This window comes from Bacillus sp. V26, assembly GCF_034296245.1.
GTDB lineage: Bacteria > Bacillota > Bacilli > Bacillales > Bacillaceae > Bacillus > Bacillus halotolerans.
In genome coordinates this window covers 287,080-402,422 of record NZ_JAXKQF010000001.1, presented here as the reverse complement: position 1 = coordinate 402,422, position 115,343 = coordinate 287,080, and the positions used below count along the sequence as shown (strand labels likewise).

The following is a 115,343-nucleotide window of genomic DNA, read 5'->3' as shown; positions in this document are numbered from 1 at the left end:
CTTATCCATGAAATCTTTCCGTCTTAGGTCTGCTTTTGAGTTTGTCCTCATTTTCGCGCAATTTTCCATCATAATCCTCAATTTTTTTATTTAATCTTTTTATTGTTTCATCAATTTCTTTCCGCTTTTCTATCAATCGCTGTCTTTCGTCAGCCAGGATATTTTTGCGGGCTTCTACTGTTCGGTCTCCTTCAGTAAATAACGTTGTATATTCAATTAACGCGTCTATCGTTAGGCCAGCATTTCGCATGCATTTGATGAATTCAACCCATTTGATATCTTCTTCATCATAATCGCGGATTCCGCTTTCTTTTCGTTTTACCGGCGGGATCAATCCAACACGTTCATAATATCTGAGCGTTGCGGCTGTTAGGCCAAACTGCTTTGCCACTTGCGTAATATTCATATTTTTCACCTCTTTATCCTGCTGTTTTTGAAGATAACACTTAAAGTTCACTTTAAGTCAAGAAGAAACAAATTGAAACTGCTGTATTTCTCAATCTCATTCTTCAGGAGATGTCGTGAATATTCCGCCGCACGTATACATTGTCATGGCGCAACAAAAGACAGTGGGTTGCATGTAGCCATTACTCCTAAAACGGACCTGTTCATGATGAATGGTATGATACATGATAAAACGAACGCATCGAGTCAATTGATTCGATGCGTTCGTTTTATATGATCGATCATACAGAATTTAATACTTAATTGTTAAAAGTGCTTACTCTTATACTTTTATAAAAATATGTTTCTTAAAAAAACTCTTGCCTTAAAGTGGACTTCAAGGTTTAAAGTGATGTTGAACACACCTGACAAACATCAAGTGACATGTTCTTATCTGGAAACTGACTATATGAAAGGAAGGTCTGTATGTGTAATCATCATAAAACTCGTGTATTAAGCGTACCAAATGCTAAAGCGAAATTTGAACAGACTACAATTGAAAGAAGAGAATTACGGGCGCACGACGTCTTAATCGACATTAAATTCAGCGGTATTTGCCATTCCGATATCCACAGTGCGTTCGATGAATGGGGCGGAGGAATTTTTCCGATGGTTCCCGGTCACGAAATCGCCGGAGTTGTGGAGGCTGTGGGAGCAGAAGTCACAACATTTGCTGTCGGAGATCGCGTTGGCGTCGGCTGTTTTGTTGACTCCTGCGGAGAATGCGAATACTGCCTCAGCGGTGAGGAACAGTTCTGCACTAAAGGTGTTGTCCAAACTTATAATTCACTGGACTATGATGGAAATCCGACGTATGGCGGGTACAGCCAAAAAATCGTTGTCACTGACAGGTTCGTTGTTCGGATACCGGACAGTTTGGAGATGGATGTTGCCAGCCCTCTACTGTGTGCAGGGATTACAACCTATTCCCCTCTAAAACACTGGAACGTCGGCCCAGGCAAAAAGGTTGCGATTGTAGGGGTCGGCGGGCTTGGTCATTTGGCGATTCAATTTGCGCATGCTTTGGGTGCAGAGGTAACCGTCCTGAGCCGCTCTATGAATAAGAAAGAGGAAGCCCTTGAACTAGGGGCTGACCATTACTATGCAACCAGTAATCAAGCTACATTTACTGAATTGGCCGGGCGTTTTGACGTAATCTTAAATACAGTATCCGCGAACCTTGATGTAGATGCCTATTTATCAATGCTTCGGATAGACGGAACCCTTGTGAATGTAGGGGCACCGGCCGAGCCGGACAAATATAGTGTATTCTCCTTAATCATGGGCCGCCGCAGCCTAGCGGGTTCTCTTGTCGGCGGAATTCCAGAAACACAAGAGATGCTTGATTTCGCTGCTCAGCATGGCATTGCACCTAAAATTGAGGTGATTCGTGCCGATGAAGTGGATGAAGCATATGAGCGTGTTCTTCGCAGTGATGTACGCTACCGATTCGTTATTGATATCTCTACATTATGAGTCGGAATAGTTGTAAAAGGTGAGGTAGCCATACCTATTGGCACCTCGCCTTTTGTTTACTGCACTCCGCTCCACAGGACGTGAAAATCATTTAAAAAGTCTATTTTTTAAAAAAGAAATAAGTTGAGAAGAGCGCTAATCCTTCTGCCTCGTTTTGGCGGCGATGTTACCATATGAAAACCATAAAATCTATAAAACAACCCCTTCGCAGGACTCTTGCGAAAACCATCTCAAGCAAATATTTTGAAGGAAAATGAACGTGCCTGTTATTCTATGGTATATAGGAATTCATAGGAGGTATAAATATGAGCAAAAAAATCGCTGTTCTCGTTACAGACCAATTCGAAGATATCGAATATACAAGTCCGGTAAAGGCATACGAAGAAGCTGGCCATAGCGTCGTTGCCATTGATTTGGAAGCAGGCAAGGAAGTTACCGGTAAACATGGCGAGAAAGTGAAGATCGACAAAGCGATCTCCGACGTAGATGCAAGTGAATTCGATGCCCTATTGATTCCTGGAGGATTTTCCCCAGATTTGCTTCGCGGAGATGACCGGCCGGGTGAATTTGCGAAAGCATTTGTAGAAAATGAGAAACCTGTTTTCGCTATTTGCCACGGCCCGCAGGTACTCATTGATACGGATCTTCTGAAAGGCAAAGACATCACTGGCTACCGCAGCATTCGCAAAGACTTGATCAACGCTGGTGCAAATTACAAAGACGAAGAAGTAGTCGTCAGCCACAACATTGTAACAAGCAGAACACCTGATGATTTGGAAGCATTTAACCGCGAATCATTGAACCTGTTGAAATAAGAAAAAGGCACAGACTGTTTGAGTCTGTGCCTTTTTTTATAGAGAAAGTGTAAGAATCTCTATTCCCCCTTCATTAAAAATGCCTCTTTTGTCTTTTCTAATCAGCCTTTGCGTTGACATTCTGAAAGGCTGCTGTAGCATCCCAAACGTTCAAGCCAAATTGACCTTCTGAGAATGCAGAATCTTCAGTATCTATGACTAGACGGTCATCCAAATATATTTTAAAGTGAGCGCCATGAGCCACAGTTTTCAAATGATATTTTTTATTTATATCTATTGGTGTTTGGTGTTCGGCAATAACAGAGGCAATCCCGTCCTCAAATTTAAAAAATTTCACAAGATCATGTTTCGCATCCACATTGGCTACATAACCGTTTTGGGCGTCTTTATCAGAACGAAACACAAGAGCCCCTGCCCCTTTTCCGTTCCCATCCTTAATGATTATATCGGATTCATAAGTGAAGTCAGCTCCTGATGCTGAGGACATCATGAAGGAATCGCCGTCTGATCGTCCTTGTTTTCCATCAATTGTGTCGGCCCACGTACCGTTTACAGTTGTCCAGCCAGTCAAATTGGATATAAACGGTGACGCTCCCCATGCTTTTTTTAAAGGATGAATCGTTAGGGAGTTTACCTTAGCACGGCCATTAATAGCATATAATTCAAGACCTTTGCTTGATCTATCCGGAAGAATGATGTCAGTCAACACCTGTTGCCCGTCATTACCAAATACTTCGACTGAAGAGCGGTCAACAAAAATACGCATTTTAATCTTTCCATTTACCGGCTTCAGCGGAGCTGCTTGCTTCCCAGTGTTAAAGGTTGGATTAAAGGTGACATTTCCGGATTGGCTTCGGTCAACGAACAGTTTGCCGCTCTTTTGATGATAACCGATTTTTGTATATTGATTTCTCCCTGTTCGAACCTTAAAACCGAATTCAGAAGCCGAACCTGGATTCACTTGAAACTCTGCATTCATTTCATAAGCATCTCCAGATATACCCGCCAATAGATTACTGCTTTCTGGCGATATAATCTTATTTTTCCACTTCTGCGCGGCTCCCCTGATAGATTGCAGCTCTGTTACTGGTGTTTGAATAACTCTGATCCCTTCAGAAAGCGCTTTCAATTTTACTTCTCTTGGAATAGTCGTTGCACTTCTCCATGGAGATGTAGGAACATCGTTGGCATATTGCCAATTGCTCATCCACCCTAGCCAAAGCCGCCGTCCATCTGAAGAAGGGACATCGGACCAAGAAACAGCCGCATAAAAGTCTTTACCATAGTCGGTCCATAATACTTTGTCTGACGGGTTTTCGTTCTTGAAAGTTGTTCCATCAAAACTTCCTACAAAATATTGCATGCCTGATCCTCCTGAAACCGCACCGTTTCCGACACTGACTTGCATCACCCATTTCTTTTGTTTCGGATTGCCGTCTACAGGAAGCTCAAATAAATCCGGACATTCCCATACGCCTCCATGACTTCCTTGTCCTTGACCAAACTCACTTGCATATGTCCACTGCTTCAGATTTTTTGATGTATAAATGAGAATTCGGTCACCAGCTGCCAGGACCATCACCCACTTTTTATCTTCTTCATACCAAAACACTTTCGGATCGCGAAAATCTTTTTTTCCCGGGTTTGGAATGACCGGATTACCTGAGTATTTCGTCCACGTTCTGCCTTTATCATTACTATAGGCGACGCTTTGCACTTGGCCGTCTTCATGATCCTGCGTATATATAGAGACAAGCGGCTTCTCCTTTCCGGTTTGAAAACCGCTTGTATTATTCCAATCGACCACTGCGCCCCCGGAAAAAATTGTGCCTTTTTCATCAGGTGACAGCGCTATGGGAAGGTGCTTCCAGTGAACTAAATCCTTGCTTACTGCATGGCCCCAATGCATCGGCCCCCATTGCAGACCGTATGGATGATGCTGATAAAACAAATGATACTCCCCTGCATAATATACCATTCCGTTTGGATCATTCATCCAGTTTGCCTCTGGTGTGAAATGATATTGAGGACGGTAATCCTCATCATAGTAGCTTGAATCGGCTGCACTTACTGGCAGTGCCATAGTAAACAGCATGGTGAATAGGATCACGACTTGAATAAGCTTCTTTTTCATTCTGATTCTCTCCTCTCTAACATATAAAAACATTCAAGAGAGACATCTGCACGAGTGATCCGTGATAAAAGCTGTATCGAATGATGAAGAGGTTATGAGAAAGACTTCGGCAGGTTCTCCCCTTTTTACCCGTTAAGCGCTTATGCCAGAAATCCAGCCCAATAGCCAAGAATACCGATCACAAATATGCCAACTATAATTAGGAGAGGATTTACTCCTTTTCGCAGCATCCATGCCACTAATAAAGTCAATCCTAAAGGCAGCGCCCCCGGCATAATGCTGTCTAAAATATTTTGCACAGTTTGAACGTCAACTTTTCCGTTATCATCTTTAATTCTTGAAACAACGATCGGGATGTTGATGGTGGTCCACTTGGAGACCAAAGCCCCCATCACAAATAACCCGAGGATGGAAGCACCTTCTGTCAGTTTTTGAATACGATTTCCTGCTAGATCCTGCAGAATCTCCATCCCTTTTACATAGCCATACTTTAAACCGTAATATTTTGTGGTTAATCTGATGGCATTCAGCAGAAAAAAGAACAGCAGAGGACCGGCTATGTTTCCGCCTAAAGCAAGAGAAGCCCCTAAAGCAGCCAATACGGGACGTACGGTTCCCCAGAAAATAGGGTCGCCCACACCCGCTATCGGGCCCATTAAACCGATTTTCATCCCGCTTATTGCTTTCCCGTCTATTCCTTTATTGTTCGCCATTTCTTCTTCCATGGCAGCTGTCACCCCAAATATGGGTGCGGACAGCCACGGATGTGTATTAAACCATTCCAAGTGGCGCTGTAATGCTGCGTTTCTTTTCGCTCCCGGACCGTACAATTTTTTTATCGCCGGTATCATCACATAGCAATATCCCATTGCCTGCACACGTTCAAAGTTAAATGAGCCGAGCAAGAAATTCGAACGGATAAACATACTGAAAATGTCTTTCTTTGTTAATCTTTTTTCTTTCTCCAATTTTCATCCCCCCTCGTTCTTATGCATCAAGATCGTCATCATCATCATAGACAGCTGCATTGCTGCCGTCTGCGGCTGCGGCAACTGCCCCGTGGGCGCTATTTTTTTGCATAACCTGCTGGTATAAAAGCGCCAGACAGAGACCAAGAGCGCCAAACCCTACTAAATTGAAATCGGTAAACGCTGCCAACAAAAAACCAATATAGAAAAATGGCTTAAGATAAGGGATATTCATCATATTGATCACCATTGCATACCCCACAACAACAATGATGCCCCCTCCTATTTGCAAACCTTTGGTAATGACTTCCGGAATATTTCCTAAGAACGCCTGAACAGCGCTCACACTGATTAAGGCCACAATCAAAGTCGGTATCATAACACGCAGCGCCTGAAACACCATGGCAGTAATATGCATAATTTCAATTCCTTTGATATTCCCCTCCCTGGCATATTTATCAGCACGGTGAATGAAAAAGACAGTAATCGTTCGGACAAAAATAGTAAGCGCTTGACCTGCAGCTGCCAAAGCAACAGCGACGGCAATGCCTTCACCAATGCCTTGATCAGCGGTAATCACTAAAATGGTTGAAATCACAGAGGCAATGGCTGTATCAGGCGCCATGGCGAGGCCGACATTCATCCAGCCCAGCGCCATCAGCTCCAGCGTTCCTCCTAAAATGATTCCTGTTTTTAGATCACCAAGAACAAGGCCAACCAAAGTGCAGGCAATCAGCGGACGGTGTGTTTGTCCTTCATCCAATACACTTGCAATACCTGTAATGGCTGCAATGATTAACAACAAAATAATTTGTATTGAAGTCATCATCTCATCCCCTTGATGATTTTGTTACATTTCTCAAAATCTCCATAAAGTCTTCACTGGCATCAGAAGGCAGCTGCCTCAATTCCAGCGTGACGCCTAATTCATTTAATGTCTCAAACGCCTCTATATCCTCTTCAGTTACGCTGACTGATTTGGTGATTTGCCGGCGATTATTCTCAAAACGCATCCCTCCGACATTTACGGTTTTGATAGGGACGCCTGCTTCTATGAGAGATACAATATCGGATGGGTTTTCAAACAGCAGCATCGCCGTTACCCCTTCGTAGCGCGGACTATGAAACGCCTTTGCCATTTTAGAAATTGATACGGCACTCGCCTTTACATTGGAAGGAGCAACAGAAAGGATCAGGGTTTTTCTCATTTCATCCTGCGCAACGTCATCTGACACAACGATGATTCGGTCTGCTGCATGGACTTTAATCCATCTTGTCAGGATTTGGCCGTGAATAAAGCGGTCATCAATTCTTGCCAATGTAATGTTCATCATAGTTCATCCTCTCTTTTTTCTTCACAAACTGTTTTTGCTTTTTCTAAATGTTCGCTGCAAACTTGAAAGCTTTGCTGGCTCATTTTTTTTAAGTGATTCAGCATTTCTTTGAGTTTCATGTGTTCTCTCAGGCTTAATACCTCCAGTAGTATCGGCAGGTTTATGCCGGCAGCCATATCCATTCTTTGATCCTTAGCGATGAAGGAAGCCGCTGCGTTATATGGTGTGCCTCCAAAAATATCAACTAAAAAAAGCACCTCATTTTCTTTCGGAATATCCTGAAGCGTCTGATGATATTTTTCTTGCAGCGTTTGGATGCCCTCTCCTTTAAAAAACGGCACCGCTATCAGATGATTTTCTTCACCGAATATCATGCCTGAAGATTCTTTTAATGCTATGGGAAAGTCCCCATGTCCGCTAATAATGACTGAAATCATAACACGTTTGCTCCTTTCCTTTTTCGTACATCCATTTATAATGCAAGTATCGTGCCAAAGAATCTGTGTTAAGCGTTTTCATTTGTTTTTCAGCACATGAAGAAAGCTGATTGAAACACATGTGAATACAAAAATAAACCTGTATTAAAATGGCGTTCCATTTAATACAGGTTTACGGAAAAAAACTGCTTTTAACACATGTGGCCATGTACTTCTTCAGCAAAAATGGCGGCTATAAATAATTTTTCATCATCGCTTATGTTCAGTCCCAATTTTTGTTCATAAGGGATTAATGTTCGCTCTGTCACCTCAAAAATCTCTTTCAGCTGATCGGTTATTTCGTCTTCTTCGGAAAAAGCAATCGGATTCTGTTTAATCACCCTTTCAAAGGCAAAAGCCGTATGCATAATCACTTTGATCATCACTGTGTTATTGAAAATGATGCCTAACTCATCTTGAATGGTCTGAAGCCACTCTAATAAGATTTCTATAATGTGATGGGGGTTCAAAAAAACCAGATACTTTTTCAAACTATCCTCGCAAAGCTCCCGTACAATGATATTTGCGCCCGATAATCCATTACTCATCGGGATGCTGCCTTTTGTGATCGCCTGTTGGATCATCTTCTCTCCTTCTCCTCCAATTAATACCTCCAAAGATACATGCGGAGCATTGATTTTAGGATCTTTTGTTCCTACTGTCGCAAGAATCTCATACTCTTTTTCGATTTCTTTGATGCTGTTTGCCAATTTAATCGATGATACGGTCAATATGTGGATGGGAACATCAGAGGCCTTGTTTACGATCGTTGTTAAGATGTCTTCCAGCTTTTTTGCCGTTCCGCTGCCTGTTGTGCAAATCGAAACCAACGCCCTCTTTTTGCCTGGTGAGGCGGCAGGCTGCCGATCCCATAACTCAATAAAATCCTTTGTGACCGAATCATATATGGCATGTAAATGTAAATTCAGATAGTTCACCTTTCTGACGGCGTCCAGCACCATTGAGGTCGTGACATTGCTGATTGTTTTGATTTTGATGCCTGTTTTTTCTTCAAGCTTGCTTTCCAGCATTGCAAGTGACCCCATATCAACAAGCATTAAAACACCTTCACCTTCATCTACCTGCTGTATTTTCCCCGCTAAGCGCTCCATAATTTCCGCAGGTGAAACAGAAAGGGGCATATCGACGGCCGCAATTGGGGTGCTTCCTAAAAGCTCCGTCGCTACTTCAACCATGGAACTCGCCATGCTATTTCCATGTGCGGCAACCACAATCCCTACTCTTTTGTTTTCTTTTAACGTTTTGATGGAATGAATCAGCATCGTTAAGTAGATGACTTCTATTTCCGGGACGGTTACTCTGAAGTGTTCCTGAATTTTGTCTTTGAATATGAGCGCCACCTGATACTCTTTCACATGGGTATCACGGATTTCATCCGTTTCCTGCGCATTTAAAACATCAATTTGCTTACCGCGTTTTAAAAATGAATCGATATGCATACTTAAAAAATAGATAAATTTACGGTCAAATGTGCAATTCAGTTCTTGTTCAGCAACTTCTTTTAATTGCTTCGTCATTTGAATCACGCCGTCCTCAACAAATGTCAGCAGGCTGTCATTTCGGAACGCGCTTTGATTAAAAAAGCTTCTGACATGCAAATGAATATCCGTTAAAATATATTGGTTTATTTCCTTTTTGGACAAGCCTTCTTTGTTTAACACTTCGACTTTTTCTTCTATCAAATGATACAAATTAAATGATAGATCATCATCAATTTTTGTTGTTTCATCTTCTACTATCGGGGATATGATGGTTGTGATATTGACATATTCAGAAATCGTTTTGCTTCTTTTCATGTTTTTGCTGCTCGACATCCAATCTTGCTTGATTTCATCCGGGAGATCCCGAACGGTCAGTTCAACAACTTCATCTCTGTCAAGATTATGTAAAAATCCATGTGCACAAACTAACTGCACATTTGATTTCAGCTGTCCCACATTCCCAAACTTCGCAGAATGAATCAATGCATTATATACATCGATATGCACACTTAGATTCTTCTTAATACGCTCTGCTTCTTTCCCTAATAAAAACGTTGTGAGATCAACTCTCTCTTTAAGAGATCGTTCTCCCAGCGATGGAATATGAATCGTCATTGGAATTCTTCGCAAAAATGTTTTTAATAGAGCAGAATTAGGGTTTTCGGTAGTTGCGCAAATAAATAATACTTTCGATGTTCTTTTATGTTCAGTTTCTCCAAGACGGTTATAAGATCCGCTGTCGATAAAATAAAACAGCATTTCTTGTCCCTCAGGCGGAAGACGATGAATTTCATCCATAAACAGAATGCCCCCGTCGGCCTGCTCAACTAAACCGGCTTTATCTTCGCTGGCGCCGGTAAATGCTCCTTTCTTATGACCAAATAATTGAGAGAGTAATAATTGAGGATTGTTATAGTAATCTGCACAGTTAAATGTGATGAACGGAGAACCAGGATTCAAAATGTCAGAGTAAATCGCAAACTGGTAAATCCGGTTCGCAAAAAGGGATTTACCGGAGCCTGTCGGTCCTAAGAGAAGCATGTGCAGACCGTGCGGAGGATAAAAAACAGCTGCTTTTGCTTGAGAAATTGCTTTCTTCAAACTGCCTTTTGCTCCAATCATAAGTTCAAGAGGATTCGTAGAAATATTTTGATCGTTCTTTTTTTGATTTTCAGAAAGCCCCTTCAGCTCTTTAACTTCCATTATCTCTGTATTCCATTTTTTGTTGAATGCTCTTTCCACTACTTCCACTGGAATGTACCGCACGGGAAACGTTTTAATTTTTATCACCTTTTTGGACCGCACGAGATTGTTTAATTCAAAACTGACATTGGACCGCTCTATCTTCAATTGCTGAGCAATTTCCTTTGCTGAATTTCCCTGTACCTTTAAAAGATGATCTAAGCTGGAGTCATGAAAATTATGCATGAGCTGATGGTATATTTTATCAATTCTTTTCATCTATAACATCCTTTGTCCTTATTAGTCAAAATTGAAAAAACGGACATCAATTTTTATGCCTTGTACTGAGGATCTCATCTCATTCTATGGCCTTGCGTCCGCACTTGGATTTTCTTTTTCAATATTCTGTGAAATGTTTTTATATGCAGGAACAATAGCACCGTATCTCAACACAAAAGCTTGCACCGATTAAAAAATAATTTCGTTATTTGTCTAAACAAACACCCTTTTTTGGTGTTTTTGATCTATGATTCACTCAGGTTGTCCCCCTTCAAAAGTAATAATTCGTAAACAGTTTACCACTCTCCGTGAACATATTGGTGACAAAGTTCTGATACTTCGGAAAATACATCTTAAAGATCAGGGCAAACAACCCAAAACTTAATCTCTTGTCATTATAAACATGACTGAATGTAAACTCTCTATTCTTCTTATAACCTTATTATTTTAATAAAAAATAGTTGGATATATTATTAGAGCGGCAGAAAAGAAATCCTTTACACATCCTGGTGGATATTACACCTTATAAAAATAGATACATTAGTTACATTTAATTAAAAAAATCAATAAAATTTAATATAATATAAGTTTCCTGTTATAATGATAGATAAAAAATTCAGGAAGCTATGATTCCTAAACAACCAAGATAACTATATTTTTTATTGGAGGAAAACATAAAGTGACGGACGATTCCACTATGGACAATTCTCTGCACAAACGGAAATTGTCCAGAGGCCTTAAAAACAGGCACATACAACTCATAGCGATTGGGGGGGCAATCGGAACTGGTTTATTCCTAGGATCAGGGAAATCAATACATTTTTCAGGACCCTCTATTTTATTTGCTTACATGATCACGGGCGTATTTCTCTTTTTCATTATGCGTTCACTGGGAGAGCTGCTCTTATCTAACGCGGGATATCACTCTTTTGTCGATTTTGTAAGTGATTATTTAGGAAATATGGCAGCATTTATTACCGGCTGGACGTACTGGTTTTGCTGGATCTCACTTGCTATGGCTGATTTAACAGCTGTCGGTCTTTATACACAATATTGGTTTCCTGGTGTACCCCAATGGATGCCAGGGTTCATTGCGCTTATGATGTTGCTCATCATGAATCTAGCGACTGTAAAACTTTTTGGTGAATTGGAGTTCTGGTTCGCATTAATCAAAATCATCGCAATACTGGCACTGATTGTTATCGGTATTGTCTTGATCATAAAAGGATTTTCCACACAGTCAAACATCGCCTCCTTCACGAATCTTTGGAGTCACGGCGGCATGTTTCCAAATGGTTTACATGGATTTATCCTCTCATTCCAGATGGTCGTGTTTGCATTTACGGGCATTGAACTTGTGGGGCTTACTGCAGGCGAAGCAGAAAACCCAGAAAAAGTAATCCCTAAAGCAATTAACAATATCCCTATTCGAATTTTGCTTTTTTATATTGGCGCTCTTCTTGTGATTATGAGTATTTATCCATGGAATATCATCAATCCTGCTGAAAGCCCATTTGTTCAAGTATTCTCAGCGGTCGGTATCACAGCAGCCGCCAGCATCATTAATTTTGTTGTACTGACATCTGCTGCTTCAGCTGGCAATAGTGCTTTATTTAGTACAAGCCGGATGGTATACTCGCTTGCCAAGGATCATCATGCACCTGACCCATTGCAAAAGCTGACTGCCTCAAATGTACCAAGCAATGCATTGTTCTTTTCAGCCATTGCCATTCTTATTGGTGTTATTCTGAACTATGTAATGCCAGAGCAAGTTTTTACGCTTATCACAAGTGTTTCTACTATATGCTTCATCTTTATTTGGGGCATTATTGTGATTTGCCATTTGAAATATCGGAAAACAAGACCGGATGCAGCAAAGGTGAATACATTTAAAATGCCGCTTTTTCCATTATCCAATTACGTAACACTGGCTTTCCTGGTGTTCATACTGGTTGTGCTGGCACTCGCGAAAGATACGCGTGTTTCCCTATTTGTCACTCCAGTTTGGTTTCTCTTATTGATGATTGCTTATAAAGTTCGTCATACTAAGTGAAATCATAAAAAAGACAAGGGAGTTGTTTATCCCTTGTCTTTTTTGTGTGCTGCGAGGCACTGGATATTCCATGTTTTACGATCCCGCTCATGTAGTGTCATGATCTTTTCCCGTACAAATGTCTCCAAAATAAACGTATGCTGAAGATAAAAACATACCTGCCTCCGTGATTTAATCTCCATATTTATCAAAAGACTCCGTTCAAAATATGAACGGAGTCTTTTGGTAAGTGGCCGTGACATCAATTTAAACCAGTTTTAATACCAAACCCAACTAATATGATTCCCGTTATTTTTTGAAAAGCTTTCTGGAACTTGGGATTTTTCATCCATTTTTTTGCGTAATCAATGATATAAACGAGAAAGAGAAACCATAACACCGCTAATAGGGTGAGAATTGAAGCTAAAATAATAAGCTGCTGGTTTACATTTCCCTTCAGATTGATGAATTGGGGCATGATCGTGACATAGACCAAAACCGTTTTGGGATTAAGAATGTTACTGAGTGACCCTTGCATAAAGGAAGATTTATAGTGTCGTTTCGGAGAAATTGCTGCGGTTTTTGCTTGAGCTTGCATATCGTCTAAAGAAAACATATTTTTTGCAAAAAAACTTTTTATCCCTAAATAAATTAAGTATGCTGCTCCCAAATATTTGATTGTTGTAAAAAGAATCACCGACTTGGCAATGACCATTGATAAACCTAGAATGGCAATAACCGTCCAAAAAGATAGTCCCGTTGCCAATCCAAGAATATTATATCGGCCAGCCTTTGCGCCATATCTAAGGGTATTTTTCATAACAAGCATCGTATCTGCTCCTGGAATGATAACCATCATGGCAGCGATCGGTATGTATGCGAGTAAGCTGTGCATGTTCTTTCCCCCTTTAAATGAATCGCCTTAACATATAGTGACTACTAAAGTAACTCCCTACAAAAAGTGTATCAATACGTTTGGAAAAAATCAATATGGTTTGTTAAAATAGCGATTACAAAGGCAGCGACTGCTCTTTATATTGGAGGATGTATGAAGGAAAATATGTTAGACATTTTAAAAAACCTCAATTTTACCGAATATGAATCAAAAGCTTATCTGGCATTATTGCAAGAATCGCCTTTAACCGGCTATGCGGTAGCCAAAAATTCCGGCGTGCCTCGTTCAAAAATATATGAAGTCTTGGAAAGCCTTGTCTTAAGAGGAGATGTTTTTGTAAGCCACGGAAACACGCCTCAGTATGTCCCTGTACCCGCTAAAGAACTGATTAAAAACCGACGGCTCAAAGCGGAAGAGAATTTTGACCAGGCTGAAAAATACTTTGAAAAATTCGAGCAGACCGCAAATGACCGGGAAAATATCTGGAATATCACCGGACGCAGTGAAATTCTTGAAAAGGTGAAGGCTTGTATATTATCAGCAAAAAAAAGAATCCTCTTGGAGATCTGGAAAGAGGATTTCAAAGAGGTGGAATCAGAGCTGAGACAGGCGGCAAATAAAGGTGTCATTGTCACCATTATTGCCTACGGAGATATCGCATCTGATTTTGCTAATGTGTACCTTCATGATATGAGCAGTGAAATTACAGAAGAGTATGACGGACGGTGGCTTGTATATAGCGGAGATGATTCAGAAGTAGTAGCAGGTATTGTCTCTCTTGGCAACGATAGCCGTGCTGCATGGACGATGCATGTAGGTTTAGTCATGCCTATTACAGAAGTGATCATTCATGATCTGTATCTCATGGAAATTATGAAGAAGCATAGAGGGCTTTTAGAAGATAGTTTTGGAAAAAACCTCATCCAGTTACGACGCAAATTTTCAATCCACTCAGATTTTAAAAAACATTACTTGGAATAGAACACATGATATTTCCTGTATACCATGTAACCAAAAAACATGGCTTGTATCAACAAGTCATGTTTTTTTATGCAACTCCCCCATTAATAGGGTCTTTTCCGTTTATTTTTAAGCAATTGATCCTCTCCTCCCGCTCCTGATCACTTTTTTTAAAAAAATAATATCTGCGCAAACTATTTTTCAAACTGCCCCGTCTATCCTAGGTAACATCCTACGATATACGTATATTCAAAAAGGAGCCCTTTATTGCAATGAAGAAAAAACAAACAATAAAAGCGTTGCTTGTCATGTGTATAACTGACCATAAGCAAGATTTCTACAGGTTAGCCTTCAGTTATGTGAAAAATCAAGATGACGCATTAGATATTATTCAGGAATCTATAAAAAAAGCGCTCAGCTCAGTTGAAACGGTCAGAAACCCTGAGACGATAAAAAGCTGGTTTTATAAAATCTTAGTACGTACAGCTATTGATTTTTTGCGAAAACAAAAAAAGTTAAAGGTGATGGATGACGAAACGATTGAGTTTTTAAGCCCCGGAAAGGAAGATCACTATAAGGACACTGATCTTCATGAAGCGCTCGACGAATTGCCGTCCCACTATAAAACAATTATTATTTTGCGTTTTTTTGAAGACCTCAAACTAGAAGAAATTGCGGAAATTACAGGGGAAAACTTGAATACCGTCAAAACGCGCCTTTACAGAGCATTGAAGCTGATGCGCATTCAGTTGACGAAGGAGGATTCTTAATGGATAAGAGATTACAGCAATTAAAAGAAGAATATAAAAATGTCCAGATTCCTAAAGAACTGGATATCATTGTTGAAAAAGCCCTTCAGCAAAAACCAAAAAAGAAAAGAATCGTCATGTGGCCGACATCAGCAGCTGTCGCGGCAGCTATTTTATTCACTGCACTTGTCAACATCAACCCAGATGCAGCTCAAGCTATGTCAAAAATCCCTGTCATCGGCAAGATCGTCAAAGCCATCACTTTTATTGAGATCAAAGAAGAGAAAGATGAATCAAGCATCGATGTCAAAACGCCTGCTCTGTCGGGACTTTCTAATAAAGAGCTTGAAAACAGCATCAACCAGAAATATTTGAAAGAAAGCAAGCAGATGTATAAAGAATTTATACAGTCCACATCCAAAAATAAAAAAGGACATCTCAGCATTTACAGTGATTACGAGACAGTAACAGACACGCCAGATTTAATTTCTATTCGGCGAGATATTGAAAAAACACAAGCATCATCTCACACACAAAGCCGTTATATCACAATTGACAAAAAGAATGATATCTTACTTACCTTAAAAAGCTTATTTAAAGATGACCGCTATATCAAAGTCATCAGCCAAAACATCAAAGAACAAATGAAACAGCAAATGAAGGAAGATCCAAATAAAATCTATTGGGTCACTGACGAGGATGCAGAACCATTCAAACACATTCAGCCTGATCAAACGTTTTATATTACAGAAGACCATAAACTTGTGATTTCATTTGATGAATATGAAGTTGCCCCCGGCTATATGGGCGTTACAGAGTTTAAAATTCCGACCAGCGTCATCTCACATCTGCTCATGGGAGAACGTTATGTTCGATAACAGAAAAACATCCATGTCATCATCTGTCATGGGTGTTTTCCCTTTCGCAAAGGGACCTGACAAATATCAAGAAGGCGTAACCTTGCAGCCAAAACAACGAGAATATCTGCACATTATTGGAGGAATATCATGTATCACACGACACAGCATCACCGCTACATCACTGGACTCGATGGCCTTCGGGCTTTTGCCGTCCTGGCAGTTATCGCTTATCACCTAAACTTCAATTGGGCTAACGGTGGCTTCATTGGAGTTGATATTTTTTTTGTATTATCAGGCTACTTAATTACATCTATTATACTGCCGGCACATGGAAATAATATCAGCCTTGATTTTCGGGACTTTTGGGTGCGCCGAATTCGGCGGCTTCTGCCAGCGGCTTACCTTATGATCATTTCCGCTGTTATTTGGGTCGTCGTATGCAACCGGGAACTTTTGCACACTGTGCGCGGAGATGCCATCTCTTCTCTCTTTTACATGAGCAATTGGTGGTTTATTTTTCATAAACTCTCGTATTTTGATAGCTTCGGATCCCCGTCACCGCTTAAAAACCTTTGGTCATTGGCAATTGAAGAGCAATTTTATATTGTATGGCCGATGTTCTTGGTTGCTGGAATGTACATATTTAAAAACCGTGCGAAACTGGCGGCAGCGGTATCGTTGCTTGCGCTCTGTTCAGCCGTTATGATGAGCGTACTGTATGAACCCGGCGGAGATCCGAGTCGCGTGTACTACGGCACAGATACTCGTTCGTTTGAACTTCTCATAGGATGTGCTCTGGCTCTGATATGGCCGATGAAAAGGCTGTCTTCCAACAGGCTGCCATACAAACTGAAGCGCCTTTTGCATGTCACAGAACTTTCGGCGTTTTGTATTTTAGTTTTGTGTGTCTATTTTACAGATGAATACGAACCTTTTCTTTACAGAGGCGGAATGTTTTTAATAAGCATTACCGCCGCGGTTCTTATTGCATGTGTATCCCATCCGAGCAGTTTTTTGGGCATTCTGCTTTCATGGAGGCCTCTTCGTTGGCTTGGTACGAGGTCTTACGGTATTTATCTTTGGCACTACCCTGTTATTGTGTTAAGCACGCCGGTTCAAGAAATCGGAAACCCTGTTTTTTGGCATATCGCGCTAAAGATCATCGCTACATTTATACTCGCCGAGCTTTCCTATCATTTTATTGAGAAGCCGATACGGACAGAAGGGTTTAAGTCATTTTTCTGCCGGGCTTTTATTGATAGAATTCGGGAATGGAAAACGACATCTGTCATCGGCAAAATGTCAATTGGCTTCGTCATTCTCGCTATGCTTATTTTTGCAGGGGGACTGTCAGGGGTAGCGGGAGAGAAAAAACATCCGCAATGGACGTATAGCTCACAAGAAACAAGCGCTGACACAAACCAGACGTCAGAGCATAGAAAGTTGGCAGCATCCGATAAAGACGGAGAAAACAAATCCAAACAAAAAACAACAGCCTCAACTAAAGATCAAGAGGAATCGAAGGCAAAAGGACAGGAGACTAAGAAAAAAAAGGACGTAAAATCTCAGAAAGAACCGGCAGCTGCTGATAAAGAAGTATTAGCTATAGGGGATTCCGTCATGCTTGATATCGCCTCCAGCCTCCGTCAGTCTCTTTCACATGTCATAATTGATGGGAAGGTGGGAAGACAAATGTCTCAAGCTTTAGAACTGACACGGGAATACAAGTCTTTTAATCAGCCGAATAAAGCCGTCATCATTGAACTGGGAACCAATGGCTATTTTACAAACAGCCAAATCGATCAATTGCTTACATCTTTCTCAAAAGCTCATATCTATCTTGTCAATACGCGGGTTCCCCGGCAATGGGAAAGCAAGGTGAATGAAGCTTTGCAGCAGCAGGCTAACACGCATAACAATATTACGTTGATTGACTGGCATACAGAAGCTCTCCAGCATCCGGAGTATTTCACCCCTGACGGCGTACACTTGGTTCCTCAGGGGGCCGAAGCTTTAACCGCTCTTATCGTTCAGGCAATAAAATAGATTAGCAAAAAAGAGGTCTAAGCAGGACCTCTTTTTTTGCGATGGATCAATTCCAGCTGCGTGCAGCAAACTGCATTGATGACATGGACCAGGCATAAAACCTAATCTATTGGAAATTTATATTCTGCATTCTAAAATTATTCCTTCCGCTTCGTTCTCAAATTCACCTAATACGATAATAACCTTCGATTCTTTATTCATATTGCCACCCCCTTCGTTTATGATCCATTTATATTATAACATTTTTCAATTTATGTTAATAAATAGGTATAAGAAAACTCACAAACTACCGCCCTTCCTAACTTGAGAAATGGCTGACCTATATATGGTTCTCATCATTTTTATTTCTAGCTGTGAAGCTCTTATGTTTACCTATTGTTTACGTGAGGGTAAGCAAATATAGAATGGAGGGATCATCGTGGAAGCTAATGCAGAAAAAGAGATGAAAAAGCAAATAAATCGATACGAGCTTTTTTTCAAAAAACGATATAAAGTTCTCTATACAGTAAACGATTTTATCATTGGCGCTTTATTTTTAATCGGCAGCTTTTTCTTCTTTTACGATGAATTAATGTCTGCAGGGATATGGCTGTTTGCGGTTGGCAGCTTCCTGCTTTTAATCAGACCGACGATTCGTTGGTTCATGATTTTCATTACAGAAAACATCTTGAGCGTCTATATCATCATGGAACATCCTCTGATTAGCTTGAAGTCTGAGGAAGCGAACAGACAAATGCATAGCCTCAAATCGGATAGTCTAACTCAAACGGCAGGATGAGATGCAAGAATAAAAAGGAAAAAACGCTTGATTAAGTTTCTGGAAAATTAAACTCCAAGATACAAATATATAACTTTATAACTATTTGTTTATAAAAAACCAGAAAAAAACCTAAAGTTTTATATCTTTCGGACGATAATAATAACAAGGCCGGCACGATACTCCCTATAACATCCTTTTCAGTAGATTTCAATATCGTGCCGGTTTTCACATGCTAAAGCAATCCCGCCATCTCTGGCGGGATTTATTTTTACTTACATTCCAGTCCATACATCTTTTACATAACGTTTTTGATCTTGCAGCTTCTTCAGCCATTCTGCTGACGCTTCCTGACTTGCTCCTTTGCCAGCTTCATAAGCCGCACGCAGTGTGTTCTCTACTTCAGGAGCCATTTGTGCACCATCGCCGCATATATAAACGTGCGCACCTTTTTCGATCAGTGAAATTAATTTCTGTGCATCTTGTTTTAGCAAGTGCTGAACATATACTTTTGGTTCGTCTTCCATTCGTGAATAGCATCGATGGACTGTTACCAAATCGGCTTTTTCCGCCTTATCAAGCTCTTCTTTATAAAGATCGTCATGATCAGGACGCCGGCATCCGAAGTATAAATGAGCTTCGCCAAGCGCACTTCCTTCCTTCTTCAGAACGGATCTGGCCTGGATGAAACCTCTGAATGGCGCAATTCCTGTACCCGGTCCCACCATAATCAGCGGGGTTTGGGGATCATCAGGCAGCTGGAACCCAGATTGCGGCGTCCGAATGAAACAGGCAACCGTATCACCTTGACGGAGTCCGGCTAAGTAATTGGATGCAACACCCTTGTATTCCCCGCGTCCGCTCCAAGCTGAAGCCTTTACAACTCTCACCGTCATACTGACCCTATTTGCTTTGACCTTCGGTGAGCTTGAAATTGAATAATATCTTGGCTTTAGTGATGGCAAAAGCTCTAAAAACCGTTCAAACGGCATTTCACAGGCCGGATAGTCCTCTAACAGATCCAGCATTGTCACACGTTTTGTCAGAACATGTTCCTTGTACATTTCATCACTCGATACAAGTAATTCCAGCTCTTTTTTATGAGGCGGGCATACTGTATATGAAGCCAGCTCACGAAGCTGAAGCCTTGAAGCAGAATCCTGCAGCTCTACGTAGGATGATAATAACTCCGTCACTCTGATCGGCCGATCCAGCGGAAGGTGAGCCATATGCGGGCTGCCGTTCATTTTTATCACAGCTTGCGGCTGCAAATCGAATCGGTTGAGAACCCGTTGAACCAGATCTTGGCTGTTTTTCGGCAATATTCCGATGTGGTCGCCCTCTTTATACGTTTTTGAGTCAGGGAGCTCCAATTCTATATGACGCGTCGAACGCAAACTGCTTGCTGTCTGAAGCTCACGGTTTTCAAGAACGATACCTTCAAACGCGCCATACGCTTTAGCAAGCGGTGTCTCTGTTGCTTCACTGAGGAATGTAATGGATAGTGACGGCTTCGTTTCTTTCTCGGTTATTTCATTTACATGAAAGGCTTCCATTGTTTCCTTCCAAAAGCGGTTCTCCCAAGACTCGCGATGGCTTTCAAAGTCATCGGCCGCATCGCCTTCCCCAATGGATGTCAATCGTGATGCTCCTTTTGATGCCATCATGTCATCGATAAGGCGAGGAATTCGCTGATACGTGCTGGCCCAGCTCCGGTTTCCGCAGCCGAATACCGCATAGGAAACATCCTTTAATTGACCTTCCTCCAACTCTCCCAGCCACTCGACAAAGCCAGCAGCATTATCAGGCGGCGCTCCGTTATATGAGGCAGTCACAATGACAACAGCGCCTTGGTCGGGGAGTTTTCCAATGTAATCATCAAGAGGTGCAGTTTCCGCTGTAAAGCCGAGCCGGCGCCCGTAAGCTGCCAATTCACCTGCCATGCCTTCTGCGGTGCCGAGGTTTGAACCGTAAAGAACGAGTAAAGGAGTGCCGTGTTTAGGTTTTGTCTCGTTTTCCTTCGTTTCGTGCGCGGTGCCAGTCTGTTCTTTTTTCTGAACATTCATTTGGACCGGTTTCCTTGGTTTCACTGTAATTTTAAAATCATCCGGTTTAATTGTTAATGCCTCTTTGATTTTGAGCTCGTAACCAGTGTGATTCATCAATTCAAAGTGCTTTAACACCAGTCCGAGAACCATTGTCGCTTCTTGAAGCGCAAACTGCATCCCGATACACGCCCGCTGGCCGTTTCCAAACGGTTTATACGCATGGTGAGGAATATTCTCAGGGTTTTCAAACCGTTCCGGACGAAAATCTTCTGCATCTTCACCCCAAGCGTTTTGATCTCTGTGAAGTTTTGGGATCAAGACGGAGACGGGCTGTCCTTTACTGATAGGGTATTCGCCGCCTAAAACTGTATCCTCCTTGGCATAAAGAGAAAAAGCGGGCGCTGTCGGATACAGCCTAAGCGTTTCATTGAGAACCATCCGAACATATTTCAGCTGCTGAATGTGTTTATATTCAGGCGTGTCTTCCGTTAACACGCGATCGGCTTCCTCTTGAGCTTTTTTAAGTTTTTCCGGATGTTTAAGCAGACAGTAAATCGCAAAGGAAAGCAAGCCGCTCGTTGTTTCATGGCCTGCGATTAAAAACGTGATGATTTGATATCTGATGTTTTCATCATCCAGTGTCTCACCCGTTACAGGATCTTTCGCATAAAGCATGAGCGATAACAGATCCTTAATGTTTTGGTCCGGGTTTGCTTTTCGCTCTGCTATAATTCTGTCAACCAGCGAATTCATCACTTCGATATCCTTTTGGAACTGCTGTCTCGTTTTGACCATCATTTTATCCTGCAGGCCCAGTCTTTTTGTTTGATTCATTCCTTCTTTTAAAGCCCGGAGCATGCTGGTGATAAACGGATGCTGCGTATCACGGTAAAAGCTGTTAAACCGATAGTTAAATCCGCATAACCCGATGGTATCAAGCGTCAGCCGTGTCATATCGTCCGCCACGTCAATTTCTTCATTTGGATTCAGCCGGCTCCATTTTTGAATCAGCTGTGTCGCGATATCCAGCATCATAGAATGATAGCCTTTCATTGCTTTTTGACTGAAGCTCGGCAGCAGAATACGATGGGCTTTCTGCCAATTCGGCTCGTGCGTCCAGCTAGTAAACAACCCGTCTCCTCCGAACTCACGCACTTTCAGCAAGCCTTTTCCAAGGTTTTTGTCAAATCGGCTCTCGTCACACACTTCAGCAACGAGTTCATGGCCTGATACGAAAACGCCGGATACACCAGGAAAATCGAAACGGAAAATCGGCCCTAACTCATCAGCAATCCGCCATAAGGATTGGGAAAGCTGTTCCTTTTCCAAATGCGGGAGGTTTTTTAAAGGTCCGTATGTTTTCGGCTGAGGTATTGCACTTGCCTGTTTCATAAACATCTTCCTTTCTTTATTCTTCTGAAGTCAATGAATGAAGTTTAATCGCGTCCCAGCAGCATTGCTCCAATTCAGAAATCAAATCAGCATTCATCTCTATATCACCTTGTTGCACAAGCTGATACAACTTGAGAAATGCGCCTAATACAATCGCAATTAATACATTGGAGGGCAAGGAGCGGATCACTCCTTCTGTTTTTCCCTTGTTAAAAAAATCGTCAAGCATTTGAGTCAGGTTTTCTATCATTTTTTTGCTTGTTTCATTTAAATAGTGAGCATCCTTTTTCGTTTCAAGGAAAAAAAGCGCGTAGTCGCTCTCCTTCGTAAATTGAACGAGACAGCAAAATATGTGGCGAAAGCCCTCTCTGACAGGCATTTCAGAATAATTTCGCTTTACCTTTTCTGAAAAACGTTGAATGCTTTCTTGAAACAAAACATTGACGAGTGTTTCTTTGCTGTCAAAGTAGCGATAAATTGTGCCTGTACCCACTTCAGCTCTTTTTGCTATCATTGGGATGGTGGTGGCATCAAATCCTCTTTCCGTAAAAAGCGAAAGCGATGCCTTCATGATCAAATCGTATTTACTGATAAGTGCGGATGCCATGTAAACTTAAAACCTCCGATTCATTTAGGAATGAACATTCATTCCGGTTGTTCATAAATGATATCCACTCTGTCTCAAATCACCTCTTACCCATTCTTATGTTTATAGTTTATATGAAAAAAACTTTTTTTAATATAAATGCTATGCAAAAAATATAAAATTAAGAAAATATACCCAAATCCCTGAATGTCAGAAGTCTGGATATATTTCCCGAGAAATTTTTTATTTAACAGCGACAATACAAAGACACGAATCGCGTCTGATGACAGAAATGTCTCTAAAATGCTGATCTTGCAGCAATTGAATATATTTTTTCTCGTTTTTTTCTGCATTGTTATCAATACTGATGTAAAATCGGCCGTCAATTTGAAGCACTCGATAAATCTCTCTTAATGCGAGCCTGACATCAGTACAAGCCTGAACCGTATGTAAAGAAAATACTTTATTGAAGGTACGGTCTTCAAAGGGGATCCTTTCCGGATGACCATGGAAAATGCCCCCTTGATCTGTTTTCTTTTGCTTTTGGATTGCACGAGATACCTGTCTTACTTTTCGCTTAGAAGAGTCGATGCTTTTTATGCTTCCCTTTTCAAGTTTTCCCGTTATTGTCTTAAAGACAGAGCCGTTTCCGGTTCCAATTTCTAAAATTCTGTCATTTTCTTGTATGTCTATAGAATCAATCATCATATGCTCAATTATTTTAGTTTGCTTATATTTCCCAGAAAATAATTTCAATAGGTTCGCTCGTTTATAAAGTTTGTTTTCTAGCATTTTAAACACCTGCTTTTGGTTTCCTGTGCTTATTTATTATATTGAAAAAATAAACATTGCTTCATTTCTTATACAGAATGAAGATATCAACTAGACGGCAATGTGTTTAGAAATGTTTCAACAGAACTGAACATTTTCATTTTTTCCCGCAAAAAAAGGCAGAAAACAAAATGTTTTCCGCCCGCTTTTTAATGCCAATGATATGGGAACATATACAGCCTTTGCTGCTGCATCGCCGCCAGTCTCTGCTGACGGAATGGATTGCCATAGCCGTGTTTGAAGGAATGCGGCATGGATGCATAACCATGACCTATCGACGGCAGCCTTTTTTGTTGAAAGTTCATCATGCCATCACCTGCCCTTACATAAAGTGCTGCTTTTTTTATGATATGCAGGACGGCATTTCCTTGACAGCTTCATTCGCTACACTTGGTCCTTCTCCATCGTATAATGCATCAATAGTTCCATTTTAAGCATTTGTCATCTCTCCCTTCTGTATTTTGTTTCCTTTTATTAGCGCCAGTTTGTCAAATAAAGATGTTTCAGCTGAGATTCTTTCATTTCATCATAAATCTGCTCGATCTGCTGTTCTTGTTCGAACTCTTCCGGGCTTTTAAACCGCTTGTTAATCGTTAAAGTCAAAAAGAATAGGTTAATCGTCATATCGCTCACCCCCTTTCAAAGTCCCAAGCGGAATAACCCGCGGCATCTCCCTGCTGCGGGCACATAAAAACCGCAGACAAAAGAAGACACCCATGTCTCTACTGCCTGCGGGGAGTTGCGTATGTCCGACGATTCCGAATTTAATGCGTGCGATAAGCATCGGTTAAGGAAGGACACGGACTCTTCCACAGGCTGAATAAACCATTATAAATTCCTTGTACATTGCGTGAGCCACTAACTGGTCTGCGTCGTTGTCGCATTGTCATTTTGATTCAGCCTCCTTTGCTTTTTTTCTTACTTTGTAAGTATATCCACCAAATTCCATTTTGTAAACATCTTTTTCTAAAAATGGACGTAAATTGTGTGATTCATCGACTGTCTTTGTCCCTTGTTTATGATACCTGTTTCATTTCTTTTCTGGAGCGGTCTTTCTTGTGATATGCGATAAAATAGATGAATCCGACAAACACTGCTCCTCCAATAACATTGCCGATAAAAGCCGGAATGAGGTTTACGATAAACTGCCCCCACGTAAACGAGCCTGCAAAAATGGCAGCCGGAATCACAAACATGTTGGCGACAACGTGCTGAAATCCAATTGCCACAAAGGCCATGACAGGGAACCAGATGCCAAAAATTTTCCCTGCGCCATCTTGAGCACCGAAGGAAAGCCAAACTGCAAGACACACCAGCCAGTTACAGCCGATGCCGGAAACGAGAACCTTGCCAAAGCTCATATCAAGCTTGCCTTGCGCGACAGCGATCGTCTTTTCCAAATATGGCCCCGTTTCGGTTAAGCCGACAAGATGTCCGAAAAAGTAAGCAACAAACAAAGCGCCGATCAGATTCATAATGGTGACGATCACCCAATTAACCGCCAATTCCTTTAGTGATATTTTTCTCGAAAATAACGCCATTGCCACTGACATCATATTTCCTGTAATCAGTTCAGCCCCTGCAAGAACCACAAGTATCAGTCCTACAGGAAATACCGCAGCCCCGATAAAACTGGACAGGCTACCCCATTCTTTCGGAAGATCGCCGATCACCCTGATATCAAGCAAATAACCGAGTGCGATAAAAGCACCGCCTAAAAAACCCAGCACCAAGAGAGACAGCAGCGGAAGCTTTACTTTTTTCATCCCTGCTTCAATTGCTGCTTCTGCTATTTCATCTGGTTTCCGAAAACCCATACTACATACGCCTCCATTGTTTCTCCATTTTTACAGTTATAAAAGAAAAGCATCAAAAAAGGCAGCACTCAAATAACCTGTATCAATCAGGTGTTTGAATGCTGCCTAACTTGTGTGCATACCCATACAACAACATCAAGCAGAATTAAGATATTGATAGAGAATATATACAGTTCGTGCATACATTCCATTGCTTTTGTCCTTCTATAACTGCAGTAAAAACATCATATCAAATGTGACAATTTTGTGTCAATGGCAAATATGCTAGTTAAAAAGGACTTCTTTTTGGTCGTCAATTTTTCGGTCAAAGACAAAAACAGATACGGCGATATTTTCTTCAATTTTGATATCAGAAAACAAATGAACAAGCTTAGCCCCGATCAGCTCCTCCATTCCTTCCGGCGTTTTTTTAGAGTAAAGGTCTTGAATCAAGCTTGTCCGGGCCGCATGCACCATTTCTCTTCCCTCAGGCGTGCGGGCGATAAACTGCTCGCTCGCGCTCAGGTTGCCGTAGAGCGTCGACACAGCCATATTATCTACAAATACCGTGTGAATCCGTTCAGGTCCTTTGCCGAACAATTCCTTGCGAAGTTTTCGAATAATATCATTGAACTCATGAATTTTCTTTGACATGCTGATTACCCCTTCCGATTTTGCCTTAAAAAAGGCCGTTCCCGGTTCCCCTCAGGACATTTCACTTGGTTAAAATTTTCCTGTCATATTGTATTATAATAAATATCACTTTATAATAAAAGCAGTGTTGATGGATTTGTAATAGGATCTTGTTATGAGTCTATCGGTTTATAAAAATCAAGGATTGGTCTGTTAGTAAGACTTGCTAGTGAACTATTCCGCCATGTGTGTTTACACCTTCTGTGAATGAAAGACAGGTGTATCTATACATGGCTTTTTTGACTTCTTGAAAGAAAGATGGAGGGGAATATGAATATGATGGACGATAAGTCGATCAGTGTCCGCGTTGACGGAACAGAAATTCAAGCACGAGCAGGGGCCACAATTTTAGATATTTTAAATGAAAATGGGATTGAGTATCCGCAAATCTGCCACGTCCCAGAGGTTGATCCGATTCAAACATGCGATACATGCATTGTAGAGGCAGACGGCAAGCTGGTTCGTTCATGCTCTACGGTCGCTGAAAACGGAATGTCAATTGATCTTTCGGGAAATCGGGTGAAAGAGGCACAAACCGAAGCAATGGACCGCCTTCTTGAAAATCATTTGCTGTATTGCACGGTTTGTGATAATAACAATGGGAACTGTACACTGCATAATACAGCGGAAATGATGGGGATCGAGCATCAAAAATACCCTTATACGCCAAAAGAAGATCCTTCTTGTGCGGTTGATATGTCTCACCCGTTTTACCGATATGATCCAAACCAATGCATCGCCTGCGGTCAGTGTGTTGAGGTGTGTCAGAACCTTCAAGTCAATGAGACACTCTCTATCGACTGGGAACGCGAACGTCCGCGGGTTATTTGGGATGAAGGAGTTTCAATTAATGAATCTTCTTGTGTCAGCTGCGGCCAATGTGTCACGGTTTGTCCATGTAATGCACTGATGGAAAAATCAATGCTTGGCCAGGCTGGCTTTATGACGGGCATCAAGCAGGATGTCATGGAACCAATGATTGACCTTGTCAAAAATGTTGAACCGGGGTACAGCAGCATTTTTGCCATTTCTGAAGTTGAAGCGGCAATGCGTGAAACGAGAACGAAAAAAACCAAAACGGTATGTACGTTCTGCGGCGTCGGCTGTTCCTTTGAAGTATGGACAAAAGGCCGGGATATTTTAAAAATCCAGCCTGTTTCGGATGCTCCGGTTAACGCGATTTCTACATGTGTCAAAGGGAAATTCGGCTGGGATTTCGTCAACTCTGAAGAGCGGATTACAAAGCCTTTAATCCGTAAAAACGGGGCTTTTGTTGAATCATCTTGGGAAGAAGCCCTCGATCTAGTCGCAAGCAGATTAGGTGCAATTAAAGAGACATACGGCAAAGGCTCTGTCGGATTCATTTCTTCTTCTAAAATTACGAATGAAGAAAACTATGTCATCCAAAAATTAGCGCGTCAGGTATTTGAAACAAATAACGTCGATAACTGCTCTCGCTACTGTCAGTCTCCTGCTACAGACGGGTTGTTCCGTACGGTCGGCATGGGCGGTGACGCCGGCACGATTAAAGATATTGCCAAGGCCGGACTCGTCATCATCGTCGGCGCCAATCCGGCTGAAGGACATCCGGTGCTTGCAACACGGGTAAAGCGTGCTCACAAGCTCCATGGACAAAAATTGATCGTTGCCGACCTGCGGAAAAATGAGATGGCTGAGCGGTCTGATCTGTTCATCAGTCCTAAACAAGGCACAGACCAAGTATGGCTGATGGCCGTTACGAAATATATGATCGACCAAGGCTGGCATGATCAAGCGTTTATTGATGAGAACGTGAACTACTTTGAAGACTATAAAGAAACACTTAAAACCTATACGCTTGATTATGCGGAACGCATCACAGGCCTCTCAAAAGAAAGCATCATTCAAATTGCCGAGATGATTCGTGATGCTGACGGCACTTGTGTTCTTTGGGGAATGGGTGTTACTCAAAATACGGGCGGCTCTGATACGTCAGCAGCGATTTCGAACCTGCTTCTGGCAACAGGCAACTACCGCCGTCCGGGTGCCGGCGCTTATCCTCTGCGCGGACACAATAACGTTCAAGGCGCTTGCGACATGGGGACATTGCCAGGCTGGCTTCCGGGATATCAGCATATTACAGATGACGAAGCACGCGCCAAATTTGAAAAGGCTTATGGTGTGGAGATTGAAGGAAAACCAGGTTTAGACAATATTCAAATGCTTCATTCCATTGAAGAAGGCAAGATGAAGGCCATGTATCTTGTTGGTGAAGATATGGCACTGGTCGATTCGAATGCGAACCATGTGCATGATATTTTATCAAGCCTTGATTTCTTCGTGGTTCAGGACATTTTCCTGTCGAGAACGGCTCAATATGCCGATGTCGTCTTGCCTGCCACTCCATCTCTTGAGAAAGATGGAACGTTTACCAATACAGAGCGCCGTGTGCAGCGATTGTATCAAGCGCTTCCGACACTTGGAGACGCGAAACCGGACTGGTGGATTATTCAAGAGGTGGCAAACCGCTTAGGAGCCGGATGGAGCTACAGCCATCCAAGCGACATTTTCTCTGAAATGGCGAGTCTTTCTCCTCTGTTTGGAAAAGCCAGCTATGAGGTGCTTGAAGGCTGGAACACCTTCCTATGGGGCAGCTTCACAGGTGAAAGCACGCCGCTTCTGTATGAAGACGGATTTAATTTCCCAGACAAAAAAGCCCGTTTTGCACTGTCTGATTGGACTGAACCTGCCGCTTTCCCTGAAGAATATGATCTTCACATCAATAACGGCCGGATGCTTGAGCATTTCCATGAAGGAAATATGACAAATAAATCGAAAGGCATTCAATCCAAAGTGCCGAATGTATTCGTCGAAGTATCGCCGGAACTTGCACAGGAGCGCGGCATTTGTGATGGTTCACTGGTTCGCCTCGTTTCTCCGTTCGGAGCTGTTAAATTAAATGCGCTCATTACTGACCGTGTGCGAAAAAATGAACTCTACCTGCCGATGAACTCGACAGACAAGGATTCAGCGATTAACTTCCTGACAGGGCCTGCGGCTGATAAACGCACGAACACGCCTGCTTACAAACAGACGAAGGTTCGCATGGAGGTGCTTGGAGGCTGCGAAAGCGCACCGCTTCCTAAAACAAATCCGCGTAACAAGAAACGGAATCCGCAAAACGGCGTCGAGGCAGAAAGAAAATGGAACCGTCCGGGTTATGTCCATTTGACTGATTAAATGAAAGGGGGAAACGAAAATGGCCACTCCGATTACAACGATCAAAAAAGAAACAAAAACAGCGGAGCAAATCAAGCTTGAGAAAATCGAGGAGCTGAAGGAGCTGCTGACAGAAAATGAGGATGCCGTCTCGAAAACGATGACGTTAATGAGTGAACTTAATGAGCTTGGCATCTTTGATGCAGCAGCAAGCATGCTGAGGGCGAAAGAAGACATCGCCAAAATTGCGCTTGGCCAGGTATCTCGCGAGCCTGTCACAAACCTCATCAACACGATGATGGCGGCTGGAGGCGCTTTGACAAAGGCTGATCCTGCGTTTACAGGCAAGCTGTTAGAAAGCGTAATGGCGGGAACCGAACAGGCGCAAAGCTTTTTAAAAGAAGACAAGAAAGTCGGCATTCTCGATCTCTTAAAAGCGATGAACGACCCTGATATTAACAGAGCAGTCGGCTTCGGCCTTCAGTTTTTAAAAGGCATGGGAAAAGAGCTGCGGGAAGAATAACAAAAAAACAGCCATCAGTTGATGGCTGTTTTTTATTCGTCGGCTTCTTCCAAGCGCTTCTTATATACGAGTGAACGGTCGGCGCAAAAGAAAGCGCCGGCTAAAAATACGCAATCCGTCATAAACATAACTGATTTCTGGCCTAACGTTAAGCCCTGATCAGGAAGAACCGCGCCTATATATAAAAAAGTGCTGACTGCAAGCAAGGTAAAAGCGAAATGCTTGTAGTCTTCTTTTAATGATTTCATTCTATTCTTCTTCATAAAAGAATCACCTGCCAGATTCATAGTATACGACTATTATAATATACTCTGGCAGCTTACAGAGAAAGTAAATCTATCCATTTGTTATAAAATGTTAAGAGCCTGCTCGATATCTTCCAGCAAATCCTCCCCATCCTCTATTCCCACAGAGATTCTGATCAAGCCGTCTGTAATGCCGAGTTCAAGCCGGCGCTCTCGCGGAATAGAGGCATGTGTCATTCTAGCCGGAACAGAAATTAAGCTTTCTACAGCGCCCAGGCTTTCCGCAATTGTAAACAGCTCAAGTTTGCCTAAAAAGGCATCCACTCGCTCTTCACTGCCAATATCAAAGGAGATCATGCCTCCAAAGCCTGATCCTTGAGATTTCGCAAGCTCATGTCCCGGATGGTTTGGAGAACCAGGGTAATATAACGTTTGAACAGCAGGATGTTGCTCAAGAAAGCTCGCGATTTTCCGCGCGTTTTGATCGATTGCTTCCATTCTGAGCCCCAGTGTTTTGATCCCTCTCATTAACAGCCATGAATCCTGAGGCCCGAGCACGCCGCCTGTTGAGTTTTGCACAAAATGCAGCTCTTCTCCAAGCTCTTTCGAAGCTGTAATAACTAAACCGCCGACAACATCACTGTGTCCGCCGAGATATTTAGTCGCACTGTGAAGCACGATATCAGCGCCTAAAGTAAGCGGCTGCTGAAAATATGGTGTATTAAAGGTGTTGTCTACGATTAGAAGAACGCCCGCTTTTTTCGCAATATCTGCCATCAGTGATAGATCGGTGATTTTGAGAAGCGGATTTGTTGGTGTCTCAATATAAATTGCCTTTGTATTGGGACGAATCGCTTTTTCGACTTCTTCTCTGCTGCTTGTATCCACAAAAGTTGATTCAATGCCGAGACGGTTAAGCACCTTTGTCATCACTCGATATGTCCCGCCGTACACGTCATCAGTCAAAACAACATGGTCTCCGCTGTTAAACAGCATCATAACAGCTGTAATTGCAGCCATTCCTGAGCTGAACGCATAACCTGCTTCCCCGGCTTCGAGCTCTGTCACAAGCGTTTCCAGTGCAGTTCTTGTCGGGTTGGCCGTTCTTGAATATTCATAGCCGGTATGCTGGCCTGCTTTCGGCTGCTTGTACGTGCTCACTTGATATATCGGAACGGAAACAGCTCCTGTTTTCTCATCACCTGTGATCCCGCCATGTACCATCAATGTTTTTTTCTTCATATCAGATGCCTCCTTCGTATATATGTTTGCTGATATACCGATCACTGCTGTCTGGGAATACTGTGACAATATTTGTTCCGGCAGACGATTTTTTCGCTTCCTCCAATGCCGCATAAAGCGCTGCACCCGAAGAGCTTCCGATCAGCAGGCCCTCTTTTTCAGCCGCTTCTTTAACAAGTCTAAAAGCATTCTCATCTGTTACCGTATATATTGCATCAAAATGGCTTTCATCCATATAGTCAGGGATAAACTCCATGCCGATCCCTTCTGTTTTATGAGCATGAGGCTCTCCGCCGTTTAATATGGAGCCTTCCGGTTCGACAATTACTGTTTTGACTGCGGGATGTTTTTCTTTTAAGAAGGATGCTGTTCCCGCGAATGTGCCTCCTGATCCTGCCCCCGCGACAAACGTATGAATCTTGCCGTCAAGCGCTTTCCATATTTCAGGCCCAAGAGTCTTATAGTAAGTCGATGGATTTACTTGGTTTTTAAATTGCAAAACACAATAGGAATTATCAATTTCCCTCTCCAGCTGTATCGCTTTTCGAATGGCTCCCTGCATTCCGTCTTTACGCGGCGTATGCACGATTGACGCTCCTAGCGCCTGCATAATTTGCTGCTTTTCTTTGCTGAAATGTTCCGGAACACAGAAAATGGCTTTTAAACCATGTTTTCTGGCGTTAAGGGCAAGTCCGATACCTGTATTTCCGGCCGTTGCCTCTATAATGACTCCCCCGGGCTTTACTTTGCCTGAATCCAGGGCGTCACGAATCAGCATATCTCCCAGTCTGTCTTTTATGCTTCCGCCAGGGTTCATCATTTCCAGCTTGGCATATACAGCCACTCCTTCAGGAATATCAAAATTCTTCAAGCGGAGAAGCGGTGTATTCCCAATCAGCTCGGTAATGTCCGTAATAACTGTCATATATGTCCTCCTCCTTGATAGAGGTTGTTTTAGGGAAAACGGAGGAGAACACTCCCCCGTTTTAATGAATTCGTTTGATCACTTTTAACACAAGCTCTGTTGAGTGAACAGCGGCCTGCTCTAAAAATTGGTCAAATGATACATGTGATTCTTTTCCTGCGATATCAGATAATGCTCTGATCACAACAAACGGCGTTTTAAACTGGTGGCACACTTGAGCGACTGCCGCTGCCTCCATTTCTACCGCATACAGATCAGAAAATCTCGCACGCACCTCTTCGACCCGCTTCGGATCATTCATAAAGGAATCGCCTGTTGCGATCGTTCCTTTTGCAACTTGAATGCCGTCAAGCTCAGAAATCGCTTCTTCAGTAATGCTGATCAGCGTTTCATCTGCGGCGTAAGCAGCCGGAAGGCCTGGCACCTGTCCGTATTCATAATCAAAGGCTGTTACATCTACATCATGATGGCGAACGTCAGTAGAAATGACGACGTCTCCCACATTCAGTGTATGATGAAATCCGCCAGCTGAGCCTGTGTTAATCACATAATCAGGCTTGTAGCGATCAAGCAGAAGTGTCGTGCTGATCGCAGCATTCACTTTTCCGATTCCTGATTTTAAAAGAATGACTTCAGTTCCTTCATATTGGCCTGTTGTAAATTCACAGTGCGCGATCGTTTCTGTTTTTGCATTTTCCAGTTTGTTTCTTAGGATGGTTACTTCCTCTTCCATTGCTCCGATGACTGCTAGTTTCATCTATACACATTCCCTTCACTTTACCGTTTGATCGCCTCCATTATCCACACGAAGTCGTTTTGCTGAATGAATCGGACTGCAAAACCTTCAGCTGCAAACATCTCTTTCATCGTTTCCAATGTGGGATAATGCTCCGTCTTTAAATCATTCGCCAGCTGATAAAAGCCCTGAGAACGTGCTTTATCAATGGCTTGATTATACGCTTCCTCGTGTTCAAAGACAGTATCGGCAAACACTATTTTATCATGCATGTGAAGGTATTTGCCATATTGCTTTATTGCGGCTCGTTTTTCTTCGTCAGTCAAATGATGAAAAGCATATGAACTGACAATCGTGTCAGCCTGAAATGGCGGTTCAGGGAATGTCAGGAAGTCTCCGTCAACAATTTCCGCCCTGCCGCGGAGCTTGTCAGATGCTAACTTGCGCATCGCCGGAGACGGCTCGACTCCAAATACAGATTTCCCCGCTTCAAGCAGTTTCGCTGTCAAGTTGCCGGTCCCTGGCCCAAATTCTAATACACGAATCCCTGACCGGCTGACAATGGCATTCAAAATATCATCATAGCCTCTGAACGCCTCTTTATACTGAATATCAAAACCTTGAACTGTTTGATCGTAAGTTGCGGCCCAATCCTCAAAAAGAGGGATAAATTCACGTCCCATAGTTGTCACACTCCATATTTTATAATTCCTATAAGCATACTATGAATTAATGATGGAACAGTTCCTATCTTACCATATCTTCTTGAAAGTAGGTACTAAAACACTTTGTGTTTTTTATCCAGTCATATATTGCGCGTAGAGCGTAAAAAGGCTTATACTTCATATGACTTGTAAAGGCGGAGGGGTCGAAAGATGAATTTTCAATTAGATCTGATTAAAGACAAAGTAGAATTTTTCGAAGCGGCATCATTGCAGGAGCTTGAAAAGAAAATCAACACACAAATTGAAAACAATAAAGCAATCATGCTGCGTGTGAAATCTGTCTCGCATCAAACAGCTGTGGCAGACGGAAAATTTTTTTACAGCGCCGTTGTTCATTTTGCAGCTGAGGTGTAAAACAAAAGCAGCCGAAAGATTCGGCTGCTTTTGTTTATTTTAATTTTTCTACTTTTGTCGGCTTCCAGCCTTTTTCATCAACCCATGTAATCGTTACTTGATATTTCTCTCCGCTCGTTTTATCTAAAATCTTACCTTTGGCATCCTGAGGGCTGCCGTTATTTCCGAGCCAGAGAACGGTCATGTTATCTGTTGAAACACCGGTTGCATATGATATGGCTTTCAGCATCTCAGCCCAGTCTTGTGAGCTTGAGTCATAAGTGGCAGCATGCTCGCCCTTCTGCTCAGTTCCGACTGCCTTCCAGTCAGGATTTTCATACGTTTTTTCCACATCACTTGATGAGCCGCCTTCTGTGACTTTTGCGTCTTTAAGCGGGTCATCTGAATTTGAGTTTGAGTCTGAATCAGAATCAGAGTCATCACTTTTAGAAGAATCATCTTTTTTGGAATCTGAATCTGAGTCAGAAGATTTCTCAGAATCCTTTTCGCTGTCAGATGTATCTTTCTTACTGTCTTTTATATCCTCATCCGATTTCTTTTCCGTCTTTCCTGAAGCCGGAGATTCCTGTTTTTGCGCCGTTTCAGAATCCTTGCTGACATCTTTGCTAGAAGGACTGTTAATGAAGAGATTGGCTGCTACTACAACAATTAGAATAGATACGATTGCGATTAAGATGTTAAGCACTAAATTAGCTTTCCTGCGCTTATCACGGTTTTCATAACGAGATTGATTATTGCTCAATAATTCTGCACTCCTTTATCCCTCTTGGCTCAGCATATATTTTACCATGTGCTGAGAAGTTGTTCTATTTCTGATTGATTTCAATTTCGTGTACTTTTTTAACAATATCATAAAACACCGAATTTGTCAGAGCCTTATCCCCCGGCGTATCCATGTGCAATACGACAAGCGCGTATTTCGGCTTATCCGCGGGAAAATACCCGGCAAACCATTTTTCATAAAGCGTTTCTTTATCTTTTGAAAGCTTGCCTGTCTGGGCGGTGCCTGATTTCCCTGCTACAGTATACGAAAGATCCTGAAACCTTCTGCCCGTTCCGGAAGGAGATTCCACCACCTGCCGCAGCATTTTTTGAAGCTGCTGTGCCGTATATTTGTCTATTGTTTCTCCTTTAATCTTCTGATCTTTAAACTTGACGAGCGTTGTGCCGTTTTTGTATTCAATCTGCTCTGCGATTTTCACCTGTCGCTTTTCACCGCCGCGGGCGATTGTCGCCATCATATTAGCTACCTCAAGCGGCGTTACCTTTACATTTTTCTGCCCGATCGCTGTTTGCGCAATTGCTTTTTTGACTGATTTGTCTTTTTCATCCCCCCAAATCACGCCGCTTTTTTCATTATAGAATTGGCGGAAATCTGACTCGTGGTACAGTTTTCCTTCCCAGCCTGCCCGATCTGTAAGGGACAGCTTTTCTGACATGTCTTCAATGACGGAATGGTCTTTCTTCATTAATTGTTCGGCAAGACTTGTAAACGTGTAATTGCAGCTTTGTGCGAAACTTTCTTCAAAGGACAGGGTTCCTTTATCGTCTCCCGGTTCGCCGTACAGGTTTAAATTACAATTAAAGGTTTGACTCGGCTTTACCGCGTTATGCTCAATCGCAGCTGCCGCTATCACAGTTTTAAAAACGGAGCCGGGGTAGATTGGCGTCAGCATGTAATTTTGAAGCGTGTTTTGTCTGGACACATCGGCATCCGGTTTGCTTACGATGCCCAACACACTGCTCTTTTCGATGTCCAGCAGCACCGCTCCTCCTTTTTTCAGCCCCTGATCATCTAGTATGCCTTCTATCGCTTTTTGAATGCTTTGATCAATCGTTGTTTTGACTTGGAGCGGATAAAATGAGTTGGCCTCAGCTGTATATTTGACGTCCATGCCGAACAAAGGGTTTCCTTTTCCGTCCACATGATACAAAAGCTTCGTGTCCTGTTCCGGAAGCAAAAACTCATCAAATGTCCGTTCTAAACCAGTTGTGCCGATTTTCGTTTTAATCGGCAGGTTTTCCTTTTCAGGATACTTATTGCGGAGAAGCGCCGGATCTTGATTGGTTGTGCCTATCGTATGCGAGGCAAGACTGGGCTTGTCTTCATTCTCCATATATACGCCGTAAATGCCAGGATATTTCAAAGAATTGATTTTTGTGATAGATTCCTTCGAAAGTGTTTTGATTTTCTTTTGATGTAAAATAACTGGTTTTTTCGATTTTGCAAGAGTCTGATGCAAATCATCTTCAGACATGCCGAGAATCTCTGCGACTTTTTTAATCGGCCAGTCCTGCGTTAACAGAAAAGGGAACAAGACAACCGCAGGCTCGCTTGTCCCAGTCAGCGCTTGGCCGTTTCGATCTAAAAACGCTCCTCTGCCGTCAGAAATGAGCACTTCCTCCGTTCTCTGATTAACACTTTCCTGTATTAAATTAATTTTCTTTTTCGAAAATGATTCTGTGAAAAACAGCTGGATTTCCGCGAGCCTCAGCAAAAGCAGAAAAAACACGATTAAAAAAGCCAGGACAGCCAGCTTCATTCGTTTCGATAACTTCATAAAAAAACACCTCACCCACATTGTGGACGAGGTGTTTCTTTGCTAAACGGATATTATGAAATTTTCACAATTTTCACGAGCATTTCTCCGCCCGGTGTCTGAACTGTGACTTCATCATCTACTTTTTTGCCAAGCAGGCTTTTAGCGATCGGCGAGTCGTTTGAAATTTTCCCTTCAAACGGATCAGCTTCAGCGCTGCCGACGATTGTATAAGATTCTTCATCACCATCAGGCAGTTCGACGAAAGTGACGGTTTTACCTAAACCGACAACGTTAGAGCCGCCGTCATCTTCAATGATTTTCGCATTGCGGATCATATTCTCAAGAGTCGTTACACGGCCCTCTACGAATGCCTGCTCTTCTTTCGCTGAGTCGTATTCAGAGTTTTCGGAAAGATCCCCGAAACTTCTCGCGATTTTGATGCGCTCTACTACTTCTTTTCGTTTAACCGTTTTCAAATATTCTAATTCTTGTTCAAGTTTTTGTTTTCCTTCTACAGTCATAGGAAAAACTTTCTCTTGTGCCATGTCCCTTCACTCCTTCTGGTTGTCCCTCAACATCTTCGATTATGTATGAGAGCATAAACTAAAATACAAGAATGAGAACACAGGGCAGTCCTCGTTCTTCTCTCCCATATTGGTACTGTTTATCTTAAACTGAATCTTGTGGTTCTGCAAATATTTCGCGTTTATAAACAGGGAAAGAAGGGAATTTACACATCCCCTTCCTGCCTATACATAATATGGTCAGAGTTATTTATGTCTATGCTATGGTATTACAAAATCGCGTTTTGTTCAAGAATGGTTTGAATTTTTGTGACCATCAGATCAATTGCAACGTGATTTTGTCCGCCTTCCGGGATAATAATATCAGCGTATCGCTTTGTCGGCTCAACGAATTGATTGTGCATCGGGCGGACAACAGACACATATTGTTCAATGACAGAATCAATAGAGCGTCCGCGCTCATTAATATCTCTCATAATCCGTCTGATAATGCGCAAGTCTGCGTCTGTGTCAACGTAAAGCTTGATATCCATCAGGTCGCGCAGCCTTTTATCTTCAAGAACAAGAATGCCTTCAAGAATAATCACGTCTTTCGGCTCTACGTGAACCGTTTCTTCTGACCGTGTGTGAAGCTTATAATCGTAAATCGGCTTTTCAATCGGACGGTAATTCAATAGGTCTTGAATATGCTCGATTAAATAGTCATTATCAAACGCAAGCGGATGATCATAGTTTGTATTCAGCCTTTCTTCAAATGGAAGATGGCTTTGGTCTTTATAATAGAGGTCTTGCTGGATCATTAAAATCGAGTGCCCTTTGAATTGTTCATAAATTGAACGTGTTACACTCGTTTTTCCTGAACCGGAACCTCCTGCGATTCCAATGACTACTGGACTCTTACCCATGGGTGATTACTTCCCCTTTCTCATCATGTTGCTCGGATAAATCTTTTTGTCTAATTTGAATTTGACAATTTGCAGGGGATGGCGGGCAGCGTCTAGCTCATTTCCGTCTTCGTCCCAAATGGTTTCAATCGTATGTGTAAAGTTTTCGATTTCCGGACCGAAAAATTCTACTTCGTCACCTTTTTTGAAGAAATTGCGCTGCTGAAGAGTGACCATTTGTGTATCCTCATCATAATTCAGCACTAAGCCGACAAAATCAAATGTTGTTTTTTTGCCGTGTTCGCCAAACATTTGCTCTTCATAGCCTGGTGTTCCTTCGAAGAAAGCTGTCGCAGTGTCACGGTTGGCGCATTTATCAAGCTCTTCCAGCCATTCTTTTTGAATCACAAAGTTATCGGGATCAGCGCAATAAGCGTCAATCACTTTACGATATACGCTGACAACTGTCGCTACGTAGTGAATGGATTTCATCCGTCCTTCAATCTTTAAGCTGTCGATGCCCATTTCAATCATTTTCGGAATCGACTCAATCAGCTTCAAGTCTTTCGGACTCATTGCAAACGGAGCGTCTTCTTCACTGTATAAAGCAACGGCATTGGCACCGTCGGTTTGATATAAATCATAATCCCAGCGGCATGACTGGCAGCAGCCTCCGCGGTTGGAATCGCGGGCTGTCATGTGATTGCTCAAGACACAGCGGCCGGAGTATGCAATACACATCGCACCGTGAATAAAGGATTCGATTTCGATATCTACTTTTTCTTTCATTTCTCTGATTTCGAGCGCGCTTGTCTCACGGGCTAACACCACACGGTCAAGCCCTTCTTCCTTCCAGAACTGAACAGCCTTCCAGTTGGAGAGAGATTGCTGCGTGCTCAAGTGAACCTCAACATGAGGCGCTACTCTGCGGCAGGTTTCGATAATAAGCGGATCTGCCACAATGATGCCGGCAACATTGGCGTCACCGAGAGCTTTTAAATAATCTTCAAGCCCGTCAATATTCTCATTATGGGCAAAAATATTTGTCGTGACGTAAATTTTCGCGCCGTATTTTTTCGCAAATTCCACGCCCTCTGCGATTTCTTCAATCGTAAAATTATCCGCATTCGAACGAAGCCCGTATTCCTGTCCTCCGATAAAGACGGCGTCCGCTCCGTAATGTACAGCAATTTTCAGCTTTTCAAGATTCCCCGCAGGCGCGAGAAGCTCTGGCTTTTTCGTAATCACACGCTTACCATCAACTATTTTAGAAATCTTATCATTTACGGCAGTCATAGCGTAACCTCCTTTTCATTAATAAACCGTTTCTTTAAAGAAGAACCCGGTATCTATTTTTCTGTTTACTGGCTGAATGTTTTCAATACGTTCGATCCAGTCTTCTTTTTTCGCTTCGTAATCGTCACGGTTTTCCGCACACAGATCAATCGCTTCTCTGTACATGCTGGTGACTTCCACTAAGTATTCAGATGATTTCAGCACACCGTCGATTTTGAAAGAATCGACTCCCGCATCTATCAGCTCTTCAAGTTCATCAATGATGCAAACATCGTTCGGGCTCATGATATGTGTGCCGTTCTCATCTTCGAAAATCGGATATTTATTATGGCGTTCCTTATCATGCAGGAACATGCCGGATTCTTTTTTCTTTCTTTCAATGTCCATGACTTTGCCTTGGTATTCGAAATAGTTTCCGATCAAGGAACGCTTCGACTGGAACATGCAGGTCATTCCATGCACCTGGACTTCAATTTCAACTTCTGCATTTTCTTTGATCTCAACAATGCTGTCCATATTTAATTCTCTGGCAAGCACAGATCGAGCTGCGCCTTTACGTCCCCAGTAGTTGCATGTATAATAGTTGGTTCCTGTCGTTTCTGTGCTCCAATGAAGCTTCAGATCCGGCGCTGATTCACGTGCAGCCATAAGAACGGCAGGATCGCCGAATACAGCCGCATCAACGCCCGTTTCCGCTAAGAAAGCGAGATAATCGCCAAGTTCTCCCACTTTATCGTTATGAAAAATTCCATTTACGGCAACGTATACTTTTGCTCCTTCGTTATGGGCAATGTCTACCGCTTTCGTTACATCCTCACGGGAAAATTCCCCCGCTAATCTCAGACCGTATCTCTGTTCCCCAACTAAAAACGCAGTTGCCCCCGCCTGAATCAGCGGCAAAATGTCTGCCGTACTTGTCGGTGTGACTAAGAGCTCTGGTTTTTTCATGACGTTCACCTCTTCTTTTTACTGATCGCAAGCCCGTCCCCAACAGGGATAATCGCAGTTTGATAATCAGGATGATTCATCAGCCAATGATTATACTCATCGATTTTTGATACCAGCCTGCGCCTTCTTTTTGGTTCTATTTTGCTGTAATCCTCTGCCACCAGACCTTTAAACAGCACGTTGTCTGTTAAAATCACCCCGTCTGGCGAAAGCATCGGTTCATATAAGTGAAAAAAGTTTTGATATTGACCTTTAGCAGCATCAATGAAAATCACATCATATGGCGCTGTGACATGAACGGCTTCTGCTAATTCGTGCGCGTCCCCGTAAAACACATGGATTCGGTCATCAAGCTGAAAATCCTTTATGTTGTTAACAGCTTCCTCATGGCGTGTCTCATTGCGTTCAATCGTATATATTTCTGCAGACGGCAGTGCCAGCGCCATTCGAATGGCCGAGTAACCGATAGCCGTTCCGATCTCCAGTATTTTCTTCGCCTGTTTGACAGACAAAATTTGGATCAGCACTTCTATGCCCGCTTTTTCCATAATCGGAACATGATGTTCTTCCGCATATGCTTCCAGTTTCCTCACGTTATCCGGCTGAGGCTTCAATAATGCTTCTATATAGTCATTTATTTGTTCATAGCGGTCTGTCACAACAAACAGCCTCCCGTTCTAAAAAGGAGTGCCCCAGTCTTTGACACAGGACACTCTCTGAGCACAACTTGTATACGTTAGTAAACAACCCGATATATTTTATCATAAAACCTTGCGGAATGCGAATAAAAGGAGAGCTTTTGCTCTCCTTTTATTTCTGATTTTTTGCCGAAATATATTTTTCTTTTGCTTTATTATGTTCTTTTAATGTTTTCGTAAATACGACCTCACCGTTTGATTTTGCTAAAAAGTACAGATAGTCCGTTTTATCCGGATGAAGCGCCGCTTCCCATGACGACATTCCGGCATTGGCAATCGGTCCTGGCGGCAGACCGGTGTTTTTATACGTATTGTACGGCGAATCGATTTCAAGGTCTTTATAAAGCACCCGGTCTTTATGCTTTCCAGCCGCGTACAAGACGGTCGGATCGGTCTGAAGCGGCATCTTCTTTTTCAGCCTGTTATAAAAGACGCTGGAAATTTTATGGCGATCGGCTTTTTCAGTCGCTTCCTCTTCGATCAAAGAAGCCATCGTCAGCAGCTTATGCACAGAAAGCTTTTCTTTCTTCATTTCTGTTTTGTATGTCTTCACATAAGAATCTGTCTGTTTCATCATCTCAGTTATGATGTTCTCAAGCGATGTATCCGGATCGTTGAATGGATATGTAGCCGGGAATAGGTATCCTTCCAGCGGATGCTTTATATTTTTCTGAAAAACATCGTTTGTAACGGTGTCCGGAAATTCCTTTTTCAGCTGATTGATAAACGTTTTATCGTCCAGCTTTGCCATGACCTGTTTTTTTGAGTATTTCGTTTCCTCCGCAATGGCGTCGGCGATCTGTGTCAGCTGTTTCCCCTCAGGGACCGTGATTTGAAAGGCGTAGTTTGTTGCTCCGCTTGTCAGCTTCTTGATAATGGCATCCAGATCCATTCCTTTGTTCAGATGGTAGTACCCGGCTTGGAATCCGGAAGCTTTTTTATATTTCACATAGTACTGAAATGCCTTTTCACTTTTTATGACATTGTTTTCCTTCAAAATCGATGCGATCGCAGATACAGACGATCCGCTCGGAATGTTAATATTAACTGTCGTTTTATTGTTTTTTTCAACAGGTTCCAGCAGTGATTTCCCATATAAAAATGCTCCGCCTATGATGAGAAGCAGCACAATAATGGAAGACAGTACAATTCTTTTTTTATTTAAAAATGATTTTTTTTGCTGATTAATATACATAAGGTCTCCTCCCATCAGCTTTTATACTACATGATTCATGCTGTTTCGGCAATTTATTACAAAAAAAGGTCTCTTTATAAGCAAAAAAAAGCCGGAGCAGTATAGGCTCCGGCTTTTGGCGCGGTTTTACTCTTCGTCTTCTTCCGCTAAAAACGTGTTTAATGTCTCTTCGATCATATCCCATTCTTCATCGGTTTCGATCGGGAATAGTTCGCCGTCTTCACCATCTTCGTTTGGCGTAAAGCTGGAAGCAAGAATTTCTACTTCTTCATCATTCTTTGTTTCAATTGGGTAGTACAACACATAAGATTTGCCAAACTCTTCGTTTTCAAATGTAAACAGCACTTCGCAAAGCTGTTCATTTCCTTGTTCGTCAACAATTGTAATATTTTTTTCGCCGTGTTCCATTATATTCACCTCTGGCTTTAATTTAAGCTGTCAAGATATCCTTGCAGAATCATAACAGCCGCCATTTTATCAATGACTTTTTTTCGTTTCTGCCTGCTGACATCAGCGGCAATCAGCATTTTTTCAGCCGCCATTGTGGTAAGACGCTCGTCCCACAGCACAACAGGAACATTGTACGTGGTTTCAAGCACTTTCGCAAATGTTTGGCTGGCTTCACCTCTCGGGCCGACTGTTCCATTCATGTTTTTAGGAAAGCCGAGCACGATCTTATCTATAGTATAGTCTTTTGTCAGTTCAGATAAACGGGGTAATCCGTAATCGCCCTCTGCTTCATTTATCTTTATGGTCTCAATGCCTTGAGCAGTCCAGCCCATTTCATCGCTCAGAGCAACACCGAGTGTTTTGGTTCCTAAATCGAGCCCTAATATTCTCATTGTTTATTTACGCCTCTTTATGCTGTTCTAAATAAGACTTCACCAATTCCTCGATTAATTCGTCTCTTTCAAGTTTGCGAATTAAATTGCGAGCGTCACGATGCCTAGGAATATAAGCGGGATCACCTGACAGCAAGTATCCGACAATCTGATTGATTGGATTGTAGCCCTTTTCCTGAAGCGCGTCATACACAGTAATCAGCACCTCATTTACGTTAGTCTCGGCAGAATCATCGGAGAAATTAAATTTCATCGTTTTATCAAACGAGCTCACCGTTTTGCACCTCTTTCCCAAATTCGCAGGCAAAGTTCAGCCTGGGGTCCTAATCTTACCATCATTCTACACTACATGGGCAAATTATAAAACGGATTTCACCCAATCTTCTACAGAAGCCAATGCTTCTTCTAATTTTTCCGGCTGTTTGCCGCCTGCCTGTGCCATGTCCGGACGGCCTCCGCCGCCTCCGCCGCAAACTTCTGCGGCTTGTTTGACAAGCTTGCCGGCATGAAGGCCTTTCTCAATCAGATCCTTTGTAACACCTGCAGAAATATTGACTTTATCATTTTGCACAGCGCCAAGCACGATGACCGCAGAGCCGATTTTTGCTTTCAGTTCATCAACCATTGTGCGGAGATGGTTCATGTCTTTGGCGTTTACCTTTTCCGCAAGCACGCTGACACCATCAACTTCTTTTACTTTTGATAGAATCGCGCCTGCTTCAACGTTGCCGAGTTTCGCCAGAAGAGATTCATTTTCTCTTTGCGCTTCCTTCAGCTCAGCCTGCAGCGCAGCAACGCGCTTCGGCACTTCTTTGATATTTGTTTTCAGTTCGTCGGCAGTCTGCTTCAAAACTGAGATCTGGCTGTTCATTTCCACGTAAGCGCCTTGTCCTGTTACAGCTTCAATCCGTCTAGTGCCCGCTCCGATTCCAGACTCAGATACGATTTTAAACAAGCCGATTTCCGCTGTGTTGCTGACATGGCATCCGCCGCAAAGCTCAAGGCTGTAATCTCCGACTTGAACAACCCTTACAATATCACCGTATTTTTCTCCGAACAGAGCCATAGCTCCCATTTCTTTTGCTTCAGCGATCGGTTTCAGATCAATGCTGACCGGAATGCTTGCCCAAATCTTTTCGTTTACAATGACTTCAATTCGTTCGAGCTCTTCTTTTGTCACTTGTCCGAAGTGTGAGAAGTCAAAACGAAGGCGGTTTTCATTCACAAGAGAGCCCGCCTGATTGACGTGCGTTCCAAGAACATCCTTCAAGGCCTGGTGCAATAAGTGCGTTGCCGTATGGTTTTTAATCACGCCGCTTCTCATATGATCTTCAACCTCAGCTGTTACATGCATGCCTTTTTGAACGGTTCCGCTCTCGACAACACCTTCATGCACATGCTGGCCGTTCGGCGCTTTTTGCACATCTTTCACTTTTACCACTGCCTGCTCGCTGCGCAAAAAGCCTTTATCGCCGATTTGACCGCCGCTTTCCGCATAGAAAGGTGTTTCGTCAAGAATGATCTGTACAGTTTCGCCTTCATGTGCTTCTTCAATTAACTGGCCGTCTTGCAGAAGCACAATCACATTGGCATCAGCCTTTGTTTGAGAGTAGCCGACAAATGTGCTTTCTTCTGTTACGTCGCGTAATGCGCCGCCCTGCACCTGCATGCTGCCGACATCCTGACGTGCATTTCTGGCCCGCTCGCGCTGCTGGTTCATTTCTTCTTCAAAGCCTTTATGGTCAACTGTCATGTTCTCGTCTTCCGCATATTCTTCAGTCAGTTCAACCGGGAATCCGTAGGTGTCGTAAAGTTTAAAGACATCCGCACCTGAAATGACGCTGCTGCCCTTATCTTTTTCCTTTTTGATCATTTCTGACAAGATGGCAAGCCCTTCATTCAATGTTTCGTGGAAGCGTTCTTCCTCCGTTTTTATGACCTTTGAGATGAATTCTTCCTTCTCTTTTACTTCAGGGTAGAAAGCAGCCATGATCTCAGCAACAACCGGCACAAGATCGTACATGAACGGACGGTTGATGTTGATCGTTTTGGCATAACGCACAGCGCGGCGCAATAAACGTCTTAATACATAGCCGCGTCCTTCATTAGACGGAAGCGCCCCGTCACTGACAGCAAAAGCAACCGTTCTGATGTGGTCGGCGATGACTTTAAATGCAGTGTCTTTTACATGGTCTTGGCCGTATGCTTCACCGGAAATCGTTTCTGTCGCTTTGATGATTGGGACAAACAAATCAGTATCGAAGTTTGTCGGGACATTCTGGATGACAGATACCATTCTTTCAAGTCCCATGCCTGTATCAATGTTTTTCTTCGGAAGCGGTGTATAGGTGCCGTCCGGGTTATGGTTGAACTCAGAGAATACAAGGTTCCATACTTCAAGGTAACGGTCATTTTCTCCCCCAGGATAAAGCTCTGGATCATCTGGATCGTTCCCATACGCTTCACCGCGGTCGTAGAAAATTTCTGTGTTCGGTCCACTCGGCCCTTCGCCGATGTCCCAGAAGTTCCCTTCCAGGCGAATAATTCTTTCTTCCGGAATACCAATTTTTTTCGCCCAAAACTCATATGCTTCTTCATCTTCGGGATGAACCGTCACAGAAAGAAGCTCTTCATCAAAACCAATCCACTTGTCACTCGTTAAAAACTCCCAAGCCCATGTGATCGCTTCTTCTTTAAAATAATCGCCGATGGAAAAGTTTCCGAGCATTTCAAAGAATGTGTGATGGCGCGCGGTTTTACCCACATTTTCAATATCGTTTGTTCTGATTGCTTTTTGAGCGTTTACGATTCTTGGATTTTCCGGCACAACGCGGCCGTCAAAATATTTTTTCAGCGTCGCAACACCGCTGTTGATCCAAAGCAGTGAAGGATCTTCATGAGGCACTAATGACGCGCTCGGCTCTACAGCATGTCCTTTTTCTTTAAAGAAATCCAAAAACATTTGACGCACTTCAGCAGAAGTTAAGTGTTTCATTGTATTTCCTCCTCTATAAAAATCGAAATTCTCTTCAGTGACAGCAAAAAAGCCCTCCCCCTATGCAAACACACGTTTACACAGGGACGAGAGCTGTCTCGCGGTACCACCCTGATTACGGGCCTTATGATTCGCCCGTCACCTTTCATCCAATAACGCAGGATGTGCGGCAGCGATTAACTGCACTCAGGATTAGCTTCCTCCGATCTTCTGATAAAGCTCCTTTCAGCTTGCGGAGCTTCTCTCTTTAACAGGGCTTCGGCGTACTCAGATCCGTCACTCGAGATTCGTATGTATTCTACGAGAAATTATAGACAAGCGGCACGCCAATGTCAATGCTCCGTCCGCATCCGCAGAAAATGGATCATCATTACTTTTAAAACAGCCGCAGCAGGCACTGCCAGTATCATGCCGACAATCCCCGCCAGCTCTCCTCCGGCAAGAAGCGCAAGCATAATCACTACCGGGTGCATCTTGAGGCTTCTGCCGACAATAAACGGACTGAGGACATTTCCTTCCAAAAATTGAAGTACAAACACCGTAATGACAACGACAAGGACGGCCTTCACAGAAATCGTCATCGCAATCAAAAGCGCAGGAACAGCGCCGATAAAGGGACCGAAGTACGGGATGACATTCGTAATACCCGAGATAAGACCCAGTATCAGCGGATACGGAAGGCCAAATATCCAAAATGTAATACCGGCTACAGCTCCAAGAATCAAGCAGACGAGCAGCTGGCCGCGAATGTAATCACCGAGAGAATCATCTACATCAAGCAAAAAAGCGCTGCCCCGCTTCCTCCACGACTTCGGCGTCAAATACCACACCGTTTTTTTCATCAATTCGATGTCCTTGACCATATAAAACACGAGAAAAGGAATCGTTGCCGCAATTAAGAAATAGTCGAGCACTTTACGGATTCCGCTAATTGCCCCTTCGATTGTGCCGGCGAAAAACGCCTCTGTCTGCCTAATCATTTTGTCTATGCGCTGATGCATGCCGTCCGGCCAGTCATCTGTATGGTTATGCACATGGAGAAGGAGCCCATTGTACGTCTCGGCAAACATAGGTATATTTTCTGACAGATCCGTCAGCTGCACGATTAGAACAGGCACACCTTTATATAATGCCCAGCCCAGTCCGCCAAAAAAAAGGACGTAAATCACCAAAATGCTTAAAGTCCTTGGCAGACCTTTGTCATGAAGCCACTCAGTGACCGGAAGTAATAAATAAGAAATGAAAATAGAAATGATCAAGGGAATAAAGATCGATTTTATGACGAGCCACAGGGGAGACCATAACATATCTAGCATACAAAAGACATAGACTGTTAACAGGACCAATAAACAAATGGCCACCCATAACAAAAGCTGCACCGGTTTCTGGAGCATCTGCTTTCACCTCTTCTATATCTTTTGAGGATTATAGGGAATTATTCTCTTATGTTTTCTTTCCACCGACAAATGGAATGGATATTTTCCTGCGTTAAATTTTCAGAAAAGTTTGACCCTTCCGCACTAAGGTATGCATCATATCGTGTTGTTACTTTCCTCAAACTTGTAAGTTAGTTACATTTACACATAATTATTGAAGTTTCTGTTAGGAGGATTGCGATGATCTCATTTCAAAATGTAAACAAGCATTACGGAGATTTTCATGTGCTAAAGCAGATTAACCTGCAAATCGAAAAAGGTGAAGTCGTCGTCATTATCGGCCCATCCGGTTCCGGAAAAAGCACTTTGCTCAGATGCATCAACAGGCTGGAGACGATTAACGAAGGAACACTTACCGTAAACGGCACAGTTATTAATGACAGAAAAACTGACATTAATAACGTACGGCGAAATATCGGAATGGTGTTTCAGCACTTTCATTTATATCCTCATAAAACCGTGCTGCAAAATATTATGCTGGCGCCCGTAAAAGTACTCGGACAATCCGCTGAACAAGCAAAGGAAACTGCGCTGTATTACCTTGAAAAAGTCGGGATCCCTGAGAAAGCTAACGCCTATCCTTCCCAGCTTTCCGGCGGGCAGCAGCAGCGTGTGGCTATTGCCCGGGGACTGGCGATGAAGCCGGAGGTCATGCTGTTTGACGAGCCGACATCGGCGCTCGATCCGGAAATGATCGGTGAAGTGCTTGATGTGATGAAGAACCTCGCCAAAGAAGGCATGACAATGGTTGTCGTGACGCATGAAATGGGGTTTGCGAGAGAAGTGGCGGATCGTATTGTCTTTATTGATGAAGGTAACATTCTGGAGGAAGCAGCACCGGCTGAGTTTTACGCAAACCCGAAGGAAGAACGGGCACGCCTATTCTTGAGCCGTATTTTAAATCATTAAAAAGAGAAATGGGGGAGTTTGTATGAAAAAGATTTTATCGTTAGCATTGATTTCTTTAATCGCTGTTGCCATGCTTGCTGCATGCGGAAGCAAGGGGTCAAACGGAGAAAGCGCAAAGAATAGCAAAAAAGATACATTAGCTGCCATTAAAGATCAAGACAAAATTGTTTTCGGTGTTAAAACCGACACCAGGCTGTTCGGCCTGAAAAACCCAAGCTCAGGTGATATCGAGGGATTTGACATCGACATTGCCAAACAAATCGCTAAAGATATTTTAGGGGACGAAAGCAAAGCTGAATTTAAAGAAGTCACATCAAAAACAAGGATTCCGATGCTTCAAAACGGAGATATCGACGCCATTGTCGCAACGATGACGATCACTGATGAACGAAAAAAGGAAGTTGACTTTTCCGATGTCTATTTTGAAGCAGGCCAATCACTTCTCGTGAAAAAAGGCAGCAAGATCAAAAGTATTGAGGACCTTGGCAAAGGATCGAAAGTTCTCGCTGTAAAAGGCTCCACTTCCTCTCAAAACATACGCGAAAAGGCACCTGATGCGAGTGTATTAGAGTTCGAAAACTACACCGAAGCCTTTACAGCGCTGAAATCCGGTCAAGGTGATGCTCTCACAACGGATAATGCCATTTTATACGGAATGGCTGACGAGAATAAAAATTATCAATTAACAGGAGAACCATTCACGGATGAGCCATATGGAATTGCCGTAAAAAAAGGACAATCGCCTCTCGCAAAAGAAATTAACGCTTCTCTCGAAAAGATGAAATCGGACGGTAGATATGACGAGATTTATAAAAAATGGATTAAAGAAGAACCAGCTGAATAACGAACATCCCGGGGTGAGCAGGCGATGCTCATCCCGATTTTATAAGGAGAGTGAATAAAGCATATGAATGTGTCTATTCTATTCGATAACTTCGACATGTATATGGACGGTTTTTATCACACGCTGCTCGCAAGCCTGATCGCGCTGGCCGGCAGCTTTGCGCTTGGCGTTCTTGTCGCGGTGATGAGAATAACAGTATATAAGCCCTTGCAATGGCTCGGGACGGCTTATGTTGAATTTATCCGCAATATCCCTTTGCTTTTGATCACATTTGTCTTTTACTTTGGACTTCCAAATGCGGGTCTGAGGCTGGATGGATTCCAAGCGGGTACAGTTGCGCTCACAATTTATACGTCTGCTTTTATCGCAGAAGCCATCAGAGCCGGCATCCAGTCTGTTTCAAAAGGGCAAATGGAAGCAGCAAGATCGTCAGGCTTTACCTACAGCCAGGCAATGGTATATATCATTTTGCCCCAGGCGATCAAAATTGTGATCCCCCCCTTGGGCAATCAATTTTTAAACTTGGTCAAAAACTCGTCTATTCTCGGGGTTGTTGCCGGATTGGATCTCATGTATCAAGCGGATTTGGTGTCATCAAGCACGCTCGTCGTTTTTGATGTCTATATCTTTGTGGCACTCTTTTACTTAGTGCTGACGATACCGCTTAGTATCGGTGTTAACTATTTGGAAAAACGGCTGTAAAGAAGCTATTGATAAGGAGTGAAAACCATTGGATTTCATCGGAGCTTATTCATCTGAACATTTAGCTTTTTTATGGGACGGCTTTCTCGTCACACTGTACGTTGCATTTATTTCTATCATTCTGAGCTTTATTTTTGGGTTGATCGCAGGTACTCTCCGCTATGCGAAAATCCCTATTCTTTCTCAACTGATTGCCGTTCTCGTTGAAACGATCAGAAATCTCCCCTTATTATTAATTATTTTCTTTACATTTTTCGCCCTGCCGGAAATCGGGATCAAACTTGAAATTACAGCTGCCGCTATTACAGCCTTAACAATATTTGAATCCGCCATGCTTTCTGAAATCATACGGAGCGGCCTGAATTCAGTTGACAAAGGGCAAATTGAGGCGGCGCGTTCCTCCGGTCTTAGCTATACACAGACACTTTTCTCTATTGTGATGCCTCAGGCGCTTCGCCGGATGGTTCCGCCGATTGTAAGCCAGTTTATTTCTTTATTAAAGGATACATCGCTAGCTGTTGTGATTGCCCTGCCTGAGCTTATTCATAACGCGCAGATTTTAAACGGGCAAAGCGCTGACGGCAGTTATTTTTTCCCGATTTTTCTGCTGGCGGCATTGATGTATTTTGCAGTCAATTACAGTCTTTCACTTGCAGCCAGACGCCTAGAGGCACACCAGACATAAAAAGGATACTCTAAAGAGAGTATCCTTCATTCCTTAAAACATCTTCATCATTCTTTTTCTCATCCGCTTCATGCTTCGGTTATTCAGCATGTCAGATTGAGTTGCCATTCGGTACACGAGAGCCCCGGCTCCCAGCGCCAAAAGAGAAGTCATTGTCCGATTCATCCTGCGCATCTCCTTTCGTTATTAAAAATTGATGCTGCGTTCATCCTCAGAAAACAAATCATCCAGGCTGCTTAGCGTTCCGTCTTCTTCCACTTGATGAGTTTCAATCTTCCCTTTGACCACTGTCAGCTCAATGAAACAGCCCCAGCAATAATATTGGTTCACGCCGATTTTCCCGATATCCTTACTTTTGCAGTTCGGGCATATAAGCATATCTCACACCTCTATCCGTTCAGAACGATCTCGTCTTTCCGCACCTCTACAAGCGAATCCGCTCTTTGGATCTGGCGTTTGCACCCCGCTAAGTCAGAAAAGAAACCGTCCGAGAGTTCATATGCTACGATTATGCCCTTGTCCAAACAAAAGTATACATCTTCCAGCATCCCCAAAATATCACCCTCTTGCGATTTCACGAGCTTCATTTTCATCTGCTCATATGTGAAGCATGATTTCGGAAGAGGCAAAAGCTGTTCTGAATTGACTGCGGCCAATATCCGGTCATGAAGAATGCAACTGATATCACATGCTCGTAAAAGCGCATGATGGTTATGAAAAAGACGTTTTTGTTCAAGAATAAACCCGAGACAATTTCCTTCAAGAGAAAAACAAATATCAGAAATCGTCCCAAGATAAAAAGAAGTTTGTTCTGAATATACAGGAAATCCTTCTACCTCATGGCATGTTCTCAAAGTGTGATCAACCACCTTTTGTTGAACAGGCTTAGGTTTTGCTTTTCACCTTTGACACATACGATGAAATCACTTCCACCCCCAATGAAAAAAGCTCCCGCAAACACGGGAGCCCTTTTTACAGCTGTTCTTCTTTCATAAAATCGAATGGCGTAATGCCTTCCATTCCGATATTTGCGTCGTGCACGCTGAACGGGAGCTCTTTTTGCAAAGCCGCAAGCTCAGCATCCATTTCAGCCGCCTGCACTGACAGCCTGTTTTTTAATGAGGTCTGTCTGACAGTCGCGTCATTATTTTTCACGCCCCACTCCAGCGCTTCCTCTTCCCCGCATAAAATGAGAAATTTCTTCGCCCTCGTGATGGCGGTATATAGAAGGTTTCTTCTGAGCATTCTATAGTAGCCCTTCACTACAGGAAGAACCACGATCGGAAATTCACTGCCCTGCGATTTATGAATAGAGCAGCAATACGCATGAGTAAACTGACTGAAGTCTTTTTTCGTAAATGTCATTTCATTGCCGTCAAAAGAGACAACAGCCATGTCTTCTTTTTCTGTATTTTCCTTCGCGTAGAAAATTGAAGTGATTTCTCCAATATCGCCGTTAAACACATTGTTTTCCGGCTGATTGACAAGCTGCAAAATTTTATCCCCGGTTCTATAGACAACGTCACCGAACTTAATTTCCCTCCGCTTTTCTTTTGGAGGGTTTAAAATATCCTGCAGCATCACATTCAGCTCATTGATTCCGGCTTTCCCTCTGTACATTGGGGCGAGGACCTGTATATCTTTTGCCGTATATCCTTTTTTCAATGCATTCGCGACAACCTTCTCAACCACTTCTTTAATTTGTGAACCACCGCAGCGAATAAAGGAACGATCCTTTGTCGGGGCCGTCAGGTTGTTCGGAAGCAGCCCGTTTTTCATCTCGTGGGCAAGCTCGACAATCGACGATCCTTCCGCTTGCCGGTAGATGTCTGTCAGTCTTACGGTCGGAATCACCTGGGATGCCAAAAGGTCTCTGAGCACTTGACCGGGTCCGACGGAAGGCAGCTGGTCTTCGTCTCCGACAATGATGATTTGAATATGGTCAGGGATCGCTTTGAACAAATGATTCGCAAGCCATATATCAAGCATACTCGCTTCATCGATAATCAAAAGCTTCCCTTCAATCGGCTGGTCCTCTGTATGAGTAAATCCTTCCGCGCCATTCCAGCCGAGCAGCCGGTGTATCGTAACCGCCGGAAGACCCGTTGACTCACTCATTCGTTTCGCCGCTCTACCTGTAGGCGCGGCCAGCACAATCGGAAAGGCTTCATCTTTTTTATAATCCGACGGATCAAGCGAAGCACCGTGGAGTTCTCCATACAATTCCACAATGCCTCTGATGACCGTTGTTTTACCGGTACCCGGCCCTCCCGTTAAAAGAAGCATCGGTGACGACAGAGCTTTTTGTATCGCTTCCTTCTGACTCGGCGCGTACTGAACATTCATACGCTCTTCCAATTCCCCTAAAGCCAGAAGGAATTCTGATTCAGGAAACTGGTCGTCATATTCGGTTTGGCTTGCGATCTGTTTCACACGCTTTGCAACATTTTGTTCAGCGAAAAACAGCGACGGAAAGTAACATCGTTCATCTTCAATGACAATATCCTTATTCTCTCCAAGCGCAATCATTGCATTAGCGGCATCCATTTCTGTAATGCGCTGTCCATCTGCCGCTGACTGATTTAACAGCGTTTGGGTTTCGATAATCAGCTGCTTCGTTTCTATGTACGTATGCCCTTCTGAAAGGCATGTCGTTTCAAGCGTGTACAAAATAGCCGCTTTTATCCGCTCAGGATGATTCCCTGAGAGCCCCATTCTTCCGCCAAGCTCATCTGCTTTTCCAAAGCCGATGCCTTCCACGTCTCTCACAAGCTGATAAGGGTTTTCCTGAATTTTCTCCAGCGTCTCGGATTCATAGGCCTGATAGATTTTCATAGACAGCTGAGGGCCGAACCCAAATTGATTCAGAGAAATCATAATTTGCTCCAGTCCCTGATGCCGCTGCAAAGCACCGGCAAGGGTGTCAGCCTTCTTTTTTGACAGTCTGGGAACATCATAAAGGACTGAAGAATCAGCCAAAATTTTATTAATCGCACTGTCACCCAGTTTTTTCACAATCTCTTCAGCGGTTTTTTTACCGATTCCTTCAAACAGATCGCTCGACAAATACTGAATGACGCCTTCTTTTGTTGTCGGGATCTCCTTTTTGAAATGCTCAGCTTGAAATTGCAGTCCGAACTTTGGGTGAGTAACGGTTTTTCCGTAAAACGTGTAGGTCTCTTCTTCTTGAAGCGCAGGGAAGTAGCCCGTCACGGATACGACTTTATCTTCAATAGCTTCGGAGGTCTCTGTGACTTTCACTTTCAGAACCGTATATAAATTGGCGTCATTGTGATAAATGACGGTGTTTACTGTCCCTTTTAAAAAGGGCTCCTCCTCCATTTTCAGCTGATCCGGGTGCTGCTGCACGAGCCGTCCCTCCTCCTGAGCTTTTTATGATGGGTCGATCAGTTTTTTTGCATGAAGCGCCAGCATATGATCGGGCTGGATTTCGATAGCCTTGTCCAGCATTTCAAGCGCTTTTTCACGATTTTCTTTATAAGCATAAGCGACACCGGAATTATAAAACGCATCCGCGTGCCCTGGGTCTTGCTCTGTTACAGCTTCGAATTGGCTGAGTGCTTCGTCCAGCATGCCTTCGTTCGCTAAGCACATCCCGAATTGGAAACGCGCTTCTGCATCGTTTTCATTCAGCTCGACGGCTCTTTGTAAATATGGCAGAGCGAGCTTAGGCTGCTCAAGCTTTACGAGAACGGTTCCAAGCATGTAGAAAAGATCACCGTTCTCCATTCCGGCACGCAGCGCTTTTTCAAACATGTCTTTCGCTTCTTTGTACATTTCTTTTACAACATAGACATTTCCTGCTCCATAATAAGCAGTGGCTGCCCCGCTGTCTAAGTCAAGCGCTTTTTCATAAAACGCAAGTGCCCGTTCCAGTTCATTTACTGATGAAAGCAGGTTAGCAAAGTTAATATACGGAATTGCGTCTTCTTTGTTCTCTTCAATCGCTTTTGTAAAAGCCTCTGCCGCTTTTTCGTAATCGCCTTCCTGCATTGCCTCTATACCAGCTTGATTGTAGTCCACATACATCTTCCTTTCATTAAAAAACCCCAACTCGCTGTTGAGGTTTTTCATTTTATACATACCACAATTTTGTTCCGTCTTTATATACGTCATCGATGGTTCCGCCGCCAAGGCATTCTTCGCCATCATAAAAGACAACGGCTTGTCCCGGTGTGACAGCACGGACCTGTTCGTCGAAGATAACCTCCGCTTCGCCTTCCCCAGTCATTCGAACCGTGACTTTATGGTCTTCTTGACGGTAACGGAATTTGGCCGTGCAGGAAATCTCTTCGCCCTTCATGATATCCGAACGAACCCAGCTGATATTGGTTGCTGTGATTTTATCGGAGTAAAGGAGCGGGTTGTGGAACCCTTGATCCACGTAAAGGATGTTCTTTTCAAGATCTTTACCGACCGCAAACCACGGCTCGCCGCTTCCGCCGATGCCAAGGCCGTGACGCTGTCCGATCGTGTAGTACATTAACCCGTCATGGCGTCCTTTTACTTCGCCGTCCATCGTCATCATATCGCCCGGCTGTGCAGGGAGATATTGGCTGAGAAACGTTTTGAAGTTGCGTTCGCCGATAAAACAGATGCCTGTACTGTCTTTTTTCGTTGCCGTTGCAAGTTCTGCTTCTTTGGCAATTTCACGCACACGGCTTTTTTGAAGCTCGCCGATCGGGAACATGACTTTGCTTAGCGTATCTTCTGTCAGCTGATTCAAGAAGTACGTTTGATCTTTGTTTTCATCAATGCCGCGCAGCATTCTGACTTTGCCGCCGCTTCTGTCGACCCTTGCATAGTGGCCAGTCGCTAAATAGTCGGCGCCAAGTGACAGGGCATGCTCCAAAAATGCCTTGAATTTAATTTCTTTGTTGCACAGCACATCCGGGTTTGGTGTTCTGCCTGCTTTATATTCATCGAGGAAGTATTGAAATACCTTCTCGTAATATTGCTTTTCAAAATTAACGGCATAGTACGGAATTCCGATTTGATTGCAGACGCGGATGACATCTTCATAATCTTCCGTTGCCGTACAAAAACCATTTTCGTCCGTATCATCCCAGTTTTTCATAAAGATTCCGATCACGTCATAGCCCTGTTCTTTTAAGAGCAGAGCCGCCACAGATGAGTCTACTCCGCCGGACATGCCGACAACGACTCTTGTATCCTCCGGCCGTTTTTCCATTTCATTCACTCCAATAATTAAGTCCGCCTTATTGTGTCAGCCGCTTTACAACGGCAGCCACATGTTCGGCAGCGGTTTTCACTTGCTCAGCCGTATTGCCGAGACCGAAGCTGATTCGAATTGAGGACGTCAGCCGGTCGCTCTCTTCACCGAACATGGCAGTCAGAACGTGTGACGGCAGGACTGAACCAGCGGTGCACGCTGATCCGCTGGAAACCGCGACTCCCGCCATATCAAGATTTACCAGCAGGGCCTCCACAGATACACCGGGAAAATAAAGGTTCATGACATGCGGAAGGCTATGCTCTTGATCTCCATTGATCTCGAATGCCACACCGGCATCCTTAAGGGTGCCGGCAATGATTGTTTTAAACGATTGATACTTCTCGTTTTTTTCGTCCCGTTCTTCGCCCGACAGCTTGACCGCTTCTTTCAGCCCGACAATTCCCGGAACATTTTCTGTTCCGGCACGGCGTTTTCTTTCTTGCTCTCCTCCGAATAACAGCGGAGAAAGCTTTACATCCTTACTTGCATATAAAAAGCCTGTCCCTTTTGGCCCGTTGAGCTTGTGCCCAGAAACAGACAGAAGGTCAATATGGCTGCTTTTCACATCAATTGGAAAAAATCCGAATGCCTGAACAGCATCGGTATGAAAATAAGCCTTATGTTCCTTCAGCAGCTGGCCGATTTCATCGATTGGCTGCACAGTTCCGACTTCGTTATTTCCATACATCACTGTCACAAGGATTGTATCATCACGGAGTGCTTCTTTCACCTGATTTGCACTGACTCTGCCGTTTTCATCAACATCCAGATACGTCACTTCAAATCCGTCTTCCTCCAGTTTTTCACATGTGTGAAGCACGGCGTGATGCTCAATTTTTGTCGTGATGATATGTTTTCCCTGATCTTTTCTGGCAAGCGCAGTTCCCATTATCGCTAAATTATCGGCTTCCGTTCCCCCGCTAGTGAAAATAATTTCCTGTTCTGCCGCACCAATTTCAGCTGCAATCTGCGCTCTTGCTTCGTCCACCCATTTCCGTGATTCCCTTCCAAATGAATGAATGCTGGATGGATTGCCGAAATTTCCGGAGAAATGCGGTATCATTTTCTCCAGCACGCGATCATCCATCGGAGACGTTGCGGCGTGATCCAAATAAATCCGTTCCATTTTGTTTTACACCTCTGATCTAAATATAGAACATATAAGCTTCTTGCTCTCCATCTGTGTAGCTGGCAAGGTCCTCTAATGTTGTGCTGTCTAACACTTCTTTAACGGCATCCCGTATGCGGATCCACAGCTCCCGCTTGGCAGGCTCCTCGTCTTCGAGCACTTCCACAGGGCTGATCGGACCTTCAAGCACGCGGATGATGTCTCCAGCTGTAATGGCATCCGGCTCACTGCCTAATACGTATCCGCCGTATGCGCCTCTGATGCTTTTGACTAAGCCGGCATTTCTGAGCGGTGATACCAGCTGCTCTAAATAATGCTCTGACAAATTATTCGTCTGTGCGATGCTTTTTAATGAAGTCGGGCCTTCACCATGCTTTTTCGCGAGCTCGATCATAATGGTGAGACCGTATCTTCCTTTAGTTGATATTTTCAACATGAACACCTCTGTTATTTCATGATTTTCCACATATATAATGGTAATTTCTATATAATTCGTCCGTTTATTAAATAATAGACCAACTGCTATTATAGCATACCTTCTGTGAATTTTCATGGAAGCCGGCGGAAACGGGGCTTCCCCCTTTTCTAATTTCCGGTTTTCCGTTACCCTGTAATTAAGTAAGGAGAGATGATGATGAAGCCATTGGCATATCGGATGCGTCCGACGAAAATAGAGGATATTATCGGCCAGCAGCATCTGGTGGCTGAAGATAAAATTATCGGCAGAATGGTTCAGGCAAAACATTTGTCATCCATGATTTTGTACGGGCCGCCCGGAATTGGAAAAACCTCAATCGCAACAGCAATCGCCGGTTCAACAAGTATTGCTTTCCGCAAGCTGAATGCCGTTATTAACAATAAAAAGGATATGGAGATCGTAGCCCAAGAAGCCAAAATGTCCGGCCAGGTCATTTTGATTTTGGATGAAGTCCACAGACTCGATAAAGGAAAACAGGATTTTCTTTTGCCTTATTTAGAAAATGGCATGATTATTTTAATCGGCGCCACTACAGCTAACCCATATCACGCCATAAATCCGGCCATCAGAAGCCGAACGCAGATTTTTGAGCTAGAGCCATTAACACCTGAATTGATTAAACAGGCATTAGAGCGATCTCTTCATGATGAGCATCGGGGGCTTGGCACATATTCCGTTTCAATTGATGACCAGGCGATGGAGCATTTTGCCCACGGATGCGGAGGAGATGTCCGTTCCGCTTTAAATGCGCTTGAGCTTGCCGTATTGTCAACGAAGGAGTCTGCGGATGGCGTGATCCACATCACATTAGAGACTGCGGAAGAATGCCTGCAAAAGAAGAGTTTTTCTCACGATAAAGACGGTGATGCGCATTATGACGTCTTGTCCGCTTTTCAAAAATCGATCCGCGGCTCTGATGCCAACGCCGCTCTTCACTATTTGGCCAGATTAATTGAAGCGGGTGACTTGGAAAGCATCGCCAGAAGACTCTTGGTTATCGCCTATGAGGATATCGGCTTAGCCAGCCCGCAGGCCGGACCGAGAGTGCTGCATGCAGTTCAGACCGCCGAACGTATTGGCTTCCCTGAAGCGCGCATACCGCTGGCCAATGCGGTCATTGAGCTCTGTCTCTCGCCAAAATCCAATTCAGCTATTTTAGCAATCGATGAAGCGCTCGCGGACATCAGAGCAGGAAAAATCGGCGATGTCCCAAAACATTTAAAAGACGCGCATTATAAAGGCGCACAGGAACTTGGAAGAGGAATCGACTATAAATACCCTCATAATTACGAAAATGGATGGGTTGAACAGCAGTACCTCCCTGATCCTTTAAAGAACAAGCAATATTACAAACCGAAACAAACTGGTAAATTTGAATCTGCGTTAAAGCAAGTGTACGATAAATTAATAAAAAGAAAATAAAAAAACAGCCTTGAATATGCTTCAAGGCTGTTTTTTATTCATTATTTATCCTTCACGCGTTTGATTTCAATATCTTTCAAAAGATCCATGACAACATGACCGCCCATAATCAATCCCGCAACAGACGGCACAAAAGCATTAGAGGACGGCGGCATTTTGGCTTTGCGGATTTTCGCATCGTCATTTCCGACTTCTTTTCTGACGTCTTCCCGGATCACAATTGGGCTTTCATCGGAGAAAATCACTTGAACGCCCTTTTTGATGCCTTCTTTACGGAGTCTCGTACGAACCACCTTTGCAATCGGGTCAGTATGTGTTTTAGAAATATCTGCGATTTGGAAACGTGTCGGGTCTGTCTTGTTCGCCGCACCCATGCTGGAGATCAGCGGAATATCCCGTTTCAGACATTCTTTCATTAAATGGATTTTATAATGAATGGTGTCTGACGCATCAATTACGTAGTCAATGTTATACTCAAAGAATTGCTCATACGTTTCTTCCGTATAGAACATTTTTAACGAAATCACTTCACACTCAGGGTTAATGTCTGCAATACGCGCTTTCATTAACTCCACTTTCGGCTGACCGACAGTTGAAAGAAGAGCGTGAAGCTGACGGTTTACGTTTGTGATGTCCACATCATCCTTATCGACAAGCAGGATGCGTCCAACGCCTGAACGTGCAAGCGCCTCCGCTGCGAACGATCCGACGCCTCCAACTCCAAGCACAGCAACCGTGCTGTTTTTCAGCGTTTCAAGGCCTTCTTTTCCGATAGCTAATTCATTGCGTGAAAACTGGTGTAACAAGAACCTCACTCCACATTCGTAATCTGGTTTTCATATGATAAATGGCTATTACAGAAACAGCCGTTTTTTCTGCGCATAAAAAATAAAGTCCCAATCGTGCCGTTGCAGCTTTCCTTTGTTTTGAACCCGCTCTCAGCAGGTGGGTGCCCTCTTTTAAATCTTGTAAGTCCTCTTTACCGAATGAAAAGAGGCATGTACGCCATTTAAAAATGCGGGCTCCCAAATCAAAAAAATGTTCGGTCAAAACTAGGTGTACAACTAACACATCAGGACTTTATTTAACTTGTCAAAATCATATCATAGACGATTTTGATTTTCAAGAATCGAACTGCACATTCAGTTCTTTACTTTTGTTTTAATAGAAAGATGAAGTTCATCAAGCTGCGCGTCGCTTACTTCTCCCGGCGCATCTGTCATCAGACAGCTTGCACTTGCCGTTTTCGGGAAAGCGATCGTATCTCTCAGATTCGTCCGGCCGGCAAGAAGCATTACGAGACGGTCTAAGCCAAGCGCGATTCCGCCGTGCGGAGGAGCGCCGTATTCAAATGCCTCAAGAAGGAATCCAAACTGTTCTGCTGCTTCTTCTTTTGTGAAACCAAGCAGTGCAAACATTTTTTCCTGAATATCCTTTTCGAAAATACGGATCGAACCGCCGCCAAGCTCATAGCCGTTTAAGACGAGGTCATAGGCTTGCGCTTTCATGTCCTCAGGCGCTGTTTCAATCAGCTCAATGTCTTCACGGACAGGCATTGTAAACGGATGGTGCGCTGCGTAAAAACGGCCTTCCTCCGCATCATGCTCTAAGAGCGGCCAGTCAATAACCCATAAGAAATTGAAGAGGTTTTCGTCAATGAGTCCCCGTTCTTTCCCAAGCTTTAAGCGCAGGGCGCCGAGTGATGCGGCAACAACTTCGAATTTATCCGCTCCGAACAGCAGCAAGTCACCCTCAGCGGCATTAAGTGCTTCAATCAGCTTAGACTGCTTTTCATCATCAAAGAATTTGGCGATCGGGCCTTTCACTCCGTCCGCTTCGACCTTCACCCAAGCAAGTCCTTTCGCTCCGTAATTTGCGGCAAATGCGCCTAGAGCATCGATGTCTTTTCTTGAGTAATCGCCTGCCCCGCCTTTTACATTGATGGCTTTGACTACTCCGCCGTTTGCCACAGCTGATGAGAACACCTTAAATTCAGTATCTTTTACAATGTCAGATACATCTGTCAAAAGCATGTCAAAGCGAGTATCCGGTTTATCAGAACCGTATTTGTTCATCGCCTCGTCATACGTCATTCGAGGCAGAGGAAGCTTGAGTTCCACACCTTTCGTTTCACGCATAATCTTTGCCATCATATCCTCAGCCAATGACATAATGTCTTCCTGGCTCATAAAGGACATTTCAATATCGATTTGCGTAAACTCAGGCTGGCGGTCCGCACGCAAGTCCTCATCGCGGAAACAGCGGGCAATCTGATAATAGCGTTCAACGCCTGAGACCATCAGAAGCTGTTTAAATAGCTGCGGAGATTGAGGGAGCGCATAGAATTCACCTTCGTGCACACGGCTCGGCACCAAGTAGTCACGTGCGCCCTCAGGTGTGCTTCCTGTTAAAATCGGTGTTTCAATATCAAGAAACCCTTTTTCATCTAAAAAGCCCCGAGCAGCTCTCGTCACGTTATGGCGCAGCTGGATCGTTTGAAACATAGCCGGTCTGCGCAAATCTAAGTAACGGTATTTTAAACGCACGTCCTCTGATACATCATCCGCTTGATCAGAAATGGCAAACGGAGGCGTCTTCGCAGCACTCAATACAGTCACTGCATCAGCGTGAATTTCAATCGCGCCTGTTTTCAAATTCTTATTCACTGTGCCTTCTTCGCGCGCAACCACTTTTCCTTGAATATCAAGTACGTATTCGTTTCTGATGCCTTCCGCAATAGCAAGCGCTTCTTTTGATACATCAGGGTTAAAAACGACTTGAACAATTCCCGTACGGTCACGCAAGTCGATAAAAATCAATCCGCCGAGGTCCCGTCTTTTTTGGACCCAGCCTTTCAGCGTTACAGATTCGCCAATTGCTTTTTCAGTCATTTCGCCGCAATAATATGTTCTTCCAAACAATGCGTTCCACTCCTTATCCCTTTTGGTTTGCTTTCATCACATGTATCAATTCATCAAGAGCCACTTCAATCTGTTCGCCTGTTTTTGCATCCTTTACATTGATTTTGTTTTGAGCAAGCTCATCCTCTCCCAAAATCGCAATAAATCTGGCGTTGAGGCGGTCAGCTGTTTTAAACTGGCCTTTCATTTTCTTATTTTCGTAATCAATTTCACTGGAAATGCCTGCTTCTCTCAGTTTGTACACCAACGAAACGGAATAATCCTTCGCTTTTTCGCCAAGCGTCACGATATAGCAGTCAATCCCCTGATCGACAGGCAGTTCTCTTTTTTCAGCATCAATTGCGGCAAGCAGACGTTCAATGCTCATCGCAAATCCGATGCCGGGCGCTTCTGGTCCGCCGATTTGCTCGACCAATCCGTCATAGCGGCCGCCGCCGGCAAGCGTTGTAATAGCGCCAAAGCCTTCCGCATTGCTCATGATTTCGAATGCGGTATGATTATAATAATCCAGCCCTCTCACAAGGTTAGGATCAATTTCATAAGAAATGCCGAGATCGTTTAAATATTGCTTCACTTTTTCAAAATAAGCGGCTGATTCTTCATTTAAGTAAGTAAGAATAGAAGGTGCCGATTTCATCAGCTCATGATCCCGGTCCTTTTTGCAATCCAAAATTCTGAGCGGATTGGTGTGCAGACGTGACTGACAGTCTGAACAAAATTCCTCGATGCGCGGCTCAAAGTGTTTCACGAGCGCTTCTCTGTAGCTTTTGCGGCTGTCCCGATCGCCAAGACTGTTTATGACAAGCTTGACGTTTTTCAAGCCGGCCTTCTGATAAATACCCATCGCCAGCGCCATTACTTCAGCATCTATTGCAGGGTCTTTCGAACCAATCGCTTCGATTCCAAACTGATAAAACTGGCGGTAACGGCCTGTCTGCGGACGTTCGTAACGGAACATCGGCCCGACATAATACAGCTTTGTCGGCTGAACAGGATTCGCAAATAATTTATTTTCATTAAAAGCGCGAACTGCTGCAGCAGTTCCCTCGGGGCGAAGCGTCAGGCTTCTGCCTTTGCGGTCCTGGAAGGTGTACATTTCTTTTTGTACAATATCCGTAGACTCCCCGACGCCTCTGGCGAACAGTTCTGTATGCTCAAAAATCGGCGTGCGGATTTCTTTATATTGATAAGTTCGGCAAGTGTCTCTCATGATTTGTTCAACATACTGCCAGCGCTCTGATTCTCCGGGCAGAATATCTTGTGTTCCTCTTGGAATGTTATATCCCATGTGTAGACCTCCTTATGTATCCCTTATAAAATATACATTTATCGTCAATGATGAAAAATAAAAAAACTCCCGTCTCTACTATACACATATAGTAGGGACGAGAGTTATACCCGTGGTGCCACCCTAGTTGGAATATTTTCGTATTCCCGCTCGATCCTTTAACGCAGGTTCACGTTCACTGCCTAATGACGGTATCACGCGTTCAGCAGGAAACCTCCGGAGTGTTGTTTCGAGAAAGACGCAATGGGAGCCGCTTTCAGCCTGGGGCGGTTCCTCTCTAGCCATGCAATCTGACCTACTCTTCTCCATTATTGGTTCAGTTTAATTATTATTTATTATGTACTCGATTTCTATTATAATAATGGCATTGCTGTACTCTGTCAAGCTTTATTCCGGTTGTTTTTCTGCTGTGATGCTTCTTTGGACATAAGACCAAATTCCGTTGCCGTTTCAGTGAGATAACCGATTGTATCAGGATCGGCATGATCACTGAAATGCAGGTTTCCTTCGCCGTCGTGAAATGCACGTCCCATTTTTGGATGATATTTCATGATTTGCACACCTTTTTCATTGGATTTATGCCTAGTATAAACAAATCATTTTATTTTTATTTAAAAATCAGAAAGGACTTTACGATATTAAGAAAGAAAGCTTTTTTTATGATCATTAGAAAGGAGGACACAATGAGCAAGAAACACTTTGTCCTTATTGTATGTATTATCGTCGCCGGGGCGCTTTTCCCGCCTTTTTCTGCCGTTACAGCCGCTCAGGGAGAAGCGGTCATCGCAACAGATGAAATGAACGTCAGAAGCGGCCCGGGGCTTAGCTACGGCATCATGGCGGAGGTGAAAAAAGGAGAACGCTACCCCATCTTGAAGGAAGACGGAGACTGGGTGCAAATACAGCTTGGTTCCGGAGATAAAGGGTGGGTTGTCTCCTGGCTTATTACTAAGGAAAAACAGTCAGGCACAAGCTCTACAGACAGCAGTGAAACTGTAACATCAACAGATCCCGATTTACGGATGAGAACAGGCCCTGGTACTTCATACGAAGTCATCGGCAAATTCCCGCAGGGCAGCCAAGCCGCAGTGATTGACAAGAATTCCGGCTGGATCAAGATATCATATCGAAATTCCACCGGATGGGTATCTTCCGAATACGTCACTTCAGGCAGCGGCAGTTCAGCGTCTGAGGAAAGTGATCAGACAGAATCATCTGGTTCAACAACGGGCACGGTTGGCGTTTCTTCACTAAATGTCAGAGGGTCCGCCTCACATGATGCAGCAATTATAACAAAACTCTCGCGAGGAACGAAACTTACAATCCTCGAAGAGAAAAACGGCTGGCTCCATATTGAAGTGAATGGGCTAAAAGGCTGGGTCGCAAGCCATTACATTGTGACCAGTTCTGACCCAGCTGAAGATTCAGCTGATGTCAGCAGTTCAGACAGTACAAAAAAAGCCTATATCGTATACGGAGGAACGAATTTAAGAAGCGATGCCTCAACATCAGCTTCTATCGTTAAACGCGCAGCCAAAGGCGATGCGTACTCCATTACCGGATCAAAGGGCAGCTGGTATGAAGTAAAACTTGACAATGGGCAGACCGCTTATGTCGCCAACTGGGTGGTACAGACGTCTAAAAGCGTTGAAGAATCCGGAGAGCCGCCTGTCGCTGATTCCGCTTCCGGAAGCGGGTCGCTGAAAAACAAAGCGATTGTTGTCGATCCGGGGCATGGAGGAAAAGACAGCGGAACAATCGGCTATTCAGGCCAATTCGAGAAAAAACTGACGATCAAAACGGCGAAACTGCTGGCCAGCAAACTTAGATCAGCAGGAGCAGACGTGTATGTGACACGGCAGGATGATACATTTGTCAGCTTACAGTCACGAGTCTCGACGTCTCACTACCGCAATGCAGACGCCTTCATCAGCATTCATTACGACAGCTTTGCGGATACTTCTACAAGGGGAAGCACAGCTTATTACTACAGTCCTGCAAAGGATCAGGAACTGGCATCAGATGTACACTCTGAAGTGGTTAAGCGATCTTCAATTCCTGACCGCGGCGTACTGTTCGGAGATTATTATGTGCTCCGTGAAAACAAACAGCCCGCTATGCTGTACGAGCTAGGATATGTAAGCCATCCGCAGGAAGAAGCCATTGTACATAGCAATTCATATCAAGAAAAAGTAACAGACGGAATTGAGAGCGGGTTGGAGAAATATTTCCAATAAAAAAAGCTGCCTTTTGGCAGCTTTTTTATTTTGAATCCATAATCAAAGTAACCGGTCCGGAGTTTGTGAGCTTTACATCCATCATGGCTCCGAATTTACCGGTTTCTACTTTGATTCCTTTTTCACGAAGCAGGTCATTCCATTTTTCATAAAGGCCCAAAGCCTTATCAGGTTTTGCTGCGTTCATGTAGTTCGGGCGCCGTCCTTTTCTCGTATCTCCGTAAAGCGTAAACTGTGAAACAGACAAAATCTCCCCGCCTGTATCCAGAAGCGACAAATTCATTTTTCCATCGCTGTCATCGAAAATGCGAAGATTCACCATTTTATCCGCTAAGTAAGCGGCGTCCTCTTCTGTATCATCGTGAGTGATGCCGACCAGGACCATAATGCCTTGTCCAATTTGGCCGATCACATCTCCATCAACGGTTACACTTGCTTCTGTTACTCGCTGAACGACTATTTTCATTTTGTGACTCCTTTAATTCATGACGCGGCGCACAGAATATATATCCCTTATTTGCTTAATGCGCTCGACGACTTTATGCAGATGATTGATGTTCTGGATAAAAATAGCCATATGAATGGTTGCCACTTTGTTGCGATCCGATTTGCCAGAGACAGAAGAAATATTTGTTTTCGTTTCATTCACTGCCTGAAGCACCTCGTTAAGCAATCCGCGGCGGTCATACCCAAGAATCTCGATCTCAACATTGTATTCCTTGCGTTTTTGCACCTGTGACTCATGTTCCCACTCTACGGGGATCAGCCGCTCCTGTGCTTCATTCGTTTTGACATTCGGACAGTCGTCGCGATGGACGGAAACCCCTCTGCCTTTTGTAATGAAACCGACAATATGGTCACCAGGCACAGGATTACAGCATTTCGATAATCGCACAAGAAGATTGTCGATCCCCTTGACGCGAACGCCAGCTTCCCGCTTTCTTCCTTGCGGATACGGTTTAGGCTCCGCAGCGACATCCTGAACGATTTTTTCTTGCTCTTCCTGATCGCGCTGTTTTCTTTCTTTTTCCGTCAGCCGGTTCGCCACCTGCAGTGCTGTGATGCCATTGTAGCCGACCGCTGCGTACATGTCTTCTTCATTTGAGAAATTAAATTTATCAGCAACTTTTTGGATGTTCTCCGGTGTCAGGACGTCCTTCACTTCAAAGTCCAGATTTTTAATTTCTTTTTCTACCAATTCACGGCCTTTTTCAACATTTTCTTCGCGCCGCTGTTTCTTAAAGAATTGACGGATCTTATGCTTCGCCTGTGAGGTTTGAGCAAGCTTCACCCAATCCTGACTCGGTCCATAGGAATGCTTGGAAGTAAGAATTTCAACGATATCACCTGTCCGGAGCTTATGGTCAAGGGTCACCATTTTTCCGTTGACCTTCGCACCGATTGTTTTATTGCCGATTTCAGAGTGTATCCGGTAAGAGAAATCAATCGGGACAGAACCGGACGGAAGCTCGATGACATCTCCTTTTGGCGTAAAGACGTACACCATATCCGAGAACAAATCGATTTTGAGCGATTCCATAAATTCTTCGGCATCTGTTGATTCATTTTGGAATTCCAAAATTTCGCGGAACCATGAAAGCTTTTTCTCAAATGTTGCGCTTTCACTTGCTGCTTTTCCTTCTTTATAAGCCCAGTGAGCCGCAACCCCGTATTCCGCGATTTCGTGCATTTCAAAGGTGCGGATCTGCACTTCCAGCGGGTCGCCTTTAGGTCCTATAACTGTTGTATGAAGCGATTGATACATGTTCGGCTTCGGCATTGCGATATAATCTTTGAACCTGCCGGGCATCGGCTTCCAGCAGGTATGAATAATGCCGAGCACCGCGTAGCAGTCCTTTATGCTGTTCACGAGAATCCGGACAGCAAGCAGATCATAGATTTCATTGAATTGCTTATTTTGCAGCACCATTTTTCTATAGATACTGTAAATATGTTTCGGCCGGCCTGAGAAGTCAGCCTTGATGTTGACTTCTTCGACACGTTTTTTCACCTCATTGACAACCTCGTCGACATAAAGCTCGCGTTCTGCGCGTTTTTTCTTCATGAGGTTGACAATTCTGTAATATTGCTGAGGATTCAAATAACGGAGCGCCGTATCTTCCAGTTCCCATTTAATCTTTGAAATCCCGAGGCGATGAGCCAAAGGAGCAAAAATTTCCAGCGTCTCATTAGAAATTCTGCGCTGTTTTTCTTGGGGAAGGTGTTTCAGCGTCCGCATATTGTGAAGACGATCCGCCAGCTTGATCAGTATGACCCGGATATCTTGAGCCATAGCGACAAACATTTTGCGATGATTTTCCGCCTGCTGTTCCTCTTGAGATTTATATTTAATTTTACCGAGCTTCGTTACACCGTCCACAAGCATTGCCACTTCCTCGGAGAATGCTTCCTTCAGGTCATCAAGCGTCACATCAGTATCCTCCACTACATCATGCAGAAATCCGCCCGCGATTGTGGATGGATCCATTTCAAGATCAACGAGAATTCCCGCAACCTGAATCGGATGAATGATGTAAGGCTCACCTGATTTGCGGTATTGCTCGCGATGAGCGTCTTCAGCGTACAGGTATGCTTTTTCGACAAATGCGATATGCTCATCGGATAGATAACTGCGCGCTTTATCAATAACTTGCTCGGCAGTCAATACTTGTTCGTTCGCCATGGAATCACCTTTTTTAAAATGTAAACTGTATTGTAGTTTATTATCAAGAAAAAAACGATAGATGTAAAGAGCAGAAGTTCAAATCACCAAATAATATATCAAATAAATGCAAAACAATAGGAAAAAAGCACCCTGTATCGAGTGCTTTTTCCTTTATGAGGTTATCTTTAGTATTTCATTAGTGTTAAGATGTCATAATTATCAAGTTTATTTCTGCCGTCAAGGTAAGAAAGCTCGATTAAGAAAGCGATACCAGCTACAATGCCGCCAAGCTCCTCAACTAGTTTGATTGTCGCTTCAATTGTGCCGCCTGTCGCAAGCAGGTCATCTGTAATAAGCACACGCTGGCCTGGCAAAATCGCATCTTTGTGGATCGTTAATACGTCTTTGCCATACTCCAAACCGTAATCCACTTTGATGACCTCGCGCGGCAATTTGCCTTCTTTGCGAACCGGTGCAAAACCGACGCCGAGCGCGTAGGCAACCGGACAGCCGATAATAAAGCCGCGCGCCTCCGGGCCGACAACCAAATCAATTTGTTTTTCTTTCGCATATTCAACAATTTGATCTGTTGCATAGCGATAGACATCGCCTTTATCCATCAGTGTCGTAATATCTTTAAATTGCACGCCTTCTTTCGGGTAATCGGGTACAATTGTTACGTATTGTTTTAAATCCATCTGTTTTATGTCCTCCTCGTACTTTCATAAGCCTCTGAATCTTGTTTCATCAGCTTATTCAGCCATTCCTTCAGCTCTTCAGTCGCAGAATAATTCAGCTTTTGATCCAGCTCCATCAGCTGCTGTTTTGCTTGATATGTTTGTGAGTCTGTTAAATCGCGTTTTTTCGCTCCGCTTATCACAGACAGCACACCATTCTCTATTTTAACAAAACCGAGATCAAAAAACACCTTTGTCATGAAATTGATTGTTTCAACGGACCAGCCTTTATGCCTCGCAAGCTCTGAACCGTGTTTTTTCAAGTCAAAAGCGCCTCTTTTCAGCAAGAATGCATAATACCATTTAAAGTGGTCTCTTGCCGGAAAAGATGATAAAAAGTGTTCCTCATGATTGAGAAAGATGAAGTAAATCCGCTCAGGCGCTTTGCCTTCCAGCAAACGTGCGAGCATGTCCAGCGAAGGCGGAGAATCCAGTAATACAATATATGCACCGTCAAGTTCATATGCCTTCGCTTGGTCTTCAGAACTGATAACGTGCACGTCATGGCGAAGATCTTCAGAATGAAGAAGCGTTGCGGTTTCTTCTTTGAAGGAGACAATGACTCGTTTATCAGACGGAAGGGCGGTAACCGTATCTTTCCACGTGCGTTTTCCTCTTAAGTCAAACAGCTGCCATTCAGCAACAGCCGCATCCTTGATCATCAGCTGCGGTTTTTTTCTGTTATTCCATTCATTGATCGACATTTCACCAACAATCGAAATTTTTGAACCAGGCACAATACTTTCCTCAAGCTCGCCTTTGTTAAAACCGACACAGTCAAGCTGGGATGAATCGTTTCTAATCGTCATTTTGACATGATTTTTATTCGCCCCGATTTTGCGGACATCTTCCAGCACTGCGTTTTCTACCATCACATGCGGTTTCGGGTTCAGCATGCCGAAGGGAGAAAGCAGATTCATCTCTGTGATGCTTTCAACCGTAATATCCTCCACGCTGCATACGAGGTCTACTTCCTGTACAGGAATAAAATCTTCTTCTGTAAGCGTATTGTCAGCTATCTCATTCAGCCTGTTCCGCAATTCCGGCACATCTTCGGCATTCAGCGTCATGCCAGCCGCCATTGGATGGCCTCCAAAGTGCGGAAGAATATCTCTGCATTCAGAAAGGCTTTCAAACAAATTAAATCCCCTGATGCTTCGTGCCGAACCTTTGGCGATCCCTTTTTCTTCATCAATTCCAAGAACAATGGCCGGGCGGTAAAAACGGTCTACAAGCTTTGAAGCTACAATTCCGACGACTCCGGGATTCCACCCTGCTTTTGCCACGACAATCGCAGTTTGATTAAGCCCTTCTTGTTCAACCATTTCAATCGCTTCATCCGTCATTTTGCTGACCATCTTTTGCCGTTCTTTATTAAGCTGATCGATTTCAGCGGCAAGCTCTTCCGCTTCAAACGGGTCCTCGGACATAAGCAAATGAACTGCAGGATCGGCCTGTTCAATTCTTCCGACTGCATTCAGTCTCGGTGCGAGCTGGAATCCGACGGTTTCTTCGTTCGCTTCTCCGATTTCTCCGCCTGAGAGCTTAATCAGTTCTTTTAAGCCAAGCCGGTTCGTCCGCCGGAGCTTTTCGAGACCTAATGTTGCAATTAATCTGTTTTCATCATGCAGCGGAACTAGATCGGCAATGGTGCCGATTGCCGCCAGGTCAAGAAGTTCATCTGGCAATTCGCCCAATAATGCGTGGGCAAGCTTAAACGCCACGCCCACTCCTGCAAGCTCCTTAAAGGGATAGGTGCAGCCAGGCTGCTTCGGGTGAACGATCGCATGGACAGCCGGAAGCTCTGGTCCAGGCTCATGGTGATCGGTAATGATGACATCTAAGCCAAGTTCCTTTGCTACCTTCGCTTCATGGACAGCGGCAATCCCCGTATCAACCGTAATAACGAGTGAGAAGCCTCGTTCTTTAATCGAGCGAAACGCCTGTTCATTAGGGCCGTAGCCTTCTTTAAACCGGTCAGGTATATAAAAATCAACTTGCGCCGACAGCTTTTGCAAAGTGTGCAGCATCACTGACGTACTGGTAACTCCATCGGCGTCATAATCGCCATATATCATAATCTGTTCTTGTTGTGAAATGGCCTGTTTTATTCGTTCTACCGCTTCTTTCATCCCCTTCATCTCATAGGGATCATAGAATTCGGCATCCTTTGTATGTAAAAACAGCCTCGCGTTTTCTGCCGTATCAAAGCCTCTTTTTACAAGCAGCGACGCAACAAGAGGTGTTATGTCCAATTGTTCTGTGAGTGATTTGACCTTTTCCTGATCTGGTCGCTGGATTTCCCATCGCATTTTTGACGCTAACATAAATTCACCCCTCAACCACCCTATTATACTAGAGCAGGCTGAGGGGTTTCAAATATAATTCGAAAACTAGTCTTTTTTCTCAATCATGGCGGATGCATCCTGTGTGTCGGCTTGAACATCATTCAAATGTGCATCCTCTTGGTTATGTATCACATCCTGTGCGGTTTTGGTTTCTTTCCGCAACGCTTTTATTTCTCTCTTTAATTTCATGACTTGAAAAATCCCAGCAGAAAAAACGATCAGCGCCCCCATCAGTACTGAACCTAAAATAACTAGAATAAGCGGCCACTCTGATCTGCCAAACAGGTAATCAACTTCTACGGACCTTACATTAATGACTGCGAAAACAGCGACAAGCAACGTAAAAATAAGTGCAAATATAATCGTCCATTGTTTGTTCATTCGATTACCCCCAAACTTCACTTATTGAGGTTAGTTTCCCTATTCACATTGGTTTTAAACATGGCTTGACGCGAGTCAAGCCCCCAGTGCGGTTAATTTTTCACGGATCAGCCTCTTCAGTCCGTCTCTCTCTCCAGAGATGACGAGTGTATCTCCTTCTTCTATCACTGTTTCAGACCCTGGATTCAATTGCTTTTTCTGATTCTTCTTTAATATAGCGATGACTGTCGCTTGATATTCCCGCCGCACGTCCAAATCACCGATTGTCTTGTGAACGGCTGGTGCTCCTGCTTCTGCTTTAAACCATTCTATAATCAAATCGTCAAGAGCCACTTCCACGGTTTCTAACGCTTTCGGTTTATATGCCATCCCGCCCAGAATCGCAGAAATCTGCCTCGCTTCCGCATCATCAAACTGTACGGATGTCACACATTCTTCATGATCATTTTCGTCAAAATAATACAGCTCTCTCCTGCCGTCGTCATGAATGATAATTGATATTTTATCTTGGTTTCTGGTGACAATCTCAACTTTTTGCCCGATACCCGGCAGCTCCGACTCGCGAACCTTCATACCCACACCCTCCCACATATATGAAAACCTGTCACAAATCCTCTTCACACCATTTATATGTTTAATTGTAAGCGTATGTCATTATAGCAAATGTCTATTTTAAGATCAATCAAACGCCAAAAAATCAGGCTGCCCATAATGGACAGCCTGACAGTTACTCTATTGTTCCGTACCTTTTTTTAATTCTTTCCCTTTCCAAACAAGCCAAATTTGCGCGGCAATGTAGAGGGATGAATAAACACCTGTTAACAGCCCAACCAATAGAGCGATTGAGAAGTTTGTAATAGATGATGCTCCAAAGATCAGCAGAGTTATGACAACAATCACTACAGTTAATACAGTATTAATGGATCTTGTAAAGGTTTGCTGCAAGCTTAGGTTTACGATATGGTTCAAATCGGCAAACGTTTTCGGCTTGCGCTTTTTCATATGCTCGCGAACCCTGTCAAACGTAACGATTGTATCGTTAATCGAATAACCGACAATCGTCAGAACGGCTGCAATAAAGGTAACATCTACCTCCAGCCTTGTAATGCTGAAAAATGTGACGATAAAGAAAGCATCATAAAGCAGTGAAACAATCGCAGCAATCGCCATTTTGTACTCGAATCGGATGGAAACGTAAATAATGATTCCGATTGAAGCAATGGCTACTGCGTACAATGCATTTCTCGCCAGCTCTTTACCAACAGTAGGTGACACCGTGCTGACATTCGGCTCGGATCCGTACTTGCCTTTAAAGTAATCTTTCACTTTTGCAATGGTTTCTTTATCAGGCACTCCCACAAAGCGGGCAACACCAATATTGCTCTTTTCGCCTGACAAGACAACCGTGTCAGGTTCCATGCCAAGTGATGCAAAGTCCTTCTCTACCTGCTCTGTCGTGAGCTTATGGTTACTTTGCACTTCAATCCGTGCGCCGCTCGCAAAGTCAATGCCCAAATTCAGCTTAAATACAAGCAGAATAATAATCCCGGCAATGGTAACTGCACTTGAGAAAATAAAGAAAAATTTTCGTTTGCTCGTAAAATCCCATTTTTGGAACGGCGTATACGGTTCTGTATTTTCATCTGTGTCCTGGATGTCCACAATATGTTTCTTTTTGACGCCAAACCAGCCTTTTTTCCGGTCTAACCATCTGCTTTCCACAAGAAGCGAGAGCAGAAATCTTGATAAGAAGACTGCGGTAATAAAGCTTGTCAGAATCGACAGAATCAGCATTGTCGCAAACCCTTTAACAGAGCTTGTCCCAAAGACAAAGAGCACAACCGCTGCAATAATGGTTGTAATATTCGCGTCAAAAATCGTCGCAAATGACCGTCTGTTTCCTGAGCGAAAGGCAGAACGGACGGATTTTCCTAGCTTAAGCTCTTCCTTAATCCGCTCATAGGTGATGATATTGGCATCTACAGCCATCCCGACCCCTAAAATGAGTGCGGCTATTCCCGGAAGAGTGAGAACAGCGTTCATCCAGTCAAAAATCTGGAGCGTAATGTATACATAAACTGATAGCGTAATCACCGCAATCAATCCTGGCAGGCGGTAATAGAAAAGCATAAATAGGAAAATAATAGCTATTCCGATAATGCCTGCAAACACCGTATCGTGCAAAGCCTGCTGTCCAAATTGTGCGCCTACTGATGTTGAGTATTTTTCAGTCAGTTTAACAGGCAGCGCCCCTGCATTTAAAATGCTGGCTAAATCTTTCGCTTCCTGGACTTTGAAATGCCCTTCGATTTTTACATCTTTTGTGTTTAATTCCTGGCTTACATTCGGAGCGGAAACATATTTAGGGTTCTCTTTCTGAACTTCTTTTTTATAAGAGTCGCCTTTTTCGTAATCCAGCCAAATAACAAGCTGGTTGTTTGGCGCCATATTCATGACCTTTTTCGTCACTTCTCCGAATTTATCAGCGTCTTTCAATTTGATAGTGACAATCGGTTCATTTGTTGTACTATCATAAGTTTGTTGTGCGCCGTTTTCGACGAGATCCGCACCATTCAGCAATTCTTTATCATTTGCATCTCTGAAAGAAAGCTGAGCCTCAGTCGCCAAAATTTCCCGCGCTCTGTTTTGGTTTGTCACACCAGCGAGCTGAACACGAATCCGGTTATTTCCTTCAATTTGGATGTTCGGTTCACTGACACCGAGGACATTCGCCCTGCGGTTCAAAGCCTCTACTGTGCTGACCAGAACGTCTTTTGTGATTTTGTCACCTTTTTTTACGGGCTGTACGTCATACAGCACCTCAAATCCGCCTTGCAAATCCAATCCTAACGTAATATTGTTTGCAGCAGGCTTTGTAAAGTAGCCCAGCCCCGTGCCAATCAATAGAACGAAAAGGAAAAACGCAATCAAGCGTCCTTTTTTCATTATGTATATCCTCCCTTAAACCTATGCAGATCAACTGCTACCTCAGTAGTTCTTCCAATGCTTCCTGACCTTCTTCACTGCCCAGCCAATTAGACGTTTTAAATGACTCAACAGTTGCATAGTTCATAAATTCTCCAATTTTCACTGATAAAATATCCCTTGTCAGTTCATAGATGTGCAGCTCCGATTTCTTTTTCCACTTCTTGTTTTTTAAGTATGACCACAAACTATCGAGCTCAACATCATCATATCCCAGAATCTTAAACTCTTCCAGTTTGCTGTAAAGAAACGGCCTTACGTGGTCTTTATACAGATCGGCTGGATGCTTATCCACGAATTCCACGCTCCTTTTTTATTGTTTTTCAAGAAGACTTGTCATGCTTGGACGATATATACGCATATCTTTATTGTATATGATTCCAGGTAGTTTGAGAAGGCAGGGGGTAAAAATGGCGAAACAGACGTTTTTAAAGGGCACTCTTATCCTTATCGCAGCAGGGATGGTCACAAGAATGCTCGGCTTTGTCAACCGGGTGGTCATCGCCCGTTTTATCGGCGAAGAAGGGGTAGGGCTCTATATGATGGCGGCTCCTACCTTTTTCTTAGCCACTACATTAACTCAATTCGGTCTTCCCGTCGCGATCAGTAAGCTTGTCGCTGAAGCCAGCGCACGCGGAGATCATCAAAAAACGAAAAATATTTTAGTCATGTCTCTTACCATCACTGGGATTCTCAGCCTGATTTTCACACCGCTGTTTTTATTTTTCGCTCCGATAATGGCGGAAACCATGCTGACAGATCAGAGGACGCTGTACCCCCTCTTGGCCATTACTCCGGTCGTGCCGATTATCGCCATATCCAGTGTGCTGAGAGGGTATTTTCAAGGAAAACAAAATATGAACCCGCTTGCCGTTTCACAAGTCCTAGAACAGGTCGTCCGCATTTCTCTCGTGGCTGTATGTACGACGATTTTTCTCCCTTACGGAATTGAATATGCCGCAGCGGGAGCCATGCTTTCTTCAGTTGCAGGAGAGCTGGCATCACTCGTTTATTTATTCATTTGTTTCAAATTCAAAAAGACAATGAAAATCAGAAAACATTTTTTTCAATCGATTAAAAATGGAAAAGAAACTTTATCTCAATTAATGAGCGTCTCACTTCCTACAACCGGCAGCCGTTTTATCGGCAACCTGTCTTGGTTTTTTGAACCCATTGTTGTCGCGCAAAGCCTTGCAATTGCCGGAGTGGCGACAGTTGCGGCTACAAAGCAATACGGGGAACTGACCGGCTTTGCCATGACGCTGCTGACTCTGCCCAGCTTTATTACATATTCTTTGTCGACCGCGCTTGTTCCTGCGATAAGTGAAGGAATGGAACAGAAAAAACTTCAGGTGGTTGAATACCGATTGGAGCAGGCCATGCGGCTGTGCCTGCTTAGCGGGGGCATTTCCGTTGTGATTTTATATGTGTTTGCGGACGAGCTGATGAGCGTGATGTATGGGTCCTCAGGCGCAGCTGTGTTTATAAAAGTCATGGCTCCGTTTTTTCTGCTTTATTATTTCCAGGGTCCGCTTCAGGCTGTGCTGCAGGCGCTCAATTTAGCAGGAGCCGCAATGATGAACAGCTTGATCGGAGCCCTTGTAAAAACAGGCCTTATTTTCGTCCTTGCCACGAGACCGTCTCTCGGCATCATGGGTGCTGCATTAGCGATTGTAACTGGCATGGTGCTCGTCACCCTTTTGCATGCAGCGACAGTGAGCAAAGTGCTGCCGATCAGCATCAAAATAAAAGAGTACGTGCTCTGCTTTGCTGTTATTTTTATATGCGGGTTCCTCAGCTCTGCTGTCAAACAATATGTGCGTTTCGGAGAGTCGGAGGCTGTGAATGTTGCCGGATGGATTGCGATAAGCGCTGTTTTCTATATCATCTTGCTGCTCGTTTTCCGTTTAATCAAAAAAGATGAGCTTCGCCGCATCCCTATTATCGGACGCCTGATCGTCCGATGAAAATCAGGTGCGGTGCCCATCTTTTTCATCAATAAAAAATTCGCCGTCAGTAAACGAACAAAATGATATAGCTGAAGGATTCGTATATCCCTGTTTCAATAAATTCTCCTCAAGCCACTGGTTATCTTTGCCGATCCGAGCCAGGTTCTCAGTTTGAATGTCACCGTCAATGATAAGCGGCATCTCCAGCTGTCTATGTTCATCATTGTTTTGTTTTTTTACGACAGTCAGTTTGCCTGACGGCTCTAATATAGCAAATGATACATCAGCCACTCTGTCGATATTATTTTCTCTTAGCTGAACCATCAAATCATCAAAATTATAACGCTGTGATTTCATGGCGTTTTCGTCAATTCTTCCGTATTTAATGATAATGGTGGGCTTGCCGTCAAGAAGCTGACGTACGTTCCGGTTTTTTAAGGATATGTATGCAAACGTCACTTGGATCATCATTAGCACAAGCATTGGCAAAATGGTATGAAACAGATGGTCCTCTACGTTTTCTATGGCCAGGACAGCAATTTCTGCCATCATGATAAAGACAACGAGATCTAATATACTAAGCTCTCCGATCTCCCGCTTGCCCATGAAACGAAAAATAATCAGGATCACAAAATATAATACGACTGTGCGAAACGTTATAGTAAGAAGCTCTTCCATCATGCACCTCCAACTCATCATAGCATGCAACAAAACATACGATTTATGTAAGAAAAAGTGATCGTATTTCATAAAGCTTTTACGTCTAATTCACGGAACGAGGGAATACATTTTTACAAAGACGAGCCATCAGCATGTCTGAGGCTTTGTTTAAAAAGAACAGAAGCCTTTATAGATAGGCAGGGAGGAGAAATTCATGGAGGAAACGAAACAAGTTGGAAAAGGCATACTCTACGGCTTAATCGCTATTTTTTCAGCCATGCTCCTAACGAGTTTAGCCGTTTCACTTTTACTGACAGCAACCTCGCTTGAAGAATCATCATTCAACTGGCTGATCACCGCCGTATCATTTCTTTCTTTATTTATCGGCGGATTCATATCTGGCGGGAAAGGGAAGGAAAGAGGATGGCTGATTGGGGCATTGACTGCTTTAAGCTTTTCCTTGATTATTTTACTGTTTCAATATCTGGGATTCGGAAAAACATTTACAGCAGAACAGTTGCTCTTCCATCTTGGCTTTTTAGGCGTATGTATGCTTGGCGGCATTTTCGGAGTGAATTTGAGAGGAAGCAGATCTTCCTAATAAAAAAAGAGCGGGGGTTACCCGCTCTTTTTTGTTTGCTATGTATGAACTCCTGCTGTTATTCAGCAGCAGAAGTTTCTCTGATCGCGCGGCGGTCGAAAGTAAGACGTGTGTTATCACCAGTCTTAATGACGACTTTGCTTTCGTCGATAGAGTCAACTGTACCGTGCAATCCACCGATTGTCACGACTGAATCGCCTTTTTTCAGTTCCTCCTGCATTCGACGCACAGCTTTTTGCTGCTTCTGCTGCGGACGGATCAGCAAGAAATAAAGAACCGCAAACATTAAAATAATAGGAACTAATGTACCTAAAGTACCTGTCATCTTTTTCCCCCCTTTCTGAAACAAACTTGCCATTATGGCTTTTTATATTAGAAGCTTTTCGCATTTGGCTTGTTATAGCCGTAACGCTCAAAGAACTCTTCTCTGAAATCACCCAGACGATCCTCGCGAATAGCCTGTCTTACCTGCTCCATTAAGTGTAACAGAAAATGAAGGTTATGGTAAGTTGTTAATCGGAGTCCAAACGTTTCATTGCAGCGAATCAAGTGTCTGATATACGCCCGTGTGTAATTTTTACATGTGTAGCAATCACACTCTTCATCAATCGGACGGAAGTCTCTCTCAAATTTTGCGTTTTTCATATTGAGCCGGCCTTCAGCAGTAAACACCGTGCCGTTTCGTGCAATACGGGTAGGCAGCACACAGTCAAACATGTCTACTCCGCGGATCGCTCCGTCAATCAGAGCATCCGGAGAACCAACTCCCATCAGATACCTCGGCTTATCCTTCGGTAAAAGCGGTGTCGTAAATTCAAGCACCCGGTTCATAACGTCTTTCGGTTCACCAACGGACAATCCACCTATAGCATATCCCGGAAAATCAAGGGAAATCAAGTCTTTCGCGCTTTGTGTGCGCAAATCTTCGTATTCTCCCCCCTGAACAATACCAAACAGGCCTTGCTCGTCCTGCCGGGCATGGGCATTCAGGCAGCGTTCAGCCCAGCGGCTTGTCCGCTCAACTGACCGTTTCATGTAATCGTATTCTGCCGGATATGGCGGGCATTCGTCAAATGCCATCATAATATCAGAGCCGAGTGCGTTTTGGATCTCCATCGCTTTTTCCGGAGATAAAAACAGCTTATCTCCATTTAAGTGATTGCGGAAGTGAACGCCCTCTTCCTCTATATTACGAAACTTGCTTAATGAAAAGACCTGAAAACCGCCTGAATCTGTTAAAATTGCGCGGTCCCAGTTCATAAATTTATGGAGTCCGCCCGCTTCTTTTACAATATCCTGTCCCGGGCGGAGCCATAGGTGATATGTGTTGCTTAATATGATGCCCGCGTCCATTGCCTTCAGCTCTTCAGGCGCCATTGTTTTGACGGTCGCCAGTGTGCCGACCGGCATAAAAACAGGCGTTTCAAAGGAGCCGTGGGGAGTATGCACTCTGCCCAGGCGCGCCCCAGTTTGTTTGCATTCTTTTATAAATTCATAGCGTATTGGTTGTTCAGCCACTTTTTATGAGGCCTCCTGTTCTCAATTTATATAATCAGCATTGCGTCGCCGAAGCTGAAGAAACGGTATTCTTCTTCAACCGCATGGTTATACGCACGCAGAACGTTTTCTCTGCCTGCAAGCGCACTGACCAGCATAATCAATGATGATTTCGGCAAGTGAAAGTTTGTAATCATTCCGTCAATGGCTTTGAATTCATAGCCCGGATAAATAAAAATAGATGTCCATCCGCTTGATGCTTTAAATCGCCCATCATGTTCACCGGCAATCGTTTCAAGCGTGCGGGTTGAGGTCGTGCCGACAGAAATAATCCGTCCGCCCTTTTCCCTTACGCTGTTTAAAGCCGCGGCCGTTTCTTCTGACATTTGATAGAACTCTGCATGCATATTATGCTCTTCCACTTCATCAGCACTGACCGGACGAAACGTTCCGAGACCGACATGCAGTGTGATGAACTCAATCTGAACGCCTTTGTCCTTCAGCTGCTGTAAAATGTCTTCCGTGAAATGAAGTCCGGCTGTGGGCGCAGCGGCAGATCCGATTTCTTTTGAAAACACCGTTTGGTAGCGCTCTCTGTCATCAAGCTGTTCCTTAATATATGGCGGAAGCGGCATTTCTCCGAGTGATTCCAGCACCTCGTAAAAAATACCGTCGTATTGGAACTCAACTTTTCTGCCGCCATGCTCCAGCTCTTCCGTGCAGACAGCTTTTAATCTGCCGTCCCCAAATGTTACAACGGTTCCTTTTTTTACCCGTTTTGCCGGTTTGACGAGCGTTTCCCACCTGTCACCGGCTTCCTGTTTCAGCAAAAGCAGTTCTACTTTTGCCCCCGTATCCTCTTTTGTTCCAAATAACCGGGCAGGCAAAACGCGGGTATTGTTCAGCACGAGACAATCCCCTTCTTTAAAGAAACTGATGATCTGTTTAAACGAGCTGTCTGTCAGCTCTCCTGTATGTTTATCAAGCACCATCAGCCTTGAAGCGTCACGCTGTTCCAATGGCACCTGTGCAATTAAACGTTCCGGAAGTTCAAAATCAAATAAATCAACTTTCATAATTTCACCTTTATCCTAGTCTTTTGTTATTTCATTCTGCCGAAAAGATTAAGCAAGATTGATAATACCACACTTATGATAATACAAGTGACAACCGGGAAGAAAAACGTCACATTTCCTTTTTTCACAAAAATATCTCCCGGCATCTTGCCGACAAAATGCAAAACCGCTCCGATAATAAGCAAAACAGCACCAAGAATCATAATGATCTTAGGAAATTCAGTCATATCGGGGAGCCTCCATTTGAAAATGATGATAAACGGCCGGTGTGACGATCCTTCCCCGCGGCGTTCTCTGGATAAAACCGATTTGCAGAAGATACGGTTCGTACACATCTTCAATCGTATGCGGTTCTTCGCCGATCGTGGCTGAAATCGTATCAAGCCCCACCGGACCGCCGTTAAATTTTTCGATCATTCCCATCAGCAGCTTGTGATCAATGTGATCCAAGCCAAGACGGTCGACTTGAAGCCGCTCCAAAGCGTCCTGAGAAATCTCTTCTGTAATCCGGCTGTCGCCTAACACCTGTGCAAAATCCCGGACCCTTCTCAGCAGGCGGTTGGCCACCCGCGGCGTTCCTCTTGATCTTCTGGCAATCTCAAGCGCTGACGGCTGATCAATTTCAACCTCAAACACATCAGCCGTTCTCGTAACAATATCAGCAAGCTCTTCTTGTGTATAATACTCAAGCCGCGACATGACGCCGAATCGATCTCTTAACGGCGCCGTCAAAAGCCCTACTCTTGTCGTGGCGCCGACCAGTGTAAAAGGCGGGAGATCAAGACGGACCGAACGGGCAGAAGGCCCTTTTCCAATGACAATATCAAGACAAAAATCTTCCATTGCCGGATAAAGCACCTCTTCAATGGATCTGTGCAGCCTATGTATCTCATCGATAAATAATACATCCCCCGGCTCGAGCGCCGTTAAGATCGCAGCCAAATCACCCGGCCTTTCAATCGCAGGTCCCGAAGTCGTCCGCAACTCCACTCCCATTTCGTTGGCAACGATGGAAGCAAGCGTCGTTTTTCCAAGCCCTGGCGGACCGTATAAAAGAACATGATCAAGCGTTTCCTGTCTCATTTTTGCGGCATCTATAAAAACACGCAAATTCTCTTTTACCTTATGCTGCCCGATATATTGAACCAGGCGCTGAGGCCTCAGGCTTTGCTCTATCACTGATTCATGGTTGTCTGCTTCACTTGAGACGAGCCGTTCATCCATGAACATCACCTTACTTCAATAGTTTTTGTAATGCTTTTTTTACGTACTGGTCTGTTGTCAGACCAATATCCTCTTTTAAGTGAGGAAGTACCTTTTTGATTTCTTTTTCGGCATAACCAAGTACCCTGAGGGCCTCGAGTGCTTCTTCAAGCGCCGTTTCTGCCGTTTGTTTTTCAAGTCTTTCTTCATGATTGAACAGATTTTCAATCATTTCAGGCACGACGTCAGCCAGCTTTCCTTTTAAATCAAGGATAATCTGGCGGGCAGTTTTTTTGCCGACACCCGGAAACTTGACTAAAAAGGCTTCATCTTCATTTTCAATTGCTTGAATGACCGCTCCCGGGTCACCTGATCCCAAAATGGCGAGTGCCCCTTTTGGACCGATTCCGGTCACATTTAACAGCTTTGTAAAGAGCGCTTTTTCCTCCCTTGTTGAAAAGCCGTATAGTAAAAACGCATCTTCTCTTACATGATGGTACGTAAAAATGGTTTCTTGACTTCTCTCCTTATATATAAACGGATTTGGCGTAAAAATCTGATAGCCGATGCCGCCGTTTTCTATCACAATATATTGGGGAGATACATAATCAATCGTCCCTTTAACAAATTCGATCACGAAAATTCACCTCTTTGACTGTTCTTCATTGTACCATAAAAACAGCCAAAGGCTTAAAGAAAAGTTAACATATGTTCGCTTCTCATTCATTGTTCCACGAAAAAAAAGACATGAGCACATGTCTTCAATCAGCAGTGGTCACCCGCTGTACGTCTTGATATGTTCTATGACATCTTCAAACTCCGCTTTCGTCCGAAACGGAATGCCTTTTTCGAGATTTTTTTGCATATGGCTCTCCAGTCTTTCTAAGTCAATTTGAAAAAAAGATTGAATCGGTTCAGAATCCGACTCCGGCCGTCCATGAAAGGTGGAAATTACTCCGCTGTCAGAAACGCCGATATACCCATTCACCTTGCTGAGCGGAGAAATATCGTCCACCTGCTTCCGAAATAGAACGTACCCATTTTTATGTTCGACAAGCGTCCATCCCGCATAATCCGCCCAAAAGTCATCCATGGACAGCACCTTTTCACGCTTATGCTCGATGCTGACCTCTCCATCCAAAAACACTTTTTCAAGCTGCACATGCACCTGCAGCGGTTCATAGTGCTCCACTTCCGCCCCTGACGCGCGGGGAGCACCCATTAGAAAAGCTGCGGCTGAGCATAAAATCCCCAGCAACAGATACGCAGTGCTAAATCGTTTCACCCTTTACACCTCTTTGCACACGTTTATGACTAGTCTGACCAAAGAGGCTACTGCTTAACCGTTTCCTCAAAATTTGTTTGCACATTTTTCCTGACAAGCCGTTCCTCTGGATACATATCGGCGTGCCGTTCTGAAATCGTCAGAAATTGTGTCAGGAAAGCACTGAGAAAATATAATGCCGCAAAAATCCATATCACGCCGCCTGCGCCGAGCGGGCCGATAAAAAGGCTCACGATGCCGGGAGCAATAAAAGCGCACAGACCCGACCCCAGATTTAACACAGACATGGCAGCACCTTTGTTATCAGGCGCAAGCGTCGGCAAAAGCGCGCTTAATGGAACATATCCGGCCAGTGCCGCACCGTAGCAGCAGGCAATGATCATCAGCACCCAGTACTGATGCCCGATCAATTGCGGCGTGTAATAGAGCGCCAGTGTAAAAATGCCGCAGCCGACTCCGCCAAACCACATGACAGTATTGCGCCAGCCCAGTTTATCTCCGACCGCGCCGAAAATGATGTTAAATACAATGTTGACAAAAAACAGCGTCCCCCAAATTTGCAGCCATTCTGAAACAGAATAGCCGTAACGCGCCAAATAGGTCGGAAGAAATATCGCAAATCCGAATTGTCCGATAGCATTAATTGTCTTGACTACGCCGCCGATGCCGACTTTAGGATTTTCAAACATAATTGTAAACGCCTTCGACAGCTCTTTCCATTTCGGCTGATCTTGTTTTTGTACAGGCATAAATTTATCTTTATTAAAAAACAGTGCGAGAACTCCGCCTGCTGCCACAAATAGTAAAGCGCTCCAAAGCGTATTGATTTCTCCAATCGCCGGAACCGCATAGCTCGAATAAAACGGTCCAAGCACGTTCAGGCCGCACGTAAACATAAACCAAAACCAGCCGACGGCTTTACCAAGGATTTGCTGAGAGGTGCTGTATGATACCCATACAAGAAACGAATATGCAAACAGCGGGTATCCCAAGCCCCTGAGCGCGTAGCTGCCCAAGAGAGCCGGATAGTACATATGAGGAATCGCCCAGCCGATAAAAGCAACCGAACCGAGGATAAAAGCAAGTAAACCGACCGTCATCGTCTTCCTTGGCCCCCAAGTCTGGACAAAGGTTCCTGATAGCCAAGCCGAAATCGTGACAGCAATGCCATACACCGTAAACAGCGTAGCAGATTGCTGCATACTGAGACCGTGATCAACAAGAAAAGGAGACAGCCATCCTTGCTCGAGTCCGTCTCCAACCATAAAGATGACCACACCAATATAACCCCAAATCATGTGAGAAGGAATTCCGATTTTGTTTAAAGCATTTCCTTTAGCATGTGCTGTATTCATGATTTCCACCGCCTACTTTTTATAAAGTATCAATGGAATGTATATACCCAAGCTTGCTGTATTGTAATCCCTTTATCTGAATATTAAAAAACAATTTTTTCAGTATGTTCAATGCTGACAGGCATGCCTAAAGCGAGTGACTGCTGAGCCGCCCTTGCTATTCGTTCCGCCTGAAAGCCGTCATCGCCGGTGCAGGCAGTCTCCCGATTGGTTTTGATCGCGTCTGCAAACTGAAGAATCTCTTCTGTGTAGGCTTCCTTATAGCGTTCAAGAAAAAAGAAATGCGGTTTATCCTTCATGACAAAGTCAGCGGTTGACACTTCTACCGTCGTCGGCCTGCTGTTGTCTGCTGCTGCCGAGCCTTTCGTGCCGAAAACCTCGACCCGCTGGTCATATCCGTACACAGCTTGACGGCTGTTGTCTATCACACCCATGGCACCGTTTGCAAATGTCAAGGTAATGACAGCCGTATCAATGTCCCCCAGCTCTGCAAAGGACGGATTCATCAAAGCCGCTCCTTTTGCATACACTTCCGTCACTTCACTTCCCATGATGTATCTGGCCATATCAAAATCATGAATCGACATATCGATAAATAAGCCGCCTGATGTGCGGACATAATCAACATTCGGGGGGTCAGGGTCCCGTGACGTAATTTTTAATAAATGAGGCGGGCCGATTTCACCATTTGAGACAATGGTTTTGATTTTCTTAAAATGAGGGTCGAAACGGCGGTTAAATCCGACTTGCAGCTTAACCCCATGTTTCCGCACGGCCGCAAGTGCCTCCTTCGTTTCATCAGGAGAAAAACTGATTGGTTTTTCACAAAAAATATGTTTTTTCGCCTCAGCTGCTTCTCTGATGATTTGCGCATGTGTATTTGTTGGCGAACAGATAAAAACAGCGTCAATATCAGGATCAAGCAATAAATCTCTATAGTCAGCGGTTATGTATTCAATGTGGTGACTGGCGGCCCAATCCTGTAAACAGCTTGCAGAAATATCAGAAACCGCTTTTATTTTCATATGAGGAATCCGATGTATATTTTGAACATGAAGTTTGCCGATGCGCCCTGCACCGATAATTCCTGTCACCATCTGTTTCGTCATAGCGTGTTCCCCCTTGATAGTTTACGAAAGCGCTTTATTTAAAATTAATAGTATCCCATTTGTAAGCGCTTTTCAAGGAGTGGAATAAACGTTTTCATGTCTCTTTTATCACAATCAAAGCTTATAGGTAGCCTTCTTTCCCAAGACCAGATACACTATATTTAGGCTCTTTTTCCTGAACAGTTTTGGATTTTCCTATAAACAACTGCATAAAATAGAGCAAAGAAGGTGAATGAAATGCTGACAAAAGCAGAGGCACTGGCCCATTCAGTCATATACCGCCAAAACAGCAGATTTGATAAAGTCAAAGAGAAACCCGAGGAATTAACATTGATCGGCAAGGGACGAAGCGCCTATGTGTTTGCCATAACAGAAGGTGACCGGAAAATGGCGCTGAAGGTATTTTTTCCGGAGTATCAAGCGACAGCCGTCAAAGAAGCAGCGATTTATGAAAAATTAGCCGGATCCGCATTCTACCCTGACATTTATGAAACTGGTGATTCATTTATTTTAATGGAATATATTAAAGGCGATACCTTTTACAACTGCCTGAAAAAAGGCATCGCGATCAGCGACAATATGATTCAGCAGGTAGAGGACGCACTTTCTGACGCCCGTGCAGCCGGCCTCAACCCGTCTGACATTCATTTGCGCAATCTGATTCTGACAGAATCCGGAGCAGTGCGGGTCATTGATGTTGCGAGATTTGAACAGACGAAAACGTGCACGCAGTGGGACGATTTAAAAACGGCGTATCATACGCTTTATAAAAAGCCGATTTTCCCGAAAAAAATCCCGGGCTTTTGGCTTGAGGTTATTGCTTTTTTATATAAAAAAGATTGGTTTCAGAAGCACTTTGCACAACGGAAAAGAAAATATTCTTCATAGAAAAGGCAGCCGCATATGCGGCTGCCTTTATCACTTTATTTTTACTTTCTGACAGCAGAAATTAATTTCATTTGTTCAGGCGACAGCTTGATGCGATACCCTCTCACACTCAAATAAACCGCTTCTGAGTTCTTTTCGCTGGAATGACAATATGTGTTTTCCATTTCTGTCTCCTCCACCCTTTATCTATTTTCTTTTATCATACCTGCACTTTATTGAGGAAATTTTAAAGAAATGTAAAGATCGTATAAAATCCGTGATGTGGTAAAATGGGAGAAAAAAGGGAGATAGTCACATCAAAACACGCAGTAAAGTCCTTCTTATAATATTCTCATGTCTTCTGTTTTTTGGCGGTGCCGTCTATTGGATGTTTTTTTCACTGAAAAATGTTCCGAAAGGCATCCTCGTACAATCAGTGGAATCGCCTGACGGAAGCTATACGCTAAACACTTATGTATCCAAAAATACCTTAAGCTCAGATGCCGCCAGAGGCGAACTCGTGAATGAAAAAACACTTGTCAAAAAAACAATCTATTGGAATTATCCTGACAGCAGACCATCTGTTACATGGTTGAACAACAATACAGTAAAAATCGGCAGCCAGACTTTACATCTCGATATCGATGAAACTTATGATTGGCGGAAGGATGATCTTTGGATTCGTGAGGAACCGCCGCAAGCATCAGTGAGGTGAGATTATGAAAGACCTTATCGCTTTGCCTTTTATATACGCAATGGCAGAGCTTGGCTATTTATTTCTCAAAGACTGTTTCACAATTGGTGTCCACATGCCTTTATAAACAGAAGCGCGGCGTACTTCATACGCTGCGCTTTTTTCACCCCATTCTCCCCTCTCATGATCATTACACGTTAAATAATGTGACAGATTGATTGTAAAAATAGTTCAATTAACCCAAAATCCTCTTTATAAAAGCAATCGAAACGACGTGAGGAGGAAGCTTGATGGCAGATTTTGTTGCTAGTTTAAACGCGGTCTTATGGAGTACACCCGTCATTTATATTTTATTAGGAATTGGATTGATCTTTTCTATTATGACCCGTTTTTTACAAGTCAGACACATCAAGGAAATGATTGTGCTGATGTTTCAAGGCAAGAGCTCAGAGGCAGGGGTATCTTCTTTTCAAGCATTATCAATCGCGCTGTCCGGCAGGGTGGGGACCGGAAACATTGCAGGTGTGGCAACAGCAATTGCGTTCGGCGGACCCGGCGCGGTGTTCTGGATGTGGGCCATTGCTTTTATCGGTGCTTCAAGCGCCTTTGTTGAATCTACTCTTGCCCAAATTTATAAAGTGAAACAAGGCGGCCAATATCGAGGCGGACCCGCTTATTATATAGAAAAAGGATTAGGCATTAAGTGGTTTGCTGTTTTATTTGCGGCTGCGGCCCTTATTGCAATGGCTCTCCTTATGCCAGGGGTCCAGTCCAACTCCATTGCAGCGGGCGTCCAAAATGCATTCGGCATCTCTCCTGCCATTACTGGCTGTTTTCTTGTTCTCTTATTAGGTTTTATCATTTTCGGAGGTGTAAAACGCATCGCCAGTGCCGCACAAATGATTGTCCCGTTTATGGCAGTCGGATACATTCTGCTCTCTCTGATCATCATTGTGATGAATATTTCTGAACTGCCTGCTGTCATTTCTTTGATTTTCAGAAGTGCTTTTGCATTAGATTCCGCATTCGGCGGTCTCATCGGCATGGCCATTTCATGGGGCGTCAAACGAGGCATTTATTCAAACGAAGCCGGGCAAGGAACAGGCCCTCATCCTGCTGCCGCCGCAGAGGTATCTCATCCGGTAAAGCAAGGATTGGTTCAGGCATTTTCTGTTTATATCGACACTTTATTTGTATGTTCCGCTACAGCATTCATGATTTTATTTACCGGTATGTACAATACACAGGCTGCCGACGGTTCATTTATTGTCAATCACCTGAAGGGTGTAGAAGCTGGACCGGGCTTCACTCAGGCCGCCATTGACAGTGTGCTGCCCGGCTTTGGTGCAGGCTTTGTCGCTATTGCTTTGTTCTTCTTCGCTTTTACAACCATTATGGCTTATTACTACATCGCTGAAACAAATATCGCATATTTAGCGAGAGGCAGAGAAAGCAAGTGGGCAATGCTCGGCTTAAAACTGATCATTTTAGCCGCGACATTCTACGGTGCTGTCAAAACCGCTACACTTGCTTGGGCATTAGGTGACGCGGGACTTGGCATTATGGTTTGGCTGAACGTCATTGCCATTGTTTTGCTCGCCAAGCCGGCGCTTATTGCGTTAAAGGATTATGAGCAACAGAAGAAACAAGGCTTAGACCCAGTCTTTGATCCTAAAGCTCTCGGCATCAAAAACGCTGATTTCTGGGAGAAAGAATACACACACGAAAATGAGCGCGTCTCTTAAGATGAAAAAAGACCGGCCTGAGATCACTTCGCGCCGGTCATTTTTATATTACTGGTAATTTGTATACACTGCCTGAACATCATCATCATCTTCAAGCGCATCGATCAATTTTTCCAGTTTTTCAACAGCCTCATCATCAGCCTCTGCATATGTTTTCGGAATCATGGTTACTTCAGCTGAATCGACTGGATAATTTGCTTCAAGTGCTGTTTTTACCTCTTCAAAACGTTCAGGCGCTGTTAATACCTCAAAGTATTCACCCTCTGTCTGCAGCTCTTCGCCGCCCGCTTCTATGACATCAAGCATCAAGTCATCCTCTTCTATTTGCCGATGTGTGCGGTCAATTGCAATGTACCCCTTCCGTTCAAATAAAAATGCTACACATCCGCTTTCTCCGAGACTTCCGCCGTTTTTATTGAAAGCTGTCCGCACATTTGTCGCCGTACGGTTTTTATTATCAGTTAAGCACTCCACCATAACGGCAACCCCTGAGGGACCGTAGCCTTCATAGGTGATTTCCTCGTAGCTGTTGCCGCCCTGGCTTCCTGCGGCTTTTTTTAGGGCACGGTCTATATTATCATTTGGCATATTGGCGCCTTTTGCTTTTTCAATCACAAGCCGCAATGCTGAATTTGCTTCAGGATCGGCTCCGCCTTGCTTTGCTGCCACATAGATTTCTTTAGCAAGCTTCATAAATACTTTTCCGCGCTTTGCGTCTTGCGCATTTTTTCTTTTTTGGATGTTTTTCCACTTAGAATGGCCAGCCATGCTTTCACCTTCCTTGATATTTCTATGTACACTTTAATGGGTATTGCAAGCCGTTGTAAAGAAAAAGACCGCCGGGAATCACTCTCCGGCGGCCTTCTTAGTCCTAGCGTCTGTTCATTTTATGAAGTCTTGTGAACAGTCCTTTATCTGTAGATACTTGAACGTCACGGCCATCCGCATAGTTTCGTGCGGCTTTTTTGACATTTTGCCTGTCAGACTGTGTGAAATCAGCGTGGCTTCTGACTGCGATGACTACTTTGTCATCCGTTACCATCACTTGTGTGTCGTTGACGTTTTTGACTTGTTTCACACGATTGGCGATTTTTGCGGCAAGTCTTCTGTTCTCTTGGTTGTCATACCCGTTGTTGTTCGTCCCATTTCGGTTCATGTTTCTGTTATTTGTGTTGTTATATGTTCCGTCAGTTGCCAATGGGACGCGATCATCTGTAGTAACACGGTCGTTTACATTGGTTGTGTTTCGGTCACGGCCGTTCTGGCCGTTCTGGTCCTCCATCAATTCAGAGACCGGGCCGTCGTGATCCATCCCGTCTCCCTGTCTGTCAGCGTCATTCTCATTTGTATAATATCCGATTGGACGGGTATTGCCGTTATTACCGTTATTACGAGTATCATTAAGGGCATCATTATTTGCGCCGCATGCTGTTAATCCGGCTGTCATCAAAATGAGGCCTGCAATTGTTAACTTTCTACCCAATGGAAAAACCCCCCGAGGACTGATTGAGCATGTTGTGCTCGTTTTTATCATGTGCATCAGGGAGATATGTTAAGCGTGTCAGTTATGACCATTCGACGATTGTAAGGCAATACAAAAAAAGGAACGATTTACATCGTCCCGAACAATCATTCACTTTCTTCTTCCGGCCGTCCAAACATCTGGTTTGTTGAAGGCTGATTCGGCATGGAAGTTCCGGCTGGATACGGATTCGGATTTGCTCCTCCGTAAGGCATATAAGGAGTTCCATATGCTCCTCCCTGATAACCAGGTGCTGAGAAGTATGGCTGCTGATCATCGTCACACCCGCAATCATCATGATCCTTAAATGGCGGCATATAACCATGTGCCACATTTGGCTGATGAGCCCCCATCACTTGAGGAGCGCCATAATAAGGACCATATGGCATATGCCCATAAGGAGATCCATAAGCAGGCGATGCATATTGAGGCGCGCCGTGCGAAGGCTGATATCCGTAATGCCCGTGGTGGCTGTTTTCATGATGCTGGTTATCATATTCACCCGGATCATATTGCGAAGGTGATACAAAACTTGGCTGGAAGCCATAAGGCTGATGCATCGGAAATGCATGTGCAGGATAGTATGGGTAGCACAGGCCGGATCCAGGCAGAACAGGTGAGATAGGAACCGGACATGGCACAAAATGGGCTGGATACGGACAGTATGGCTGAACTGCCGGCATATTCGGAACAGTGTGGTGGATGTTTTCTTCTTCCATACCGCCTACATCTGGCGCCTTAGGCGTATTAGGCATATTCGGATAATTTGCATTCTCCATATTACTCATTGCCTCCTGTTGTGGAAATTGATCTTGCATGTCATACATATGATCTATATTTCCGTCATGATGCTTTTTAGGCTCCTCCGGTTTAGGAGGTGACCAAGGCTGAAAAAGCTGATTCATATCATAATAATCGTTCACATCAGCTTCAGGATACACATTATCATGCAAATTCGGCATCGGCGGGACAAAAGGAACAGACTGCTTTTCTTTCGGTTTTGTGTCTTCTACGTCGACAACGGATTTAGGCTTCTCCTTGGAAAATGGGTGTTCTTGCTTCTCATCCCCGACTGCCGCCGGACTTTTGCCCGCTTTTATCTCTTTTCTGACTGGAACACCCCCAGACGGCACTTTTATTTTCATTCCAGGCATGATTAAATCTGGATTGCTGAGCTGCGTATTGAGCTTTTTTACTTCCTCAACATCAACTCCGTATTTTTCAGCTATTTTCCAGAGTGAATCGCCTTTTTGAACGATATGGATTTTCAACGTTTTCCCCTCCTATGCAAAACGTGAACAGTTCAGTTGTGATTACAATATGTTTCTTCACAACATATGCCTGATCAAAAGAAATTATGAATACAGGAGGGGAAATATTTCTGATTTACGTGATGGTTAGCATTCGATTCAGCGCAAGAAGGGCATCGTCCTGAATGACTTTCGGCACTTTGATCACACCTGCTGGTTTTCCTTTTTCTATTTGTTCTAAAGACCAGAGCAAATGCGGGAGGTCAATTCGATTCATCGTCAGACATGGACACATATCCGGATTGAGTGATTCAATTTGTTTGTCGGAATGCTCTTGAATCAGTCGCTGAACAAGATTCATTTCTGTACCGATTGCCCATTTGCTTCCCGGCTGAGCGTGGCTGATTGTATCAATAATATATTTCGTGGATCCGCTGTCGTCACTTTGCATTACGACTTCATGGGAGCATTCAGGATGAACAATGATCCGGATGTCAGAATCTCGTTCTCTCAAATCATTTATATTTTTCACGGTGAATTTTTCATGAACAGAGCAGTGGCCTTTCCAAAGAAAAACCTTGATATCGTTTTGTTCTGCCTCGTTCTCTAATTGATCTTGAATCGGGTCCCAGACAGCCATGTCCTCAAGCGGGATACCCAGTTCATAAGCGGTGTTCCTTCCTAAATGCTGATCAGGCAGAAATAAAATGCGTTTTTTCTGTGTAAACGCCCATTCAAGCACTTTTTTGGCATTGGATGAGGTTACAGTCGCTCCGCCGTGCTTTCCGACAAATGCCTTGATCTCCGCTGTAGAATTCACATAGGTTAATGGTATGATCGTGTCGCCGAATATATGCTGAAGTTTCTCCCACGCCCTGTTCGTCTGCTGCATGTCAGCCATATCAGCCATAGAACAGCCCGCTCTCATATCCGGCAGGATGACCGTTTGGTCCGTACCTGTCAGCATATCAGCGGTCTCTGCCATAAAATGTACGCCGCAAAATACAATATATTCCGCATCCTTATTTTTTTCCGCCATTTGGGCAAGCTGGAGTGAATCGCCCGTTTGGTCAGCAAATTGAATTACTTCATCCTTTTGGTAATGATGGCCTGGAATAAACAACCTGCTCCCGAACTTTTCCTTAATGGCTGCAACACGTCTCTCCATCTCTTTCATTGACAGCCCTTTATAATGGTCAGGCATCATTTCAAATTGTTTGATTGCATCAAGAATTGACATAACCGCATTCCTCCACTGACTGATTTGTTAACGCCACATCCATGCTGATATCTAAGCTTCTGACCGAATGAGTCAGAAATCCTAAGGAAATATAATTCACACCCGTCCCTCTAAAAGCGGGCAGAGATTCTAATGTAATTCCTCCGGAAGCTTCGGTTTTAATGTGATCCGGTGTGATATTTGCAAAATGGCGGACAGTGTCAGGCGGGCAATTGTCAAACATAATGACATCAGCTTCAGCAAGAATGGCTTCTCTGAGCTGCTCCTCAGATTCAATTTCCACTTCAATATTCACCATGTGCCCTGCTGCCTGCCGCGCTTTTTCACACGCCCTTACAATGGAACCGCAAGCTGCAATGTGATTATCTTTGATCATGATTCCGTCGTACAGGCCGAATCGATGGTTATATCCTCCTCCGACCCTGACCGCATATTTTTCGAGCATTCTTAACCCCGGCGTCGTTTTCCTTGTGTCACAAATCCTAATCTGTTCATCATCAAGCTGTTCAACAGCCTGCCTTGTCATCGTCGCAATACCCGACAGCCTTTGAATAAGATTTAATACTACCCTCTCTCCAGAAAGAAGAGCAGCGGCCGGCCCGCGTAAGACGGCAATCACATCACCCTTTCGCAAATGATCTCCATCTTTTTTGGGTAAAAACGTCTGAACCTTTTCATCTAATAAAGCAAAGCCTTCCTTAATCACCGCAGCTCCGGCGAAAATGCCGTCTGACTTTGCAACAATTGAGGCCTCACAGTTCTGTCCTTCAAAGATGGACTGTGATGTAAGATCTCCCGTCCCTATATCCTCATGAAAAAAGTGATTCAGCAACTTTTTCAGCTGTAAATGATTCATTTCTCCAAATCCCTTCGTTTTTTCTCATTTTGGTTCCCTTTTTTGTATGGACAATTTGTTTGCCTTGCCAGCCTGTATCAGCCTGAGGGATATCAATTCGAAAATGCGCCCCCCTGCTTTCTTCCCGCAATAGAGCAGACGAAGTCATCAGCTTTGCAACCTGCCACAAGTGAGAAAGCTCCAGCTGCGGAATTGTGATATCCTTCACATTTATCTTCTGAGATGGGAGCCCACAAAGCCAATTGCTCATCTCAATCAGTCTGTCTTTTTCTCTTACTATGGACATGTCGCTTGTCATTCTGTTTTGCAGTTCAGAAAGCTCGATATTCGGCACCTCATAAACTCCGCTGGTTTCACCGTTGAATTGACTATACCTGTTATCAGCCGGTTTTCTCATGATATGTTCTGCTGCTCTTTTACCAAATACAAGTGCCTCCAGCAAGGAATTGCTCGCAAGACGATTGGCTCCGTGTAAGCCGGTGCATGCTGTTTCCCCTATCGCGTAAAGCCCGGGTACAGTTGTTTCTCCCCACCGATTGACTGAAACGCCTCCCATTAAGAAATGCATTCCCGGCGCAACAGGTATTTTTCTTTTACGAATCTCAACCCCTGCCTTTTGGCAAATAGAGGTGATTGTGGGAAAACGCACTTCGAAGTCAGAAATAGCGCTGCAATCGATATACACACGTTTTCCTTTTGCTATTTCTTCATGAATCATCCGCGAGACGACGTCCCGTGGTGCTAAATCCTCCAGCGGATGCCGTCCGGCCATAATACGGCGGCCGTTTTGGTCTGTTATAAAACCGCCCTCACCTCTGACTGCCTCTGAAACAAGCCCACACGAGACGCCATTTTTGACAAGAAGTGTAGGATGAAACTGGGTAAACTCTAAATCAGTTAATTCCGCTCCGGCCCGGTAAGCAAGTGAAAGACCATCACCCATGACAGATGGATCGTTCGTATGGTGCTGAAACAAGCTGCCGCATCCGCCAGCTGCCAGCACAACCTCATCCGCATGCCGCAAATTGATCCGGCCGCGGCTGTCTTTCGTCACTACACCGGCACAGCGCCCATTCTTCATCAGCAAATCAACCGCTGTTTCATTCTCGATGACTTCGATTTGGCTATTGATTTGTTTCAGCAAGTAATCAATGAGCATGCTGCCTGTAGCGTCTCCGCCTGCATGAAAAATGCGGTTGTGCGTATGGGCTCCTTCCCTGCCGAGGCTGACTTTGCCTTGTTTATCCCGGTCAAATGGAAAGCCATTCTCCAAAAAATTCTCAATGATGGTTTTTCCATCAAGTAAAACGTCTGATACGATGTTTTGATCGTTATGTCCGCAGCCTGCATATAACGTATCCTCCATATGAGACGCAATCGAGTCATCTTTTGCATAAGCCGCCGCAATTCCGCCCTGTGCATGTCTTGAATTGCTGTTTTTTGTGCTTTTTTTCGTGATGACAGTCACCTGGTATGATGGCGGAAGTGCAGAAGCCAGGGCAAGTGCCGCCGCTCCTGAACCAATGACCGCAATCGTCTTTATAGACATATGCCACCTCCTGTTGTTTACACCTGTCTTGACACCTATATTTACACAACGATAAAATAAACTCAAGAGTTTTTTATGAAGAACAAATGGAGGAAAGACCGGATGATTTATTTAGATTATGCAGCAACCACGCCAATTTGCGAGGAAGCACTGGACGTATTTCAGAAGCTCAGCATTGATATGTACGGGAATGCCAGCAGCTTGCATGACGCTGGGGGAAAAGCAAAGCATATACTGGAGTACTGCCGGGGGAAAATAGCTGACATAATCGGCGGAGAAACAGACGGTATATATTTTACAAGCGGCGGCACTGAATCCAATTTTCTTGCCATTCAATCATTGTTAAACGGCTTGCCAAAAACAAAAAGACATTTTATTACGACTGCCATGGAACATCAATCAATCCATAACTGTGCTGCTTTACTGCAGAATCATGGCTTTGACGTGACAATCATTAAGCCTAACGAGTACGGACTTATTACCGAGGAAATATTGGCAGCTCATATACGCCCGGACACAGGCCTGGTTTCTATTCAGCATGCCAATTCAGAAACAGGAATTATTCAGCCCATTAAACACCTGTCATCTTATCTTCACAACAGGCAAATTCTTCTTCATTGTGATGCGGTACAAACATTCGGCAAACTGCCCATCCATACTGAAGAAATGGGGGTGGATGCTCTTTCTGTTTCCAGTCACAAAATTCACGGCCCTAAAGGAGTCGGAGCTGTCTATATTCGGCCGGACGTCAATTGGAAACCGGTGTACCCTCACACCGTTCATGAAAATGGGTTTCGAGCAGGCACGGTAAACGTACCGGGTATCGGAGCCTTTACAGCGGCTGCGGAGCTGATCGTAAGTGAAATGGAAAGTCAGATATCCCACAATCAAACGCTGAGACAATACTTTTTAGAACAAATCCGTATTCGGTCTCTCCCTGTAACCCTTGCGGCAGATGGTGCAAACACAGAATGTCTGCCCCATATTATCGGGTGTTTTTTTGGCTCATTTGAAGGACAATATGTTATGTTAGAATGTAATCGGAATAATATTTGCATTTCAACGGGCAGCGCTTGTTCTGCAGGTTATCACGGGCCGTCTGAAACGATGAAAGCGTTAAGAAAAACAGAACAAGAAGCCCTGCAATTTATCCGCATCTCTTTCGGAAAAAACACAACAACTGAACAGCTGGATATGTTATTACATACGTTTACAGCGCTTTTGGAACAAAGGAAAGGAGAATATCATATTGACCGAAGAATTAAAGCTCTTGGGCGCCAATAGGCGTGAGCAGCTTCTTTTGTGGCTGAAGGAATCCACATCGCCGCTGACAGGAGGAGAGCTCGCCAAAAAAGCAAATGTTTCGAGACAGGTGATCGTTCAGGATATCTCGCTTTTAAAAGCGAGAAACGAGCCGATTATCGCCACAAGCCAAGGCTATGTCTATCTGGACGCCGCCGCTCAGAAGCATCAGCAGGCAGAAAGAATCATAGCGTGTCTGCACGGGCCTGAACGGACAGAAGAAGAATTGCAGCTCATCGTGGATGAAGGGGTAACTGTAAAAGACGTAAAAATTGAGCACCCTGTATACGGAGATTTAACTGCAGCGATCCAAGTCGGCACACGAAAAGAAGTCAAACATTTCATCAAAAAGATCAATTCCACAAATGCCGCCTATTTATCACAGCTGACAGATGGAGTGCATCTTCATACACTGACAGCACCCGATGAACATCGCATCGATCAAGCCTGTCAAGCACTCGAAGAAGCCGGTATTTTGATTGAAGACTAAAAAAAGCCCTAATAGGGCTTTTTATAATTGATAAGATTGATATGTACCAAGCAGCTTTACTTTGCATCCGAGCGCTTCAAGCTCCTGCATAGCCCCAGGGATTAATACTTCATCAAACGCCTGTTCAATATCAATAATAAAGAAATAATTCCCTAACCCGGTTTTGGTCGGGCGGGATTCGATTTTTGACAGGTTTAAGTTTCTCCAAGAAAAAGCAGACAGCACTCTATGCAGCGCTCCGGACTGATCATCCTGCGGAAGCATCACCATCAGTGTTGTTTTTGGTCTTGAATTCAATTTTGAATTCACTTCAAATGATATATTTTCATCAGGAGACAGAATGACAAATCGCGTATGATTGTCTCTATAATCCTGTATATCCCGTTTTACGATTTTTAATTCGTATGTAGAAGCCGCCATTTCATTGGCAATCACCCCGATATTCAGCTCGGGATGGTCACTGACAAACTTTGCTGCCGCACCGGTTGAATTAGCGTATTCATACGGCACGGAAGAAAAATGCCGATGGAGAAATTTATGGCACTGCGCAATCGCATGTGAGTGAGAATAAATTTTGTCTAGGTCCTTCCATGCATTCTCTCTGGAAGGATGAACGAGTAAGTGCTGATGAATCGGCAATGTCATTTCACCTACGATGGGCAGAGGCTGTTCATGTATTAAATAGTCTATTGTTAAATTTACTGATCCTTCTAATGCGTTCTCTAAAGGAACAAAAGCAAAATCAACCTCACCTGAAACTGCCGCATCTATACATTCCGGTATCGTGCGGTAAGCAACATGCTCGGCGCCATGTTGGAAACAAGAACTGACTGCTAGATGTGTGAATGTAGCTGCTGGACCTAAATAACCGACTTTCATGACGATATTCTCTCCCCTTACGCTCCTGAACCTAATATTTCAACCTTTTCTACAAAGTCAAACTTTCTCATCTTGTTCATTAATGTATGAATATCCTCTTCCATTGCAGATGTACTGATAGACAGCGTTACGTTTGCTCTCCCTTGAAGCGGGATGGTCTGGTGAATGGAAAGAACGTTGCTTCCAGAGTCAGCCACCGCCTGAAGGAGCTGAGATAACGCGCCTGAGCGATCCTCTAAATGAAAGAAAAGTGTGATAATTTGTTCTTTAACCATTGTATAAAAAGGAAAAACGGCATCTCTGTATTTATAAAATGCACTTCTGCTTAAATCCACCTTTTGAACGGCATCTGCCACTGATTCTGCTTTTTTTCGATCCAGCAGTTTTTTGACTTCCAATGTTTTTCTCATCGCATCAGGCAACACATCTTCACGGACAAGATAAAACGTCTCCTCTTTCACTTGCATCCCCCCTTTTGAAAATAGAGAGCCTGATATCCAGGCTCCCACCCATCATTAATCAATAAATTCAAATTCGAATTCAAGAAGTCTGATAATGTCTCCGTCTTTGGCCCCGCGTTCTCTGAGTGCTTCATCAACACCCATTCCGCGCATCTGTCTTGCAAATCGTTTAACAGATTCATCACGTGAGAAATCAGTCATCTTGAATAACCGCTCAAGACTGTCTCCTGAAAGCACAAAGACTCCGTCAGGATCTCGCGTAATGCTGAATGGCACTTCTTCATTCTCCATCGTGTACATAACGCGGTTTTGCGTAAGCTCTTCCTCGTCATACAGCGGGAATTCCGGAGTGTTTTCCAGCTGATTGGCAACTTCATACAGAAGCTCACGAAGACCTTCTCTTGTCACTGCACTGACCGGGAACACCGGATAATCATCCGTCAGCTTTTCTTTAAACCCTTCAAGATTTTCCGCCGCCTGCGGCATGTCCATTTTATTTGCGACAATAATTTGCGGGCGCTCAGTGAGACGCAAATTGTACTCGCTCAATTCCTGATTAATCGTCACATAATCCTCATACGGATCGCGGCCTTCCAAGCCGGACATATCAATGACATGAACGATAACACGGGTCCGCTCAATATGACGCAAAAATTGGTGGCCAAGCCCAACGCCTTGATGAGCCCCTTCAATCAGTCCAGGCAAATCGGCTATAACGAAGCTCCGTCCATCATCTGTTTCGACCATGCCAAGATTCGGAACAAGTGTCGTAAAATGATAATCCGCAATTTTCGGTTTTGCAGATGAAACGACGGACAACAAAGTCGATTTTCCTACACTTGGGAACCCGACAAGCCCGACGTCTGCAAGCACTTTTAATTCAAGAACAACATAGCGTTCTTTTCCCGGTTCACCGTTTTCTGAGAGCTGTGGTGCGGGGTTCGCCGGTGTGGCAAAGCGTGAGTTCCCTCTTCCGCCTCTTCCGCCCCTTGCGATGACAGCCTGCTGTCCATGTTCGGTTAAATCGGCAATAACCTGTTTTGTATCATCGTCTGTCACAACAGTGCCAGGCGGAACTTTAATGACCATATCATCAGCATTTCGTCCATGCTGGTTTTTTGACATGCCATGCTCGCCGCGAATCGCTTTAAAGTGTTTTTTATATCTAAAATCCATAAGAGTACGGAGACCTTCGTCCACTTCAAAAACGACGTCGCCGCCTTTTCCGCCGTCGCCGCCGGCTGGGCCGCCTTTCGGCACATATTTTTCACGGCGAAACGCAACCATCCCGTTGCCTCCGTCGCCGCCTTTTACATACACTTTCACCTGATCTACAAACATAATGTCCTCCGTTCTAAACCGTTAAAAAACTCCGCTAGTTCAACCCAATTTCAATCAGACATTCGTGACTTGTGATCTCAAAACGCATGATATCAAAGTCCTCATATCCATTTTGCCGAAAATCGTCAAAGGCAGATATATTGGCAAAAGTGCCGTGAAAATCAAGGTACAGAATCAGCTGTCTGTCAGGATGATCGGTTTGAAGCGAAACGGTTAAATGATTTTCACTGCCTCTAGTGACTGCTTGTTCAAACAGATCAAACAGCTTTCTCATCAGTTTCGTCAATTTTTGATCATAAGCTGACAAATCCTTAATTTCCCCGAGAACTTCATATTCAAGTGTCATACATTGGGCTTTCCAATTAAACGTAAGAAAATCAAACGCTAAATGCGGTGTTTTCAGGTTTGAGAGCTTTGATTCGTGCTTAGCGTCTATCACCATTTCTTCAATGATTTCAAAGACGCGGTCATACTTCTGCAAGCTTAAGTTTCCTTTAATAAGCTGCAGCTTATTCATCCAATCATGCCGGGAATGGCCAAGAAGATGAATCAGTTCATTTGTTAAAGCCGTATCGCTTATATTTTCTTCTTGATTTTTTGAAACATCCTTCATTTTCGCACTCCCAATCATTTGATTTCTTATTTAGGAGTCTGTATAAGTGTGTATTATGAATTATAACAGAGAAGGCTTTGATAGAAAAACAATTGTTTTTCCCAGAAATATCATGTTCCTTTTTTCTGGCTTCGGTTGATTTTCAGCCAGGCAGAACATTTTATGTATTACTGCTTGGGGAACATATCCAGTGGGTTTGAGACATTCGTTCTCATTCTTGGCGGGGTCTGCTCGCACATACTCTGCATAACATTCTTGATGCTTACTCCGCATATTGCAAAAAAAACTCCAGTCATCATCGACCGGAGTTTTTGAATCATTATTGAGCTACAGGATATACGCTCACTTTTTTGCGGTCACGGCCGAAACGTTCGAATTTAACAGTTCCGTCGATTTTCGCAAAAAGAGTGTCATCTCCGCCGCGGCCCACGTTTTCACCTGGGTAAATTTTTGTTCCGCGTTGACGGTAAAGGATAGAACCGCCTGTTACGAATTGACCGTCAGCACGTTTAGCACCTAAACGTTTAGCCTCAGAGTCACGTCCGTTCTTTGTAGAACCTACTCCTTTTTTAGAAGCGAAAAACTGAAGATCTAATCTAAGCATGTAGCTCACCTCCTATATTATGTTTGTGGTCACACGCAAGTGATCTTTATAATCCCGCTCAATTGTCTCTAACGAAACAATCATGCCTTCAATCAGCAACTGAGCTTTTTGGCGCGCCTCCGGATCAAGAGATCCAGGGAATTCAAAGTAGAAATAACCCCCGTCTTCTCCTATATCAAGAAGCGGCTCGAAGCCCGCCAGCGCGATGACCGCGTTAACGGATCCAAACACAACGGCTGTTACTCCGGCACAAACGAGATCTTGTCCATGTTCAGCAAAGTCGGCGTGGCCCGTCATTTCAAAAGACAATAAGCTTTTGTCAGTACGGGACCGTCTGATTGTTGCCTGAATCATGCTTACGCGTTGATTTTTTCGATCGTCACTTTAGTGTAAGGCTGACGATGACCTTGTTTTTTATGAACGTTTTTCTTTGCTTTGTATCTGAAAACAGTGATTTTTTTCGCGCGGCCTTGTTTTTCAACTTTAGCCGTTACTGTTGCGCCTTCAACTGTAGGGTTGCCGACTTTCACATTGTCTCCGCCAACAAACAAAACGTCTTCAAAAGTAACTGTTTCACCTGCTTCAGCAGCAAGTTTCTCGATGTAAACAGTTTGGCCTTCTTCAACTTTAATTTGTTTACCGCCTGTTTTAATGATTGCGTACATTCTCTGCACCTCCTATTAGACTAAGACTCGCCAGATACCAGGGGGCTGTAAAACAACTCTTAACACCTGTACTGAGCGGTTGTAGCATTGGTGCTACATCCATAACATTAAAAAATATATCAGAATACAAGGCGTTTGTCAATCGATTTTAATAAGTGAGCAGCAGCTCTTCCATGGAGGAATTTGTCCGTTTATCAGCAAAGTAGGCATGCAGCACTTCATTCTCATCCAGCTGGCTAAGTTTCTCGCCGGATTTTTCTATAATAATGGGATGCTTGCAGCCTCGTTTGAATTCCGCCATGACATGATAGACTTTGTCCTCAGCATTAACGGTAAGCGGTAGCAATTTTTCAAGCTCACGGTTTTTCCCATAATATCTTTCCAGGAGAAACCTCACATGGATGTAGTGTCTTTGCCTGTACTCCTCAAACAAAGAAACAGCCAGAAAGACAAACAAAACCCATGCGCTGATTTGCAGAGGAACCGCAAATAAAACCCAGCATGCGAGAAGCAGGCAGCACACAAGTGAAGTCTTTAGATTCAGCCGGTGCGCTTTTTGAAAAGACAGATGCTTTGAAAAAATTAAAAATAACAGCTTGCCGCCATCAAGCGGCCAAATCGGCAGCAGATTCACAAATAAAATAGCTAGATTATAAAATGTAAACAGTTCAAAGGTCTGCTGATCAATTATTGAGAGGCCTGCAATTATCCAAGCCGCAAGCTGGAGCCAAATGTGCTGAAGAGGTCCGGCAATAATAACCGCAAACTCTTCCTTTAACGGCCGATTTCCGTGCTCTTCCACTTCAACTGTTCCTCCAAATGGTAGCAAAAAAACACGCTTGATTCTCCAAGAAAAAAACACGGCCAGAGCGGCATGCCCCAGCTCATGGATCAGAACAATCACAAGCAAACACAGCAATGCTTTCATATGCCCTGTAATCAGCCCCAGCGCCATGATAATCCAAAGAAAAGGATGAACATGAATTTTCAAGATGAGGTCAAGCCATTTATTCAAATGAGATCACCTGAATCGGATCAATAAATTTGTCGCCGTCTTTCATGGCAAAGTAATAGAGCCCTTTGTTATGATCATCGAGTTTAATCGAACCGAGCTTTTTGCCTTTATCTACAAAATCATATAAAGCGACATCCACGTCTTTCAGTTCACCATAAATGCTGTAGGTATTGTCAGCATGCTGCACTTTCACTGTCAGCCCTGTCTCACCGTCTTTACTGACTTCAACAACATAGCCTTCTTTTATACAATCGATTGTATCGCTGCTTGTTTCGACTTTAATGCCTTCCCCGTTGTCCTGAAAATCCTGCTGAACTTTACCAGACGCGGGTGCAACGAGATCCTGCCCCACTTCAACCTGCTGTTCCTTATTTTTCTTTTCAGGAGCGAGAAATGCAAGCGGGCTGCCAAATTTCGTTTCAAACCAATGGCTTGCTGAAGCAAATTGAAATTCTGTTTCGAAGGTTTGTGCAACGACCGGCTTGATCTGGCTGACGGGTCCAATATTTGTTTTATAGGCTATGGCAGAAACAAGAACAAGGCAGGCCGATAGAAGACATTTCAGAATAATTGAGTCTGTTTTCACCAAAGGGTGTCTTCCGCTGAAATTCGAATTGCCATCTTCATATACCGGAAGGGTTCCATGTTTTTCCTGATCAGACACCATGACCCAAGACGGCGGTTTTTGCTTTTCGGAACCTGTCTGAGTAGGGAAACGTTTTGAGCCGGAAACCTGTTTCCTTCTTTTCTCTAATCGTTTTCTGATTTCATCTGCTCTGTGACTCATTGCCATCATCCTTTGCATTCGTTGGGTTTGTACATCATATGTCTTGTCCACGGCAATTATTCGATTTACCTTCAGCACAGAGCAGTCAGAAACAAAAAAACCTGACACAGCATTTGCTTTGTCAGATTCTTCTCTTTTATTCTATGAAATTATGATCTTACTCCGAAAAATGACTTAATCTTAGCCATCATTCCCTTGTTTTGCTCTTCAAGCACCTGCAAAGGAACAGATTCGCCTAAAATGCGGCGGGCAATATTGCGATATGCGATGGAAGCGCGGTTTTTAGGATCCATTGCAATCGGTTCGCCATGGTTAGATGCCTTAATCACTTCATCATCATCGGCAACGATACCGAGCAAATCAATCGACAAATGCTGAACGATTTCATCGATATCCATCGTGTCACCGTTTTTCATCAGGTGATTTCTGATTCTGTTTACGACGAGCCGCGGCGGTTCAATATTTTCTTCTTGCTCCAAAAGCCCTATAATGCGATCAGCATCTCGCACAGCTGAAATTTCAGGCGTTGTGACCACTACCGCCTTGTCAGCCCCGGAAACGGCGTTTTTGTATCCTTGCTCAATTCCTGCGGGGCAGTCTATGATGACATAATCAAATTCCTGCTTGAGCTCTTGGACCATAGTTTTAATTTGTTCAGGAGCAACAGCCGTTTTATCACTCGTTTGAGCAGCGGGCATTAAATAGAGCAAATCATCAAAACGTTTATCCTTTACGAGCGCCTGATGCATTTTACATCTGCCCTCTACAACGTCTACGAGATCATAAATAATTCTATTTTCAAGACCCATTACTACATCCAGGTTGCGCAGTCCTATATCAGTATCTACTAAACATACACGCTTCCCTAAAATGGCTAAGGCGGTACCGAGGTTAGCAGATGTTGTTGTTTTACCTACTCCGCCTTTTCCCGAAGTTATTACGATAGCCTCACCCAATTCACATTCCTCCCTCAAGCCTTGTTAGATCAGGTCTTAAATGAGCCAAATGTTGAAGGCGTTCAATGACCATATTTCCGTCTGTATCTAAATAAGCACATTCCATTTCGTTCCCTTTTTGAATGTGGTCTGGGGAGCGATTTAACACGTGATTGATTCTTAACTGTGTCGGCAGCATTTCAGAGGCAGCAATGACCGCATGATTATTTCCGTTAAATCCGGCGTGGGCAATCCCTTTCAGCGAACCCAGAACAAAAATGTTTCCGCCGGCTCTGACTGTCCCGCCCGGGTTCACATCTCCGATTAGAAGCAAATCGCCCTTCACCTCGAGCACTTGGCCTGAACGGACAATTTTTGAAACAGAAATAATTTCAGCTTCCTCTTTCATACGTTGTGCTTCTTTTTTAGTAATGACTTCACTCTCAATAGAATGAACAAACAAATCTTTCTTTGACGCAATTAATTCGGTCAGCTGTTCCTCTTGCTCCTGATATAAGCAGCGATTGCCCAGCTTAATGTGAACGCTGATTTTCTGGCCTTTTCCATCTGTATATTGTTCAATTGACAGCATATTCTGAAGACCATCGAGAAGCTCATCAAAAGAACATGCATCATCAAGATGCAATGTCAAACCATTCTTTGTTCCTTTTATCGTTACATATTGCTGCTTTTTGGTCTTCACAATATTCACCTCAACAACATACTCATTTCGTCAAAAAAAGATAAAATCCTTTTTACTCATCTCTCAATTCTTTCTTTAGACTCATAAAAAATAATCTAAATGGGAGAACCAGGATGAGTGCGCTTATCATATTTAATAAAACTGTCGGTATAAACCGGTCTAGCACAAAGCCATTAAACGTCATAATGTCTTTGTGAATCAGCGACTGAATGCCGAATACATAAAATTCAAGCAGGCAAACAGCGAGAACAGCAATCAGGATGACGACAAATGCGTTTGTGTGCAGCACTTTAAACGCTTTTGACGCCAAATAGCTTAGCCCCGCAAAGCCAAACATATAAACACCTAATAGACTTGTATAATTCATATCATATAGAAAGCCGAAAATAAAACCGTAGATCACCGCGTGTTTTTGATTGATAAAAGCCGACATAAAAATCAGCACAAGCATCAGAAAACGCGGGACGAGCACCTGGTCATCCGTGACGAACGGGAAATGCACCAGATCAGTAAAGATGCTTTCCGCCGAAAAAACCAACATCATAACGAAAGGGAGAAGGAAACGTTTCACGATCCTTCCTCCTCTGTATCGACAGTCGGCACATCACGATTAACAACGATCACATTATTTAAATCAGAAAGATCAGCCGCAGGTTTTACATAGGCAACTTTCGTTAATCCATAAGAGTCAGACTCGATCTCAGTCACTTCACCGATTGTCAGCCCTTCTGGAAATACGCCTCCTGTGCCCGACGTTTCAATCAGATCGCCTTTTTTCACGTCTTGTTTATCCTTGCGTTCGATTATGGTCATCTTCAGCCGTTTTTTGTCTTTATCATAGCCTTCGATTAAACCGTAGCCTTTGCTGCCTTTTTTCCCGGAAATGGTTGTTGCGACTCTGTTATTCCGGTCAGTATCGCTTAAAAGCTGGACCGTAGACGTAAAGTTATTAAGGCCGGAGCTTTTAATCTTCCCGATTAATGCGCCTTTTTCGTTCGTTACAGCCATATCTTTCGCTACGTTTTGCTGAGTCCCTTTGTTAATGGTCACCTGCTTCGCCCAGTTATCAGGACTTCTGGCAATGACTGTCGCCAAAATCGGCTTGTAATCTTTTATTGATTTCACATGGCCGAGTTCGTCACGCAAGGATTTGTTTTCGTCTTCAAGTTCTTGGAGCTTGGCTTCATATTTTGTCTGTCCGTCAAGCTTTTCTCTCAGACGCTCGTTTTCTTCGTATGTGTTTTTTAAATCACTAATGTTCTCAAATATCCCTGCAAAAAATTCGGCAGGCGTATGAAAAATGTTTTGAAATACTCCCGTCGTATCACCGATCAGTTTCTCAGGCCAGGTGGTATTACGGCCGTCCTTCAGCGAAAATCCAATCATAGCCACCAATATGATAATACACAGAAGTAATAGCATTAACCGTTTATTCGGCATCGTGTTACACCTCTTCTATTGAACTCCCGATTATCTTGTTTTTCCTTTGAAAAGATGGATGTGCTCCAGTGCTTTTCCTGTACCGATCGCTACACAATCAAGCGGGTCTTCAGCGATAAGAACCGGCATTTTTGTTTCTTCGCTGATGACTTTGTCCAGATTACGAAGAAGCGCTCCGCCGCCGGTTAACACAATACCTCTGTCCATGATATCTGCGGCAAGCTCAGGCGGTGTTTTTTCAAGTGTGCTTTTCACTGCCTCTACAATGGTTGACACAGTGTCACGCAAAGCATTAGAAATTTCTTTTCCAGTAATTTCGATCGTTTTCGGCAGGCCAGTCAGCAAGTCACGGCCGCGGATTTCCATTTTATCGGATTCTTCTGCGGATTCAGCAGAGCCGATATCCATTTTAATTGCTTCAGCAGTGCGGTCCCCGATCATCAGGTTGTATGTTTTTCTGATGTAGTTGATAATCGCATCGTCCATTTCATCACCGGCAACGCGGATGGATTGAGATGTTACAATACCTCCGAGGGAAATAATTGCAACTTCTGTCGTTCCGCCACCGATATCAACAACCATGCTTCCAGTCGGTTCCCAAACCGGCAGATTGGCGCCGATAGCCGCAGCAAACGGTTCTTCGATCGGATACGCGTCACGCGCTCCTGCTTGTCTTGTCGCATCGATAACAGCACGCTCTTCAACCGCAGTAATGCCGGATGGCACACAAACCATCACGTAAGGTTTTCTGGCAAACATGCCTTTATTTTTAATGGCTTGATTGATGTAATATTTCATCATGGTAGCCGTTGTTTCATAATCAGCGATAACGCCGTCTTTCATCGGGCGAAGAGCCACTACGTTTCCAGGAGTCCGTCCGATCATATTTTTCGCATCATTTCCGACAGCAACAATCGATTTCGTATCCGTTTGCAGAGCAACGACTGACGGCTCTCTCACAACAATTCCTTTACCTTTTACAAAAACAAGCGTATTCGCAGTTCCAAGATCTATACCAAGGTCTCTTGTACCAATTCCAAACATATGTATGTATCTTCCTTTCTTAAAGCAAAAATACCCTAAAGGGAAAAACTCATAAACTCTATTATAGCTTAATTCGACGAAAAAAAAAGTGTTACAAATATCCTTTTTCCTTTAAACTCACAAATTTTTTGTCGCCAATCACCAAATGGTCAAGCAGCTCGATGCCAATCAGGTTTCCGCATTCAAACAGCCGTCTTGTCACTTCAATATCTTCCCTGCTCGGCGTCGGATCCCCCGAAGGATGATTGTGGATACAAATAAAGGAAGCAGCAGATCGTTTGAACGCTTCTTTAAATACCTCCCTGGGGTGGACAATAGATGAATTCAGACTTCCGATAAAAACAGTGCGTTTATGGATGACTTGGTTTTTTGTATTTAAATATAAACAGACAAAATGCTCCTGGGTTAAAAAGCGCATATCCTCCATGACCAGATTTGCGCCGTCTTCCGGGGAGCGGATTACAAAATGTTCTTCATTGGCTAGTTTATGAATACGGCTTCCTAGTTCAACTGCTGCCAGTATTTGCACAGCCTTCACCAGGCCGATTCCCGGGATGCTGGACAGCTCCTCAACGGAAGCTTCTTTCAGCAGACGCAGCCCGTCAAACGAGCGCAGAAGCCTGTTTGAAAGGTTCATAACAGATTCGTTCTTTGTGCCTGTCCGCAATAAAATAGCCAAAAGTTCGTTGTTTGCTAAGTTCTCGGCTCCGACTTTCAGCAGCCGTTCTCTAGGTTTTTCTTTCTTTGGGAAATCTCTGAGTTTTAATGGCAGATCGTGTATGATCAAGCCCTCCTTTTCTTTCCCTTCCCGTTTATAAAAATCGTCAGGCTTCTACATCAAAATCCTTCAGAACTCTCATTGTTTTTGATATAGGGAGCCCTACGACTGAATAATAATCTCCGTCTATTTTTTTTACAAAAAGTGCGCCTTTTCCTTGGATGCCGTAAGCACCTGCCTTATCCATCGGCTCTTTCGTTTCAATATAAGTCCAAATATCTTCTTCACTGAGGGGCCAAAACACAACCTCTGTCTTATCATAGAACGTTTCGCTGTGATTTGCGGCTTGAATACTGACAGCGGTTATCACTGAATGACTACGGCCGGAAAGCCTGCGAAGCATAGCAGCGGCTTCTTCTTGATCTTGCGGTTTGCCAAGGCACTCACCGTCAAGACATACCATTGTATCAGCACCGATTACGATTGCGTCCGGATTGAGATCGGCCACAGCCTTAGCTTTTTGTTTTGCCAACCATTGGACGTTTTCTTCAGGTGAAAAGTTTCGATTTAATTTTTCCTCTACTTCACTGACAATAATGGTGTAGGGAATATGAAGCAGATCGAGGAGTTCTTTTCTTCGCGGAGATTGTGATGCAAGTATAAGCGGCTTAGCCATGTTCGTCATCCTTTCAGGGTTTGCTTAAGAAAAAAAGATACTCATTTATCCTACCAAATCATGAGGCTCGCCACAATTTCAGAAAAATAACTTTTTCATGACAAAATAAAAAAAGCCTGTCACTAAGGACGAAGGCTCAGGCACTTTCTATTATTTAATTACGGCTAAAAGCTGCTGCTGAGCCTTCCATCCGGCTTCAGCACTTGGGTCCTCTAATTCCTTTAACGCCTGCAAAACTGCTTTTTTCTCTCCCGTTTCAGCCGCTTCTGATTCACCGAGCGACTTTTCTATTTTTTTAACACTTGCTTTTGTGATATCTTCTCCGAGAATCGCCTTCGCAGAGAGCTCTGCTGTTTTCTTGAAAGAATCTGTCATATCCGACTCTATTGATAAGGATAATTCCTTGCCTCCCCAAGCTTCAAAATCGCTGTCGATCAAAAGCTGCCCTAACTGCTGTGATACAGCCTTATCATTTGCTAGTCCCGCAATGACATACGTGTACCCGTCATCCTTCGACAGGGAGACGGCGGAATATCCTTTTTCAGTCAGCTGTTCAGTTAACGTCTCAGCACCCTTTTCATTTGAAAACTTTCCTGCTTGAACTGCATATGTTTTATATGTACCTTCCGTTTGTGCCGCTTGTTTTTCTCCGCCGGTGCTTTGTTTCTCCGCAGATGTATCTCCTGCTTTTACCGTCTGGCTGCCTAAAGAATCATCTAAGGAGGCTGGCGCCGACGCTTCTTTATTGCCTGATATATTCAATGCGAATAGCCCTAAGCCTGTGCCTAAAACCGCCGCAAAGGCAATTGTCGCCGCCACTCTTTTTACCGGCTTGGCCGACCCTGACTTTCCTTTTGAATAGAGCTTCGATTTCTTCTTTTGATAAGGCGGTACAACTTTGGGGTCATCTTTAAACACCTTATCCTCGTCTGAATCCCAGTTGAATTCATCTTCATCAGTATGTTCATGGGATGCCGCAACCTCCTGCTCCGCCTTTCTCTTTTCCTCCCAATTTGAAAACGTCATGTTTTTTTCTTGCTCTGTCTCCGGTGTCTCTTGTTCGTAAACTGTTTCTTCTTTTCCATTAATCGTCACCTTAAGGGCTTTTTCTTCCGCTTTACTGATTTTTTTTTGCTTCCTTTTTTTCAATTCTGCTTCCTCCCTTCATTTGTGTGACCGTTCTTGTGGCTTTTCATGCTACACACTTTAGCACAGGCGAAAAAAAAAAGAACAAGACTTTTGTCGTCTTGTCCAAAAAACGTTCGTCAAATTTTTCATCAGTCAGCCTAACGCCGTTTTGACATAAAAGGAAATGATAGAGTCACCGTATAAATAAGCGAAAATACTTCCTGCCGCAATTGCCGGGGCAAAGGGAATCGGCTGTTTTCTGGCCAGCCTTCCGAACAGTACAGCGGCAGCTCCGTACAATGCGCCTATAAGAACAGAGAAGAAAAAAGCGGCAGCAAGCATTTTTACACCAAGCACAAGGCCAATAACGGCAAATAATTTAATATCCCCTCCCCCTATTCCTCCATGAGTGATGACGGCAATAAAGGCCAGTAAAAGAAAACCGGCAGCCGCGCCTATAAAGCCTTCATACCAAGAAAGAAGCGGAGAAATAATTCTGCCAGCCGCCAGAAAGGGAAGAAAGAATAGCAATATGCGATTTGGAATCAGCATAAAGTGAATATCTGTCACAGAAACAATAATTAGAAGAGATAGAAACACCAACGCAACAATCAGTTCCCAAGACAAACCGAAACGAAATCCCGCGGCTGCAAATAAACACGCTGTCGAGAGCTCTGCCGCCGGGTACATAAGAGAGAGCTTTTGGCCGCAGCTTTTGCAGTTGCCTTTTTGCAGAATAAAAGATAAAACAGGGATTAATTCCGTCGGGGTTAGGGTTCGACGGCAAAAGGAACATGCCGAACGCGGACTTATGATGGATATGTGCAAGGGGATACGGCATCCAACCGTATAATAAAATGAACCGAGGATAAGGCCGAGGACAAAAAGAATCGGAATCATAGACAACACACCTTTACTCTCTTTAGGATTATGCTATGGATTGTAGCACAGCAAGCATATTGATCTATAATAAGCAATTTTAGATTTTGACAGAAAAAATCCCGGCAGAATATTATTATTGATTCTGCCGGGCCAAAGTCATTACAGCATTCTTTTTCGAATGTCAGAAATAAAATAAAGTGATCCCGTAATGAGTACGATATCATTTGAACCTTTTTTGCTTTCTATTAATTTGATCACATGCTCCGGATCTTCATTCCAGCTTTTGCTGCTGATTTCACTAGCATCATACAGATCTTTCGCAAGAGAAGCACGCGGAAAATCAAAAGAAGCAAAATGAATCGAGTTCGCGATCGTTTCCAGTTTCTTAATCATGTCATGATACGGCTTATCCTTTAACGCACTGAACACCACACAAATGTCGGAATCCGGGAAACGCTGCTTCATCGTTTCAGTCAGCTTATCGATCCCTTCTTCATTATGGGCGCCGTCTAAATATACCGGCGGATGTTCCTGAACCAACTCTAATCTGCCCGGCCAAGCAGCCTTTACGAGCCCGCTTCTTAACGCAGCATCACTCATTTCAGCAATGTTTTCCCTGTTAAGCCACTCGGCAGCCAAAATGGACAATGCCGCATTTTGTCTTTGATGCGTACCGATGAGTGATGTTCGAATATCTTCATAACACGTTTCTCCGGTTTTTAAAGAAAACTGTTCTCCTGCAGGGAGAGCCTTTTCATTATAAATCCTGCTTGTATCATGCAATGACTGAAAAGGAGCAGATTTTCGTTCAGCTTCATGCCGGATTACCTGTAAGGCTTCCGGCTGGGTAACGGCTGTCACGATCGGAATGCCTTCTTTTATAATCCCGGCTTTTTCGCCTGCGATTTCTTCAATGGTGTTTCCTAAGATGTTCATATGGTCGTGTCCGATGCTTGTGATGACAGTTAAAAGCGGTTCGACAACATTAGTAGAATCGTACCTTCCGCCCAGACCTGTTTCAAAAATAACAAAATCAACCTGATGATACGCAGCAAAATATAAAAATGCACAAGCCGTCATAATTTCAAATTCTGTCGGCTGACCGTGTTCAGTTTGATCAAGCTCTTCAACGATCGGTTTCACCTGATTAACGAGTGTGACCCACTCCTCATCTGTAATAGGTGTGCCGTTTACGCTGATGCGCTCATTAAATGTGATGATATAAGGCGATGTAAACGTACCGACAGTGTATCCCGCTTCTTGCAGCATAGAACGGATAAAAGCGACAGTTGATCCTTTTCCGTTTGTTCCCGCCACGTGGAGCGCGCGGATTTTCTTTTCAGGATGGTCCAATCGCGCCATCAGCTGCTTCATTCGATCAAGACCGGGCTTCACTCCGAATTTTAGACGGCTGTGAATCCAGCTGCGCGCTTCTTCATATGCAGTAAACAATGATAATCCCCTCTTTTATAAGACAAGGCGGTTTCTCAAGAAACCGCCTCGGCTTTTCATTAGCCCTTCAGCTCAGCCATTCGTTTTTGAACAGCGTCACGCTTTGCCACATAATCTTTCTCTTTCTCACGTTCTTCATCAATTACGTGCGCAGGCGCTTTTTTTATAAATCCTTCGTTTCCAAGTTTCTTTTGGACACGCTCGACTTCTTTCGTCAGCTTATCGAATTCTTTTTGCAGACGGGCGATTTCTTCATCGATATTAATTAAACCTTCAAGCGGAAGTATGACCTCTGCTCCTGTGACAACTGCCGTCATTGCTTTATCAACAGCTTCAATATCTGTACCGATTTTCAGCACGCTCGGATTTGTAAAGCGTTCCACATAAGAACGATTTGCTTCGAGACGGGCTGCGACCTCGTCCGTGCTCGCTTTAATGTACAGTTCAACTTGCTTGCTCATCGGTGTGTTTACTTCGCTGCGGATATTACGCACAGAACGGATCAGCTCAACGAGAAGCTTCATGTCAGCAGCAGCTTCAGTGTCTGTATGCTCGGGCACAACAACAGGCCATGTGCTTACAGTAATGGATTCTCCTTGGTGAGGCAGGTGCTGCCAAATTTCCTCCGTTAAGAATGGCATAAACGGATGGAGCAGGCGCATCGTTTGATCCAGAACATAAGCAAGGATGGAACGGGTTGTTTTCTTAGCAGCTTCGTCTTCTCCGTATAGAGGAAGCTTCGCCATTTCAATATACCAATCACAGAAATCGTCCCAAATAAAGTTATATAAATGGCGGCCGACTTCACCAAATTCATATTTATCAGCTAGCTGTGTCACACTTTCGATCGTTTCGTTTAAACGCGTTAAAATCCACTTGTCAGCTACTGATTTCTCACCTGAAAGATCAAGCTCTTCATATGTCATGCCGTCCATGTTCATTAACGCGAAACGAGAAGCGTTCCAAATTTTATTGGCAAAATTCCAAGTCGATTCCACTTTTTCATAGCTGAAGCGAAGATCTTGGCCAGGAGAGCTTCCAGTCGCCAGGAAATAGCGAAGGGAATCGGCTCCGTACTTGTCAATCACGTCCATCGGATCGACACCGTTGCCAAGAGATTTACTCATTTTTCTGCCTTGCTCATCACGGATTAAGCCATGGATTAAAACATCTTTAAACGGACGTTCGCCAGTAAATTCAATCCCTTGGAAAATCATGCGTGACACCCAGAAGAAAATGATGTCGTAGCCTGTAACGAGAACGTCAGTCGGATAATAGCGTTGAAAGTCTTCAGCTGTCAAATCAGGCCAGCCCATAGTGGAGAAAGGCCAGAGCGCAGAACTGAACCATGTATCCAGCACGTCTGTATCCTGCTCCCAATTTTCGCTGTCCTCCGGCGCTTCAAGACCGACATATAACTCGCCTGTTTCTTTATGATACCAGGCAGGGATGCGGTGGCCCCACCATAATTGACGGGAAATACACCAGTCGCGGATATTTTCCATCCAATGCAAATACGTTTTTTCGAAGCGCTCAGGAACAAAGTTGACTTTTTCTTCTTTCTCCTGCAATTCAATTGCTGCATCAGCAAGCGGCTGCATACGCACAAACCATTGGGTAGAAAGATATGGTTCAACAACCGCTCCGCTTCGTTCACTATGTCCGACAGAGTGCAGATGGTCCTCGATTTTGAAGAGAACGCCTGCCTCTTGTAAATCTTTAACGAGCTTTTTGCGGCATTCAAAGCGATCCATGCCTTGATATTGCAGCGCATTTTCATTCATCGTGCCGTCTTCATTCATGACCAGAATACGCTCTAAGTTATGGCGGTTGCCCAGCTCGAAGTCGTTCGGATCATGAGCAGGCGTAATTTTCACCGCACCTGAACCAAATTCCATATCAACATAGTCATCGCCGACAATCGGTATTTCACGATTTGTGATAGGCAGAATAACCGTTTTTCCGATAAGGTGCTTGTAGCGCTCATCTTCAGGGTGAACCGCAACGGCCGAATCACCAAGCATCGTTTCTGGGCGTGTCGTCGCGATTTCAATTGAACCTGATCCGTCAGCAAGCGGATAGCTCATATGATAAAACGCGCCTTGAACATCCTTGTAAATGACCTCAATGTCTGATAAAGCTGTTTTTGTTGCCGGGTCCCAATTTATGATGTATTCGCCTCTGTAGATCAAGCCTTTTTCATAAAGTTTGACGAATACTTCGCGAACCGCTCTGTTTAAGCCTTCATCAAGCGTGAAGCGCTCACGGGAATAATCAAGGCCAAGCCCTAATTTCGCCCACTGGCTGCGGATGAAGTCAGCATACTCTTCCTTCCACTTCCACGTTTCTTCAAGGAATTTCTCACGGCCTAAATCGTATCGGCTTGTGCCTTCTTCACGAAGTTTCGCTTCAACTTTAGCCTGTGTCGCGATACCGGCGTGGTCCATCCCCGGAAGCCACAGTACATCATAGCCCTGCATGCGTTTCATTCTTGTTACAATGTCTTGCAGCGTGGTATCCCAAGCGTGGCCAAGGTGAAGCCTCCCTGTTACGTTTGGCGGCGGAATAACGACAGAGTACGGCTCTTTTGTCTGATCGCTGCCTGCTTCAAAAAACTTACCTTTTAGCCAAAAATCATATCGGTCTTTTTCAACCGCAGCCGGATCGTATTTCGTCGGCATTGTTTGTTCATTCGTTTCCATCATAACCCTCCAGCTTGTTTAAAATGGCTGAGAACGAAAAAAGAGCCCTTCATCCTTGGGAAAAGGACGAAAAAGCTCTTTCGCGGTACCACCTTTTTTCATGAACCTTGTCAGTTCATGCGCTTCAACGGATAACGGGGGTTTCCCGAATTTCTCTACTCTTCTTTCAAGAAATTATGCTCCCGGGCGACCTTCCAATCAGACAACATAAGAAGCCTTTCAGCAAGCGGCTTCTCTCTCTGCATGCGTCTTTCTTGTACTCTTCCCGTTCTAAGCAGGTGTATCTATCAGCTCATTATATACTTTATTTATGTTCTTTATTATAGTAAAAGTGTTTTTGATTCGTCAATCATCTTTTCCAAAAATACTGCGTCCTATACAAGATGGGCAGGCACCTATTGACCAAGTATACATATGATGCTTGTAAATGCGTAGAGGAGGATGCACCGTGAAGAAACGTTTCAGCTCTTATTCCCTGCCGCCGTGGGTCAGGCAA

Annotated in this window: 115 protein-coding genes, 1 other RNA gene, 1 pseudogene and 3 other annotated features (1 of these 120 running past the window's edge); of the genes and pseudogenes, 26 read left to right on the top strand and 91 right to left on the bottom strand. The window is 43.8% G+C overall.

The features are described 5' to 3' along the window. Position 1: 1 nt before the first annotated feature. Complete coding sequence (locus UJ203_RS02070) at positions 2-406, bottom strand: MerR family transcriptional regulator (protein ID WP_322008496.1); 405 nt, start codon at positions 404-406, stop codon at positions 2-4. A 464-nt stretch (positions 407-870) separates the two neighbouring features. Here UJ203_RS02070 and UJ203_RS02065 point away from each other — a divergent pair, with 464 nt between their 5' ends. Beyond that, complete coding sequence (locus UJ203_RS02065; protein WP_322008495.1) at positions 871-1,920, top strand: NAD(P)-dependent alcohol dehydrogenase; 1,050 nt, start codon at positions 871-873, stop codon at positions 1,918-1,920. Between the two features lie 305 nt (positions 1,921-2,225). After that, positions 2,226-2,735: a cysteine protease YraA gene (gene yraA, locus UJ203_RS02060; RefSeq protein WP_069487145.1), complete on the top strand. Its 510-nt coding sequence runs from the start codon at positions 2,226-2,228 to the stop codon at positions 2,733-2,735. A gap of 97 nt (positions 2,736-2,832) precedes the next feature. Here yraA and UJ203_RS02055 read toward each other — a convergent pair whose 3' ends face one another. From UJ203_RS02055 to UJ203_RS02030, 6 genes are all read right to left on the bottom strand, one after another. Next, positions 2,833-4,869, bottom strand: a complete 2,037-nt coding sequence (locus UJ203_RS02055) for a GH32 C-terminal domain-containing protein (protein ID WP_322008494.1) — start codon at positions 4,867-4,869, stop codon at positions 2,833-2,835. 140 nt (positions 4,870-5,009) lie between these two features. Further along, on the bottom strand, positions 5,010-5,837 hold the full coding sequence (levG, locus tag UJ203_RS02050; RefSeq protein WP_105953536.1) for a PTS fructose transporter subunit IID: 828 nt from the start codon (positions 5,835-5,837) through the stop codon (positions 5,010-5,012). A 19-nt stretch (positions 5,838-5,856) separates the two neighbouring features. Beyond that, complete coding sequence (gene levF, locus UJ203_RS02045; protein ID WP_044154405.1) at positions 5,857-6,663, bottom strand: PTS fructose transporter subunit IIC; 807 nt, start codon at positions 6,661-6,663, stop codon at positions 5,857-5,859. 4 nt (positions 6,664-6,667) lie between these two features. Then, entirely contained in the window at positions 6,668-7,168 is a 501-nt protein-coding gene (locus UJ203_RS02040; protein WP_059293540.1) for a mannose/fructose/sorbose PTS transporter subunit IIB, read from the bottom strand. Beyond that, positions 7,168-7,608, bottom strand: coding sequence for a PTS fructose transporter subunit IIA (gene levD, locus UJ203_RS02035; RefSeq protein ID WP_059335489.1), 441 nt, complete (start codon positions 7,606-7,608; stop codon positions 7,168-7,170). Before levD ends, UJ203_RS02040 begins: the two co-directional genes overlap by 1 nt. Before the next feature lie 191 nt (positions 7,609-7,799). Next, positions 7,800-10,610 carry a sigma 54-interacting transcriptional regulator gene (locus UJ203_RS02030; protein ID WP_322008493.1) on the bottom strand — a complete coding sequence of 937 codons (2,811 nt, stop codon included), beginning with the start codon at positions 10,608-10,610 and terminating at the stop codon, positions 7,800-7,802. Between the two features lie 679 nt (positions 10,611-11,289). Between UJ203_RS02030 and UJ203_RS02025 the strand changes: the two genes are divergently transcribed. Continuing rightward, a complete protein-coding gene (locus UJ203_RS02025; protein ID WP_248337307.1) occupies positions 11,290-12,663 on the top strand; it encodes an amino acid permease in 1,374 nt (457 codons plus the stop codon). 241 nt (positions 12,664-12,904) lie between these two features. Here UJ203_RS02025 and UJ203_RS02020 read toward each other — a convergent pair whose 3' ends face one another. Further along, positions 12,905-13,537: a LysE family transporter gene (locus UJ203_RS02020; RefSeq protein ID WP_024122275.1), complete on the bottom strand. Its 633-nt coding sequence runs from the start codon at positions 13,535-13,537 to the stop codon at positions 12,905-12,907. A gap of 153 nt (positions 13,538-13,690) precedes the next feature. On the opposite strand from UJ203_RS02020, the gene UJ203_RS02015 reads away from it, so the two are divergent. The 5 genes and pseudogenes from UJ203_RS02015 (at position 13,691) to UJ203_RS01995 (ending at position 18,857) form a co-directional block, all read left to right on the top strand. Continuing rightward, on the top strand, positions 13,691-14,518 hold the full coding sequence (locus tag UJ203_RS02015) for a TrmB family transcriptional regulator (RefSeq protein WP_059293538.1): 828 nt from the start codon (positions 13,691-13,693) through the stop codon (positions 14,516-14,518). A 251-nt stretch (positions 14,519-14,769) separates the two neighbouring features. Beyond that, positions 14,770-15,267 carry an RNA polymerase sigma factor SigV gene (gene sigV / locus UJ203_RS02010; RefSeq protein WP_322008492.1) on the top strand — a complete coding sequence of 166 codons (498 nt, stop codon included), beginning with the start codon at positions 14,770-14,772 and terminating at the stop codon, positions 15,265-15,267. Then, a complete protein-coding gene (rsiV, locus tag UJ203_RS02005) occupies positions 15,267-16,124 on the top strand; it encodes an anti-sigma-V factor RsiV (RefSeq protein ID WP_305934508.1) in 858 nt (285 codons plus the stop codon). Before sigV ends, rsiV begins: the two co-directional genes overlap by 1 nt. A 129-nt stretch (positions 16,125-16,253) precedes the next feature. Continuing rightward, the gene (locus tag UJ203_RS02000) at positions 16,254-18,152 is read left to right on the top strand and encodes an acyltransferase family protein (protein ID WP_322008491.1); all 1,899 of its coding nucleotides are present in this window, start codon (positions 16,254-16,256) and stop codon (positions 18,150-18,152) included. 442 nt (positions 18,153-18,594) lie between these two features. Then, positions 18,595-18,857 (top strand): annotated as a pseudogene (locus UJ203_RS01995) (YrhK family protein). 327 nt (positions 18,858-19,184) lie between these two features. Here the strand turns inward: UJ203_RS01995 and cypB are convergent. The 7 genes from cypB to UJ203_RS01960 all read right to left on the bottom strand — a co-directional run bounded on the left by cypB (position 19,185) and on the right by UJ203_RS01960 (position 26,216). After that, positions 19,185-22,349, bottom strand: coding sequence for a bifunctional cytochrome P450/NADPH--P450 reductase CypB (gene cypB / locus UJ203_RS01990; protein ID WP_322008490.1), 3,165 nt, complete (start codon positions 22,347-22,349; stop codon positions 19,185-19,187). Between the two features lie 16 nt (positions 22,350-22,365). Beyond that, positions 22,366-22,956, bottom strand: a complete 591-nt coding sequence (locus tag UJ203_RS01985) for a TetR/AcrR family transcriptional regulator (protein ID WP_024122281.1) — start codon at positions 22,954-22,956, stop codon at positions 22,366-22,368. A 222-nt stretch (positions 22,957-23,178) separates the two neighbouring features. Then, positions 23,179-23,727 carry a class I SAM-dependent methyltransferase gene (locus UJ203_RS01980; protein WP_103672579.1) on the bottom strand — a complete coding sequence of 183 codons (549 nt, stop codon included), beginning with the start codon at positions 23,725-23,727 and terminating at the stop codon, positions 23,179-23,181. A 188-nt stretch (positions 23,728-23,915) separates the two neighbouring features. Further along, a complete protein-coding gene (locus tag UJ203_RS01975) occupies positions 23,916-24,074 on the bottom strand; it encodes a hypothetical protein (protein ID WP_125825436.1) in 159 nt (52 codons plus the stop codon). Positions 24,075-24,240: 166 nt separating this feature from the next. Beyond that, positions 24,241-24,390, bottom strand: a complete 150-nt coding sequence (locus UJ203_RS01970; protein WP_024122284.1) for a YrzI family small protein — start codon at positions 24,388-24,390, stop codon at positions 24,241-24,243. Positions 24,391-24,782: 392 nt separating this feature from the next. Beyond that, complete coding sequence (locus UJ203_RS01965; RefSeq protein ID WP_322008489.1) at positions 24,783-25,583, bottom strand: formate/nitrite transporter family protein; 801 nt, start codon at positions 25,581-25,583, stop codon at positions 24,783-24,785. Positions 25,584-25,847: 264 nt separating this feature from the next. Continuing rightward, positions 25,848-26,216: a DUF2294 domain-containing protein gene (locus UJ203_RS01960; RefSeq protein ID WP_024122287.1), complete on the bottom strand. Its 369-nt coding sequence runs from the start codon at positions 26,214-26,216 to the stop codon at positions 25,848-25,850. Positions 26,217-26,531: 315 nt separating this feature from the next. Here UJ203_RS01960 and fdhF point away from each other — a divergent pair, with 315 nt between their 5' ends. Then, positions 26,532-29,474 (top strand): formate dehydrogenase subunit alpha, encoded by a 2,943-nt coding sequence (gene fdhF / locus UJ203_RS01955; protein ID WP_106022556.1) that lies wholly within the window; start codon positions 26,532-26,534, stop codon positions 29,472-29,474. 19 nt (positions 29,475-29,493) lie between these two features. After that, positions 29,494-29,976: a DUF1641 domain-containing protein gene (locus UJ203_RS01950; RefSeq protein WP_010335090.1), complete on the top strand. Its 483-nt coding sequence runs from the start codon at positions 29,494-29,496 to the stop codon at positions 29,974-29,976. Positions 29,977-30,008: 32 nt separating this feature from the next. Here the strand turns inward: UJ203_RS01950 and UJ203_RS01945 are convergent, their stop codons facing one another. The 5 genes from UJ203_RS01945 to UJ203_RS01925 form a co-directional block, all read right to left on the bottom strand. Continuing rightward, positions 30,009-30,239, bottom strand: a complete 231-nt coding sequence (locus tag UJ203_RS01945; RefSeq protein ID WP_010335091.1) for a YrhC family protein — start codon at positions 30,237-30,239, stop codon at positions 30,009-30,011. A gap of 84 nt (positions 30,240-30,323) precedes the next feature. Further along, positions 30,324-31,463, bottom strand: coding sequence for a bifunctional cystathionine gamma-lyase/homocysteine desulfhydrase (locus UJ203_RS01940; RefSeq protein ID WP_284559400.1), 1,140 nt, complete (start codon positions 31,461-31,463; stop codon positions 30,324-30,326). Position 31,464: 1 nt separating this feature from the next. After that, the gene (locus UJ203_RS01935; RefSeq protein WP_202853639.1) at positions 31,465-32,388 is read right to left on the bottom strand and encodes an O-acetylserine dependent cystathionine beta-synthase; all 924 of its coding nucleotides are present in this window, start codon (positions 32,386-32,388) and stop codon (positions 31,465-31,467) included. Between the two features lie 61 nt (positions 32,389-32,449). Further along, on the bottom strand, positions 32,450-33,145 hold the full coding sequence (gene mtnN / locus UJ203_RS01930; protein ID WP_044154338.1) for a 5'-methylthioadenosine/S-adenosylhomocysteine nucleosidase: 696 nt from the start codon (positions 33,143-33,145) through the stop codon (positions 32,450-32,452). A 20-nt stretch (positions 33,146-33,165) separates the two neighbouring features. Next, positions 33,166-33,807 (bottom strand): class I SAM-dependent methyltransferase, encoded by a 642-nt coding sequence (locus UJ203_RS01925; protein WP_322008488.1) that lies wholly within the window; start codon positions 33,805-33,807, stop codon positions 33,166-33,168. 192 nt (positions 33,808-33,999) lie between these two features. On the opposite strand from UJ203_RS01925, the gene UJ203_RS01920 reads away from it, so the two are divergent. Next, positions 34,000-34,203 (top strand): YrzA family protein, encoded by a 204-nt coding sequence (locus UJ203_RS01920; RefSeq protein ID WP_024122294.1) that lies wholly within the window; start codon positions 34,000-34,002, stop codon positions 34,201-34,203. Positions 34,204-34,237: 34 nt separating this feature from the next. Here UJ203_RS01920 and UJ203_RS01915 read toward each other — a convergent pair whose 3' ends face one another. The 13 genes from UJ203_RS01915 to UJ203_RS01855 form a co-directional block, all read right to left on the bottom strand. Beyond that, positions 34,238-34,945, bottom strand: a complete 708-nt coding sequence (locus UJ203_RS01915) for a YrrS family protein (RefSeq protein WP_105953518.1) — start codon at positions 34,943-34,945, stop codon at positions 34,238-34,240. 64 nt (positions 34,946-35,009) lie between these two features. After that, positions 35,010-36,764, bottom strand: coding sequence for a peptidoglycan D,D-transpeptidase FtsI family protein (locus UJ203_RS01910; RefSeq protein ID WP_227597901.1), 1,755 nt, complete (start codon positions 36,762-36,764; stop codon positions 35,010-35,012). Between the two features lie 53 nt (positions 36,765-36,817). After that, positions 36,818-37,291, bottom strand: coding sequence for a transcription elongation factor GreA (gene greA, locus UJ203_RS01905; RefSeq protein WP_010335099.1), 474 nt, complete (start codon positions 37,289-37,291; stop codon positions 36,818-36,820). A 248-nt stretch (positions 37,292-37,539) separates the two neighbouring features. Next, entirely contained in the window at positions 37,540-38,175 is a 636-nt protein-coding gene (gene udk / locus UJ203_RS01900) for a uridine kinase (protein ID WP_010335100.1), read from the bottom strand. A 6-nt stretch (positions 38,176-38,181) separates the two neighbouring features. After that, a complete protein-coding gene (locus UJ203_RS01895; protein WP_044154332.1) occupies positions 38,182-39,450 on the bottom strand; it encodes a peptidase U32 family protein in 1,269 nt (422 codons plus the stop codon). Between the two features lie 18 nt (positions 39,451-39,468). After that, a complete protein-coding gene (locus UJ203_RS01890) occupies positions 39,469-40,398 on the bottom strand; it encodes a peptidase U32 family protein (RefSeq protein ID WP_044154330.1) in 930 nt (309 codons plus the stop codon). A gap of 5 nt (positions 40,399-40,403) precedes the next feature. Then, positions 40,404-41,057 carry an O-methyltransferase gene (locus tag UJ203_RS01885; protein WP_322008487.1) on the bottom strand — a complete coding sequence of 218 codons (654 nt, stop codon included), beginning with the start codon at positions 41,055-41,057 and terminating at the stop codon, positions 40,404-40,406. Positions 41,058-41,208: 151 nt separating this feature from the next. Next, positions 41,209-42,291 (bottom strand): endolytic transglycosylase MltG, encoded by a 1,083-nt coding sequence (mltG, locus tag UJ203_RS01880; RefSeq protein ID WP_105990309.1) that lies wholly within the window; start codon positions 42,289-42,291, stop codon positions 41,209-41,211. A 126-nt stretch (positions 42,292-42,417) separates the two neighbouring features. Beyond that, entirely contained in the window at positions 42,418-42,699 is a 282-nt protein-coding gene (locus tag UJ203_RS01875) for a DUF1292 domain-containing protein (RefSeq protein WP_105953513.1), read from the bottom strand. Positions 42,700-42,716: 17 nt separating this feature from the next. Further along, positions 42,717-43,133: a Holliday junction resolvase RuvX gene (gene ruvX, locus UJ203_RS01870; protein WP_024122301.1), complete on the bottom strand. Its 417-nt coding sequence runs from the start codon at positions 43,131-43,133 to the stop codon at positions 42,717-42,719. Between the two features lie 7 nt (positions 43,134-43,140). After that, on the bottom strand, positions 43,141-43,407 hold the full coding sequence (locus UJ203_RS01865; protein WP_003225903.1) for an IreB family regulatory phosphoprotein: 267 nt from the start codon (positions 43,405-43,407) through the stop codon (positions 43,141-43,143). A gap of 84 nt (positions 43,408-43,491) precedes the next feature. After that, positions 43,492-46,128: an alanine--tRNA ligase gene (alaS, locus tag UJ203_RS01860; RefSeq protein ID WP_202853642.1), complete on the bottom strand. Its 2,637-nt coding sequence runs from the start codon at positions 46,126-46,128 to the stop codon at positions 43,492-43,494. 332 nt (positions 46,129-46,460) lie between these two features. Continuing rightward, a complete protein-coding gene (locus tag UJ203_RS01855) occupies positions 46,461-47,522 on the bottom strand; it encodes an AI-2E family transporter (protein ID WP_024122303.1) in 1,062 nt (353 codons plus the stop codon). A gap of 222 nt (positions 47,523-47,744) precedes the next feature. Between UJ203_RS01855 and UJ203_RS01850 the strand changes: the two genes are divergently transcribed. From UJ203_RS01850 to UJ203_RS01835, 4 genes are all read left to right on the top strand, one after another. Further along, on the top strand, positions 47,745-48,473 hold the full coding sequence (locus UJ203_RS01850; RefSeq protein ID WP_024122304.1) for an amino acid ABC transporter ATP-binding protein: 729 nt from the start codon (positions 47,745-47,747) through the stop codon (positions 48,471-48,473). 22 nt (positions 48,474-48,495) lie between these two features. After that, entirely contained in the window at positions 48,496-49,317 is an 822-nt protein-coding gene (locus UJ203_RS01845) for a transporter substrate-binding domain-containing protein (RefSeq protein ID WP_305934516.1), read from the top strand. A gap of 63 nt (positions 49,318-49,380) precedes the next feature. Continuing rightward, a complete protein-coding gene (locus UJ203_RS01840; protein ID WP_322008486.1) occupies positions 49,381-50,019 on the top strand; it encodes an amino acid ABC transporter permease in 639 nt (212 codons plus the stop codon). A 28-nt stretch (positions 50,020-50,047) separates the two neighbouring features. Further along, complete coding sequence (locus UJ203_RS01835) at positions 50,048-50,704, top strand: amino acid ABC transporter permease (protein WP_322008485.1); 657 nt, start codon at positions 50,048-50,050, stop codon at positions 50,702-50,704. Positions 50,705-50,737: 33 nt separating this feature from the next. Here UJ203_RS01835 and UJ203_RS01830 read toward each other — a convergent pair whose 3' ends face one another. The 8 genes from UJ203_RS01830 to cymR form a co-directional block, all read right to left on the bottom strand. Further along, on the bottom strand, positions 50,738-50,869 hold the full coding sequence (locus tag UJ203_RS01830; RefSeq protein WP_024122308.1) for a YrzQ family protein: 132 nt from the start codon (positions 50,867-50,869) through the stop codon (positions 50,738-50,740). Positions 50,870-50,890: 21 nt separating this feature from the next. Next, positions 50,891-51,082: a hypothetical protein gene (locus UJ203_RS01825; protein WP_010335110.1), complete on the bottom strand. Its 192-nt coding sequence runs from the start codon at positions 51,080-51,082 to the stop codon at positions 50,891-50,893. Between the two features lie 11 nt (positions 51,083-51,093). After that, positions 51,094-51,558 carry a PRC-barrel domain-containing protein gene (locus UJ203_RS01820; RefSeq protein ID WP_095714637.1) on the bottom strand — a complete coding sequence of 155 codons (465 nt, stop codon included), beginning with the start codon at positions 51,556-51,558 and terminating at the stop codon, positions 51,094-51,096. Between the two features lie 118 nt (positions 51,559-51,676). Continuing rightward, positions 51,677-54,073: an ATP-dependent RecD-like DNA helicase gene (locus UJ203_RS01815; protein ID WP_322008484.1), complete on the bottom strand. Its 2,397-nt coding sequence runs from the start codon at positions 54,071-54,073 to the stop codon at positions 51,677-51,679. A gap of 24 nt (positions 54,074-54,097) precedes the next feature. Next, the gene (locus UJ203_RS01810; protein ID WP_081638347.1) at positions 54,098-54,718 is read right to left on the bottom strand and encodes a tetratricopeptide repeat protein; all 621 of its coding nucleotides are present in this window, start codon (positions 54,716-54,718) and stop codon (positions 54,098-54,100) included. 82 nt (positions 54,719-54,800) lie between these two features. Continuing rightward, positions 54,801-55,916: a tRNA 2-thiouridine(34) synthase MnmA gene (mnmA, locus tag UJ203_RS01805; RefSeq protein WP_004398509.1), complete on the bottom strand. Its 1,116-nt coding sequence runs from the start codon at positions 55,914-55,916 to the stop codon at positions 54,801-54,803. Positions 55,917-55,944: 28 nt separating this feature from the next. Further along, positions 55,945-57,087, bottom strand: coding sequence for a cysteine desulfurase family protein (locus tag UJ203_RS01800; RefSeq protein WP_059293514.1), 1,143 nt, complete (start codon positions 57,085-57,087; stop codon positions 55,945-55,947). A gap of 19 nt (positions 57,088-57,106) precedes the next feature. Then, a complete protein-coding gene (cymR, locus tag UJ203_RS01795) occupies positions 57,107-57,523 on the bottom strand; it encodes a cysteine metabolism transcriptional regulator CymR (RefSeq protein WP_003225879.1) in 417 nt (138 codons plus the stop codon). A 201-nt stretch (positions 57,524-57,724) separates the two neighbouring features. On the opposite strand from cymR, the gene UJ203_RS01790 reads away from it, so the two are divergent. Continuing rightward, positions 57,725-58,990, top strand: coding sequence for a replication-associated recombination protein A (locus tag UJ203_RS01790; protein WP_248337283.1), 1,266 nt, complete (start codon positions 57,725-57,727; stop codon positions 58,988-58,990). Between the two features lie 41 nt (positions 58,991-59,031). Here the strand turns inward: UJ203_RS01790 and UJ203_RS01785 are convergent, their stop codons facing one another. From UJ203_RS01785 to UJ203_RS01765, 5 genes are all read right to left on the bottom strand, one after another. Next, positions 59,032-59,796, bottom strand: a complete 765-nt coding sequence (locus UJ203_RS01785; RefSeq protein WP_248337281.1) for a ThiF family adenylyltransferase — start codon at positions 59,794-59,796, stop codon at positions 59,032-59,034. 83 nt (positions 59,797-59,879) lie between these two features. Continuing rightward, positions 59,880-60,072: non-coding RNA, 6S RNA (gene ssrS, locus UJ203_RS01780), on the bottom strand. 60 nt (positions 60,073-60,132) lie between these two features. Continuing rightward, positions 60,133-61,911, bottom strand: coding sequence for an aspartate--tRNA ligase (gene aspS / locus UJ203_RS01775; RefSeq protein ID WP_322008483.1), 1,779 nt, complete (start codon positions 61,909-61,911; stop codon positions 60,133-60,135). Between the two features lie 13 nt (positions 61,912-61,924). Then, complete coding sequence (hisS, locus tag UJ203_RS01770) at positions 61,925-63,199, bottom strand: histidine--tRNA ligase (RefSeq protein ID WP_024122316.1); 1,275 nt, start codon at positions 63,197-63,199, stop codon at positions 61,925-61,927. Between the two features lie 90 nt (positions 63,200-63,289). Continuing rightward, positions 63,290-63,520: a binding site (T-box leader), on the bottom strand. A gap of 59 nt (positions 63,521-63,579) precedes the next feature. Beyond that, positions 63,580-63,750, bottom strand: coding sequence for a YrzK family protein (locus UJ203_RS01765; protein ID WP_010335119.1), 171 nt, complete (start codon positions 63,748-63,750; stop codon positions 63,580-63,582). 132 nt (positions 63,751-63,882) lie between these two features. Between UJ203_RS01765 and UJ203_RS01760 the strand changes: the two genes are divergently transcribed. Continuing rightward, positions 63,883-65,436, top strand: coding sequence for an SH3 domain-containing protein (locus UJ203_RS01760; protein WP_322008482.1), 1,554 nt, complete (start codon positions 63,883-63,885; stop codon positions 65,434-65,436). 25 nt (positions 65,437-65,461) lie between these two features. Here the strand turns inward: UJ203_RS01760 and dtd are convergent, their stop codons facing one another. The 8 genes from dtd to UJ203_RS01720 form a co-directional block, all read right to left on the bottom strand. Further along, on the bottom strand, positions 65,462-65,902 hold the full coding sequence (gene dtd, locus UJ203_RS01755) for a D-aminoacyl-tRNA deacylase (protein ID WP_059293508.1): 441 nt from the start codon (positions 65,900-65,902) through the stop codon (positions 65,462-65,464). A gap of 12 nt (positions 65,903-65,914) precedes the next feature. After that, on the bottom strand, positions 65,915-68,119 hold the full coding sequence (gene relA, locus UJ203_RS01750) for a GTP diphosphokinase (protein WP_044154273.1): 2,205 nt from the start codon (positions 68,117-68,119) through the stop codon (positions 65,915-65,917). Between the two features lie 167 nt (positions 68,120-68,286). Then, positions 68,287-68,799 carry an adenine phosphoribosyltransferase gene (locus UJ203_RS01745; RefSeq protein WP_010335123.1) on the bottom strand — a complete coding sequence of 171 codons (513 nt, stop codon included), beginning with the start codon at positions 68,797-68,799 and terminating at the stop codon, positions 68,287-68,289. Positions 68,800-68,804: 5 nt separating this feature from the next. Further along, entirely contained in the window at positions 68,805-71,165 is a 2,361-nt protein-coding gene (gene recJ / locus UJ203_RS01740) for a single-stranded-DNA-specific exonuclease RecJ (protein ID WP_322008481.1), read from the bottom strand. A gap of 66 nt (positions 71,166-71,231) precedes the next feature. Beyond that, entirely contained in the window at positions 71,232-71,567 is a 336-nt protein-coding gene (locus tag UJ203_RS01735) for a lipopolysaccharide assembly LapA domain-containing protein (protein WP_069487124.1), read from the bottom strand. Positions 71,568-71,642: 75 nt separating this feature from the next. Then, positions 71,643-72,140 (bottom strand): cation:proton antiporter regulatory subunit, encoded by a 498-nt coding sequence (locus UJ203_RS01730; protein WP_322008480.1) that lies wholly within the window; start codon positions 72,138-72,140, stop codon positions 71,643-71,645. A 159-nt stretch (positions 72,141-72,299) separates the two neighbouring features. After that, positions 72,300-74,513, bottom strand: coding sequence for a protein translocase subunit SecDF (secDF, locus tag UJ203_RS01725; protein ID WP_322008479.1), 2,214 nt, complete (start codon positions 74,511-74,513; stop codon positions 72,300-72,302). 37 nt (positions 74,514-74,550) lie between these two features. Then, a complete protein-coding gene (locus UJ203_RS01720; RefSeq protein ID WP_010335127.1) occupies positions 74,551-74,847 on the bottom strand; it encodes a post-transcriptional regulator in 297 nt (98 codons plus the stop codon). A gap of 115 nt (positions 74,848-74,962) precedes the next feature. On the opposite strand from UJ203_RS01720, the gene spoVB reads away from it, so the two are divergent. Then, entirely contained in the window at positions 74,963-76,519 is a 1,557-nt protein-coding gene (spoVB, locus tag UJ203_RS01715) for a stage V sporulation protein B (protein WP_322008478.1), read from the top strand. A gap of 3 nt (positions 76,520-76,522) precedes the next feature. On the opposite strand, the gene UJ203_RS01710 is transcribed toward spoVB, so the two are convergent. Further along, on the bottom strand, positions 76,523-77,179 hold the full coding sequence (locus UJ203_RS01710; RefSeq protein WP_322008477.1) for a DUF421 domain-containing protein: 657 nt from the start codon (positions 77,177-77,179) through the stop codon (positions 76,523-76,525). 196 nt (positions 77,180-77,375) lie between these two features. On the opposite strand from UJ203_RS01710, the gene UJ203_RS01705 reads away from it, so the two are divergent. Then, on the top strand, positions 77,376-77,762 hold the full coding sequence (locus UJ203_RS01705; protein ID WP_024122324.1) for a TIGR04086 family membrane protein: 387 nt from the start codon (positions 77,376-77,378) through the stop codon (positions 77,760-77,762). A 58-nt stretch (positions 77,763-77,820) separates the two neighbouring features. On the opposite strand, the gene yajC is transcribed toward UJ203_RS01705, so the two are convergent. From yajC to iolG, 9 genes are all read right to left on the bottom strand, one after another. Further along, positions 77,821-78,087 (bottom strand): preprotein translocase subunit YajC, encoded by a 267-nt coding sequence (yajC, locus tag UJ203_RS01700; RefSeq protein WP_024122325.1) that lies wholly within the window; start codon positions 78,085-78,087, stop codon positions 77,821-77,823. 47 nt (positions 78,088-78,134) lie between these two features. Continuing rightward, on the bottom strand, positions 78,135-79,280 hold the full coding sequence (tgt, locus tag UJ203_RS01695; RefSeq protein WP_024122326.1) for a tRNA guanosine(34) transglycosylase Tgt: 1,146 nt from the start codon (positions 79,278-79,280) through the stop codon (positions 78,135-78,137). A 26-nt stretch (positions 79,281-79,306) separates the two neighbouring features. Then, a complete protein-coding gene (queA, locus tag UJ203_RS01690; protein ID WP_024122327.1) occupies positions 79,307-80,335 on the bottom strand; it encodes a tRNA preQ1(34) S-adenosylmethionine ribosyltransferase-isomerase QueA in 1,029 nt (342 codons plus the stop codon). Between the two features lie 26 nt (positions 80,336-80,361). Beyond that, positions 80,362-80,562, bottom strand: coding sequence for a DUF2905 domain-containing protein (locus UJ203_RS01685; protein WP_003222669.1), 201 nt, complete (start codon positions 80,560-80,562; stop codon positions 80,362-80,364). Continuing rightward, positions 80,555-81,559, bottom strand: a complete 1,005-nt coding sequence (gene ruvB / locus UJ203_RS01680) for a Holliday junction branch migration DNA helicase RuvB (protein WP_024122329.1) — start codon at positions 81,557-81,559, stop codon at positions 80,555-80,557. Before ruvB ends, UJ203_RS01685 begins: the two co-directional genes overlap by 8 nt. Before the next feature lie 10 nt (positions 81,560-81,569). Continuing rightward, on the bottom strand, positions 81,570-82,175 hold the full coding sequence (gene ruvA / locus UJ203_RS01675; protein WP_024122330.1) for a Holliday junction branch migration protein RuvA: 606 nt from the start codon (positions 82,173-82,175) through the stop codon (positions 81,570-81,572). A gap of 138 nt (positions 82,176-82,313) precedes the next feature. After that, a complete protein-coding gene (locus tag UJ203_RS01670) occupies positions 82,314-82,823 on the bottom strand; it encodes an intercompartmental signaling factor BofC (protein WP_105953499.1) in 510 nt (169 codons plus the stop codon). Between the two features lie 47 nt (positions 82,824-82,870). Beyond that, on the bottom strand, positions 82,871-84,178 hold the full coding sequence (locus UJ203_RS01665) for an MFS transporter (RefSeq protein WP_322008476.1): 1,308 nt from the start codon (positions 84,176-84,178) through the stop codon (positions 82,871-82,873). A gap of 83 nt (positions 84,179-84,261) precedes the next feature. Beyond that, complete coding sequence (iolG, locus tag UJ203_RS01660; RefSeq protein ID WP_322008475.1) at positions 84,262-85,287, bottom strand: inositol 2-dehydrogenase; 1,026 nt, start codon at positions 85,285-85,287, stop codon at positions 84,262-84,264. Between the two features lie 237 nt (positions 85,288-85,524). Between iolG and UJ203_RS01655 the strand changes: the two genes are divergently transcribed. Then, positions 85,525-86,175, top strand: coding sequence for a phosphotransferase (locus UJ203_RS01655; protein ID WP_322008474.1), 651 nt, complete (start codon positions 85,525-85,527; stop codon positions 86,173-86,175). A 41-nt stretch (positions 86,176-86,216) separates the two neighbouring features. Here the strand turns inward: UJ203_RS01655 and UJ203_RS01650 are convergent, their stop codons facing one another. Next, entirely contained in the window at positions 86,217-86,339 is a 123-nt protein-coding gene (locus UJ203_RS01650) for a hypothetical protein (RefSeq protein ID WP_063623044.1), read from the bottom strand. Between the two features lie 176 nt (positions 86,340-86,515). On the opposite strand from UJ203_RS01650, the gene UJ203_RS01645 reads away from it, so the two are divergent. Continuing rightward, positions 86,516-86,869: a DUF5412 family protein gene (locus UJ203_RS01645; protein ID WP_322009438.1), complete on the top strand. Its 354-nt coding sequence runs from the start codon at positions 86,516-86,518 to the stop codon at positions 86,867-86,869. A 269-nt stretch (positions 86,870-87,138) separates the two neighbouring features. Further along, on the top strand, positions 87,139-88,593 hold the full coding sequence (locus UJ203_RS01640) for an alanine/glycine:cation symporter family protein (protein ID WP_322008473.1): 1,455 nt from the start codon (positions 87,139-87,141) through the stop codon (positions 88,591-88,593). 48 nt (positions 88,594-88,641) lie between these two features. On the opposite strand, the gene UJ203_RS01635 is transcribed toward UJ203_RS01640, so the two are convergent. The 6 genes from UJ203_RS01635 to nadB form a co-directional block, all read right to left on the bottom strand. Continuing rightward, positions 88,642-89,361, bottom strand: coding sequence for a YebC/PmpR family DNA-binding transcriptional regulator (locus tag UJ203_RS01635; RefSeq protein WP_227597923.1), 720 nt, complete (start codon positions 89,359-89,361; stop codon positions 88,642-88,644). A gap of 103 nt (positions 89,362-89,464) precedes the next feature. Then, positions 89,465-90,076 carry a YhcN/YlaJ family sporulation lipoprotein gene (locus UJ203_RS01630; protein WP_322008472.1) on the bottom strand — a complete coding sequence of 204 codons (612 nt, stop codon included), beginning with the start codon at positions 90,074-90,076 and terminating at the stop codon, positions 89,465-89,467. 146 nt (positions 90,077-90,222) lie between these two features. After that, positions 90,223-91,386 (bottom strand): spore coat assembly protein SafA, encoded by a 1,164-nt coding sequence (gene safA / locus UJ203_RS01625; RefSeq protein ID WP_322008471.1) that lies wholly within the window; start codon positions 91,384-91,386, stop codon positions 90,223-90,225. A 115-nt stretch (positions 91,387-91,501) separates the two neighbouring features. Then, positions 91,502-92,605, bottom strand: coding sequence for a quinolinate synthase NadA (gene nadA, locus UJ203_RS01620; RefSeq protein ID WP_322008470.1), 1,104 nt, complete (start codon positions 92,603-92,605; stop codon positions 91,502-91,504). Then, positions 92,592-93,461: a carboxylating nicotinate-nucleotide diphosphorylase gene (gene nadC, locus UJ203_RS01615; RefSeq protein ID WP_322008469.1), complete on the bottom strand. Its 870-nt coding sequence runs from the start codon at positions 93,459-93,461 to the stop codon at positions 92,592-92,594. Before nadC ends, nadA begins: the two co-directional genes overlap by 14 nt. Then, positions 93,415-95,010 (bottom strand): L-aspartate oxidase, encoded by a 1,596-nt coding sequence (gene nadB / locus UJ203_RS01610; protein WP_322008468.1) that lies wholly within the window; start codon positions 95,008-95,010, stop codon positions 93,415-93,417. Before nadB ends, nadC begins: the two co-directional genes overlap by 47 nt. Before the next feature lie 102 nt (positions 95,011-95,112). Between nadB and UJ203_RS01605 the strand changes: the two genes are divergently transcribed. Both UJ203_RS01605 and UJ203_RS01600 read left to right on the top strand, forming a co-directional pair. After that, a complete protein-coding gene (locus UJ203_RS01605) occupies positions 95,113-96,294 on the top strand; it encodes an IscS subfamily cysteine desulfurase (RefSeq protein ID WP_322008467.1) in 1,182 nt (393 codons plus the stop codon). Then, positions 96,260-96,802, top strand: a complete 543-nt coding sequence (locus UJ203_RS01600) for a transcription repressor NadR (RefSeq protein WP_044154192.1) — start codon at positions 96,260-96,262, stop codon at positions 96,800-96,802. The genes UJ203_RS01605 and UJ203_RS01600 overlap by 35 nt, the downstream gene beginning before the upstream one ends. Before the next feature lie 21 nt (positions 96,803-96,823). Here the strand turns inward: UJ203_RS01600 and pheA are convergent, their stop codons facing one another. From pheA to UJ203_RS01580, 4 genes are read right to left on the bottom strand one after another with little or no spacing between them, the layout of a single operon-like run. Continuing rightward, positions 96,824-97,681 (bottom strand): prephenate dehydratase, encoded by an 858-nt coding sequence (gene pheA, locus UJ203_RS01595; protein ID WP_322008466.1) that lies wholly within the window; start codon positions 97,679-97,681, stop codon positions 96,824-96,826. A gap of 17 nt (positions 97,682-97,698) precedes the next feature. Then, on the bottom strand, positions 97,699-98,142 hold the full coding sequence (gene thrR, locus UJ203_RS01590) for a transcriptional regulator ThrR (protein WP_010335153.1): 444 nt from the start codon (positions 98,140-98,142) through the stop codon (positions 97,699-97,701). 54 nt (positions 98,143-98,196) lie between these two features. Next, a complete protein-coding gene (gene obgE, locus UJ203_RS01585) occupies positions 98,197-99,483 on the bottom strand; it encodes a GTPase ObgE (RefSeq protein ID WP_024122348.1) in 1,287 nt (428 codons plus the stop codon). A gap of 34 nt (positions 99,484-99,517) precedes the next feature. Then, a complete protein-coding gene (locus UJ203_RS01580; RefSeq protein ID WP_105953486.1) occupies positions 99,518-100,096 on the bottom strand; it encodes a sporulation initiation phosphotransferase B in 579 nt (192 codons plus the stop codon). A 77-nt stretch (positions 100,097-100,173) separates the two neighbouring features. On the opposite strand from UJ203_RS01580, the gene UJ203_RS01575 reads away from it, so the two are divergent. Further along, a complete protein-coding gene (locus tag UJ203_RS01575; protein WP_125825434.1) occupies positions 100,174-100,296 on the top strand; it encodes a hypothetical protein in 123 nt (40 codons plus the stop codon). A gap of 119 nt (positions 100,297-100,415) precedes the next feature. Here the strand turns inward: UJ203_RS01575 and rpmA are convergent, their stop codons facing one another. The 16 genes from rpmA to valS all read right to left on the bottom strand — a co-directional run bounded on the left by rpmA (position 100,416) and on the right by valS (position 114,847). Next, on the bottom strand, positions 100,416-100,700 hold the full coding sequence (gene rpmA / locus UJ203_RS01570) for a 50S ribosomal protein L27 (protein ID WP_003222623.1): 285 nt from the start codon (positions 100,698-100,700) through the stop codon (positions 100,416-100,418). A 12-nt stretch (positions 100,701-100,712) separates the two neighbouring features. Then, positions 100,713-101,054 (bottom strand): ribosomal-processing cysteine protease Prp, encoded by a 342-nt coding sequence (locus UJ203_RS01565; RefSeq protein WP_227597939.1) that lies wholly within the window; start codon positions 101,052-101,054, stop codon positions 100,713-100,715. Positions 101,055-101,056: 2 nt separating this feature from the next. Next, positions 101,057-101,365, bottom strand: coding sequence for a 50S ribosomal protein L21 (gene rplU / locus UJ203_RS01560; RefSeq protein WP_003222620.1), 309 nt, complete (start codon positions 101,363-101,365; stop codon positions 101,057-101,059). A gap of 13 nt (positions 101,366-101,378) precedes the next feature. Beyond that, positions 101,379-101,456, bottom strand: a sequence feature (ribosomal protein L21 leader region). A gap of 57 nt (positions 101,457-101,513) precedes the next feature. Then, complete coding sequence (locus UJ203_RS01555) at positions 101,514-102,380, bottom strand: M50 family metallopeptidase (protein WP_322008465.1); 867 nt, start codon at positions 102,378-102,380, stop codon at positions 101,514-101,516. Next, positions 102,373-103,167, bottom strand: a complete 795-nt coding sequence (locus UJ203_RS01550) for a M23 family metallopeptidase (protein WP_322008464.1) — start codon at positions 103,165-103,167, stop codon at positions 102,373-102,375. The genes UJ203_RS01555 and UJ203_RS01550 overlap by 8 nt, the downstream gene beginning before the upstream one ends. A 149-nt stretch (positions 103,168-103,316) precedes the next feature. After that, the gene (minD, locus tag UJ203_RS01545; protein WP_024122353.1) at positions 103,317-104,123 is read right to left on the bottom strand and encodes a septum site-determining protein MinD; all 807 of its coding nucleotides are present in this window, start codon (positions 104,121-104,123) and stop codon (positions 103,317-103,319) included. A gap of 1 nt (position 104,124) precedes the next feature. Then, positions 104,125-104,805: a septum site-determining protein MinC gene (minC, locus tag UJ203_RS01540; RefSeq protein WP_024122354.1), complete on the bottom strand. Its 681-nt coding sequence runs from the start codon at positions 104,803-104,805 to the stop codon at positions 104,125-104,127. Between the two features lie 52 nt (positions 104,806-104,857). Further along, entirely contained in the window at positions 104,858-105,376 is a 519-nt protein-coding gene (gene mreD, locus UJ203_RS01535; RefSeq protein ID WP_010335162.1) for a rod shape-determining protein MreD, read from the bottom strand. Further along, positions 105,373-106,245 carry a rod shape-determining protein MreC gene (gene mreC, locus UJ203_RS01530; RefSeq protein ID WP_010335163.1) on the bottom strand — a complete coding sequence of 291 codons (873 nt, stop codon included), beginning with the start codon at positions 106,243-106,245 and terminating at the stop codon, positions 105,373-105,375. Before mreC ends, mreD begins: the two co-directional genes overlap by 4 nt. A 30-nt stretch (positions 106,246-106,275) precedes the next feature. Continuing rightward, a complete protein-coding gene (mreB, locus tag UJ203_RS01525) occupies positions 106,276-107,289 on the bottom strand; it encodes a cell shape-determining protein MreB (protein WP_010335164.1) in 1,014 nt (337 codons plus the stop codon). Positions 107,290-107,380: 91 nt separating this feature from the next. After that, positions 107,381-108,076 (bottom strand): RadC family protein, encoded by a 696-nt coding sequence (gene radC, locus UJ203_RS01520; RefSeq protein WP_024122357.1) that lies wholly within the window; start codon positions 108,074-108,076, stop codon positions 107,381-107,383. A 37-nt stretch (positions 108,077-108,113) separates the two neighbouring features. Continuing rightward, positions 108,114-108,683 (bottom strand): Maf family nucleotide pyrophosphatase, encoded by a 570-nt coding sequence (locus UJ203_RS01515; RefSeq protein WP_322008463.1) that lies wholly within the window; start codon positions 108,681-108,683, stop codon positions 108,114-108,116. A 150-nt stretch (positions 108,684-108,833) separates the two neighbouring features. Further along, complete coding sequence (locus UJ203_RS01510; protein WP_322008462.1) at positions 108,834-109,832, bottom strand: SPOR domain-containing protein; 999 nt, start codon at positions 109,830-109,832, stop codon at positions 108,834-108,836. A 132-nt stretch (positions 109,833-109,964) separates the two neighbouring features. Next, positions 109,965-110,711, bottom strand: coding sequence for a prepilin peptidase (locus UJ203_RS01505; RefSeq protein ID WP_105953483.1), 747 nt, complete (start codon positions 110,709-110,711; stop codon positions 109,965-109,967). A gap of 141 nt (positions 110,712-110,852) precedes the next feature. Then, a complete protein-coding gene (locus UJ203_RS01500) occupies positions 110,853-112,145 on the bottom strand; it encodes a folylpolyglutamate synthase/dihydrofolate synthase family protein (RefSeq protein WP_322008461.1) in 1,293 nt (430 codons plus the stop codon). Positions 112,146-112,204: 59 nt separating this feature from the next. Continuing rightward, positions 112,205-114,847, bottom strand: coding sequence for a valine--tRNA ligase (gene valS / locus UJ203_RS01495; protein ID WP_322008460.1), 2,643 nt, complete (start codon positions 114,845-114,847; stop codon positions 112,205-112,207). A gap of 59 nt (positions 114,848-114,906) precedes the next feature. Continuing rightward, positions 114,907-115,129: a binding site (T-box leader), on the bottom strand. A 166-nt stretch (positions 115,130-115,295) separates the two neighbouring features. On the opposite strand from valS, the gene UJ203_RS01490 reads away from it, so the two are divergent. Next, on the top strand, positions 115,296-115,343 hold the 5' end (the start) of the coding sequence (locus UJ203_RS01490) for a hypothetical protein (protein ID WP_024122364.1). 144 nt of this gene lie beyond the right edge of the window; only the first 48 of its 192 coding nucleotides appear in the window; its start codon is at positions 115,296-115,298; its stop codon lies off the right edge, out of view.

Coding starts and splice junctions, on each gene's coding strand:
- UJ203_RS02070 (WP_322008496.1), bottom strand. CDS start 406: ATGAATATTACGCAAGTGGCAAAGCAGTTTGGCCTAACAGCCGCAACG.
- UJ203_RS02065 (WP_322008495.1), top strand. CDS start 871: ATGTGTAATCATCATAAAACTCGTGTATTAAGCGTACCAAATGCTAAA.
- yraA (WP_069487145.1), top strand. CDS start 2,226: ATGAGCAAAAAAATCGCTGTTCTCGTTACAGACCAATTCGAAGATATC.
- UJ203_RS02055 (WP_322008494.1), bottom strand. CDS start 4,869: ATGAAAAAGAAGCTTATTCAAGTCGTGATCCTATTCACCATGCTGTTT.
- levF (WP_044154405.1), bottom strand. CDS start 6,663: ATGACTTCAATACAAATTATTTTGTTGTTAATCATTGCAGCCATTACA.
- UJ203_RS02040 (WP_059293540.1), bottom strand. CDS start 7,168: ATGAACATTACATTGGCAAGAATTGATGACCGCTTTATTCACGGCCAA.
- levD (WP_059335489.1), bottom strand. CDS start 7,608: ATGATTTCAGTCATTATTAGCGGACATGGGGACTTTCCCATAGCATTA.
- UJ203_RS02030 (WP_322008493.1), bottom strand. CDS start 10,610: ATGAAAAGAATTGATAAAATATACCATCAGCTCATGCATAATTTTCAT.
- UJ203_RS02020 (WP_024122275.1), bottom strand. CDS start 13,537: ATGCACAGCTTACTCGCATACATACCGATCGCTGCCATGATGGTTATC.
- UJ203_RS02015 (WP_059293538.1), top strand. CDS start 13,691: ATGAAGGAAAATATGTTAGACATTTTAAAAAACCTCAATTTTACCGAA.
- sigV (WP_322008492.1), top strand. CDS start 14,770: ATGAAGAAAAAACAAACAATAAAAGCGTTGCTTGTCATGTGTATAACT.
- rsiV (WP_305934508.1), top strand. CDS start 15,267: ATGGATAAGAGATTACAGCAATTAAAAGAAGAATATAAAAATGTCCAG.
- UJ203_RS02000 (WP_322008491.1), top strand. CDS start 16,254: ATGTATCACACGACACAGCATCACCGCTACATCACTGGACTCGATGGC.
- cypB (WP_322008490.1), bottom strand. CDS start 22,349: ATGAAACAGGCAAGTGCAATACCTCAGCCGAAAACATACGGACCTTTA.
- UJ203_RS01985 (WP_024122281.1), bottom strand. CDS start 22,956: ATGGCATCCGCACTTATCAGTAAATACGATTTGATCATGAAGGCATCG.
- UJ203_RS01980 (WP_103672579.1), bottom strand. CDS start 23,727: ATGCTAGAAAACAAACTTTATAAACGAGCGAACCTATTGAAATTATTT.
- UJ203_RS01975 (WP_125825436.1), bottom strand. CDS start 24,074: ATGATGAACTTTCAACAAAAAAGGCTGCCGTCGATAGGTCATGGTTAT.
- UJ203_RS01970 (WP_024122284.1), bottom strand. CDS start 24,390: ATGACGATTAACCTATTCTTTTTGACTTTAACGATTAACAAGCGGTTT.
- UJ203_RS01965 (WP_322008489.1), bottom strand. CDS start 25,583: ATGGGTTTTCGGAAACCAGATGAAATAGCAGAAGCAGCAATTGAAGCA.
- UJ203_RS01960 (WP_024122287.1), bottom strand. CDS start 26,216: ATGTCAAAGAAAATTCATGAGTTCAATGATATTATTCGAAAACTTCGC.
- fdhF (WP_106022556.1), top strand. CDS start 26,532: ATGATGGACGATAAGTCGATCAGTGTCCGCGTTGACGGAACAGAAATT.
- UJ203_RS01950 (WP_010335090.1), top strand. CDS start 29,494: ATGGCCACTCCGATTACAACGATCAAAAAAGAAACAAAAACAGCGGAG.
- UJ203_RS01945 (WP_010335091.1), bottom strand. CDS start 30,239: ATGAAGAAGAATAGAATGAAATCATTAAAAGAAGACTACAAGCATTTC.
- UJ203_RS01940 (WP_284559400.1), bottom strand. CDS start 31,463: ATGAAGAAAAAAACATTGATGGTACATGGCGGGATCACAGGTGATGAG.
- UJ203_RS01935 (WP_202853639.1), bottom strand. CDS start 32,388: ATGACAGTTATTACGGACATTACCGAGCTGATTGGGAATACACCGCTT.
- mtnN (WP_044154338.1), bottom strand. CDS start 33,145: ATGAAACTAGCAGTCATCGGAGCAATGGAAGAGGAAGTAACCATCCTA.
- UJ203_RS01925 (WP_322008488.1), bottom strand. CDS start 33,807: ATGGGACGTGAATTTATCCCTCTTTTTGAGGATTGGGCCGCAACTTAC.
- UJ203_RS01920 (WP_024122294.1), top strand. CDS start 34,000: ATGAATTTTCAATTAGATCTGATTAAAGACAAAGTAGAATTTTTCGAA.
- UJ203_RS01910 (WP_227597901.1), bottom strand. CDS start 36,764: ATGAAGTTATCGAAACGAATGAAGCTGGCTGTCCTGGCTTTTTTAATC.
- greA (WP_010335099.1), bottom strand. CDS start 37,291: ATGGCACAAGAGAAAGTTTTTCCTATGACTGTAGAAGGAAAACAAAAA.
- udk (WP_010335100.1), bottom strand. CDS start 38,175: ATGGGTAAGAGTCCAGTAGTCATTGGAATCGCAGGAGGTTCCGGTTCA.
- UJ203_RS01895 (WP_044154332.1), bottom strand. CDS start 39,450: ATGACTGCCGTAAATGATAAGATTTCTAAAATAGTTGATGGTAAGCGT.
- UJ203_RS01890 (WP_044154330.1), bottom strand. CDS start 40,398: ATGAAAAAACCAGAGCTCTTAGTCACACCGACAAGTACGGCAGACATT.
- mltG (WP_105990309.1), bottom strand. CDS start 42,291: ATGTATATTAATCAGCAAAAAAAATCATTTTTAAATAAAAAAAGAATT.
- UJ203_RS01875 (WP_105953513.1), bottom strand. CDS start 42,699: ATGGAACACGGCGAAAAAAATATTACAATTGTTGACGAACAAGGAAAT.
- ruvX (WP_024122301.1), bottom strand. CDS start 43,133: ATGAGAATATTAGGGCTCGATTTAGGAACCAAAACACTCGGTGTTGCT.
- alaS (WP_202853642.1), bottom strand. CDS start 46,128: ATGAAACACTTAACTTCTGCTGAAGTGCGTCAAATGTTTTTGGATTTC.
- UJ203_RS01855 (WP_024122303.1), bottom strand. CDS start 47,522: ATGCTCCAGAAACCGGTGCAGCTTTTGTTATGGGTGGCCATTTGTTTA.
- UJ203_RS01850 (WP_024122304.1), top strand. CDS start 47,745: ATGATCTCATTTCAAAATGTAAACAAGCATTACGGAGATTTTCATGTG.
- UJ203_RS01845 (WP_305934516.1), top strand. CDS start 48,496: ATGAAAAAGATTTTATCGTTAGCATTGATTTCTTTAATCGCTGTTGCC.
- UJ203_RS01840 (WP_322008486.1), top strand. CDS start 49,381: ATGAATGTGTCTATTCTATTCGATAACTTCGACATGTATATGGACGGT.
- UJ203_RS01830 (WP_024122308.1), bottom strand. CDS start 50,869: ATGAATCGGACAATGACTTCTCTTTTGGCGCTGGGAGCCGGGGCTCTC.
- UJ203_RS01825 (WP_010335110.1), bottom strand. CDS start 51,082: ATGCTTATATGCCCGAACTGCAAAAGTAAGGATATCGGGAAAATCGGC.
- UJ203_RS01810 (WP_081638347.1), bottom strand. CDS start 54,718: ATGCAGGAAGGCGATTACGAAAAAGCGGCAGAGGCTTTTACAAAAGCG.
- mnmA (WP_004398509.1), bottom strand. CDS start 55,916: ATGGAAAAACGGCCGGAGGATACAAGAGTCGTTGTCGGCATGTCCGGC.
- UJ203_RS01800 (WP_059293514.1), bottom strand. CDS start 57,087: ATGGAACGGATTTATTTGGATCACGCCGCAACGTCTCCGATGGATGAT.
- UJ203_RS01790 (WP_248337283.1), top strand. CDS start 57,725: ATGAAGCCATTGGCATATCGGATGCGTCCGACGAAAATAGAGGATATT.
- hisS (WP_024122316.1), bottom strand. CDS start 63,199: ATGGGATATAACATTCCAAGAGGAACACAAGATATTCTGCCCGGAGAA.
- UJ203_RS01765 (WP_010335119.1), bottom strand. CDS start 63,750: ATGAAATATCATCCAAAAATGGGACGTGCATTTCACGACGGCGAAGGA.
- UJ203_RS01760 (WP_322008482.1), top strand. CDS start 63,883: ATGAGCAAGAAACACTTTGTCCTTATTGTATGTATTATCGTCGCCGGG.
- dtd (WP_059293508.1), bottom strand. CDS start 65,902: ATGAAAATAGTCGTTCAGCGAGTAACAGAAGCAAGTGTAACCGTTGAT.
- relA (WP_044154273.1), bottom strand. CDS start 68,119: ATGGCGAACGAACAAGTATTGACTGCCGAGCAAGTTATTGATAAAGCG.
- UJ203_RS01745 (WP_010335123.1), bottom strand. CDS start 68,799: ATGGATTTAAAACAATACGTAACAATTGTACCCGATTACCCGAAAGAA.
- recJ (WP_322008481.1), bottom strand. CDS start 71,165: ATGTTAGCGTCAAAAATGCGATGGGAAATCCAGCGACCAGATCAGGAA.
- UJ203_RS01735 (WP_069487124.1), bottom strand. CDS start 71,567: ATGAACAAACAATGGACGATTATATTTGCACTTATTTTTACGTTGCTT.
- UJ203_RS01730 (WP_322008480.1), bottom strand. CDS start 72,140: ATGAAGGTTCGCGAGTCGGAGCTGCCGGGTATCGGGCAAAAAGTTGAG.
- secDF (WP_322008479.1), bottom strand. CDS start 74,513: ATGAAAAAAGGACGCTTGATTGCGTTTTTCCTTTTCGTTCTATTGATT.
- spoVB (WP_322008478.1), top strand. CDS start 74,963: ATGGCGAAACAGACGTTTTTAAAGGGCACTCTTATCCTTATCGCAGCA.
- UJ203_RS01710 (WP_322008477.1), bottom strand. CDS start 77,179: ATGGAAGAGCTTCTTACTATAACGTTTCGCACAGTCGTATTATATTTT.
- UJ203_RS01705 (WP_024122324.1), top strand. CDS start 77,376: ATGGAGGAAACGAAACAAGTTGGAAAAGGCATACTCTACGGCTTAATC.
- yajC (WP_024122325.1), bottom strand. CDS start 78,087: ATGACAGGTACTTTAGGTACATTAGTTCCTATTATTTTAATGTTTGCG.
- queA (WP_024122327.1), bottom strand. CDS start 80,335: ATGAAAGTTGATTTATTTGATTTTGAACTTCCGGAACGTTTAATTGCA.
- UJ203_RS01685 (WP_003222669.1), bottom strand. CDS start 80,562: ATGACTGAATTTCCTAAGATCATTATGATTCTTGGTGCTGTTTTGCTT.
- ruvB (WP_024122329.1), bottom strand. CDS start 81,559: ATGGATGAACGGCTCGTCTCAAGTGAAGCAGACAACCATGAATCAGTG.
- UJ203_RS01665 (WP_322008476.1), bottom strand. CDS start 84,178: ATGAATACAGCACATGCTAAAGGAAATGCTTTAAACAAAATCGGAATT.
- iolG (WP_322008475.1), bottom strand. CDS start 85,287: ATGACGAAACAGATGGTGACAGGAATTATCGGTGCAGGGCGCATCGGC.
- UJ203_RS01655 (WP_322008474.1), top strand. CDS start 85,525: ATGCTGACAAAAGCAGAGGCACTGGCCCATTCAGTCATATACCGCCAA.
- UJ203_RS01650 (WP_063623044.1), bottom strand. CDS start 86,339: ATGGAAAACACATATTGTCATTCCAGCGAAAAGAACTCAGAAGCGGTT.
- UJ203_RS01640 (WP_322008473.1), top strand. CDS start 87,139: ATGGCAGATTTTGTTGCTAGTTTAAACGCGGTCTTATGGAGTACACCC.
- UJ203_RS01635 (WP_227597923.1), bottom strand. CDS start 89,361: ATGGCTGGCCATTCTAAGTGGAAAAACATCCAAAAAAGAAAAAATGCG.
- nadA (WP_322008470.1), bottom strand. CDS start 92,605: ATGTCAATTCTTGATGCAATCAAACAATTTGAAATGATGCCTGACCAT.
- nadC (WP_322008469.1), bottom strand. CDS start 93,461: ATGAATCATTTACAGCTGAAAAAGTTGCTGAATCACTTTTTTCATGAG.
- nadB (WP_322008468.1), bottom strand. CDS start 95,010: ATGTCTATAAAGACGATTGCGGTCATTGGTTCAGGAGCGGCGGCACTT.
- UJ203_RS01605 (WP_322008467.1), top strand. CDS start 95,113: ATGATTTATTTAGATTATGCAGCAACCACGCCAATTTGCGAGGAAGCA.
- pheA (WP_322008466.1), bottom strand. CDS start 97,681: ATGAAAGTCGGTTATTTAGGTCCAGCAGCTACATTCACACATCTAGCA.
- obgE (WP_024122348.1), bottom strand. CDS start 99,483: ATGTTTGTAGATCAGGTGAAAGTGTATGTAAAAGGCGGCGACGGAGGC.
- UJ203_RS01580 (WP_105953486.1), bottom strand. CDS start 100,096: ATGAAGGATGTTTCAAAAAATCAAGAAGAAAATATAAGCGATACGGCT.
- rpmA (WP_003222623.1), bottom strand. CDS start 100,700: ATGCTTAGATTAGATCTTCAGTTTTTCGCTTCTAAAAAAGGAGTAGGT.
- UJ203_RS01565 (WP_227597939.1), bottom strand. CDS start 101,054: ATGATTCAGGCAACAATCAGACGGTCCCGTACTGACAAAAGCTTATTG.
- rplU (WP_003222620.1), bottom strand. CDS start 101,365: ATGTACGCAATCATTAAAACAGGCGGTAAACAAATTAAAGTTGAAGAA.
- UJ203_RS01550 (WP_322008464.1), bottom strand. CDS start 103,167: ATGAGTCACAGAGCAGATGAAATCAGAAAACGATTAGAGAAAAGAAGG.
- mreC (WP_010335163.1), bottom strand. CDS start 106,245: ATGCCGAATAAACGGTTAATGCTATTACTTCTGTGTATTATCATATTG.
- mreB (WP_010335164.1), bottom strand. CDS start 107,289: ATGTTTGGAATTGGTACAAGAGACCTTGGTATAGATCTTGGAACTGCG.
- UJ203_RS01515 (WP_322008463.1), bottom strand. CDS start 108,683: ATGGCTAAGCCGCTTATACTTGCATCACAATCTCCGCGAAGAAAAGAA.
- UJ203_RS01505 (WP_105953483.1), bottom strand. CDS start 110,711: ATGATTCCGATTCTTTTTGTCCTCGGCCTTATCCTCGGTTCATTTTAT.
- valS (WP_322008460.1), bottom strand. CDS start 114,847: ATGGAAACGAATGAACAAACAATGCCGACGAAATACGATCCGGCTGCG.